This is a genomic window from Prevotella sp. S7-1-8, from assembly GCF_000758925.1.
Lineage (GTDB): Bacteria > Bacteroidota > Bacteroidia > Bacteroidales > Bacteroidaceae > Prevotella.
This window is the reverse complement of sequence record NZ_JRNC01000024.1, coordinates 1-106,876: the sequence shown is the minus strand read 5'-3', so window position 1 is coordinate 106,876 and position 106,876 is coordinate 1. Positions and strand designations below refer to the sequence as shown.

Here is a 106,876-nt window from a genome sequence, read left to right as displayed (position 1 = left end):
AGTTTTTATGCGTTGGCTTTGCGATTAGGCCCTAAACGTCATGCGTATAAGCCTTAAACACGACGTCATCGAACAGTAATCACGATGCCATTAGGCTCTAATCGTCATGCCATCAATGCCTAATGGCAAGACATAAGCATGCAATCGACACCTCGATTTTAGCACAAAATTCATAAAATGATGATTTTCAGAATGTTGCGAAAACGTCTCATTTCGGGCGTATTCGCAAGCAGCGCCGCATGCATTTGCAAATAACGGCAGCGTCTGAAGGCTTTTGTCAGATATTTTCAAACAAGGAAACAAGCCGCGCGCCATCGCGTCAAGTGATGTTTCATGACCGCTCACACCAACCTGTCAAGTCTGTTTTTTATTTCCTTCAGCTCGTCGCGCACACCGATAAGCGTGTCCAAGACCTCCGAGGTACGATCCACCGCCGCCCGATTTTGGCGCATATACTTGCGCGCGGCGGCTATTTTAAAACCGCGCACCTTGATGAGATTATATATCACCTTGAGGTCTTCAATATCCCTTTCGGTATATTGCCTGACCCGTGTGGAGCTCACGGTCTTGGGCTTGAGGTTAGGAAACTCTGTCTCCCAATAGCGCAGCGTGCTCTCGTTCACGCCTATCATTTTGGCCACCTCTTTGATAGAGTAATAGAGTTTTTGTGGTTTGTTGGAGTTCAAAGACATAACACAGCTGAGCTTAGAGATTGATTGCAAAATTCCATGGGCGCGTCTCACCATGCGCCCACGCCTCATCCGCCATGCCCCAAAACGACAGTGACATGGTCGCGAGTGACGTGTAATGCAAAGTTAGCAAAAAGATTGAAGACACATCGGTTTTGCATCGATTATTTAGAAAAAAATAATAGATGGCGAATAAACCTTTGTCACTCACGGGCGTTATGCCATCTTTTTTGTAACTTTGCACGAAATTATACAACAGAAAAATAACATAAATAGATAATTGAGATGATGACAGCCAACGAAATACGCGACGCTTTCAAGAAATTTTTTGAGTCAAAAGGTCACGTAATAGTCCCGTCCGCCCCGATGGTGGTCAAGGACGACCCGACGTTGATGTTTACCAATGCCGGCATGAACCAATGGAAGGATATTATCCTCGGCACCAAAGACCCTGAGCCTCGACGCCGAACCGACTCGCAGAAGTGCCTACGCGTGAGCGGCAAGCACAACGACTTGGAGGAGGTGGGCTACGACACATACCACCACACCATGTTCGAGATGCTGGGCAACTGGAGCTTTGGCGACTACTTCAAAGAGGGTGCCATAGACTACGCATGGGAGTTTTTGGTGGACGTGCTGCGCATAAACCCGGCCGACCTGTACGTGACGGTCTTCGAAGGCTCGCCCGAGGAACGCATACCGCGCGACGAGGAGGCGGCCAAGTATTGGGCCAAGCACGTGCCGCAAGACCATATCATCAACGGCAACAAGCATGACAACTTCTGGGAGATGGGCGACACAGGCCCTTGTGGCCCATGCTCGGAAATACACATAGACTCTCGGTCGGCCGAGGAGAAAGCCAAGACACCGGGCCGAGAGCTGGTGAACAAGGACAACCCACAAGTCATCGAGATCTGGAACATCGTGTTCATGCAGTTCAACCGCAAAGCCAACGGCACGTTAGAGCCATTGGCCATGAACGTGATAGACACGGGCATGGGCTTCGAGCGGCTGGTGCGCACGCTGCAAGGCAAGCAGTCTAACTACGACACCGACATCTTCCAGCCCATTATCAAAGAGATAGAGATACACTCCAAAAAGAAATATGGCTTCACCACCCCATCCGGACCTCACGGAGCGCCAGCCAGCGAGCAGGAGAAAACAGACATTGCCATGCGCGTGGTGGCCGACCACCTGCGCACCGTGGCATTCTCCATCGCCGATGGGCAACTGCCCGGCAACGCCAAGGCGGGCTACGTTATCCGCCGCATATTGCGACGGGCCGTGCGCTACGCGTACACGTTCTTAGGGCAACGCAGCCCGTTCATGTTTAAGCTGCTGCCCATACTGACACAAGAGATGGGCGCCACCTACCCCGAGTTGCCGGCCCAACAAGAGCTTATCAGCCGCGTGGTGAAAGAAGAGGAAGACAGCTTCTTGCGCACGCTGGAGAAAGGCATCCAGCTGCTCAACGGCGACATGGACGAACTGAAAGCCAAAGGACAGACGCGTCTGGACGGCGCCAACGCCTTCCGTTTGTTTGACACTTACGGTTTCCCTCTCGACCTCACGGAGCTTATTTGTCGCGAGCACGGCTTTACAGTGGACGCGGAAGGCTTCAACGATGAGATGGCCAAGCAAAAATCGCGCGCCCGCAACGCGGCGGCGGTGAAGAATGGCGACTGGGTGACGCTGCGAGAGGGCGAGCAGGAATTTGTGGGCTACGACCACTCGGAATGTGATTGCCACATCTTGCGTTACCGCGAAGTGACACAGAAAAAGGGCGCGTTCTATGAGTTGATCCTTGACCGGACGCCCTTTTATGGGGAAATGGGCGGACAAGTGGGCGACCAAGGAACGCTCAAGAACGAGCGCGAAACGGTGAGCGTGGTGGACACCAAGCGAGAGAACAACCTGAGCGTTCACATCGTGAAGAAATTGCCCCAAAACCCCGAGGCGAATTTCAAGGCATGCGTCGACGTGGAGAAACGCGAGGCAAGCGCGGCCAATCACACGGCCACACACCTCTTGGACTACGCCCTGAAACAAGTGCTGGGAGACCACGTGGAGCAAAAAGGCTCGTATGTCAGCCCGGACACGCTGCGATTTGACTTCTCGCACTTCCAAAAAGTGACCGACGAGGAGCTTCGCCAAGTGGAGCGATTGGTAAACAAGCTCATCCGCGCCGACTATGCGCTCGACGAGCATCGGGACACCCCCATAGAAAAAGCCAAGGAGATGGGGGCCGTAGCCCTTTTCGGAGAAAAATACGGCGACAAGGTGCGCGTGGTGCGATTTGGCCCGACATGTGAGTTTTGTGGCGGCATTCACGCCAAGAGCACCGGCGCCATAGGCATGTTCAAGATCATCTCCGAGAGCAGCGTGGCAGCGGGTGTGCGCCGTGTGGAGGCCATGACGGGCAAGACTTGCGAGGAAGCCATATACGTATTGGAAGACACCATGAAATATATTCGTGGCATGCTCAACAACGCCAAAGACCTGAAAGCCACCGTGATGAAGTTTGTGGACGAGAACGCGCGCATGAAAAAAGAAGTGGAGAGTTTTCGCGCCCAAGCCGTGGAACGCACGGCAAAAACGTTGGTGGAACGCATGAATGTGGTAAATGGCGTGAACGTGGTCAAGGCCGTGATACCGGCGGAACCCGCTTCAGCCAAAGACATCGTGTTCAAAATTCGAGAGCTTGTCGGCGCGAATTTGCTGTGCGCGCTGGGTTCCGTGCATGGCGGCAAGCCCATGTTGTCAGTCATGTTGTCTGACGACATGGTGAAAGAACATCATCTCAACGCAGGCAACATGGTGCGCGAGGCGGCCAAACTCATTCAGGGCGGCGGTGGCGGACAGCCCCATTTCGCCCAAGCTGGCGGCAAAGACAAAGACGCTCTGTCTGTCGCGGTAGACAAGGTTGTGGCTTTGGCAGAGCTGTAACGACACTTTCCACAACGGGAGGGAGGCCTCGCGGCCTTCCTCCCGCTGTTTTTCTTGGCCTTTTGCAAGTTTCTTATAAATTTGTGTTTGGGCGGCATTTACTCGGCATGACACTTGGTGGGCAGTCGGGAAGGCACGCTTTAGGTAGCGAGAAAAGGTGTTCGTCGAAAGGCTTGGCCGGACAAATGCCCAATGTTACATTTCCGGCGGCATAGGCATACGAGACGCCAAGTCTCGGTTGGCTGCCCAACCAGAGCACGTGGCAGCCCAATTGCCGATAGCCATAAAGCAAAACACCGCAAAAAACAAACGTGACAGGAATGCAAATTGACATTCATTGGCTCGAAAATTGGTTTGACAGATTTAACGCACAGTACTTTGATGACAATCTGCCCAAACCGAGATTTCACATTGGCCGGGCAAGGACGCGGTTAGGGACAATGTCGTTCAAGCGCGAAAGAACTTGGGGGCGAACGACGCCATATGACTTTGCCATCGGCATAAGCAATTATTATGACCAGCCAGAGCACTGTTTCAAGAGCGTACTCTTGCATGAGATGATCCATCTTGCCATAGCCCATAGTGGCGCGAGAGACACCTCGCCACATGGCGTGTTGTTCCAAAAGATGATGCGACAACTCAACCGCGATGGATGGGACATACGTGTGTCGACACGAGCGCAGGGGTTAGAGTGTGCAAAATTGGACAAGGAAGAAAACAAGAGAGAGTTTGTGGTGTTGGCAATAGAAATGTCAGACGGCCGTTGTTTTTTGTCATCCGTCAACCCCAAATGCGCACATCGGCTCAACGCCGAGCTACCTCGCGTCAAGGAAATAGACCACTTCGCATGGTACGCGACGACCGACAGGTGGTTTGAAAGAATGCCAAGGGTACGCAGTTTTCGCGGCCGGCGCGTCAGCTATCAATTGTTCAAGGAGAAAACAGAGGCCATGAAGCCATTGCCGCTTTAAACGCAAGACGCTCGCCCCGCCCACTTTCGACGCCCGCCACCGCTATTCGGCAACTTGAGCGTCGGGCCAATTGACCAAAAAAAGTTTGTCGGTAGCGCGAGTAAAAGCGGTGTAAAGCCAATGGATATAGTCGGGCGTGAGCATGTCGTCTGTCATGTATCCTTGATCAACGTACACGTGTTGCCACTGTCCTCCCTGCGCCTTGTGACAAGTTACGGCATACGCGAACTTTACCTGCAAGGCGTTAAAATAGATGTCTTGGCGCAATTTGGCGAGGCGTTGGGGCTTCGTGGGCAAGTCCGCGTAATCCTCCATCACCTTGTTATACAAGTCCTCCATTTGCTCGCGAGAGAGAGCCGGCGCGTCGGTGGTGAGCGAATCCATGACGATTGTGGCCTGTAACTCAAAGTCGTCGTAATCTGGAAATCGCAGCCACACGTCCGCAAAATGGAACCCATACAGCTCTCTGACATTGCGAACACGTAGCACTTGCGCGCGATCTCCATTGGCAAGAAAAGACGGTGCCTTGGCATCGGCGTCAGCCTCGCCCTTTGAAACATTCTCGGTCCAAAAATAATTGTTGCGCACTATCATCAGCATATCATTCGAGCAAAGCACCTCCTCACGGTCGAGCACCGCGTTACGGATGCCCTGGTTGTAAACATTGGCCCGCTTGTTGGATCGGGTTATGACGATGGTCCCATCCTCTCCCATTTGGCTGTAACTTGTTTCCAAACTCTCAACAAGGTCCGCACCCGGCAGTTTCATAATATCCGCGAAACCCTTTAACGACACCCTTGGCAGACTGACAGGCTCATCGCGCGCCATCATTTGGCGGATAAGGGTGGCATTGTATAGTATGCCCGAATCCGCGCTCTGTCTTAAAACCTCATCCAAATCGCACTCATACACCCGCATGCCATATCCCGCGAGCACATCAGCGCAAAGCGCCGGGGCCTCGGACTCACCCACGGGGGGCAGCTGCGCGCGATCGCCGATGAGCAAAAGGCGGCAATTGTCTCCGGCATAAACATATTTCATAAGATCGTCCAACAAACTGCCCGAGCCAAAAGCATTGTCTCCAGACGGATAGTTTGACACCATAGAGGCCTCGTCCACGACAAAAAGCATGTTACGATAACGATTGTCATTGAGATTGAACACGCCATCAACACCTTGGTAAGATTTCTCCCTATAGATGCGTCGATGCACTGTATAAGCAGGCATTGCGCTGTTGAGCGACAACACTTTGGCCGCGCGCCCGGTGGGAGCCAACAGCATAAGTTTTTGCCCAAGACGCCTAAGGGCATTCACCATGACGCTGGCAATGGTAGTCTTGCCTGTTCCCGCCGATCCTCTCAGCACCATCACCGCATTTGGCGAGCGGTCGGCCAAGAAGCGCGCGAAGGTCGCGAGAGCGTTGCGCTGGTCGTCGGTGGGGGCGAAATCGAGGTTTCGCAGGATATAATTGATAAATTCTGTTTGTGTCATAGCGCATTGGAGCGAAAAAACATCCACATTTATATAAAAAGACTGACAGCTCGCGAAGATATGTATTGATATTTTAGTACCTTTGCAAAAGTAGGCCTTTGTTGGACGAAGACAAAGTTAACGATAAAAGCCGAGAAATGAATATAGACCTGAAAAATAATTATATATTGAGCGGCTGCGCGCTCACGTTGCTTGTTTTGTGCGCGCTAAGCCTTCACCGTCCTGCGCAATTCCAGCGTGAGCAGGCGGCAAGGGAGGCGGTGGTAAAGCGCAGGCTGTTGACGATAAAAACCGCCGAGGAGCGTTACAAAAGCCAAAACGCGGTATATACAGGCAGCCTTGACAAACTGGTGGAGGCCAAATTGATAGCCGACTCCACAAAGATTATCCCCTTCTCTGACAACAAACCTTTCTCGCTCGAGGCTACCACTATCATCGGAAAGAGCGGCAAGCAAATACCTTTGATGGAGTGCGGCGCGGGCTACAAGGACTACCTGAACGGACTGGACGATGATGCCATAGCCGAAATCACGGAGAAAGCCAACGCCATGGGGCGTTTCCCCGGGCTCAAGATAGGCGATATCAACGAGCCAAACGACAATGCGCCCAATTGGCGTTGACAGCCATCCCATGGCTTCAGGCAGCCTTTGATAGCAACAAGATGAGCCATTAACGACAACATGAGCATGACAAATTACACCCAACCACCCCGAATGACCATACGCGTGAGCAATGGATCGCTCGCCTTTACCATCGCCGAGAAAGAAACCGAGGAGCGGATAGTCTACAAACCATACACTATCAAGAGCGGCGTTTCCATCGCGGCCAATCTTCGGGAGGCTTTCAAAACAGAGCCGTTGTTACGCCACGACACCCACAGGGCACGCGTCTTGATAGACGAACCGGTGCTGTTGATCCCCATAGAAGAATATAACGAGCAAAACATGAGCACCCTGTACCACCACAGCTTCCCCGGAACCGAGGGCCGCGCCGTGCTGGGAAACGTACTGCCAGAGCTTAAGGCCGTGGCCATCTTCGCGGTGAACAAGGATTTGAAGATGGTGGTGGAGGATCACTACACAGACGTAAAGTTCACCGCGCTGATGCAACCCGTGTGGCGATACATGCACCATCGCAGTTTCATAGGCATTCGCCGCAAGCTCTTCGCCCATTTCCACGACGGATTGTTGGAACTGTTCAGCTTTGAGCGCAACCGCTTCTTATTCAGCAACAGGTATGATGTCAAGCACCCCAAAGACGCGCTTTACTTCATCCTTTTTGTATGGAAAGAGTTGGCTTTGGACCAACTCAAAGACGAACTGTACCTCTCTGGCGACATCATTGACCGAGAAAACCTATTGCGCGACTTGCAGCTTCACCTCAAAAAAGCAAGCGCGATAAACCCCTCGGCCGACTTCAACCGCGCGCCAATGACTCGCATCAAGGACATTACCATGGACCTGTTGACTCTCTATTTGGGTTAAACAAGCCAACCAAACATACCACACGCGCCATGAGAATTATAACCGGACAATATAAAGGCAGGCATTTTGACATACCGCGCACGTTCAAGGCGCGCCCCACGACAGACTTCGCCAAGGAAAATATCTTCAACGTGATGAACGGATACATAGACCTCGAGGGCGCATCGGCTCTCGACTTGTTCGCCGGCACGGGCGGCATCTCCTTGGAACTGCTGTCGCGCGGCTGCGCCTCGGTGGTGAGCGTGGAGTCTGACAGGGATCACGCCCGCTTTATTAAGCAATGCGTGCAAAAGCTCGGCACCACGTCAAGCGTCCTCGTCAAAGGCGATGTCTTCCGTTTCGTGAAATCCTGCCACAAGGCGTTCGACTTCATTTTTGCCGACCCTCCTTACGCGTTGGAACAATTGCCAACGCTCCCAGACCTCATATTCCAACATCAACTGCTCAACGAGGATGGCGTTTTCGTCTTCGAGCACGGCAAGAAGAACGATTTCTCCGAGCACGAACACTTCGTGGAACACCGCGCTTACGGCAGCGTGAACTTCAGCGTTTTCAGATAGACCGCTACATGAGCGGGCTGACAACACGAAGCGCGCTCTCGCACAGCCTGGTCAAAAAAGAACGACTCTCCACCTCGCACACCTCTTCTATGAGCTGGCAATGTTTTTGGTCATTCAAGAAAACGCGCTTCATTCTCAACGCCATGCCACGATCGTAAAAGAAGATGTTAGACTCGAAATTGTGCTCGAAACTACGAAAATCCACGTTGGCGCTGCCACAGGTAGACACCAAGTCGTCGCTCACCAACAATTTGGAGTGATTAAAACCATCAGCGTACAGATACACCTTGACTCCCGCCTCGAGCGTCTCCATGACGTATGACACGCTGGCCCACTCCACTATCCTCGCGTCGCTGCGGCGCGGAAGCATCAACCTCACGTCCACGCCAGTGAGCGCCGCCGTGCGCATGGCAAACATGACCGGCTCCGAGGGCAAGAAATAGGGACTCTCCATATACACGTACCGTCGCGCCTCGTACAATATTCTGATATAGCCTTGCATGATGTCGCGCCAAGGAGACACGGGCGAGCTCGTCACCACCTGCGCCAAACAGCCGTTGCGTATCATCGGGTTTTGCTCGGGATAGTAATCATGGTTGGTAATGAGCGTGCGGTCCACGAAATACCAATCCACCAAAAAGGCTCGCTGAATGCCATACACCGCCCCACCCCTCACCATCAGATGGGTGTCGCGCCAAGGCATGTCTTCCAATCCCTTGACATAGCGCGTGGCAATATTGTAACCACCGACAAAGCCAACAGAGCCATCGATCACAATGAGCTTGCGATGGTTACGGTAGTTCACCTTGGAGGTAAGCAAAGGAAATTTAACAGGCATGAAGGCGTGAACATCCACGCCACCATCGCGCATGCGCTCAAAAAAAGAGTTTTTCACGCGCCAACAACCCACGTCGTCATAGATGACACGCACCTCCACGCCCTCGCCGGCCTTGTCTATCAAGGCGTCGGCCACAAGGTTGCCCAGCTCGTCGTCGTTGAAAATGTACATGCCCACATGTATATGGTGGCGCGCCTTGGCTATCTCGCGCAACAGGGCAGGAAAGAACTCGTAGCCGCTTGTGTATATCTCCGCCTCGTTGTCCTTGAACGGCAACGCCATGTTCTGGTTGTAGAAAAAATATATCAACGACCGATACGACAGAGGCATCGTCAGGTCTTCTTGCTCCAAAAACTCTGTCATGGACCGCTTGGTGAGCTGATCAAGCGATGTCTGGCTGATGTAACGCTCCTTGCGCCTGTTCTGACCGAAAAAGACATACAGCGCCAACCCTACAAAAGGTAGGAACAACAACGCCAAAATCCACGCCATGGTCTTGGCCGGTTGGCGATTGTCCATCAGTATCCTGACCATCACGCCAATGACGATCACGCCATAAAGCGCGCCACATACCCAATGCAAATATTCCATATCACAAGCCACTTAAACTGTCGTACCACCTCACTCTTGTTTCTTCTTCTGTATGTACGCCAACTGTTTCAAGGCAAAACCACTGCTGGCAGGATCGGACAACAACTCTTTGAGCAACGGCTCGGCCTCATCATATCGCTTTGATCGCACCAACAAGAAAGCCTTGCGCCGACGCAAAAAACTCATGAATGTCGCCACCTCGCGCATGGACTCATCGCTCCTCTGTCCGGCGTCGCCGTTAAACATGGCCGACAAGTCGTGCAAAAAAGAGTCGATGAAAAACATGGCTCGAAAGTCGCGCCCATTTACCAAGCAGTTTATAAACATTTTCATATAGTCCACTCGGCGAACTTGCAAAGTGATTTGGAGGTAGTATGACGCCTTGCGATATTGGCGCAAATGGGTATAACTAGCTCCCACCATATAGCATATCTCCATGAAAGCGGCCCTTGCCGCTGTTGGCATCTGATAGTAACTTTCCTGCATCTGCTCGAAAATATTTTCCAAACAGCGCGCGCTCTCATAGAAACGCCCTTGATCATAAAGAGCCCTGCCACGTAGCAGCGCCTGCCCGTGACGTGGGTCGCGCAGGCTACAAAGCGTCTTTTCCTCCTCGTTCATGTCCGCCACATTTCCATTTCGCTCCTTGGCCATAGCCTCTTTCCAAACGTATCTAAAACGTTCCAACCGTTCCCGCGAGGGCTGCAAGTCGCAACCCATGAGCGCACTGCACATCTGTTTGTGCCGGTCCATGTGCCGTTCGCTCACCGCCCGGCTCATAGACACTGGCGTTAACGCCAGTGTGACACGATAGTAGAGCGTTTCAGGCGTTTGCCCTTCTTGCTTGAAATGGATAGTCAGATGGCGCACACGCACAGGGTCGCGAGGGTCGTAATAGTCGAGCGACGCCACTGCCGAGTGGCACATAAACCGCCCTTCGTCCACGAGCGCCGTTTTTACGTCGAAGGAGGCGATAGCGTCCGGATCGTCAATCACCACAACTCGTTCGTCGCGCGTCAGCGAAAAACGCGCCATTACAATGTCCGCCAATCCCATCGCGGAAGCCAAGAGCTGTCGCAGTGGCACCTTGGCTCCGTCGTCGTGCCAATCAGGCCCCGCCTCTTGGTACATCATTTCCAATTCGCTGACAAGAAACTGCTCTCGCTGCTTTGTCGCGTCACGTTTTTCGGCGTCATGATTGAGCGCGCCCTTGGCGTCGTCAAACCGCTCTTTGATGACGGAAACAAAGTCATGACGCCATTTGAAAGCCTCTTGCATAGCTCTCTCTAACACATCCTTGGCCCTTTCCCCGTCGAGCAACAACATGCCCATTATGTGCACACGCACCTTGCCACGAGTTCCGTCTACCGAGTAGACGAGCCGGCATACCTCCGCTTGTAAGTTTATATCGTTGCATACAAGGCGCACCGTCTCTATATAGTCAAGCTCCGTCTCGTAAAAAAAAGGGTATAGCAAGCGCACGTATGGCTCCGCGTTTTGCACGTTAAGCCTAAAATGCCCACTCTGATACTGATAAGTGCCGATATAGTTTCCGTCGTCTTTCTCCCATTGCACCGTGCAATTGAGCATGCCCAACACACCGCTCACAACGCGTTTCATGTGGGCGGCATCGAGGTTGCCAAGTCCCACGCGCGCGTCATGGCGCATGCGTCGCGACGCAAGCGTCGCCACAACCACGGCACATGCGATGGCGAAAACCATAAATATGATGCAAATTTCTATCATTCCCTGACTGCAAACTTACTGAAAATAAATGATAAATGCTTTTTTTTGAGCCACAAAAATGCTTTTTCTGCCACAAAACGCACTATGAAACCATCCACCGCGAAACATTCGACACACCAAAAGGGCGCACTGGAAAACAACAATATGAAAGGCTTGAAAAAAACTGACAAAAGCACGTTCAAAACTCGCGTATTTACAAACCATAGGCACCTTGGGCGCAAATACGCCAAACACGAGCGTTTTTCATAATTGTCTACAGGGCAACAAGTTAGAGAGAAACGGAAGAAAACCAGACAAAAAAGTTTTCAGCACAGCATACCATTAAGGCCTAATCGCAACGAGATTAAGCTTTTGACAACGGACGATTAAAGCCAAAACGACTCCCCATCAATACCTGATCGCGACGCCAACGCATACCAACGGCAACTTGGGCACAAGAAAAAAGCGCCCACAGCGCGATTTTGACACGACACGATAACTTTTTCATCTCTAAAACAGCAAGTCCTCAAAGCCCTGTTTTTGTGATAAATATTTGACAAATAACACAAGGCACCATCGCCCACACAAAGCCAATCGATCTTTAGAAATCTAAAGCACAATGTTGCTGCCCAACTGTTTGGCCAACTTGTTGCGCATGTTCTGCATGTCCTGGTATTCTGACAAGAGCTTTGCCAAGAGCGTGGCATCCGTGCCCGCCTGGCTAATTTGCGCTTGCAAGTCTTTGAGATGACGCTCCACATAGTCCATGCGAAAATCGAGAAGCAGATGGTTTGTCTGGGTGCGCAAATCGCGCAAATCGTTTTCTTCGCGCGCTTTTCGATCTTCCTCGCCAACAGCTTGCTCCTTCTTCACGTTCGACAAGCGGTAACTGTCCGCTGTCATGGCGATGGCAACCTTGCTCACACGGATGTCATCGTGATGCACAAAATAGGTCTCGGCCACGAAATTGGCGTCGTCACTCATGGCTACAGCCTCTCGCAAAATATCGTTGTATACCAGCTCCTGAAAAACCAAGTTGTCACGGTCAAGGCTATAATGGATATACTGCGCCACCGTGAAATCACGCACATTACCCTCTTCGTCTTCCACATTCTCATAGATAACGCGCTCGCCATGCCGCACCACCATCTGCGTGAGCAGGCTCTCCACCTTGGCTGCCTGCCCCAATGGGTCGGCGGAGGTGATGGGAGGGATTTCCGCGGCCGCGGTCACGGAGGAAGGCTCTGCCCCAACCTGCTCTGGCTCTAAGACCTTTTTGGAACGCCGATTGCGAATAAGGATATTCATTTGGCTGATGAGAGAGTACTCTTTGGTGTCCGTGCGAATGGCGCAATCGTGAATGTAAGAGTCGCGGAGAATTTGGTTTTGTACATGCGACACCGACTCTATGATGGAACCAATGGCGGCAGTGCGCTTGGCAGGGTCGGTTTCGCCCTTGAGCAGCAAGTCTGACTTGAAGCGTATGAAATCCACGGCATTTCTTTCAACATATTGTTTAATCTCGTCGGCCGTGTGGTTGCGGGCGTACTCATCTGGGTCCAATCCGTCTGGCATGAGCACCACCTTGAGGTTCATGCCCTCTGAAAGAAGCATGTCAGTGCCCCTCAAGGCGGCGTGAAGCCCCGCCTCGTCATTGTCGTAGACAAGCGTGATGTTTGACGTGAAACGATGCAACGTGTGTATTTGGTGGTAGCTAAGCGCCGTGCCTGAGTTGGCCACGACATTCTCTATGCCGCTCTGGTACATGGAGATAACATCGGCTTGTCCCTCTACCAAGAACACGTGGTCTTCCTTGACAATAGCTTTTTTGGCCTGCCAAATGCCATATAGCTCGCGGTCTTTTTGGTAAACGTCGCTCGCTGGCGAGTTGACGTATTTTTGGTTCACGCCCTTGGTTCGGCTGTCCAAGACACGGGCGGTGAAGCCCACCACCTTGCCGCTCACGCCTATCCACGGGAACACCACCCGCCCGGCATAACGATCCATCAGCTCGCCATGATCGGTCTTGAAACAAATGCCGGTGGAGAGCAGGAACTCCTCTTTGTATCCTTGGCGCAACGCCTCAAGACCAAGAGCCTGACGGTCAAGCAAGTCATAGCCCAGCCGAAACTTCTTGATGACATCATCGCGAAAACCCCTGCCACGAAAATACCGCATGCCAATGGCCACGCCATCAGCATGGTTGTGAAGCAAATCCTCAAAATACTTGCATGCCCACTCGTTGACTATGAACATGGACTCGCGTTTGCCCTGCTCCTCTTTCTCCTCGTCGGTGAGTTCGCGCTCTTTGATCTCTATATGGTATTTGTTAGCGAGCCAACGCAAGGCCTCGGGATAGGTCATCTGCTCATGTTCCATGACAAAATTGACAGGCGTCCCACCCTTGCCGCAGCCAAAACAGTGGCACGTGCCACGAGCCGGCGAGACAAAAAAAGATGGCGTCTTCTCATTGTGAAACGGGCAAAGCCCCTTGTAGTTGGCCCCCGCCTTCTTGAGCGCGACGAACTCTGACACCACCTCCACGATATTGGCGGCATCCTTAATTCTCTCTACGGTTTGTCGGTCTATCATATACAATCCAGTCTCGATACAGGGCAAAGGTACGCTTTTTTCCCTGCCGGATGACACAAAAAAAGCTAAAATTAACATCCAATCGCGGATGTTGCACAGCCAAGAAACGCACCATGATGCACGCAGGCACTGTTTTTGTGCGTTTTGTTTGGCCAAGACGCAAAAAAATAGTAATTTTGCTGGGTAGTACACATATATTATATATAGCATAAAAAACATGAAACTTAAAATCGTTGTGCTTGCCAAGCAAGTGCCTGACACAAGAAATGTGGGCAAAGACGCGATGACCGCGCAAGGCACGGTGAACCGAGCTGCCCTGCCCGCCATCTTCAATCCGGAAGATTTGAACGCTTTGGAGCAGGCTCTTCGCCTAAAAGAAAGCAACCCGGGATCTACCGTTGGCGTGCTCACGATGGGACCTCCAAGAGCCGGCGAGATTATTCGCCAAGGGCTATACCGTGGCGCGGACACCGGCTGGCTGCTCACAGACCGCAAGTTCGCGGGCGCGGACACGTTGGCTACGTCGTACGCCTTGTCTATGGCCATACGCAAGATAGGGCCGGTGGACATCATCATCGGCGGCCGCCAAGCCATCGACGGTGACACCGCGCAGGTGGGACCGCAGGTGGCTCAAAAATTAGGGCTGAACCAAGTGACCTATGCCGAGGAGATTTTGAAGATAGAAAACGGGCATGCCACCATTCGCCGGCACATCGATGGCGGCGTGGAAACCGTGGTCGCCCCACTCCCGGTGCTGATCACCGTGAACGGAACGGCCGCCCCAGCGCGCCCATGCAACGTGAAGTTGGTAATGAAATACAAATACGCCACCTGCCCCATGGAGCGAAAAGGAGTCGAGCCATGGGCGGCCCTCTACGAGTCGAGACCTTACCTTACGCTCAACCAATGGAGCGTGGCAGACGTTAACGCCGACGAGGAGCAGTGCGGATTGTCAGGCTCGCCCACCAAGGTGAAAGCCGTTCAGAACATCGTGTTCCAAACAAAGGAAAGCAAAAAAATGACTGACGGCGACGCGGACATCGAGGGATTGATGAAAGAACTTATCAACGAAAAAATTATTTGACAACATAGACCGTGCCTTCGGGCCATCCAACAAATATGAACAACGTTTTTGTATATTGCGAAATAGAGGGGACAAACGTGCAGGAAGTGTCCCAAGAACTACTGAGCAAAGGTCGCAAATTGGCCGATGAGTTAGGCGTAAAGCTACATGCCGTAGTGGCTGGCGCAGGCGTCAAGGGGAAAGTGGAGAGCCAAATTCTGCCCTACGGAGTGGACAAGCTCTTTGTCTTCGACGGCGAGGCACTTTTTCCATACACATCCGCGCCCCATACAGACATACTTGTAAACCTGTTTAAAGAGGAGAAACCGCAGATCTGTTTGATGGGCGCCACCGTCATAGGACGTGACCTTGGCCCACGCGTCTCTTCCTCGTTAACCTCCGGATTGACAGCCGATTGCACGCAATTGGAAATCGGCGACTACGAGGACAAGAAGTCGGGCAAACTCCACAAGAACTTGCTCTACCAAATCAGACCCGCTTTTGGCGGCAACATCGTGGCCACCATCGTGAACCCTGACCACAGGCCGCAAATGGCAACCGTGCGTTCAGGCGTGATGAAGCGAGAGATTGTGGACAGCGATTACAAAGGCGAGGTGGTTTATCCCAACGTCGCCGACTACGTACCGGAGACCGATTACGTGGTGAAAGTGATTGACCGCCATGTGCAAGCGGCACAGAATAACCTCAAGGCTTCGCCCATCGTGGTGGCTGGTGGCTATGGCATGGGCTCGAAAGAAGCTTTTGCCAAGCTATACGATTTGGCCGAGGTGCTGCACGCCGAGGTGGGCGCCAGTCGCGCCGCCGTGGACGCAGGATGGCTGGATAACAGCCGCCAGGTAGGACAAACTGGCGTGACGGTGCATCCGAAAGTGTATTTCGCGTTTGGCATCTCGGGGCAAATCCAGCACATAGCGGGCATGCAAGACGCAGGCATCATTATCGCCGTGAACAACGATCCGGACGCTCCCATCAACGCCATAGCCGACTATGTTATCAACGGTAACGCCGAGGAGGTCATCCCCAAGATGATAAAATACTACAAACAAAACAGCAAATAACACGCCTTCCGCGCTTCTTGGCACGGACTTCAATGACGAAACAGAATAAAATCAGCACCATGTCCAATTATTATACAGACCATCCCGAGATAGGATTTCATCTCAACCATCCATTGATGAAGAGGATCGTGGAACTAAAGGAACGCAATTACGCAGACCGGGACAAGTTCGACGAGGCTCCCGTAAACTATGACGACGCCATAGAGAACTACAAGCAACTACTCGAAATAACGGGTGACATCACGGCCAACATTATCGGTCCCAACTCTGAGAGCGTGGATCAGGAGGGACCTCACCTTGAGAATGGCCGCATGCTTTACGCCTCGAAGACCAAGGAAAACATACAAGCCACGCGGCAAGCTGGCCTTTGGGGTGTGTCCATGCCACGCCAATATGACGGCTTGAACATTCCCATCACCATTTTCTCAATGCTTTCAGAGATGATGGGCATGGCCGACTCCGGTTTCCAAAACATTTGGAGTTTGCAAAGCTGCATAGACACATTGTACGAGTTTGGCTCCGAGGAGCAAAAGAAAAAGTATATTCCTCGTGTCTCCGCCGGAGAGACAATGTCCATGGATTTGACAGAGCCAGACGCAGGATCGGACCTGCAAAGCGTGATGCTCAAGGCCACTCAAGACAAGGACGGCACATGGAGGCTGAATGGAGTGAAACGTTTTATCACCAATGGCGACTCTGACATACACTTGGTTTTGGCCCGATCGGAAGCAGGAACGAAAGATGGTCGTGGCCTGTCCATGTTCATTTACGACAAGCGCGACGGCGGAGTGACCGTGCGCCACATAGAGAACAAACTCGGCATTCATGGCAGCCCAACCTGCGAATTGGTCTTCAAGAACGCCAAAGCGGAGCTTTGTGGAGACCGCCGCATGGGTCTAATCAAATACGTGATGAGCCTGATGAACGGCGCTCGCCTTGGCATTGCCGCCCAATCCGTGGGGCTGTCACAAGAGGCTTACAACGAAGCCGTGAGCTACGCAAAGGCTCGCGCGCAATTCGGCAAGAACATTATCACCTTCCCCGCGGTGTACGACATGCTGTCTCGAATGAAAGCCAAGCTCGACGCCGGACGTGCGATATTGTACCAAACATCGCGCTACGTTGACATTTACAAAACGCTTGAGGATATCTCAAAAGAGCGAAAGCTGAGCCCCGAGGAGCGAAACGAGATGAAAACATACCATCGTCTCGCCGACGCGCTTACCCCTTTGAGCAAGGGAATGGCCTCTGAATACGCCAATCAAAACGCTTACGATTGCATTTCGGTACATGGTGGCTCTGGCTTCATCATGGAATACAAATGCCAACGTTTATACCGCGACGCTCGAATATTCTCCATTTACGAGGGCACCACGCAGTTGCAAGTGGTGGCTGCCATCCGTTTCATCACCAACGGCACCTACCTTGACATCATCCAAGAGTTGCTACAGGGTGAAATTTCCGACGATCTGAAGCCCTACCGAGAGCGCGTTGCCCATTGCGTGGAGCTGTACAGCCGGGCCGTCGAGAAAGTAAAGGCAGGCACAAACCAAGAGCAACACGACTACTTGGGACGCCGCCTGTATGACATGACGGGCGAGATCATCATGTCATTGCTGCTCATCAATGACGCCTCAAAAGCTCCGGAGCTTTTTGCCAAGAGCGCAAGGCTCTACACTCGACTGACAGAAGAGCATGTTGTCGGACACGCCGCATTCATCGAATCTTTTGACATCGCCGACCTTGAAGATTGCAAGTTCGATTCCGTAACAAAGGCATGACCGCGGCATGGACAAACAAGACAAGTCTCACCCACTAATTATGTGGGTGGGGCTTTTTAATATTAAGACGAAATAAAAACACCATCCCCAAAACCATAAACGTTCATTTCACATAACGCAAAGATAGTTTTTTACCATGTAAAAAATATTCCCGCAAACCGTGAGCGTCTATTTTATACAAAAAAGCCATCCCTTTAACACATCACCAACACCCCCATTTATAAGGATTATAGCAAAAAACAATTATGAAATCATTGCGTGAGATATACCGCATAGGCAAAGGTCCTTCGTCGAGTCACACCATGGGGCCACAAAAAGCCGCCCAGGTTTATTTATCAAAACATCCCAACGCCAAACGTTTTCGCGTCACGTTGTATGGCAGTTTGGCCGCCACGGGGCGCGGGCACATGACCGACGTTGCCATCACCGAGGTGCTCAGTCCCACGGCGCCAGTGGAGATAGTATGGGAAAAAAGCGTGTTTATGAAGTTCCATCCTAACGCCATGCTCTTCGAAACCGAAAAGGGTGAGCCATGGAAAGCGTACAGTGTGGGCGGCGGCGCTATCTCCGAAGGCCCCCATCCCACAGGGTTGTTCCCCGAAAGCAAGGACATCTACAAGCTCACGCACCTCCTGGACATCTTGGATTGGTGCGACAAGAATGGTCGCACCCTATGGGAATACGTAGAGGCATGCGAGGAACCGTCCATTTGGAACTATCTGTTGGAAGTATGGGAAACCATGAAAAAGGCCGTTGAGCGCGGTATCAACAAAGACGGAATTCTACCCGGCCCCCTCAACTTGCAGCGCAAGGCATCGTCCTATTACATCAAGGCCACAGGATACAAGCAGAGCTTGCAGACTCGCGGACTGGTCTATGCCTACGCCCTTGCCGTAAGCGAGGAAAACGCATCGGGCGGCACAGTCGTCACGGCGCCCACCTGTGGCAGTTGCGGCGTATTGCCCGCCGTGCTCTATCACCTTGCCAATGGGCACAATTTCAATGACCGAAAGATTATCCACGCCTTGGCCACGGCTGGGCTCATTGGCAACATCGTCAAAGAGAACGCCTCCATATCGGGCGCCGACGTGGGTTGTCAGGGTGAGGTGGGAACGGCTTGCGCCATGGCCTCGGCAGCCGCTTGCCAGCTATTTGGCGGCAGCCCGGCACAAATAGAATACGCCGCGGAGATGGGGCTCGAACACCATTTGGGCATGACATGCGACCCTATATGCGGCCTCGTGCAAATTCCTTGCATTGAGCGCAACGCTTTCGCGGCCACCCGCGCCCTTGATTGCAACCTCTACGCGTCGTTCAGCGACGGCAAACACCGTGTGGACTTTGACCGCGTGGTGGAGGTGATGAAACAAACGGGGCACGCCATCCCGTCACTTTACAAAGAGACATCAGAGGGCGGACTGGCCAAGGCGCTCGACTATTTCTCCTATCCTGAGTAAACTTTTCAGCATCCACACTTCATTTAACATCAACCCATGAGAAAAGTTATTGTCGTTTTTTTCGTTCTGACGGTATCGTTCATGGCATCCACCTCCTGCCGAATGCAACCGTCGCGCAACCTTGGCGACACCGTTGAGGCTAAATATTTCGAGCCGGCAGACACGGCCACGCTGACAGCCACGCGCGCCAAAGCGACCGACACAACAACCGTGGACAGCTCTGACATTTTCTATATCGGCAACGCCTCCACACGCCGCCGCGTGCAACTCGTGGGCTATCCGCATCGGCAAGACAGCGCCATATACGCCAAAGGCAAACACGTCAAGGTGAAAGGCAACGCCGACTTTGGGCACGTGGTGCGTGCAAAATTCTACATAACCGACAAGGGCGACACCCTTGTCACGCTGCTGGAAGAGTGGAAGCCAGCCGCCGCGAACAAATAAAGAGGGCCTTCGCACCTATAGCGTGCCGCCCGATGGCGTTCTCGTCACGCCAAGACGCACATGCCACTCCACGCGCGAGGCCAGCGCCGTGGAGTGGCATGCCTTTGGCCTAACCCATCATCATAAACCTGATCTCGTCCCACGTGATGTCCGCTCGGCAAGCATCTTTTACGTCTCTTATTGTCGCTCCCTCAGGCAACTGGCTGATGGCGTGCCTGATAGCCTTCACTTTTGAGGCCCCTATCACCTTGTCAGCGGATATATCCCCCGACTTGACAAATCGTCCCAAATGCCCATAGACGGTGCCAGGGGTCAACCCACGCTCCTTGGCAATGTCTGCTGGCGTTTGCCCCCGCTTAAACATCTCGTAAGTCAACCTGTACGTTTCACCTTTCTTGCGCTTGGTTTTACGCTCCGCCTCCCCATTCTGGCCATTGTCGTCAGCGGTCCCAAATGGCGTGCCGGAATTTTTGCGCCGCCGGCGAGGGCGCGACGAGCGGGCGCCAGGACTTACCACGTCCATGGCGTCGAGCATGGCCTCTTGCTTGGCCATCATATAGCGCGGCACGTCAAAGGTCTCCTCTTCCATCTTTCGCAGCACTTTGTTCTTGGCCAAATAGCTCATCCACAACTCCTTGAATCGCTCTTCCATCAATGCGTTACCCTTGGCGTTTTGGCTCTCAGCCCGCTTGGTTTTCTCAATAGTATCGCTCAACTGCGCCTCGATGGCATCAAGAAAATAACCGGCCCCACGCTTCACCCGTTCCAAAAAATCGTTTTCACGCAACTCATCAACCTTCATGGCGCGCATCTTGCTCTGCCACTTGTAGGCCACATCCATCACGCTCGACTTGATGTTTCGCGCCACATCGCCATGCAGCGTGGTCAGAGACTGGCAACCTTTAAAATACTCCAGCAACGTGCGGTACACCAACTGCTCCGCCTGATACAGTTCTCCAAAATCAAAAAGATCCAACAGTTGAAACCTGAAATACTCATCTTTCAGGTCAGACAGTGACTCAACGCTCCGCTCGGCAGCCTCTCGCTGGCACGCTATATAGTCAGATACCCTATGGTCATTGATAATACAGCTCTCGTGAATGGGCGACGCCAACACCAATCCCTCAAGGCTCTTGCAGCGACTCAGCGCCACATACACCTGCCCTGGCGCGAACGATCTTCCCGCATCGATGATGGCACGCTCAAACGTCAACCCTTGGCTCTTGTGTATGGTGATGGCCCAGGCCAACCGCAACGGATATTGCCTGAACACCCCCTGTACCTGCGTCTCTATCACCTTGGTTTTCTCATTGATCACGTATTTCGCGTTTTCCCACTCCTGCGGCTCCACCTCGATGGGATTTGGGTCGTCGGTGCAACGCACTATTATTTTTCCACCGTCCATGCCCACCACATGCCCTATGCGGCCGTTGTAATAGCGGCGAGCGCCCGACGCGTCGTTCTTGACAAACATAACCTGCGCCCCCGGCTTGAGTTCCAACCTCACATCGGCAGGATAGCTGTACTCCGGGAAGTTGCCCTCTATCTTCGCCGTATACACATGGCTCTCGCCTTTGAGTTTGGCCAACTTGTTCTCATTGTAGCTATCGGCCATGCGATTGTGCGTGGTCAGGCGTATGTACCCATCCTCGGCCATGGGCGCAAAGGTGGGTTGATAGCGAGACGCGAGCGTTTCCATGTCGTTGGCGGTGAGCTTGCCATCGCGCACATGGTTCAAAAGGTCGACAAAGGCCTTGTCTCGCTGCCTGAAAACTTGTGTCAACTGTATAGTCACGTAGCTGATTTGAGACAATGCCTTGCTTCCGAAAAAATAGGGCGTGTCATAGTGTCCACGCAGTATTTCCTCGTCTTGTGGTGTCACCACAGGGGTGAGTTGTTGCAAATCGCCTATCATCAACAATTGCACCCCACCAAAAGGCCTCGAATGATCGCGGTAGCGTCGCAGCACAGTGTCAATGGCATCGAGCAGGTCACTTCTCACCATTGATATCTCGTCTATCACCACCATGTCCAACGTGCGGATTATTCTACGTTTCTCTTTGCCAAAATCATAGCGGTCCTTGATGGAGGTGCCGGGAACGTAGGGCGACAAGGGCAGCTGGAAAAACGAGTGGATGGTCATACCGCCAGCGTTGATGGCAGCCACGCCCGTGGGCGCCACCACTATCATACGTTTGGCCGAGTGCTCTCTCACCGCCTTCAGAAAGGTGGTCTTGCCCGTGCCAGCCTTGCCCGTGAGAAAAATGCTGATACCCGTATGTTCCACAAATTCCCATGCCGTTGCCAGTTCATTGTTTTGTTCCATCGTTCATGTATGGTTATATTCACGCTATCATATCGTGCGCATCCAAGCGTCGCGCCACCACGGCTATCTCTCGCCACCGTGGACGACAGCGCCACTATGTCATCATTTGACCAAGTGTCAAACGCATCGCATGGCACAAAGTAGTAGCGTTATCCAAAGTTACGCCATTTTTTACGAACGGCCATCATTTTTTCAAAGTTTTCTCGTCTCCGCTCTAACAAGTCCCTACCTCCACGCCATGGCAAGAGGATCGTATCTGAAATGTCAAATAAACATCACAAAAAAAAGATACCCATCTTGTCACCTTATAGCGTGCCAAAAAACGTATCAACAGCCCATTGACATACGGCCGGGTAGGATTCATGGCGTGCCTGTCATCCCATTGGCACTTATTGGCAGCATGACAAAGGCCTAATCGCCACCCGAAAAGATGTTAGTGGCAATGTGAATAATGCCTCATCGCATCACAATTAGGTACTAAACACGAAGCCACTGACTAAAATCTTGGGGTAAAAAAGACCCGAAATTTTGTAGCCTACTGAAGCACAGGTATTTACAAAACAGTCCTCAGAATTGCGTATTTGTGGTCGAACGGATTCCCTTTTGCAAATACGCGAGCCACAAGAGACCTTTTGTCAACTATTTTCAAACTATTCATGCCATGTCAACATATATCGCCTTGCCATACCGTTTTGCTCCAAAAATACGCCCACCACGCTAACCCACGGTATCTTCAAGCCATTGAGCGAGTGAGCGGCATGCCACGGTATGGCGCCGGCACACCAGCCATCGAGTGTCGAAACGGCTGACAGCCACGCCTAAAAAACAGCGGAGAGTGTTGCCACCTATCGCAAAAAACACTATTTTTGCAACATGGAAGCCGCGGAAAGCATGAACCTACATTCTCTCACACGCATCGCGCCGATGTTCATGGCGGGCATCGTCGTGGGCGACGCATGGGGGCAACACTTGGCATGGTGGGCACTCGTAATGGGTGGCGGCGCGCTGATAGCGGTGGCATTGGCGTTAGGACACAAGCACAACGGTTGGCAGGGGGCGTGCATCATGGCATGCTCGCTATTGGTAGGAGCGGCGCTCTCCATGCGACAAAAACTCGTCACCACTCCGATAGAGACCGCATGCGAGGTGAGCTACTCGGCCATCGTGACCTCAGAGCCACAAGAAAAGGGCAAGACCATACACTGCGACATAGCCATCTTGAAGATAGACGGGCTGCCACAGCGTCGTACCCTCAAGGTGAGAGCCACCTTGCTAAAAGACGCCGCCACCCGCCACTGGCAGCGGCTGCACGTGGGCGATGGCATCGAGGCTATGTCCACACTGGAGGCGCCCAAGGGATTTTTTAAGCCCACAAACTTTGATTACCCTCGATGGCTACGAGCGCATGGCTACCGAGCGCAAACATTCGCGCACTGGCTATATTGGCGCAAAGCGGCTGTCTCCACCACCACGCTATCCCGATGGGAACGCGTCACATTGCGCGCGCGAAAATTCAGGCAGGCATTGATTGAGCGTTTGCAACGGCTTGGTATCGATCGCGAACAGCTTGCCGTGGTAGCGGCCATGACCTTGGGAGACAAGAGCCACGTCGGAAACGCGCTCAAAGACAACTACTCGGTCACGGGAGCCTCGCACGTGTTGGCCCTCTCGGGCCTTCATCTCGGTATCATCTATGCGCTGTTCACATTGCTGATAGGACGCTTTTGGCGGTGGCGATGGGTGGCACAGGGATTGACACTCGCCACGGTGTGGGCCTTTGTCGTGATGGTGGGCATGCCCATCAGCGCCATGCGGTCGGCCACCATGCTCACGGTGTATGCCGTTTGCCTGTTGCTGGGTCGACAAAGGGCATCCGTCAACACGTTGGCCTTCGCCGCGTTGACGCTGCTTGTGGCCAACCCGCTGGCCCTTTGGGACGTGGGATTTCAAATGTCGTTCATGGCAGTGCTGTCCATCATGGTATATTACCAACCCATAGCCAACTTGATCAAGCCACGATGGAAAATGGCCCGGTGGGCGTGGAGTCTATGCGCGTTGTCCGTAGCCGCCCAGATTGGCACCGCACCTTTGGTAGCCTATTATTTTGGGCGGTTTTCATGCTATTTTTTGCTCACCAATATCATTGCAATCCCAGCCGTCACTATCATTCTATATATGGCCATGCTGATGGCTATGGCCACGCCCGCGCCCATCATCCAACACTTCTTGGGCACGGCGCTGGCGCGCGTGGCCGCCACGCTCAACGCCATATTGGGACACATGGCCCAGTGGCCGGGAGCGAGCGTGGAGCATATCCGGATGAGCACGGCACAACTGTGGCTTGTCTATGTGGTGATCATATCCATAACGGTATCCATCGCATACGCCATTCGCACGCGAAGGCAGAGGCTACTTGAAAATTTGGCCGTTCATCAATGATCATGGGCAACAGGCCCGGAGGCATTGGCATTGGCATTGGCAAGGCGCGAGGACGCGAAACATCAAGAGCCGCCGCGCGCCAAAGCTGCGACAACGGCTGTCAGGATGCCGTGACGCACCCACATCACAGCGTTGCCGGTGAGCCCACAATGCTTGATGAGACATTCTGCAAGTACGATGATTTGTTCCATAAACGGTTTGTTGCACGCTATTTGAGTTCCATGAATTGGGCTTGTCAGTTTTAATGTTTATTTTTTTGACAATGTGTAAGCTATAGAAGAAACGCGGTGGGCTACACGAGCCCGCGCGCTTAGGCGTCGAGCCAAAAAGAAACCAAACGAAGACAGCGCTTAACGCACATGAAAGGGGCGTATAGTCGCCGTGGCAATTTATAAACCCCACCTATAGAGCAAACATTGATTAGGGGCTGCACAGTATGGAGCAGACCTTGTCTTGAAACGCTCGCGCATTCCTGACGTGCATCACTCCCTGGTTGATGATGGCGAAACAGACGCGGTGCCCATTGGCCGCGGTGAGATAACCACACAGCGAACTTATCCCGGTGAGGGTGCCGGTCTTGGCGTGAACGTTGCCACGCGTGAACTGTGACTGCATGCGGCGCTTGAGCGTGCCATCCACGCCGGCGATGGGCAAGGCTGGCAAGAGATGGTTGAAGATGTTCTCGTTTTTGTAAGCATGGCGCAAAAGCCGCACCTCAAGCTCCGCGCTGACATAATTGTAAAGTGACAATCCAGACCCGTCAGCAAAGCGATAGCGCGAACCATCGCAACCTATCTTATTGACAAGTTGCTTGATCATGCCCCTGGCTCCTTGGGCCGTGGCGGGCCTGTTGCCCGTGGCGGCAGCCAATTGATAAAACATGGCCTCGGCGTAGAGGTTGTCACTCTGTTTCAACATACGCATCAATATCTGGTCTATGGTGTGGAAACGGCATACGATACAGTTGGCGGCCTGTGGCTTCTGACGCTCGCCAATGGCGCCCGTGAGATATATCCCCGCCTTGCGCAGCTCTGTGTAAAACCGCTGCATGAACTCATCTTTTCGCGAGACAAGCAGGGGCGAGAGCACAGGGTTGTCATCATCCCAGCACCACCCCTCTCCCAAGGTGTCTGAGTTTTTCATCGACTTGTCCGAATAGATATTGCCACGAATGGTGTCTACGCCCATTTTTCGCAATGCCTCGACAAACGATCGCATGTCGTCAGAATTGAAACGGGGGTCAAAGCCGCCCACGCAATACACGTCGCCAGAGAGTGTTCCGCAGTCCACCTTGCCCGTATAGCACAGCTCTGTCTTAAACTGATAGTTCTCTCCAAACTTGTCAAGGGTGGCAATGGCCGTGACAACCTTCATCGTGGAGGCAGGGCGCATGAGCTGCCGCTCATTGAAACGGTAGATGGCCGAATCGGCGTCCAAATCCCAAATCATCAGTCCAAGTTGGGAAGTTTGGAACATATCGTGCCGCAACAATTGGTCTATTTTAGACTGAACGCTCTTGGGCCACGGCAGCGTGTCGTCGCGAATGACAATGGTATCGGTCCAAGCCAAACCACTTTGAAGAGTGTCGCTATCAGCCGACAACTCGTCCTCATAGGCCTGCGCCCATGTGGACGCCGCGTGGAGAAGGAGGGAAAAACCGCAAAAAAGTATTTTTAGATTACGTATGTAAGACATATCACAACAGAATATTAATCTTCGTACATCTCTGGCTCGCGCTCATCAGCATGAGCTTTTGCAAGTGACGCCATGCGCTCGCGCAGACATTTCACGAAAGAGGCTTCTTGATCGGGTTGGACCGTGGCATAGCGATTGTCGCCGTATTCAAGGACGAGGAAACGGCTCAAGCCAAAATTGGCAGCCTGTGGACGACACGAGCGAATTTGCGACAAAGGCAAAATCTTGGATCCTCCAAACCTGCCACGATAAATAGTCAGCTCTTCATCACTGAAAATATATTCCGAGTGGAGCGACCGTTCCATGAGAAACACCGCCAAGAACACCAATAACAAGCCTATGAGGAAAGCCTTGACCCAAAACAGATAAAAGGCAAGGAACACGAAAAACAGAACTCCACATTTGGCGCCTATCGTAAATTTATGGTGAAAAGTACGACTCATAACATACGAACAAGCGCGCAAGCGCCTGCTGAAAGATGATTGATAGGCGCGAAATTACAAAGATTATCGCGAATAATGGGTTAATGGGCGTGTATTCTTGCTAATTTTGACACCATATAACACTTATTGACACGCTAAAACCCTGTCACGAAATGACTCAGCGCGTGAGTGAGAACTTCAGGCTCAAGCCGAAGTCTTGGGTGGTGGTGGGATAGCTGTTGCTGCTAAGAAGGGGTGCGTTAGACTGTCTGTCAAGGTAAAAACTGACGGACATGAGCTTGGAAAGGGTATAGTCGGCCATGAACGACAGCTTGAAAGCTGTGTTGCCACTGCTGGCCGACGAGGTCATGGAGGCAATGTCGCGGGTGATGGAAGCCTGTTTGCGATAGGATATGTCAAGGCGGATATTAAGCCCGTGGTTTATACCGTCGCGCATGGTGGGTCGCGCGGATGGATCGATCACGGCCGCGCCTCGGTTGCGTTTGTCGCTCTTGGCAAGTCTCGAGGCACGCCCGCCAAACAGGTTCAGGTCGTTAATACGGTAGCTAAGCCCCACCACCCAGTCTCTGCTCAGGGCCTCGTTGAGTTGCACGCTGGTCATGGAAAGTGTGAGAATGCGTGTTTGGCGATACTCTATTTTGGCAGTAAGATCGTTTTGAAAGGTCATGTCCACGCCCAAAAGTGGCGAGAAAGACTCGTTGACGCTCACGGTGGAGACATTGTACATGGAACTGGGCAGGGCATGGCCGTCAGTGGCATCGATAATGAACCCCATGTCGGGCCCCATAAGTCGCATAAAGGTGGAGTAACTCTGGTAGCTGCCCACGGCATAAACGCTTTTGTAACTGTGGTTCAAGTTGACACTCTTGAACACGTCTCTGAACCAAGGCAACTTGCTCATGCCACTGTAGCGCAGTGTCCAGTTGGGGAGCAATCGGGTAAGAGCGGGAAAGATGTCGAGGTTGTTGCCACCTATGGAAGTGTACGAAGCCAAGAAGGCGGGCACCATCACGTCCGCGCCATAAAGGTTGGCCGCTCCATTGGCAGGGTCGAACACCCGGCCGGCGAGAGGCGTTCCAGCCGGGTATCGGGTGCCCGCATACCTTGCCTCTACGCGCCTTCGGTAGCCCTCCAAGGCATTGCAAAATCGCTCAAACGTGGCACTTCTGAAACCATTGTTGGCGTCTCCAATACCCTCGAAAGCCGATTTCACGGCCAAAGTGGTCATGGTGAAAGTGCCGGTTTGTGTGGTGGGATTGCCATCGTACATGTATTGCACGCTCTTTGCGACCGTACTCATCCTGCTTGCGGCAAGGTCTATCTTCAAACTTCGGATGGGCTCGATGGACGCTCTGAACTGAAAGTCCTCGGTAAAGTTGGTTGTGGCTGGCGTCGCGACACTGTCATTCACCAATAACCAACCGTTGGATCGCGCTCGTTCGATATAGTTGTCACCTGTCAAGCCGAACGCAAAATCAAGGCCTGGAGACAGACCTTGCGCTGCCGTTCGATTGGTTTGGCCAAACGCATCGCCAATATTCGGCATGAAACCGGGTAGCGCCATAGAGTACTGATTGCGGTAAGAGACGCTGACATTGCGTATCATCATGGCCACCCGCGCGGCCGACTGAGCAATCTTGTACCACTCGACGTTATCGAGATCAGGTTTTTTGCGAACCGTTATTTTAACCTTAAGCGCCGAGTCTACCTTGTTATTGATGCGTATTCTGTTATCGTCAAGTTTTTTAAAACTTATCTTAATCCGTTTGCCATCGGCTGTTTTGGCCGTCACAAAGAGCCGCTTCGATTTGCGCCCATGGTTCACTTCGATGGTGGAATCGGGCAACAAGGTAATCTCTTTCTCGAACGCGTTTTTGTTCAATGGCAACGTTCCCTGCCGTGTCGTGGCCTGCTTGTGGCTCTCACGCAACAGACGAACAGCCTCGTCGGGGTCTTTTCCATCAGCAATGGCCTGCTTGCGGGCCTTGGCCTCGGCTTCGCGTTGTTTCAGCTTTTCGGCCTTGGCAGCCTGCCGAGCCTGTTGTCTCTTGTCCTTGTCAGTCTCCGAAGGTTGTCTGTTAAACCGTTCGTTGGTTTTCTTCAAAAAGGCGCTGTGATTGTAAAGACGCACCAAATCGAATCTGCCATTGACGTTGAACTGTCGATTATTGTGTATGGTGTTTCCCAAAGAGGCGCCATTTTCTTGTTCGGCTCCGCGCAACCAGTTGTACGTGGCGTTGTACGTGGCATCGCCACTGACCCAATCAAATATGGGCAATAGGTTCAAAGGCAATTGATAAGACAGCGAGAAGTTTTGTTGATAGTCCAGCGGACGGCCGAATTTTCGTATACTATTCCACACCGAATCTTTCCAAGCCTCGTAGTGGTCGGGGTACAAATCCTTGTTGACGGGGGCGTATGGCTCCTCCACTTCAGCGTGCGTGGCGCTCTGGAAGTTCATGTGAATGTTTCGCGTTAAATCCCAGCGCAGGCGAAACTCGCGATTCCAGAGAAACTGTTGGGCAAACACAACGGGCAGCGTGGCATTCCCCATGGCCTCCATGTCGCGTTTTTGCAATTCGTAGTAAGAACGTGTCAGCTCTGTGTTGAAGTCAACGTTTTGTGGCAACCAGTTTAGTCCGAAACGTTTAGGGAAGTCCAACCATTTGCTCTTGCCTCTGGTTTTCTTGAACGGTTCCCATGCTTTATAAACCGGAGTCCAGTTGTAATTCATGCCGCCTCGCCAGTTGTCCTCGTTCTCGTATACCGTCGTTTCGCCTTGAATATGATTGTGGCTGTGGCTGTAAAAGAAAGTAAAGTTCGCTGGGTCGTATGGCATGGGATGGCGTTTGTTCCGTATTCCCACCTTTATGTTTGACAAGGAGAAATTGGTGCTGATACTTTTGGTCACGGCAATGCTTTCTATGGAGTCGCGCTCAAACTTTGAAGCGGCGCCCTCAAGGGCGTCATTCAATTTCATATCCGTATCAAGTGGGTTGTATTTGGGCTTTTTGACCTGCTTGGTTACGCTATAATACAAGGGTGCGGTGACATTCGCTTTTTCCGGGAAGAACTTTCCAAGCTCTATGTTTGCCATCATCGACACATTGCTTTGGTCATCTCGAGAGCGTGCGTTGACACCCTCTTCGAGCCCTCCAAAGCCCTCCGACACATAGCTTCCCTGCACGTTCATGTTGCCCAAGTCGGACAATTGCACGCTCAGATTGCTGTTGGCGGCCCATCCTCCCGAATTGTTATACTCTTTCAATCGCAGCTCGTTAACCCATATTTCGCCACTTTTAGGATTGGCCGAAAGGTTTCTCACGCCGATAATCATGGTCTTGACCTCGCCTAAAGTGGGGTTTCCCATCACCGTAATCTTGTTCTTGGGATGTTCCGGATCGTACGCGGAATAGGGGCGATTAAACGACGCGAGCCCCATGCCTTTTTGTTTGTTGCGTTCCTTTTTCACCTTGGTTAGTCTTGACAACGGCACGTCAAGCATGTTCTCCTCGGGCCAGACGGCTATGCAATCAGCCCTGGACCTTCGGTTATAGGTGCCGGGAGGCGTGAGTTTCAACGGTATTTCGTACTCATAGAAATTGCTCTTATAGTCGGAGCCAAGCCTTATGAACACCGCCAGTTGGTCGTCTTTAAGATTGGTCACATTCCCTTCGTTGGCGTTTGCGTGCACGAACATTTGCATGCGCTTATACTGTCGCATGTCGACAGTGGTCTTTTTGTACACGGCCTTCGCCTCACCATTCGCAAGGTTCGACACGTTTATGGACAGGGCTTGCTCGTTGGCCTCGACCAATTGGGGCTGCGTGGGATCTTGTTCGCGCGTGATGCCCGGCGGCAACACGTAGTTCACGGGAGTCTTGTCGTTGTTTTCCTCAACGCTTACCGATGCCGTTGTCATGCTGCCCGAGCCAGGCACGTTGTCCAAATTCTGCTCATACACGCGCCAAGTGCCCCTCACAAGATCCATGCTTCCAAAGCGAAGGATGACCGGATGCTCAAAATTGGTGAGAAACATGCGCATAAATCGTATGCTGCTAAAATCGGAAATGGCGCCGTTCTTGCTTTCAAACTCGCTCACCGGGATGCGAAATTGATACCATGTGAGCTTGGGCGACTTGCCGTTTCGAGCCGCTCGCATGGTCTCTCGCTTGTCCACTATGAAGTTTTTACCAACCACAAGGTCTTCCGGTCTGATAGAGACGTGGTACTGATAATACTTCTCATACTCGTTGAGCGTGTAGTCTTGGTTGATATCCTCGACGTCCGGCGTGGCCTTATAAGACGTATCGTAACCCTCCGTTCGGCTGTCGTTGTCGGGCGAATTGCCCTGCGGATTGTTGATATACTTATACCGACGGTGTATCGACGCCTCCATACGGTCAAGGTCCGCGCCCCTGAAATAATGATAATCATCATGCGCAGGATCGGCCCATATCGAGTCCCACACAGCGACATTCACCTTTCCTTGTATCTGCTTGAGAAAGTCTTGGTAAGATTTAAATCGCTGTTCCTCGGCGTCGTTCATGCCATTGTATCCCACGTCTTGCAGGGCTCTGCTGCCCTTGGATGTAGCGAAGGCGTAAGTGACAGTGCTTTGCACGGGTATCTTTCCCCACTGCGTGTACACGAAATTGGCCGAACCGTCTACCGGCATGCCACTTTCATAAAATTTCTTTCCGTCTTGCAGCACGTCCTCCGATACTTCGCCGAGGTTTATATAAAAGTCGCCACCATACTCCGACGCGTTTGGCAAGCTGTTGGATTTGATAAAAGGGTCGAGCATCCAAAACTCGATATACTCTATGTTGGCGGCCTCAAAGTCGTTAGTGTCGAGCTTGCGCATCATGCCGCCCCAGTGTCGACGTGGGTTGTTAAGCGCGCCCGTGGGCGAGAGATCGGGGTTGAAGTTGTAAGGTCCACGCTCGTTGGGATAATAAGCCAAGTTCAAAATGGGCAACGTAGAGGTCGCGCCGTTGTAGCTACTTTGGTTGCGTTGCGGATAAAGGTCGCGTACATATATCTCCCGCACGTATGGATCGCTCAGCTGGTCTATGTCACTCTTGATATGAGCGGGCGTAAGGCTGCTGCTGCGCCGCGTGAAAAGTGGGTCTATGGTGTACCAAGCCAATTGTGACCGGTTAAAGCCGCTTGTCAACCCCGTATGGTCTTTGCTTTCGACGAACATCGATGGCACGCTTGACAATATCCAGTTGGTCGGGGTGGAGACATCTATCTTGTCGGTGGCGTTTTCAAAGTCGTCAAGATACGAGGCCCTGTCTTGCACTCCATGGTTCTGCCCCGCTATGAGCTGGGCGAACTCCCCGGAGAACGAGATGGACGAGGGTTGGGTCAGTCTAAGGAACGGAATGAGGTCAAGCACGTTGGTGAGCCACTGGCTTTCCTTCTTCCAATTAACGTTCAAGCCCCATAGAGTGTTGTTGAGCGGCTCCATTCCCATCGACACTTTGGTTGTGAGGGGCTGCTCCGAGAGATGTTGCAGCGTGCCCGACAGTTGGAAACTCTTGGAGAAATCGTATTCCCAGTTCATGCCAAGCATGGTTTTACGCTCTTGCATGTATTCAGACTGGCTCTCTAACGACACGTTCACGGCCGTGCCAGCGTCTATGATACTTTGGTTGAGGATGGTCACCTCACCTGCGCTATAGTCTACCGAATAGTCCGCGCCCTCGGTCAATCGCACACCACCCGCTGTCACCACCACCGAGCCTTGCGGCACGTTAAAGGCGCCGAGAGATATGACGTTGGCCGATGTGCCACGATATTGACCTTGCAACAAGAACTTATCTTTCTCCGCTATCTGCTTGGCTACTGTCTTGGTCGAATCGTAAAGCTCGGTGAAAGCATACCTCTCTGCCTTGGCGGCATCCACGCCTTTGGACCGCAAACGATTGTACAGGTATGAGCCAAACGGCTCTGCCGCGGGGAAAAACACCCGCCCGTCACTCACCGTGTAGCCCTCCACGAAGTCGAAATAGCCATTGGAGCGCGCCTTGTTGTTATTGTCAAGGCGGTCGGCGCCGAGCATTTTGATTAGCGGCTCGATCTTCACCGATGGCTCAGGTATATAAGAGAGGTATACGCCCGCGGTGTCGCTCTGGAACTTTACGTCCAAGCGGAACTGGTCTTTCTCCACGTTTGATGCCAGGTAATACACATTTTTCATCATCAAGCGCCAGTTGCCTTGCGATGGATTGTTGCTTGTGTTTTTCAGCGACTTGACAAAAAGGGCCTGCCTCACGTCGCTCACGTCGCTCGCGAACTCGCCCACTTGGTAAGTGCGCCCACCGTAAGTATACTCAAAAGCCACCGCCAACACTTGGTCTGTTTGCAGCGCTCCGCGCAGAGACACGTAGCCAAGGGCTTGGTTCAAGGTGTATTCCGATGAGGTTAACAGGCGCGCGCTTTGCAACTTTTCATAGTCCACTCCACCCACCAAGCCCGCGCCATTGAGCACAATCGACGTTTGGTCTATGTTTCGGGCGGCGCTGAGCGAGCCCGTCAAGGCCGCATATTCGCTATTGGCGCCATTGCGCGGCACGCTCACGCCGCTCGAGACCCATTTGGCGTTGCTGATATTGTCGCTCTCCCCGAGGTCTGTCAGAGCCACGATGTTACGGGTGTTGGTGGTGGCGCCATTCTTGTTGGTAACCCATATTTCCACCCTGTTGACGCTCACGCCAGTGGTGAGATTGGGCAATGTGCGCATGCCCTCATCATAATGCTCGCGAAAATATTGCGAAAGAAAGAAGTGGCGGTTCTCTTCGTAGTCGGCAGCTCCCATCTCAAACGACGTGAGTTGCTTGCCACCCCGTGTGGACACGCTCTTGGATGAGCTTTTCTTCTGCGACGCCACCAATTGCAACTTGAGTTTGCCAAACTGCAAGTCAGTGCGTAGGCCAAACAGGCTGCTGGCGCCTTGGACGAGAGAGGAGTTGGACGGGAACGACACGTTTCCACCCTCCACAAGCTTGACTATCTCGTCTTCCTTGCCGTCATACTTCAGCTTCATGTTCTGGGCGTCAAAGTCGAATGTGGCATCGGTGTTATAGTTGAGGTTCATGTTCACCTTGTCGCCCACGCGCCCATTGACGTTCAGGTTTATTTTCTCGTCAAAATCCATTGACAATCGCTTGCGGTTCCTTATCGGCAGCGATGGGTTTTGTATGCTCTTATAGGTGCCCCCGAATTTTAGCTCGGCCGTTCCCTGCGTTCTGATACGCACCCCACCCGGCCCAAAAATTTTCTCGGCCGGTCCAAGGTCGAAGTGCATGTCGGCAAAATCGAATTTCTCTTTGCCCTTGGCTTTGTATATCTCGTCGTTCTTGCTGCGGTAGTAAGCGTACCTACCGTGCTTCTCGCTCCATTTCATATACTCGGCCGGTGTCATCATGATGGGGGCCGCGAGATACGTGGAACCAATCTTGGCGCCAATGATATAGCGGTCGATAGAGTCGTTGTAGGTCACCTCATACCTCAAGCCCGCGGGGCGTTGCAAGTCCATGGCACTTTGGTCCAAGTCGTCGTAGGTGATGGGTGTGGTACGTTGTATTTTCCAACGTGGGTTGAGCAGCGAGTCGGGAATACTGTCTTCGTCGGTCAATAGCGGTTGCCCCATCACGCCGTGGCGTTCAGGCGCGCGGCCGTTGGCGTCGGCGTGGCTTTTCGTGGCGTTAGCACTCGTTTGGGCGTGCGCACGTTTTTTGCGGTTGGGGTCTACCTGAAAAAGAGGAGACACCACCGCATAGGCAGCCATTGTCACGGCCAGCGACGCCATAACCACGAAATAGTGTTTCCTTAATTTCATGTCAAAACCATTCTTCTTTAGCCATTATCCGTGCCACAATCCATGACAAGCGCCAGCCGTCAAGGGCTCATGGCGTTTTTCCGCCATATTGGCATGGCTGCCGGCCATTCAACGCAGTCCATGCCTCACACGTCATTTCACGCGTTTGAGGGTCTCTTTCACTACCGTCTCTACAGTCCAATCAGGGTGCTCCGTGACGATTTCTGTCACCACTTTGGCCGTTGGGGCCAGAGCAAATCCAAGCATGGTCATGGCCGAAACGGCCTCTTCGTACACTGGCGTGTTGATGGCCGACGAGGCCGATGTGCCTTTGCCCACATGCAGCTCGTCGGCAATACCCGTGCTCATTATCTTGTCACGCAGGTCCACGATGACCCGCTGGGCCGTCTTCAGGCCTATGCCTTTGACGGTCTTGATGAGTTTTTCGTCACCGTTTGCAATGGCGTTGCACAGCTCTTGTGGCGAGAGCGAGGACAGCATGGTGCGCGCGGTATTGGCTCCCACGCCCGATACGGTGATGAGCAGGCGATAAAGCTCACGCTCGCGCTTGGTCGCAAACCCGTAAAGAGTGTAGTTGTCATCACGGCCACCCGTCTGTATGGCCTCGTGCACATAAAGTTTTGCTACCTTTTTTCCTTGTATATCGCCATAAGTGTTGAGCGATATGCTCAGCGCGTAACCCACGCCAGCGGTTTCGACGACGGCCAACGCTGGCGTAAGCTCGGTCAAGTCACCTTTTATATATTCTATCATCTATTGTCCTTTTTGAATAATAACGCCCTAAACGCTCGCATATTGCGCGCGCGAAAAAAAAGCGTTGCCGTCTCACGGGCATGCCACGACCATCCAAACGCGACACCAACGAGCGACAATAACATCCTTGGGGCAAAGAAATACGCGTTTGCCACATTGTCTCAAAAATTATCTCCCGAGTGTCTTTTTGCTATCTTTTACACTTTTTTTATGATTTAAATAGACCTTGATTACAATTTTATCGTGAGAAAAATGTAATTTTGCGGACATGAACTGATATCAACAATCAAATAGTTAGAGATTATGAAAAAGATTAGAGCAGCTGTTGTCGGTTATGGCAACATAGGTCGCTACGCCGTGGAGGCGTTGGAGGCGGCCTCGGATTTTGAGATTGCGGGCATTGTGCGCCGTCAGGGTGACAAAGACAAACCATTGGCGCTGACCCCTTACGAGGTGGTGGACGACATTGCCAAGCTCAAGGACATTGACGTGGCCATACTCGCCACGCCCACCCGTTCGTGCCCTGAATACGCGGAAAAAATAGTGGCCATGGGTATCAACACAGTGGATAGCTTTGATATACACACCTCCATCTTAGACTATCGCACAAGCCAGATGGAGCATTGCAAACGCGCCGGCCGTGTCAGCGTCATTTCGGCCGGATGGGACCCGGGGTCAGACTCTATCGTGCGCGTGCTCATGCAGAGCCTCGCTCCCAAGGGATTAACCTACACCAACTTTGGCCCGGGCATGTCAATGGGCCATAGCGTGTGCGTGCGCGGTAAGCAAGGCGTGAAAGACGCGCTCTCCGTCACCATTCCATTGGGCGAGGGCATACATCGCCGCATGGTCTACGTGGAATTGGAAGACGGCGCAAAATTGGAAGACGTGACGGCCGAAATCAAGGCAGACCCTTACTTCGCGCACGACGAGACCCACGTGTTCGCGGTGGCCTCGGTAAAGGACGTGCAAGACATGGGGCATGGCGTGAACCTTGTGCGCAAGGGTGTCAGTGGGCAAACGCCCAACCAGCGCATGGAGTTCAACATGAGCATCAACAACCCGGCGCTCACGGCACAGGTGTTGGTTAACGTGGCGAGAGCCTCTATGCGCCTGCAACCGGGCTGCTATACCATGCCCGAAATTCCGGTGATAGACATGTTGCCCGGCAGCCGCGAGGAAATCGTCGGCACGTTGGTGTAATGTCTTTATCTTCCCAACATAAGAGGCTGGCATCCACGATGGCCAGCCTCTTTTTTTACCCTCGCCCACCACACAAACACGCGACCCTTGCCCGGGGTGTAAACAAATAATCACAAAAACAGCGCGTCCGGAACTTATCCTTTTAGCGAAAAAACAGCGCCCGTATTCGCGGCGCGGCAGCATGACAGAAACAAATGAGTGACATTTACACTTGGGCAAGCTGGCTATCCATGGCGATTATTACTTATCCAGACCGCCATCAGCGCCTAATCGAGACGCCAACAGGCCGTTGTCAGACCACCATCAAGGTCCAATCGCCATCCGATTGGATATTAAAGGCAGCCATCTCATGGGACTTAGACAAGAGGGAAAGGATGCGTGCGCACGCAAACCGCTGGTCCATAGCTTGTTATAAAAACACGCTTGTTTTGGGCGTATTTACAACCATTAGCTTCTGATTTTCAAATACACGAAATACAACAGAGGTTTTGTCAAAAGTTTTCAGATGTATTATTTTGAAAAGAAAGCAATGTAAACAAGCAGTTGCCATTTACCGTCATCACGCTCACGCTCATTTTTACGGATAGCCTATCGGCAAAAAAACATGAGGACGAAACCCGCGCTTCATTTTTTACACCCATTTAAGGCATGGCGCGACAGATAGCGCAGATCGCGCCACCACTCCCGCTTTCGCTTACCGAAAAACAAAAGACAACCGCCAAACCATCATTTGGCATGACGTAGCGTGATGACATTGATTTCTGGCCAAGCGCCAAACCGGAACGGCACAGTGCCACCTATGCCCAATGACACATGAAGCATGACACCTTTCTCGGTGTATTTTCCACCCCACTCGTTATACGCCCATTTGGCCGGCGAGAACCTGCCCAAGCGCACTTGGGCGGCATGGGTGTGCCCCGAGAGAGTGAGGGCGATGTCGGTTTGGCCAAGAACGCCACGACGCCAATGGCTCGGGTCGTGGGTGAGCAGGATTTTGAACATGCCACGAGGCAAGCCGCGCATGGCCGCATGAAGGTCGCCATAGTCTTGAAACGGTGGCCTGCTGACGTTCTCCACGCCTATGACAGCTATCCGGTCGCCGCTGTCATTGCTGACAAACGCATGCTCGTTGAGCAACAATCGCCACCCCATCTTGCGCTCCATGTATTTCAACGCGGTTTGGTTACGCTCGACGTCGCGCCCGTTTTTGTCCTCGCCATACTCGCAATAATCGTGATTGCCCATGATGGAGTACACACCGTCGCGAGCTCTTATCCGCCCCAGCGCGCGCTGAAAGGGTATCAGCTCCTCGGCGCTCACGTTGACCAAGTCGCCCGTGAAAACGACAAGATCGGCGCGCTGGGCATTGACAAGACTTACCATCTTGTCAACAAAATGACGGTTGCGAAGGAAAGTGCCTATATGAATATCCGACATTTGCAACACCCTATAGCCATCGAACGAGACCGGCAAGAGCGGCGAAGGGCAAACGGCTTGACGCACCACGATATGTCGCCAACCAAAAAAGAAACCATAAATCGCCACGACCCACACCATGACCGGCAGCGCCAACGCCATCTTCCAGCCCGCCAGCGGGCATAAAAGAAGAAACGGAAGACCTGGCAAAACTATGAACAACAAACTGCCAAAGACAAGGCGCATCAAGCTGTTGTGTCTGATTTTGATTTTCATACATCATTTCTTTGATGGCAAAAGTAAGCAAAAAAGGAGAAACACGCATCAAACCGCAAAAAAACAAGTGTGCGCAAAAATTTGCCTTAGGTAGCAAAAAACATTAAAATACTCGCTAAAAACGTTAAAAGGAACATGGCTTTTCAGATATTTTTTTTATTTTTGACTGTCTATATACATTAGGCTTATAGAGATTTTTAAATCAACTCACAAGGTTATCATGATGAAAAAAAATATCAAACTGTGTATGGTCGCGCTGTCAACGGCATTTATAGTCAGCGCCATGCCTGCCGACAACACGATGACAAGCAAAGGCAAGACGACAATCGTGAACACCACGACATTGGCCAAAGGGGTGAAAGGCTACAAGAACAATACGCCCGTGAAAATATACATAGAGAGAAATCGCGTTGTAAAAGTGGAAGCATTGCCCAACCAAGAAACGCCAAAATATTTCGAGAAAGCCAAAAAATTGCTCAAGAACTACGAAGGGAAGACCACGCGCAAGGCCGAGAAGATGAGCGTGGACGCCGTGAGCGGCGCCACGATGTCGAGCAAGGCGTTAATGAAAAACGTACAAGCTGGACTGGAATATTACAGGCGCAACAAGTAAAACACGCGGGCCTTCGCGACCATCCACGTAGGGAGGAAGCCCCGACGGCGAATTCACCTTTCTTGCGCTTCCCCCAATCGGAACACGGACACCAATGGCAAGTGGTCGCTGAAGCCGCCGAGATAGCGCGGCCCCAAATAGGTGCGACGGGGCTTGACACCCCCATACTTTTCGTCGTCGCAGAGCAAAAAAGGCGCGTCGTTGACATGGCACTCCACCAACCGGGCAGCCATGGAGCCGTCACACAGCACGTGGTCCAAGCTGCCCCAGACACCATGGTAGCGATAAGTGCCCTTGGCGCCATGGCGTCCATGGGCGCGGGCTGATATGTCTGTCAAGTTTTTAGATCGCAACAAGAGCATGGCGGCATCATCGGTATAATCATTAAAATCGCCCATCACAATAATATGGGGAGCAGGCGTGGTGGCGCGCAGCGAGTCGATGGCATGGCACAAGTGCCGGGCCACATGCAACCGGTAAGGGCGTGTAAACCGCTCGCCGCCGGAACGACTGGGCGCATGCACCACAAAGACGTGCAGCGTATCACCCGAAATGACCTCGCCCGAAACGTAAAGAATGTCGCGCGTGGCGCTAAAATGGCTCATCGGGGCAACGCGAATGGAATGGTGACGCAACAGGCGAAAGGCGAAGGGGGAGTAGAGTAAAGCCACATCTATGCCACGCTCGTCGGGGCTATCTGTCATGACATAGCTATAGCCAGCCTGCCTGAGCAGGGAGCGGCAGGTGAGATCGCGCATCACCGAGTCGTTTTCCACCTCGGTGAGCGCGACCAAATCGGGCACCACCTGAAGCGAGTCAAGCATGCCACAAGAAAGGATGGCCTGCCCGACGCGATTGAGTTTGCGCCAATAGCGATTAGGAGTCCAATGATAGTTAGAGGCGGGAAGAAAGCTCTCGTCTCGCTTCAAACTATCATCGACAGTGTCAAAAAGGTTTTCACAGTTCAGTTCCACGACCGTGAGAAACGACACCAAGAGCGTGACGAGGCACATCAGCGGTTGTCAGGCATGAACAATGGGTCCTCTGGCATCACCATGATGGGCTTCTGGTCAAACTCCTTCAGCAAGCTGGCGGGTACATATTTCTTGTCTACTACCAAGCGGAACATATACTCGTTGAACCAGCGGTTGGTCATAATGAGACAGCCGTTCACGCCGCTATTGGCGCCCCAACTGTTCTCGACCTTCCACCTCAAAGGCTTTCCGGCGGCGTCAAGATCCACGGCCGTGAGCGTCATGGCATGGGTGGAGCCACTGTCGAAAGTCTCTATGCGCTCCGCCTTGTTCATGCCAAACGTTGTGCCGAAGAGCGAAGCGTAATCATAATTCTCTGTATCCAGGTAGCCACGCTTACGGTCAAACTGCTTGCCCACATCGTAGCTGGAATACATTTTGCGTCCATCCTTGAGCGAGGCAATGGCCAATTGGGCTATCTCCTCCATCGGAAGGTTGAGGTATTTCCAGTTGTGCCCATCATAAACATGGCGATCATACTCCACCTCGAACGTCTTGTGATAAGGCCGGCGCGGATCGTTCATCACCATAATAAACGTGCCATTGATGGGACCGCCAACGGTTTCGGCATAAAATTCTTTGGGAGTGTACTTTCGGGCGGCTCCCACGGGTTTGCCATTTTTGTCGCGCATGGCGTAGGTAAACTCTTTGACAGGTTGGCCTATGGTCAAAGACAGCATGTGGTAAATGGTGCCAAGCATCTCGGTCTTGCGCTTGTTAACGGCAGCTTTTCCTTTGCCGCCATTGACCATTTGGCGCAATTCGAGCCCGAACTCGCGCAACTTGGAAGCGACCATGCGCTGCATACGCGAGGTGTTGTTAGACGAATAGCTCTCGGGCATGACGTCCATAGGCACAAGTCCGTACTTTTCCGCCAAGTCGGAGACACCGCAAAACGTGCCGCCATCGCTGATGGGATTGCGAAAAAAGAATTGCGCTCGAGTGTCGTCAATGGGCTTGCGAGCACAGTCTATCACGCCTTGAAGCATGAGGTTGGCCTTTTCCAACTGGTCATAAAAGAAGAGGTAGGCTTGCGAAAACTCCACCCTGATTGAGTCGTTGTGGCGTTTGGCAAAGTTGGAACGAAGTACATTAAATCCTGAAAACATCCAGCAACGACCAGAACTCTTCTGATCATGGATGCTCTGTTTGGACGTTTCGACGCTGAAATAAGGGTCTACGCTGCCTTGGTTGCCGCGGTTTCTGGCCAAGTCGTCAATCTTGTTGGCGGCTATAGCGTTTGCCAACGCCTTGTCCGCCGCGCCTCGAGGTTGCGCCATTTGTATTTGGCGCAACATCTCTTGGGAAACGCCCCCACCCGCGGTTTGCGCCGAGACGCATCCGCATAAAGCAATGGCGGAGGATAGAAAAAGTGCTCTTGTGCTCATAAATTAGGTTTTAACGGTAAGTGAAAAAGATGTTTTGCTATGTTGCAAAGGTAGTAAAATAATCAATGTTTAGCCACCATTCTCAAAAAAATATAGTATCTTTGCATGGTTATTCCAACAGATTGTTCAATGGAACAAGGCAAAAACACACTTTTAAACCAAATCGTTTACCCCTCCGATCTTAGAAAATTAAACACTGGCCAACTACCCGAAGTGTGCAAAGAACTGCGCCAAACCATCATTGACGAGGTCTCTGTCAACCCTGGCCACTTGGCGTCGAGCCTCGGCGTTGTGGAATTGACGGTGGCGCTTCACTATGTGTTCGACACCCCCGAGGACCGCATTGTATGGGACACCGGGCACCAAGCCTATGGGCACAAGATACTGACCGGGCGGCGGGAGCGATTTGCCACCAACAGGAAAATGGGTGGTATCAGGCCATTTCCCACGCCACTGGAAAGCGAGTACGACACTTTCACGTGCGGGCATGCGTCCAACAGCATTTCCGCCGCCTTAGGAATGGCGGTGGCCGCAAAGAAAAATGGCAGTGACAACAGGCACGTGGTGGCAGTCATTGGAGATGGCGCGATGAGCGGCGGACTGGCTTTCGAGGGACTGAACAACGCGAGCTCAACGCCAAACGACCTGCTCATCATACTCAATGACAATGACATGTCGATAGACCGAGCGGTAGGAGGCATGGAAAAATACCTGCTCAATCTCGACACCAATGCCACCTATAACAAGTTGCGTTTCAAAGCATCCCAATGGCTGAGCGCCAAGGGTTATTTGGACGATAAGCGTCGCAAAGGCATTATCAGGCTGAACAACGCCATCAAAAGCGCCATCAGTCACCAACAAAACATATTCGAAGGCATGAACGTGCGCTACTTCGGGCCTTTCGACGGGCATGACGTTCAGGAGATGGTGCGCGTGCTCAGGCAAATCAAAGACATGAAAGGGCCAAAACTATTGCACCTTCATACCGTGAAGGGCAAAGGTTACAAGCCGGCCGAGAATGCCGCGACCATATGGCACGCACCGGGTAAATTCGACGCGAAAACAGGCGAGCGTTATGTTTGCGACACCTCTAACCAGCCGCCCAAATACCAAGACGTGTTTGGCAACACGCTGTTAGAACTGGCCGAGAAAAACCCAAAGATAATGGGAGTTACACCTGCCATGCCCACGGGATGCTCCATGAGCATCATGATGAAAGCCATGCCCGACCGGGTTTTCGACGTGGGTATCGCCGAGGGGCATGCCGTGACGTTCTCCGGCGGAATGGCCAAGGAGGGGCTAATGCCATTTTGTAACATCTACAGCTCATTCTCACAACGGGCTTATGACAATATAATCCATGACTTGGCCATACTTAACCTGCCCGTGGTGATGTGCTTGGACCGAGCCGGATTGGTGGGAGAGGACGGCACGACACACCACGGAGCCTTTGACTTGGCGGCCTTGCGGCCCATCCCCAACCTCACCATCGCCTCGCCATTGAACGAGCGCGAGTTGCGAAAAATGATGTACACGGCCCAACTTCCCGGGCAAGGCACGTTCGTGATACGCTATCCTCGAGGGCGCGGGGAACTTAAAGATTGGCGCTGCGCGTTAGAAGAAATACCCATAGGAAAGGGGCAAAAGCTATGCGATGGCACCGAAGTGGCGATACTTTCTATTGGACCGATAGGCAACAGGGCCAAGGAAGCCATCGAGAAATCGGGCGTGTCGTGCGCCCTTTATGACATGCGCTTCCTCAAACCCATGGACGAAGACATCATGGACGAGGTGGGAAGAAAGTTCAAGCGCGTCATCACCATTGAGGATGGCGTGCGCAACGGCGGTCTTGGATCGGCCGTCTTGGAGTGGATGAACGACCACAATTACCAACCCAAAATTGTCAGATTGGGCCTGCCAGACACCAACTTTGTGGAACACGGCACCGTGTCCCAACTGCAACAGCTATGCGGACTTGACGTTGATTCTATCGCGACGTCTATTTTAAAAATCATGAAATCTTAACGTTTGGCATGAAAATTATCATCTCCGGAGCATACGCCATCGGGCGATACTTGGCCCGTCTGCTCTCGCACAGCAAAGAAGAACTGGTCGTTATTGACATTGACGAAGATAGACTGGCGCGTATCGGCTCAGACTATGACCTGATGACATTGCAAGGATCGCCTTCGAGCGTCAAGATATTGAAACAGGCTGGCATCGAAAACACTGACCTTTTCATCGCTCTCACACCCAACGAGGAGGAAAACATAAACAGCTGTATCATCGCGCACGCACTCCATGCCAAGAAAACCGTGGCACAAGTGAACGACGAGGAATTTATGATCGACAGCGTGCGCGACATGTACAGGGACCTCGGCGTGGACCAGCTGATTTATCCGGACATACTTGCCGCCCGAGACATTATCAACGGATTGAAGATGTCTTGGGTACGACAGAGATGGGACGTGCACGACGGAGCGCTCGTGATGTTGGGCATCAAGCTGCGCGAAGAGTGCGAAGTGCTCAACCAGCCACTGTACAAGCTCTGTGGACCTGAAGACCCATACCACATCGTGGCCATCAAGCGCGGCAACGAGACAATCATTCCCGGCGGAAAGGATGAGCTGGAATGTTTTGACCTCGCCTACTTTATGACCACCCCACAATACATTCCCTATATCAGGAAAATAGTAGGAAAGGAAAAATACGTGGATGTCAAGAACGTAATGTTCATGGGTGGAGGCACCACCGCTGTTAGAGCGTTGCAAAACCTTCCGAAATATATGGGGGCTAAAATATTTGAGGTAAACGCCGACCGTTGCGAAGAGTTGAACGACCTATTGGACAGCAACGTGCTGGTCATTCACGGAGACGCCCGCGACGTATCACTGCTCATCGACGAGGGTATCAGGAACACCGAGGCCTTCGTCGCGCTTTCGGGCAATGCCGAAGCCAACATCCTGGCGTGCCTCGCGGCCAAGCGTCTCGGCGTGAGGAAGACCGTTGCGATGGTAGAAAACGTAGACTACGTGAGCATGGCCGAGAGCCTTGACATAGGCACCATTATCAACAAGAAAGCCATCGCGGCCGGCCGCATATACCAATTGATGCTCGACGCCGACGTGCTGAACATCACCTTTATCATGTCCGCCAATGCCGACGTGGCCGAGTTTGTGCCAAAAGAAGACTCGAGAGTGACCCGAAAGCCGGTCAAGGATTTGGGATTGCCAAAAGGCATCACCATCGGAGGCATCGTGAGAAACGGCGAGGGCATGCTCGTGTCGGGCAACACCCAAATCCAAGCAGGCGACTCCGTAGTGGTGTTCTGCCACGACGTGAACTTAAAAAAAATCGAAAAGCTGTTTATTTAAATGGTTAATTTTCGTATCATATACAAGATCTTGGGGGCTCTTCTCTTCATCGAAGCCGCGCTGATGCTGCTTTGTTTGTTCATGGCCTTGTACTTTGGCGAGGACGACATTTTTACATTCACGTCGTCCATCCTTATCACGTTGATCGGCGCTTTCACGTTCAGGTATTTCGGGCGGAACTCGGGCGACACGCTTTCGCGTCGGGATTCGTTTCTCGTGGTGACGTTAGCGTGGATAGTCTTTTCCGCTTTCGGCACGGCCCCTTTCCTTATTGGCGGCTATTTGCACACTTACACCGACGCTTTTTTCGAGACCATGTCCGGGTTCACCACCACCGGAGCCACCATCATTGACAACGTGGAGGCGCTTCCTCACGGCATATTGTTTTGGCGTTCGCTCACTCAATGGATTGGTGGTTTAGGCATCGTGTTCTTCACCGTGGCCTTGTTGCCATCGCTTGTGGGCGGCAGCACCAAGGTGTTCGCTGCCGAAGCCACCGGGCCAATCAAAACAAAGCTGCACCCCAAGCTATCCATGAGCGCGCGGTGGATATGGATAGTGTATCTCTTTATCACCTTTGGCTGCATGGCATGCTACATGATTTTTGGCATGGACTGGTACCAAGGCGTGAACTACGCCATGTCGTCTGCGGCCACCGGTGGCTTTTCCATTCACAACAACAGCACCGAATTTTTTAATTCGCCAGCCTTGGAGTACACCACCACATTCTTTTGTTTCTTGTCCGGCGTCAATTTTACGTTGCTCTATGCCATCGCGGCCAAATTCAAATTCAAGCAATTTTGGCAAGACAGCGAACTGCGATTTTACATCTACATAGTGTTAGGGTTCACGCTTTTCGTCATGCTCGAGCTTATTTACAAAAACGGTTATGGCATCGAGCGCGCCTTTCGGTGTGGCATTTTCCAAGTGATCTCATTCATCACCACCACCGGCCTTTACAACGACGACGCCGGAAAGTGGCCACATGTCACGTGGGTCGTCCTGTCCATTTGCATGTTCATAGGAGCGTGCTCGGGCAGCACGAGCGGTGGTTTCAAGGCCATTCGGGCTGTAATGGTAGCCAAAGTTGTGCGCAACGAGTTCACGCAGCGATTGCATCCCAAAGCCATATTGCCACTCAAGATTAACGGTCAGAACATTCCCAACGCCCAGCGCGTGTCTCTATTGGCCTTTCTCACTGCCTACTTGCTGTTGCTGTTGCTGATGGCATTTATCATGATCGCGATGGGTATAGACAACACCAACTCCATCACCATCTGCCTGAGTTGCTTGGGCAACGTAGGACCCACGTTGGGCGTGGAGATTGGTCCAACCATGTCATGGTCCGTCTTGCCCGACTTCGCCAAGTGGATGTGCTCCATCATGATGCTCATTGGTCGCTTGGAAATATTTACAGTGCTGATCATCCTAACCCCATCGTTCTGGACAAGGAATTAGACTGCCGACACAAGCGCCATGCCATGCCGACATCGACACCCCGACACGCGAAAGGCCTCAACACGGTAATATCACCGCATTGAGGCCTTTTTCTTATCGAGCATGCGTGCGCTCAAATCACCAAGCGCGCGCTCAGATTGGCGCATCGCTGGCTTTCGCGTCATTCCATTTTCTCTCTAATGGCGTTCATGATGAGCTGTTCCAACTCATCACACAATTCGGGGTTGTCACGAAGCACGCCCTGCGTGGCATCGCGCCCTTGCGCGAGCTTGGTGTCGCCGTAGCTATACCAGCTGCCACTTTTCTGGATTATGCCATATTCCACACCCAGATCCACTATCTCTCCTATCTTGTTGATACCCATACCAAACATGATATCAAACTCGGCCCTGCGGAAAGGAGGAGCCACTTTGTTCTTCACCACTTTAACCTTGGCATGGTTACCCAATACGTCATCGCCGTCCTTGATGGGGCTGGACTTTCGAATGTCCAAACGGACAGAAGCGTAAAACTTGAGCGCGTTACCTCCCGTGGTGGTTTCCGGACTGCCAAACATGACGCCTATCTTCTCGCGCAACTGGTTGATAAAGATGCAGCAGGTGTTGGTTTTGGATATTGTGCTGGTAAGCTTGCGCAACGCCTGGCTCATCAACCGAGCTTGCAGGCCCACCATCGAGTCGCCCATCTCGCCGTCTATTTCTTTTTTTGGCGTGAGCGCGGCCACAGAATCGATTACCAAGATATCCACGGCCGAGCTGCTAATGAGCTGGTCGGCTATCTGCAAGGCCTGCTCGCCATTGTCGGGTTGAGAAATCCACAGATTGTCAACGTCCACGCCAAGTTTTTCGGCGTAAAACCTGTCAAAGGCGTGTTCCGCGTCGATAAAAGCGGCTATGCCACCTTTTTTTTGCGCCTCGGCTATGGCATGAATTGCCAGCGTGGTCTTACCAGACGATTCCGGGCCATATATTTCTATAATCCTGCCACGTGGATAGCCCCCCACGCCCAAAGCCACGTCAAGGCCAATGGAACCCGTCGGGACAACATCCACGTCTTCTATGCTCTCGTCACCCATGCGCATGATAGAGCCTTTGCCAAAGTCTTTCTCTATCTTGGACATGGCAGCCTGCAGGGCTTTGAGTTTAGCCTCTTTCTCAGTCTTTTGTTTAGCCGTGTTGTCGGCGGCTGCTCGTTCTTCTGTTTTTGCCATAAATATTTTTTGTTCAAGGGCGGCCTGTCATTTCATGTTCGCGCCATGTCGCGTCGGCGAGACATGGCCTACGGTTTCAAGCCACCTGTTAATGTCATTGTTTTCTTATAGTTCAAGGTCCGCGTCGTGCACCTCGTGCCAGGGCAAACCCTGCTCTCCTATCACCCTCAAGAATGGGTCCGGGTCAAAATCCTCCACGTTCCACACGCCGGGTTTCTTCCACAGGCCTTTCACGAACATCATCGCGCCAGCCATGGCAGGCACGCCCGTGGTATAGCTCACACCCTGCATGCCCGTCTCGTTGTAAGCGTCTTGGTGCTTGCAGTTGTTGTATATATAATAGGTGCGCTCCTTGCCATCCTTCACGCCACGTATGCGACACCCTATGCTGGTCTCGCCCTCATAGTTTTGGCCGAGGTCTTGTGGATTGGGCAACACCGCCTTCAAGAATTGCAAAGGCACAATTTTCACTTTGACCATCTTTCCTGAGCCATCGGCGAGCGGCGCCTCGTATTCTATCTCGTCTATGCGGCTCATGCCAAGGTTCTGTATACAGTCAAGATAGGTGAGGTATTGCTGCCCGAACGTCATCCAGAAGCGTGCGCGCTTAATGGTGGGATAGTTTTTGACAAGACTTTCCAACTCCTCGTGGTGCATGAGATAGCTGTCGCGCGGGCCTATATTAGGATAGGTGATGTCTTGATGCACGGCCAGAGGCTCTGTCTCTATCCACTCGCCATTCTCATAGTAAAGTCCTTTCTGCGTAATCTCCCTGATATTGATTTCGGGGTTGAAGTTGGTGGCGAAAGCCTTGTGATGATCACCGGCGTTGCAGTCCACAATGTCGAGATAATGAATTTCGTCAAAATGATGCTTGGCCGCGTACGCCGTGAAAGCCTGCGACACGCCGGGGTCGAAACCACAACCCAAGATAGCCGTGAGACCTGCCTTCTCGAACTTCTCCTTGTATGCCCACTGCCAACTGTACTCGAAATGAGCCTCGTCTCGCGGCTCATAGTTGGCCGTGTCAAGGTAGTTGCACCCGCATGCCAAGCAAGCCTCCATGATGGTGAGGTCTTGGTAGGGCAGCGCGAGATTGATTACCAACTGCGGCTTGTAACTATCGAAGAGAGCTTTCAACTGTTCCACGTCGTCAGCGTCCACCTCCGCGGTCTTAATATCCATGTCGTAGCCTTTGGCGTGGATGTCAGCCACCAATTTGTCACACTTCGCCTTGCGGCGGCTGGCAATCATAAACTCACTGAAAACGTCCTTGTTTTGGACAATCTTGAAAGCGCAAACCGTGGCCACGCCACCGGCTCCAATCATTAATACTCTACTCATTATTTTAGCTTTTTTGTTTCTGACAACACGTTAACCACACTTGCGCCACGGGCCATGACAGCGCACGCAAGAGGCTATCGCCCACCGCGCAAGCCTCATTTCAGTTCGTCAGCCATGATACCCATGGCGTTCATGAGCGAATAGCCCAATATCTCCTGCCTGAAATTACCGCCCTCCATGGGCTGCATGGCAAAGAGAGTGGCACGCAATCCATCGGGCGCGCCACGCAACTGATGACGCAACTCGTCATAAACGTCGCCCCGCTCTGCGTTGGGCACCACCATCAAGCGCTTCACCTCAGGGTGCTCGCGCACCATCTTCACGATGTCGAGCATATAGTCATCTTTCGAAACCACGCTGCCCACGGCGTACGAATTGACCAAGAACTCGCCCAACTGCTCATCTTTGAAAGCCCGCGCGCTAAGCTCGCTGTCGTACACCGATGGGCGAAAATTGTCCAAGGCGCGTTTGCCCTCGTCGTGAATCAGCACCACCTGCGTTTCGTGCGACAGTCCGTCTTGGCGCAGCCCGCCATCCAAGGCGATATTCACGACCCAACGACTAAGGTCCGCGGGCGGAATAGCGCGACCTATCATACGCTCAAACTGTACCGTCAACTGGAATGCCACATAGTCTATGTAATCAGCGTCGGCGATAATCATGTTTTCGCTCAACTTGACATTGCTTGTTTCTTGCAAATTCATATTGCAAAGATAACTTTTTATTTTGATTGTCACAAGCGATTGACCGAAAAACAAATACGCGCTCCAAAATCAACCGACAGCTCGTCTCCATGACACACTTCATGCCATCTGGCGAGACTGTAACATACCTCGAAAACAACCAAGAAAAGTCTACAATGTAAAAATAATTGGTCAATAATAAATTCTTCCGTTATCCACCATCATGCCTAAAAATCTTGAAAATGGCATGACTTTACCTCCATTTATTTCCTCGAAAACAGCCAACGTTTTGCGATCGGTATCCAATGGGGTCGCCTTCAAGTGCCAAACGCAAGGCGAACGAGCCTTTAACGCGCCGCGTGCAAGGCTTAATCGGCTTGCGATTAAGGCCTAATCGCAAGCCGATCTCAACATTATGCCACCAAGGTCTCATGGCCGCCATTCATAAAGCGTTGACAATCCATGCCTTACAAAAACGTTGGTTTTTTGCCGTTTTTCGGCACAGTTGCCTTGTTTTGGGACATTCACGTGAGGTTGACGGGCCTTTGTCGGTTTATTTCAAGGACATTTAAAAGCCCGAACCACACATGAGCCATTGTGTGGTTCGGGCTTCCTCGAGACGCGCCACGCCCTTTACATTGTTTGGATGGGTGCCATTGGGATATAAGGGCATGGCGTTAAATCACGTTGATAATTATTTTTCGTCTATGTGTATGCGTCGCAAATTCAGTTTGGCATATACCGCCGAGCTGAGCGCGGGCTCTCCATAGAAAGGCAGGTTGGCGAGCAGGCGATAGGCCGCTTGGTAATCGTTGCCAAGTGCCCGCGCCGCCGCCTTGTAAAGCAACGTGCACTGTGAGGGCGCCATGCGAAATGCACGGTCGGCCAATTGGCGCATGTCGGCTACCTCCTCGGCAGTGCGTTTATGGGTGTCAACAAAAAAATCGGCAAGGATAAACGAGTATATCATCTCCGAGTACACGTTGGGGAAATGGCCTTCGTGCGCCAACCCTATCGCCAGCGCTCTCTTGAGCGCGGGGGCATAGGCTTTTTGCCGCAACGTTCGCTCCATAGTGAGAATGTCACTATACATTTTCTTGTTCGGGAAGTCGGTCTCCTCGACGATTGCTTGACCTCTGTTGAAGTCGTCGACATCCTCCGTGCTGTTGATCATGGGCACGCGCACGAGGTTCATGTACATTTTCTTGCCGAAGTCATTGCCCAAAAGTTTTTGGTAAATATCGTTGTGCTTGGCCAATGCCAGCCACACGCTATCGCCCCTGATGGTATAGGTGAACCATTGGAGCAACTCGCCTACCCCCTTGGTGGCTATCTCTTGCTCGGTCAATCCGCCAAGATATTTGTTAAGATACGGACGCACAGAGTCTGGATAAACCTTGGCCACGACATCAAACAGGAAATGCCTGACAAAATCTAATGACCGTTCCCCCCGCTCCCATTTGGCGCGGTCGGCAACATATTGACGCGAAAACTTAGACCGCAAAGCCTGTTCGGATACTCTGATGAACTCGTCGGCGGGGTAAAACCCTGACTGTGTGTCATAAAGATTACCGTCAGCATCCAACCAAAAATAGGTGGGGTAAGCGGACGCCTTGTACAATTTGAAAAAACCATGCGCGGCCTCTTTCTCTGCGTCTAAGCTCAGGGCGACGAAGTTATTGTTGATATAATCGCCCACTTTAGGCTGCGTGAACACCTGTTTAGCCATTTTTTTGCAGGGCGCGCACCATATGGTATAGACGTCAACAAAAATACCTTTACCCTCAGCGCGAGCTTTATCCTTGGCCTCTTGCCATGTCAGGCGTTGGAACAAGACCTGCTGGGCGTGTGCCATATAGCCGCACACGGCAAACATCAGGAGCGTCAATAGTCTGTGCCTCATCTGTTTAATACCTGTTTTCAAAATCCAATATTTTATCGCCAACAGCATCAAATTGGTGCTTCACGGCAAGTTTTAAACCACCGTCAGTGCTTATCTCCAACATGACAAAACCGGCCTTGCCCGTCTGTTTGGCCTTGTCTTGATAAGCCACAAGCAAGTAGCCATGACTCCGGTCTATCTCGATATGGTTGATATTCTGCCCCACTGGAAGCTCATAGACCTTTTGCCCCGCGTTGTTGATCGCATTGTAAAGGTACAAAGCATTGCCCGAGGCATAAAACATATAACCCGGAACCTTGGGCGAACAGGCAAAAGTAGTGGCTGCGTCTATCCCTTCAGAAGTGATGACATCATTGCCCATATCTTTGAAGTAGGTGTCGGGCTCGGCGTTCTCAACCCAAAAGCCTATGCCCATTCTCAACAAATGGCGCTTGCCTTGTGGCGTTTGGAACACCCCCATATACTCTCTCGCGCCTGTGGCACTACGCGCGGAGATGTTGGCATAAAGGCAAGTCATACCAACATTGTTAGGATCGAAGAAGCCTCCCGGCTCGTAAATCACGTCCTCAGAACCACGTATCAACTCCATAAAAGCCGAAGCGATGTTATAAACGGAGTAAAAACACATGTTTTTGTTATCGTATAGGATGATGCGCGCGGGGTAATCATCGTGTCCAACCTCCGGATCGCCGAAATCAGCGTTGCCTGCTATCTCATAAGTTTTGCCCGCGACACTGAGATTTGGCTTGACAGTGGGGTTGGGTATCATGCTGTTGGTGGCTCTATCGTAAGCCAATCCGTTGTCGATGAGATATTCGCGCATGTTAGCTTTGTAATAGGCTTGTGGTTTAATCTCATCTGGCGCGGCAAAGAAAAAATCCTTATAGTCGCGCGTTTTTTGCATGGTTGTAGCATCCAAGAACACGCCACCCTTTTGGTCTTGGCACAAAATCAAGACTTCATTGGCTTTCTCGTCACTGTATTTATTGAAGTAAACCCTTTGTGGACGCTGCCCAATGGTACCGCCCTCGTTCAGTTTGCCATAGATATCGGAGATGAGCTTGCCACGCTCCTGACTCCAAAAACCAAGTTCGGCACTGCCGTTTTTCTCATAGAGCACCATGATACCGTTTGTAAACTCGTTAACCACATTGATAACAAATTGCTTTTTATAGAATATGCCGGTTTTGTTATCGACGGCCTTGAAGACCACCGTGTGCTTGCCGGGAATCATCCCTATCTTGACATTGAGGTCTTTTTGATGCGACAGTGTGTCCGCATTGTACAAGGTGTTCGTGTCGTACGTAATCCAAAAATAGCTAAATTGGGAGAGATCATTCTTAGTCGTGCTGATAACAGGCGATATCTTTAGGAAATCGTCCACATAGACATTGTTGTACTCATCGGCTATGCCGGTGATGGCTGCCTCATTGAGTTGAATGAAGTTCTCGTTCGTATCGTCGTGTACACATGAGGTCAACACGAGCGCAAAGACCGAAAATAATATAATAATTCTTTTCATTTCTGTTCATTTTTTAGAGTGGAGCCCAGTCTGCCGTAATCCAAGTTTTTGTATCTTCATCCCACACGGGGGTCTTCAGTAGATAGTTGTACACCATTCTGCCGTATGACATATAGGTCTGTACCTTGGTGCGATCCCATGTGGGTGGGAAATCCTCACCTTGTAACATGATGCAAATGCGGTGCTTGGCTTTGGAGTATTCGCCATAATAGAAAGACAAAGGCATGTCCCAATAGGTTGGCTTGACCAGCTGATTGGTGATGATGAGTTTGGCGCGAAGTCTGTCACCGTAGCCAAGATTGAAACTTTCGTTGGGTACAATGTTCAGTGTCAAAGACACGTCCGACTTGTCCAAGCCTTTGTCAAAGACTACTATCTTGATATAAGTTTCCACTTTTCCCGCGGGCAGCGTAACCATACCATGCAAAGCTTCATATTGAAGACCCGCTTGCGCCGTAGACGACGGATCTACGTTAAAAGCTATTTTTCGGTCGTAACTGGTAGACTCACCAATGATTTTTACGGGTATGAGCACCGTGTCTTGCTTCACTTTACCCGACGCGAAAGAATATGCCATACTATCGGCTGCGGTCAATGAGCTGAAATAAGCACTTGGCTTTTGACCGAATTCCTTCTGCTCGTTCTCCTGACATGCGGCGAATAGTAACAAAAATGTTAGTATATATAAACCGCTAAAGATTATTCTTTTCATAAAGTGCGATAGTTTAGAGGGTATAATAATGGAATAATCATTGTTGTATGAAATAAGTATTTTCCTTTGGCAAAGGTATCACGTAGACAGCTTCTGGTTTCTCTATGCCTCTTTGCAGTATTGGAACTATCTTGTTATTCAATCTTTTATAAGCATAAAAAAGCTGGCCTTCCCCTATGAACTCTTTGGCATATTCTGCCAATAAATGCTTGTTCATATTGGCTTGCGTTAACGCTTCGCTTGGCAATCCGCGATGATACAACAACTCATTGTAGTACTTATTGGCCGTCGTTATATTGGGTGCGGTTTCGGTGGCGATAAGATACATCTCGGAAACCTTGATTAAAGGTACGCGCTTGGAGCTGTTGTATTTGACAATTGTAAAGTTATTGCCAGTGGTGCCCAGCCACCATTGACGCCTGTAATCCATATCCAACGTGGATGGGAAGACTCTTTTAAGCGTGCGTTTATTAAGCGCGAGAAAATTGTACGCGCGCTCATCCACGACAAAATAATTATCCACGATATCATCTTTCAAGCCGGTATGCTCCAACGAAAAGATATTTTCCCTAACAAAACCATTATCTTCAGAGCTTTTAATTTCACTACTGGTTATCAAAGGGAAAAGGCCCGAATCTATTACCTCCTTGGCATATTGAAATGCCTTTTCCTTGTCTTCGGGATGGTCTCTATATAGCAGCACCCTTGCCATCAAGGCGGTGACGGCATAGTAGTTCATACGAAACTCACGTCCTTTCCACACTCCCTCCAACGCTTTTAAATCATAATTGGCGTGCTTTGGACCATATGGGTCCACATCCTTAAGCATTTCACGAGCCTCGACGAGATCTTTCACCACCCTGTCTAAAACCTGTTCCGTAGAAAGTTGGGCGTACAGAGCGTTGGTGAATCGGTCCACATAAGGTATCGCTTTTGCCTGCAAGCCATCTGTCATGGATGGCGAAGGGGCAAACATACGTAGCAAATCAAAATGCAAAAAAGCCCTTATTCCTAATGCCTCGCCCTTTAAAAGCGCGTACACCCCCGTAGAAAAGACGTCTTTTGACTTATCTATTCTATTGACGAGACTGTTCACATTGGCTATGACATTATATTGATCTTTCCATATCTCGTCCTTTCTTTTTTCTTCTTTAGTGTTGGCATAGTCGTATTTGGCGGCGTAATAAAAGCTATTTTGGGCGTTGTTGGCCGTAGAATAATATTGGGAAAGACAGTCTAAATAGGTCATGGTGAGCTGTGCTCCATAAAGGTTTTTACTTTTCATTGAAGCATAACAGCCTATCAGAGCATCTCTATATCCCTGCTCGTTGTTGAGCAAATCGTCTGCCTTCAACTCTGATTTAGCAGAAATATCAAACCAATCCTCACACGAAGTAAGGGTTATTGCAAGTGCCGAAACACATATAATAAATATCTTTTTCATACTCATGGTTTAGAAAGTAAGTTGTGCTGACAGAGCGTAATGATGCGCGTAAGGGTATGCAGTACCCATCTCTCTATGTATGGACGACGTGTACAGGAAGTCATTCGCGGTAAACATCAGTTTGAGATACTGCGCTCCAAAGATTTTAATCCAGTTTCTGTTAAATGTGTACGCGATGCTGAGAGACGTACCTCTGAGCAAGTTGTCTTTCTCCACAAAACGAGATGTAGGCTTGGTTGTGGTTAAATCGTTAATTCTTTTGAATTTCGCCGACACGCCGGGCGTGGACCAACGATTGTACAATGCCCTCCTGTCGACGTTGAGATACGGATTTACATTCTCCACCTTATCCACCAACGTTTGGTTATAAGCATATCCTCCGAACCTATAATAGAATATCGAGTTCAATTCCCACCCTTTGTAATAGGCGTTCAATCCGAACGTACCCACCAACTTAGGATCGGTCGATTTGTAAGGCACGTAGTCTTTCTCGCTCCATGCGTTGGTGTAAGAGCCATTTTTTTTGATGAAGATCTCGTTGCCAGTCGCTGGGTCGATGCCAGCCGATGGCATCACCCATATCGAGTTAATAGACGCTCCCTCGACATACCTCACGTACGGTTTAGACGACGCATCGGCATCGGCGTGGGCATTATACGAGCTTAACCCTGACGAAATCTTGCGCAACTTGTTCTTATAATGCATACCATTGGCAAACAAATTGAGCCGAAAGTCCTTCGTTCTGATGACAGAAGCCTTGACATTAAACTCAAAACCGCGGTTCTGTGTCTCACCCAAATTTTCTTTGTAAGCCTCAAATCCCAAATAGTTGGCCATTGTCACATCCACCAACAAGTCTTTTGAGTTCTCGACAAAATAGTTGAAATATCCACTCACATAATGGTTGAAGAGCTCAAAATCTATACCGAAATTATTTTTTTGCGTACGTTGCCATTTCAGGTTATCATTGCCATATGCCTTAATTATCGCCCCAATATAATCTTGATAAGACAGCGCACTCATGTACTGGTACATCATCATGGACTGATATGGGTAGAAATTTTGGTTGCCCGTGAAACCTGTGCTCAGCTTGAAGCGCAATTGGTTTATCATTTTGTTGCCCTCCATGAAACGCTCTTTGTGCAGGTTCCATCCTATGCCCGAGCTCCAAAACGCGCCCCATCGTTTGTTACTTCCAAAGATAGACGAGCCATCCGCTCGTATCGAAGCGTCCACAAAATATCTGTCATCATAGCTGTAGTTGGTGTTCAACAAAAAGCCCATAAGACGCGTTTTGGTAGCATATCCTCTAACATGGTCGCCTTCTTTAAAGTTGGCGCCCAACGAAGGATGGTCCAAAGCTTGGTTGGCGAAACCATAAACGGTATAAGAGTTATAGTCGTCGTTGGTCTCTTGGATGTTCCATCCACCGTTAAAGCTCACCGCATGCTTCTCTTTTAGAGTTGTGAAATAAGACAATATGATATTGCCATCATAATTATTAGTAACCCGATTTCCTTTGGTATAGCTGCCTTTATTTTCTTTTACGTTGATAAAGTCGGTATGGTCGGCCGACTTGAACACATCCATGTTTCGGTTGATTCGTTCCAAAGAGAAGTTGCCTTTGAGCTTCAATCCCCGCATAATATCCCACTCCACGCTGAAATTGTTTACAAAATCGTCATACACCGTCTTGTCATAGGCATTGAGTGTGGTGTTGTACATGGGGTTCACGATTTGCGAAGAGCCCGTGGCCGTATTGTTGACAAACAATATTTTCTTCAATTTTCCTAATTCGTCATAAGGGTAATAATAAGGGTTCAGGTTCGTATAGGTTCTGAAAGAGCCATAGGGCGATTGTGTTGACGAAACATTGTCATAGGTAATTTCGTCTCTGAAACGCAAGTTCTTATAGTTGTATTGCAATTTGATACCCGTTCCGATGCGGGTTCTTCCGGAGCCTTTCATCACACCTGCGGTATTATTATAGGTGAAGTTCACGCCATATCTGAAGTTGTCGCTGCCTCCCTCGAGCTGTGCGCTGTGCCTGTTAGTGATGCCTACAGAGCGCAACGGTTTTGACAGCCAGTCTGTGTCATACCCCTTGGTCACCAGTTTCAACCGTTCGTTGTAAGTTTCGAGATAGTCCTCCTTAACGTATATGGCTTTGCTTCCATAGTATAGTCCGGCCATATCTTCATATTTAAGCTTTTCGCGAGCATTCAAAAGGCTATAGTTAGACAGATCGGCAATCTCAAAATCGACGCTACCTGTGTAGTTTAGCTTAAGTTTTCCCGGTGTGGGTGCTTTGGTGTCAATGATTACCACACCGTTAGACGCTCTCGAACCATATATTGCTGTGGCCGAAGCGTCTTTGAGAATGGAGATATTAGACACGCGGTTGGGGTCCAAATCGTATATCTTTTCGACACTCACCTCAAACCCGTCAAGGATAAACGTGGGCAGGTTGGCTTTACCTTTATACTGCTCATTGAGAAGGTTGGCATCCGTATTGGGCAGCGAGTTGACACCACGCACCTGTATGTCAGGTATATTGTTTGGGTCAGAGCCCATAGACAAATTCTCCGTGAGATTGAAAGAGGGGTCCAAAGCGGCCACCGTAGACAGCACGTTTTGGTCTGAGACCGACCGCAATTCAGATCCACTGAAACTTGTTACCGCTCCGGTGAACGTCTGTTTACGCTGCGTGTAATAGCCTGTCACTACCACATTTTTTAAGGACAGCTCATCACTTTTTAGCCGCACGTTCATCATGGCGGCAACTTTTAGCCTCACTGTGGTGGCACCAATATAGGATATCTTGAGATATGCGCTCTTAGGCACCTCTTGCAGCACAAATTTTCCATCTATATCGGTAGCCACGCCTTGGTTAGTTCCATCAATGACAACCGTGGCCCCCATTACGGCTGACCCATCGTCATCCATCACCACCTTACCCTTTACTGTTGGCAAGACCTTGTCATCACGTTGGGCGCGCACCACCTTTACCGTAAGCCCGTCCACCGTATAGCCCAACGGCTTGTCACCGATGATATGGTTCATGGCTTCTATTATCGAAGCCTTTTCAAGTTTTCCGCTTGCGCGGTATTGGCTTACATCATCGTAAGAGAAGCTGATTTTGTAGCCTGACACACTCTCCAAGCGCTTAAAAACAGTGGGTAAGCTCTCGTCTTGATAGCTAAGCGTTATTTCATGGTTTTGCGCCATGGCATGGCATGGCATAAGAAAATACAGCATCGCCATGACGACAGCCCATAAAAAATGATGTTTTTGTTTCATTTCTTGTCAATTTTGGTTATTGTAACATCCATATATTATATATGTGCATAGATACCAAATGGTCACTTTGATTTAACGTTTCATCAAAATATATCGTATTGCAGATTATTTGTCGATTAGTTCAATTTAACCTTGTCGCAGGCATGGCACGCAGCACTCGCCATCAAGATTACTGTCCATACAAGGAATAACTGGAAAAATGGCAACATTGCGACCACCGTCACGCTGCCCCAGCATAGAAATACCAAAAAACCTTATACAGACACCACGCTTCGTGCATTCAAAGTTAATAAAAAATTCTCAAAACGTGGAAAAAATTCCATATTTTTATTGCACAGTGAGCGATTTTTTCATCGATAACAATTTTAAATGATAGATTTTTGCCTTAAAACCAAACTTCCTGACAAAGCAAATAGCAAGATATACCAAGAACAGCCTGCCGATGTTCAGAAAAAATCATAAAAAAAAGCATCATGATTTTCTATCGAAATAGCCAACAGTTTTTAGGCATTCGAGCCACACACCGCATTTTTCGGAGCAAAAAAAGCTTAAAACAAGACGATAAAAAAAACTTGGCGAGACGATTAATGCTTAATCGTAACCCCTTTAGGCTCTAAACATGGTGCGAGAAAGACCTAATTACAATGCGATCAAGTATTAATCGCGACACGAAAGAGCATTAATCGCAACAGTTCTCACAACGGTTTCTCATCTCTTTTTGCAGCTATCACGACAACATCTTCATTTACAAGCATATAGAAAAATTGCTCTATTTTCTGCTAATTTCGGACAAATACGTTTTATTTTTCAAATAAGCCAAGCATTTGAGAGCTTTTGTCACGTATTTTCAAACACTATTTTTCAAAGCGTCCAGAAAGGCTTGGCACAATCAATACCCATCGGGCAAAATGCCGTTAGACAGCAATTTGGAGTGGCACGCAAATAATTATTTAATATTTTAGTCGTTCGTGTCAATAAATTTTTTATCTTTGCAAAACCTCTCCATGGGCCTGCTGGCCATGGTGGGGATTTCCCATCATTATAAATTTACTTTTTCATGACGACTTTAACCATTGCGATTATCATCACGTTCTGCGTGGGCTATTTCCTGATTGCCATCGAAAGCGTGACCAAGGTGAACAAGGCTGCCATAGCTTTGTTGATGTTTGTGCTGTGCTGGACTCTTTTCATGGTGTCACCGGGAAGTTATATGCCGGGATTTTCCGGCCAAGAATTGGTTAACGAGGTGAGCGCGGCGATAGAGCGCCACTTAGGCAGCACGTCTACCACGCTGTTCTTTCTGATGGGCGCCATGACCATCGTGGAGATCGTTGACCAAAACGGCGGGTTCAATTGGGTGCGCGATGTGATGAAGACCAAGTCCAAGCGGGCGCTGCTTTGGCGCATAGCCTTCATGACGTTCATCCTCTCGGCCATCCTCGACAACCTCACCACGAGCATCGTGATGATTATGATACTGCGCAAATTGGTGCATGAGCACAAAGACCGCATCGTCTTCGCGTCACTCGTCATCATAGCCGCCAACTCAGGAGGGGCGTTCTCGCCAATTGGCGATGTGACAACCATCATGCTTTGGAACAAGGGTGTAATAACAGCGCTGGGGGTGGTCACCGAGATATTAGCGCCCTCGTTGGTATCCATGGTGATACCTGCTTTTATCATGCAATACGCCTTGAAGGGCGAGCTTGACGACCAACCCGAAATGCACATGGACAGCGATTACGAGCTGTTGGATTTTACCAGCGCCCAGCGCAAAGCTGTTTTTTTCATTGGCGTGGGTGGCTTGATACTCGTGCCCGTATTCAAAAGCATCACCCACCTGCCACCATTCGTGGGTATATTGCTGGTCCTCGGCACGCTATGGACTGTCACCGAGGTGTTCTATCGAGGTGCGAAACAGACTGAAGAACAGCCGGGAAGCCTGAAGCGCGTGACCAATCTGCTGCATAATATCGACATGTCCACCATTCTGTTTTTTCTCGGCATACTGATGGCCGTGGCGTGCTTGGAAGAGGTGGGCGCGCTCACCACCGTGGGCAAGAGCCTGAACGTGGCCTTCGGCGGCAATCACTACGCCGTCACTGGCGTTATCGGCCTACTATCAAGCATTGTCGACAATGTGCCTTTGGTGGCAGGATGCATGGGCATGTACCCCGTGGCGCCCACTGGAGACATGGCCGTTGATGGTATCTTTTGGCAACTGTTGGCCTACTGCGCGGGCGTGGGAGGATCGATACTCATCATCGGATCGGCCGCCGGCGTGGTTGTGATGGGACTGGAGAAAATAACGTTTGGCTGGTACATGAAGCACGTCAGCTGGATTGCTTTGGTGGGTTACTTGGCTGGAATATTGTCCTATTGGCTTATCCGCACATACCTATTGGTTACCCCGCTGTAAGAATCGAGCCTCCTAAATAGCGCCGACGCGACCACCATGCGAAAGCATGCTTGCGAGCAAAACCCCAACTTGCCATGTTCAAAGGAGAACGCGCACGGTTTCGCTCAAGTGTCAAAAAATCTTGTCCCCACACGCGCCATCAACAGGCGGGTATGGGGACAAGATTGGTAAATGGGAGGACAAGGTCTATTTCAGACTGCCCGATTTGACGAGATACTCGCCTATCTGGATGGCGTTGAGGGCGGCTCCCTTGCGTATCTGGTCGCCGGTGAGCCACAACGTGCAACCATTGTCATCGGCCAAATCCTTGCGAACACGGCCCACATAGACATCATCCTTGCCCGCACTCTCAAGGGGCATGGGATAAACATAGTTTTGTGGGTCGTCCACAAGTGTCACGCCGGGTGCCGACCGCAACGCGCGGCGTATCTCCTCAACACTGAGCGGCCGCTCTGTCTCAAACCATACGCTCTCAGAGTGTGAGCGCAACGAGCTGACACGCACGCAGGTGGCACTGGTGCGCACGTCTGAATGCATGATTTTTTGGGTCTCGTTGAACATCTTCATCTCCTCTTTTGTGTAGTCGGTCTCGGTCATCTTGTCTATCTGTGGGATAACATTGTAAGCCAACTGGTGGGGGAATTTGCTAATCGTGGTGACCTTGCCATGCTCCACCATCTCCTTATACTGCTGCTCAAGCTCTGCCATGGCCGCCGCGCCGGCGCCACTTGCGCTCTGGTAACTGGCCACGTGTATCTTCTTGATATGCGACAAGCGCTCTATGGGATAGAGCACCACGACCATCATGATGGTGGTGCAATTAGGGTTGGCAATGACCCCGCGTGGGCGATCGAGGGCGTCCGCCGCATTAATCTCTGGCACCACCAAAGGCACGTCACTGTCCATGCGGAAGGCGCTGGAGTTGTCTATCATCACCGCGCCATACTTGGTGATGTCGCCCGCGAACTCTTTGCTCGTGCCAGCTCCAGCCGACGTGAAAGCGATGTCCACATCCTTGAAATCATCGTTGTGTCGCAAGAGCTTAACCTCATAGTCCCTGCCCTTAAAGCTATACTTTCTGCCAGCGCTACGCTCCGAGCCAAACAGCACCAAGTCGTCTATCGGGAAATTGCGCTCCGCGAGTATTCGCATGAGTTCCTGACCCACGGCGCCACTGGCCCCAACAATTGCTACTCTCATCTTATAATACTTTTAAATATTAAAACTACGATGGGCAAAATTACGATTTTTCAACGAATAAGGGGCACAATATGAAAGTTTTTTGCCAAGAACATTTACTATCGACGACAACTTGCCACGCCATTGGAAAATAATTGCTAACTTTGCAAGAAAGTAACGAGCCTTCATGTCGCACCTCGCATCATACTTCCCCATCACCGACCCCACCCTTATTTTTTTTGTGGTGCTGCTCATCATCTTGATGGCACCTATCATCATGGGCAAGCTGCGCATACCCCACATCATAGGCATGGTGCTCGCTGGCGTACTGATAGGCCAATACGGACTGAACATCTTGGACCGAGACGCGTCGTTCGAGCTGTTTGGTCGCGTTGGACTTTCCTACATCATATTCTTGGCCGCGCTCGAAATGGACACGGGCGGGCTCAAGAAAAACAAATACAAGACACTCGTTTACGGCTGTCTCACCTTTTCCATCCCTTTCGTAACGACCTACATTATAGGTGTCAAGGCATTGGGCTACACGGCCACGGCAGCCCTGTTGTTGGCATGCATCATGTCGTCAAACACATTGGTGGCATATCCGATAGTGGGCCGGTACGGCCTGCAACGCAAGCCAAGCGTCACCCTTAGCGTGGGTGGCACGATGATAGCCCTGCTCGCCTCGCTGATTATCCTGGCCACGATAGTGTCCGCCCACCATGGCAACGGCGGGGTGGCGTATTGGATATGGTTTGTCGCAAAATTCGCTTTATATTGTGGTGGGCTGCTGTTTTTCTTGCCACGGCTCACCCGATGGTTCCTGCGCCGCTACAGTGACGCGGTGATGCAGTTCATCTTTGTGTTGGCGGAAATGTTCTTAGGAGCGGCGTTGGCCGAGCTGGTGGGATTGGAAGGCATCTTCGGCGTATTTTTCTCCGGCTTGATTCTCAACAGATATGTGCCACATGTGTCACCGTTAATGAACCGCATCGAGTTTATCGGCAACGCGCTTTTCATACCATATTTTCTCATAGGAGTGGGCATGGTGATAAACGTGAGATTGCTGTTTGAGGGTGGTGCCATTATCTACGTGGTGTTTTGCATCGTGCTCTTTGGCACGTTGGGAAAAGCCATTGCGGCGTATATAGCGTGCCACGCGTTCAGGATGCCACTGTCGTCGGGACACATGATGTTTGGCTTGACGTCGGCCCACGCCGCCGGTGCCATCGCCATCGTGATGGTGGGCATGAGGCTGAGAGACGCCACGGGCATGCCACTCGTGGACGAGGGCATGCTCAACGGCGTTATGATAACGGTGCTGCTCACCTGTGTGATTTCATCGCTCGTCACTGAACGGGCGGCGCAAAAGATAGTGCTGCGCGACAAGGAACTGCCACAAGAGGAGCGCAAGGGCGATGACGAGCGCATATTGGTGCCCGTGAAATACGCGGAAGACGCGAACAGGCTCGTGCAACTGGGCATCATGATGCGCAACGCCAAGCTGAACCGTGGCTTGGTGGCGCTGAACGTGGTGTACGATGACGAGCACATGCGCCGCAACCAAGAGCGAGGGCGGCAACTGCTGGAGCAGGTGTCGCGCTACGCAGCCAGCTCAGACACGCTGCTGCAAACGCAGGTGCGCGTGGCCGCGAACATAGCCAACGGCATCAAGCACGCCTTCAAGGAGTTTCAGGCTTCGGAGATTGTCATAGGCATGCACACCCGATCGGACAAATCGCCAAGGTTTTGGGGACAATTTCACCAAAGTCTTTTCAATGGGTTGAGCAACCAAATAATCATGGCGCGCGTCATGCACCCACTGGAAACACTAAGGCGCATACAGGTGGCAGTGCCATCGAGAGCGGAATATGAACCGGGATTTTACCGATGGCTGGAACGGTTGGCAAGGATGACGAAAAACTTGGAATGTCGCATTCAGTTTCACGGCAGGAAAGAAACGCTACAGATGATTCATGAGTTTGTGAAGAACATGCACCCCGAACTGAGGGCGGAATATATAGTGATGGAACACTGGAACGAGCTGCCCAAGCTGGCGGCGACCATCGCGCAAGACCATCTCTTCGTGGTGGTAACGGCAAGAAAAGGCACGATGTCGTATAAAAACGCCCAGGAGCGACTGCCAGAGGAACTGACAAAATATTTCTCGGGCAAGAACTTGATGATTATTTTCCCCGACCAATACGCATACGACGACACCGCATCAATGACGTTCGCGGCGTCACAGCACACTGAGGAACGCTCGGCATACATGGAGTTGCACGACTGGATAAAAGACAAGCTCAACGCCTAACCTATCGTCTGTGTCGGCGACGCGGAAAGCAACAAATATTAAAAAATACGTAAACAATCATGATAGACATTCAAGGCATTACCAAATCGTTTGGTAAACTGCAAGTGCTGAAAGGCATAGACCTGCACATTGACAAAGGAGAGGTGGTATCGATAGTGGGCCCATCGGGAGCTGGCAAGACCACATTGCTACAAATCATCGGCACATTGGACAAACCGGACAGTGGCACCGTGGTAGTGGACGGCATCGACGTGGGCCAACTGTCGAGCAAGAAGATATCAAGATTTCGCAATGAGAAATTGGGCTTTGTTTTCCAATTTCACCAGCTTTTGCCAGAGTTCACCGCAATGGAAAACGTGATGATACCTGCGTTTATTGGTGGCGCAAAAAGCAAGGAAGACAAGCAACGAGCCAAAGAACTGTTAGAGTTTATGGGCTTGGGTGAGCGGGCAAACCACAAACCCAACGAGTTGTCGGGCGGTGAGAAACAGCGCGTGGCGGTAGCGCGAGCGTTGATGAACAACCCATCGGTGATATTGGCGGACGAACCTTCGGGTAGTCTCGACACCAAGAATAAGGAGGAGTTGCACCAACTGTTCTTCGACTTGCGCGATAAGTTTGGGCAAACGTTTGTCATCGTGACCCATGACGAGGGATTGGCCGCTCTTACTGACAGGACAATACACATGAAAGACGGTCTGCTGGTGGACCATGACATCAAGGCAAGAGATGAGAGCGTGCCCGAAAACGTCAACGCTCCCACAGTGTAGATGGGCGCGCGGTAACGCAACGCGTATATTCAATCCGATAAAAGCAGAAGAAATGACAACTATAAAACTTGGTGATTATAACACGCTGAAAATGGTTAAGGTGGCCGAACGACCAAACCCACACTCGTTTGGAGGCAAGGAAACTTTTGGCATATATCTTGACGGTGGTAACGACGGAGAGATACTCATGCCTCAAAAATATGTGCCACAAGGGGTGAAAGTGGGCGACGATGTACGCTGTTTGGTCTATTTGGACCAAGATGAGCGCCCCATCGCCACGCTTGAAACACCATTGGCACGGGTTGGCGACTTTGCTTACCTGAAGGTGAACTGGGTGAATGAGTATGGCGCTTTCCTTGACTGGGGCGTGATGAAAGACGTGTTTTGCCCATTCGGCGAACAGAAAAAGCGGATGGAGATTGGCGAAAGCTATATTGTGTACCTCTATATTGACAAGGAAAGCTATCGCATAGCGGCATCGGCCAAGGTGGACCGATTTATCATTGACCTAAACGACGAGGACGACAAACGGCGCGAAGCCTTGTATAACAAAGAGAAGACGGGCAAGCCCGTAGACCTCTTGGTGTGGCAAAAGACAGACCTTGGTTTCAAGGTGATTGTGGAAAACAGGTACGCTGGACTTATCTACGAAAACCAAATATTCCAATACGTGCACACCGGAGACCGCTTGCAAGGGTATGTGCAATGCGTGAGGCCTGATGGAAAAATAGACATCGCGCTGCAACCAGCGGGCAGAAAAAACACCGTGGATTTCGCGGAAACACTACTACGATGGCTTAAAGACAACGGCGGTAGCTGCGCATTGGGTGACAAAAGCGATGCGGAAGATATCAAACGACAATTTCACGTGAGCAAGAAAACCTACAAAAAGGCTATTGGAGACTTGTACAAGCGCAGGCTAATTGTCATCGCAGAGCAAGGTATAAGATTGGTAGAGCCATAAAATGAACAGGCAAGCAGGCGCGTTCCAACAATCGTTTTTACGAAAAAAGAAACATTTTGATGAATAATATACTATGTTATTAGCAAAAATAAGCTCACGAATTACTCGTGAGCTTATTTATAATGTGCTTTTGACAGCTTGCCGATTTGGATTGATCTATTCTCCACATGTCAACAGCTCGTTATCCATGCCTGTTTCGCCGCGCGAAAAGTATAGGGGCGAAACATTATATGGCTACAGAAAATATTTCTGTAGCCATATAATACGTTTTATTGAATTTTGTTTGGTCTTTTTATTTCTTCTCTACAATTAGCGGCAAGTTTTACGCCCCATGACAGAGCGGTTGATTCCATAACTTATAGGTCATCTATGTCTTCCGCATCGATTTCACTTCCATAACGAATATCAGCTATACCTGCCCCTGGACCATATGCAGCCAACAAATTTGCAGATTCCGTAAATATGGCATGCGTTTGAGGCGCAATATATTTCCATCGTCATAACGCACGTAATAATTTCTAAATTTCGCTTAAGCGATAAATACTATTTTAACAAGGAAACGATCCCAAATATGATAGACGACAAGTGTTTATGCAAGCCATGAAGTCTGTTAGCCATCTGACTTACGGTAACTTATTCATCGACAGGCGCATGGCATGACTTCCAGTCTCAAATAAGGGTTGAATGGCACGAAAATGGAGTATTGTTATGCTTGCTCGCGAAATCTATTATATTAAAACGCGCCACCACGAATTTTGAACGCCTATATATAATAAGGCGGGATTAGAACTCCGCGTTTCTTGGTGTTCTTGCGAATGGAATGACATCGCGTATGTTTTGCATTCCCGTCACGAAGAGAATGAGCCGCTCGAAGCCCAACCCGAAACCGCCATGTGGGCAAGATCCATATTTACGGGTATCCAAGTACCAGCTGTAGCTGTTCTTATCCATGCCGCGATTCTCTATCTCACGAACAAGTTTGTCGAAATTTTCCTCACGCACCGAGCCGCCAATAATCTCGCCTATACGCGGGAACAGCACGTCCGTGCCCTGCATGGTCTTGCCGTCTGCGTTTCTCTTCATGTAGAAAGCCTTGATCTCCGCAGGATAGTCGGTCATAATGACAGGACGCTTGAAATGCTCCTCCACAAGGTAACGCTCGTGCTCGCTGCTAAGGTCCATGCCCCACTCCGTAACCGGGAACTCAAACTTGTGGCCTTTGTTGACCGCCTCTTGCAGGATATTGATACCCTCCGTATAAGTGAGGCGCACGAAACTTTCGTTGACTACCGACTCCAAAGTTTGGATAAGCGACTTGTCTATCATCTTGTTCAAGAACTCAAGGTCGTCCTTGCAATTGTCCAGCGCCCAGCGCACACAGTACTTGATAAAATCTTCCTCAAGATCCATCAGCTCTTCTTGGTCGATAAACGCCACCTCGGGCTCAATCATCCAAAACTCAGCCAAGTGCCGGGGGGTGTTGCTATTCTCGGCACGAAAGGTGGGACCAAACGTATATATGGCCCCAAGCGCCGTGGCGCCAAGCTCTCCCTCAAGCTGTCCACTTACCGTAAGGCTTGTTTTCTTGCCAAAGAAATCCCTGTCATAGTCCACTTGGCCACTTTTGGCCACACGGTCAAGGTCGAGCGTGGTCACTTGGAACATCTCGCCGGCTCCCTCCGCGTCGCTGGCCGTGATGATTGGCGTGTGAAAATAATAGAAGCCATGATCATGGAAATACTTGTGTATGGCGATAGCCATATTATGGCGAATACGAAACACCGCCCCAAAAGTGTTGGTGCGAAGCCGCATGTGCCCGTATTGGCGCATATACTCGAAGCTCTGCCCTTTTTTCTGCATGGGATAGTCGCTCGGGCACAATCCATACACCTCGATGTCTTCCGCTTGGATCTCCGAAGCCTGGCCTTTGCCCTGGCTCTCCACCAATTTTCCGGTAGCTCGTATACAAGCTCCGGTGGTTATGCTCCTCAGCATGTCCGCGTCAAACTTTTCGGGATTGGCCACCACTTGTATATTTTTGATGGTAGAGCCATCGTTGACGGCAATAAAATCCACAGCCTTGCTGCTACGGTGTGACCGAACCCATCCCTTCACCGTTATATCTTTTCCAAAATCGGCGCAGCCCAGCGCATCGACCACTTTTGTTCTTTTCATAAACTATAATCGCCTTTCCATATTATATTTTGATATCGAGTGTCAACCAACATGCGCGGCATGCCATATTTCATTCTCGGTATCACGATTTTTTACCTAAATATTTTATTCGTACATTCCACTTCTCAACATGTCCACTTCCTGTTCGGTCAAGAACCGCCAGTCGCCCCTACGAACGTTCTTTTTCGTCAGCCCGGCAAACTGCACACGGTCAAGTCTGATCACACGGTAGCCCAACGCCTCGAAGATGCGGCGCACGATACGGTTTCTGCCGCTGTGTATCTCAATGCCAACCTGCGCCTTGTCGCACTCGTCAACATATTCTATGGCGTCCGCGTGCACCTCGCCGTCTTCCAACTCAACCCCCTCCGCTATTTTCTGCAGGTCTTCCATGGACACCTTTTTGTCAAGGTACACGTGGTAAACTTTTTTCTTCAAGAATTTAGGGTGCGTGAGTTTGCTGGCCAAATCGCCGTCGTTCGTCAAAAGGAGCACTCCCGTGGTGTTTCTGTCCAATCTTCCCACGGGGTATATGCGCTCAGGGCAAGCCCCTTTCACCAAGTCCATCACCGTCTTGCGCTGTTGAGGGTCGTCACTCGTGGTGACATAGTCTTTGGGTTTGTTGAGCAACACGTAAACTTTTTTCTCCAAGGTCACCGGCTGGTCGCGAAATTTCACCTCGTCGCTACGCAACACTTTCGTGCCCAATTCCGTAACGATCTCACCATTGACCGCCACCACGCCAGCCTGTATGAACTCGTCTGCTTCCCGCCGAGAGCAGACGCCGGCGTTAGCCAAGTATCTGTTTAGCCTGATCGGCTCGTTTGGATCTATATGCTCCTCCTTGTACTCTATGCGTTTTTTCATGCTATACTTCGCGTCCGGGTCATAACCCTGACGGGACGCGTACCCGGCCGGGCGCCTGCCATAACCGCCCTGATAGCGATTGTATCCACCTTGGCGCGGCTGGTAGCCACCCTGCTGGCGCGCATAGCCTCCCGGACGAGGCTGGTAGCCACCTTGCTGACGGTTGTATCCACTTTGGCGCGGCTGGTAGCCACCTTGCTGGCGGTCGTAGCCACCTTGGCGCGGACGGTAACCAACGGCGCGTGGCTGGTAGCCCTCGCGCGGTTGGTAGCCCTCGCGTTGCTGATATCCGCCATCATTATTGTTGTAACGCGGACGGTTGTAATTATTGGGGCGCTGCTGATAGCCGCCGTCACGCTGTTGGTAACCACGCGACTGGTAACCTCCTTGGCGAGGTTGATAGCCACCACGCGGCTGGTAATTGTTGTATTGTGGGCGACCCTGCTCACCACTTCCCGATTGAAGATTGGCGCCGAAGCCCTCGGGGCGGAAACCACCCCGGTCTTGCATATTGTTGTTACGGTCACTGCTATAGGCCCGCTGCGTATGTATACGCGGGCGTTGCGACCGTGGGTTCTCTTCGCGGTAGTTGTTCTTATAGTCTGAATTGCGCTCATAGCCTTCGCGGCCGCTCTCGTTGTCTTGACCCTGCCCTGATCTTTGTTCCTGTATTTTGCTGTCTAAATCTTCTGCCATAGTTCTAACATGTTAAGCCTCTCGGCCATGGTTAATAAATGATACTATTTTTGTAAAATTAAATACCTGTATAATTTTCCGGCGTTATCGCCGTCAACTCTTTTTTCACCTCATCACTGACATTCAGTGTTTGTATAAACTCGTGTATTGTCCTCTTGGTCATTTTCTCATTGGTGCGTGTCAACGCTTTCAACGCCTCATACGGATGTGGATAGCCCTCCCGGCGCAAAACTGTCTGTATGGCCTCCGCCACGACGGCCCATGAGTTCTCAAGGTCTTGCGCCATCTTGTCTTCGTTAAGAATGAGTTTCCTCAATCCTTTCAGCGTGCTCTTGATGGCGATGACGCCATGGCCGAAAGGCACGCCAACGTTACGCAGCACCGTAGAGTCTGTCAGGTCTCTTTGCAAGCGGCTTACCGGCAGTTTGGCGGCCAAGAATTGCAACACGGCATTGGCCATTCCGAGATTGCCCTCGCTGTTCTCGTAATCTATCGGGTTCACCTTGTGTGGCATGGCACTGGACCCGACCTCGCCGGCCTTGATCTTTTGCTTAAAATACTCCATGGAAATGTACATCCAGAAATCGCGGTCCAAATCGATGATGATGGTATTGACGCGGCGCATGGCATCAAACACGGCACCCATAAAATCGTAGTTGCTGATTTGGGTTGTCCACTGCTCTCGCTGTAAACCTAATTTGTTGGCCACAAAATCATTGCCAAATTTGCGCCAGTCTATATTCGGATAGGCCACATGGTGCGCGTTGAAATTGCCTGTGGCGCCACCAAACTTGGCCGTCAACTTCACCTTTTTAAGGTCGTCGAGCTGCTCGGAAAGCCTGTAAACATAGACCATCATCTCTTTGCCCAAACGTGTAGGCGAAGCAGGTTGGCCATGCGTGCGCGCCAGCATGGAGACGTCTTTCCACTCATCCGCGTAAGTTTTGAGCTGGCTTATCAGCTCTTCCACGCAAGGACAGTACACGCGAGCGAGGGCCTCCTTGACGGAAAGCGGCACGCTGGTGTTGTTGATATCCTGCGACGTGAGTCCGAAATGAACAAATTCTTTAAAGTCGTCAAGCCCGCCTATTTGATCGAACCGTTCCTTGATGAAATATTCCACCGCTTTCACATCGTGGTTGGTAACATTCTCAATGTCCTTCACGCGCCGCGCGTCAACCTCGTCAAAGCGTTGGTAAATCGCGCGTAATTTGTCGAAAAGGCTGTGGTCGAAATTGGCAAGCTGTGGCAACGGCAACTCACAAAGCGCTATGAAATATTCTATTTCTACACGCACACGATATTTTATAAGCGCAAATTCTGAGAAATAGTCTGCCAAAGGTTCTGTTTTTCCCCTATAACGGCCATCGACAGGCGAGATGGCAGTCAACACATCAAGATTCATATATTATAATATGTATTGTATGTATGCAAATTTACGAATTAAATTCGAGATGATGCGCAGTTAGGCTTAAAAACTTTGGTAAATATAAGTTAACGCCATCATGTCTCACATAAAGTCTCTCGCGTCTATATGACAAAGTCTCACGACCGCCGTGGTCGCAAGACTTTTTAATTGGTGGGCGTTGACGGATTCGAACCGCCGACCCTCTGCTTGTAAGGCAGATGCTCTAAACCAGCTGAGCTAAACGCCCTCTAAAAAAATCCCCGCAGCCCCGAAAGACCACAGGGAAACACCCCTAAGTGGGCGTTGACGGATTCGAACCGCCGACCCTCTGCTTGTAAGGCAGATGCTCTAAACCAGCTGAGCTAAACGCCCGAGTAACTCGGATTGCGGATGCAAAGATACAATTTATATATCGCTCCACCAAACATTTACAACATTTTTTTGTTTTCACATGAAAAAATAGTCACTTGCCACACACCGCGAACCCGTCATTCACACATGCGCGCGAGTTCCAAGTGCCACGCGGTTTGGCGCAAACAAAAACATTATCGTAAGCGACAACATCCCCCCTTGTTTTTTTTGGCGAAACACCAAGCGCGCATTTCCTTTCCACCTGACCGCCAGCGTCTTGGCATCAAATTATCCATGATTTAAGGATTTGTAAACAAGCTCAACAAAAAAAGTCCTCGCGCGGCCCGCTCTTAGCGTGAGCCTGCCCAAGGAATGGCATGGCGAGAGGCAACGACGCGCGTGCCGGGCCAGAAGCGCGAAACAATCACCGGAAACGCCTTTCTTGCGGACGATTTTGCCTTTCGGGGTTAAACGCGGAATGCCAAGGCCGAAAATCGGCATGTCAAAGCCTGCCGGCCTTTGGGATTAGTATCTAATTGCGACGCGGTTAGTGTCTAAACGCAGCCTGATTGGTATCTAAACGAAACGTGATCAATATCCAATCGCGACGCGATCAATATCCAATCGCGACGGGATTAGCGTCCTTACGAAAAGTTGCCATGTCATTGTCATACATGGGGCGAACAGCTTGCAAAACCCAATAAAAAAAGAGCGCACCGACAAACGGTACGCTCAGTTTGTAATTTTTGGGAACTCCTAATTTCTTTTTGTCAAATGATCAGGAGAAAATGATGATGTTACTCAGAAACCTGAACTGTGGCGCGACGGTTGAATGAGATTGGAGAGAGCTCATCAACGCCACCATGACCCACGGCAGTGATGTTGCCACGCTCCACGCCCATCTTGACAAGCTCGTCAGCAACAGTCGCGGCACGGCCCTCAGACAGTCTTTGGTTAATCTCGGGAGTACCGGTGGCGCTATCAGCGTAACCGTTTACGAGCAACTTGCTACCGTTTTCTTTAGCGTATTTTGCGATAGCGGCAACATTTACAAGATCCTTTTGAGAGGCGATGTTGGTACGGTTGATGTTGAAGAACACAGATACCGGAGTGGTAACAAACTCCTTGACAGCCTTGTTCGATTCTTGCTTGGGCTGATTGGCCAACAAGTTCTTCAGACGGGCGTTCTCCGCGTTAGCGTCATTGAGCTGAGCGTTGAGAGCGTCTATCTGGCTCTGGGATAGAGCCTTGATAGCGTCAACATCTGGCACCTTGTCCCAAGTGGCGGCACCAAGATTGAACGTCAAACCTACCTCGGCGTACAAATCGTTGTCCTTGTCTTCCCATCCGCGGTTAAGGCGAGTGTCTGCCAAAGAAGTGCCCTGATACAAGGAGAAATCTTCCTCAAGGCGATTCCAGCCTGCCTCCACATAGAAGTTGACGTGCTTGCCAAGACGCCATGTAGACTGGATACCTGCGTCAAGATGCATGGCATAGAGGTCGTCGCTCATGTTACGAGCCACGCCACCACCCACGAACGGAATGACATTCCAAACACGATTTGGGTTGTAGCCACAGAGGAGGTTGCTCAAGTTGAACATGACGTGCTCGCTCAGGATCCACATGTCGAATGTTTCGCGCTCGCCAACGCTCTTAGGAGCAATCTTCTTGCCCTGCCAAGCCTGCAACTTCGTGCGGAGGCCCAAGCCGGGAGTGAACCACTTGCCGATGGCAACATGGGCGCCAAACGTACGGCGATCTTTAGAGAGGACGCCCGCGCGCTTGTCAAAACGGCCATGCTCCTCGTCTGTATACCACGCGTGGTAGTCACCACCTAATTGAATAAACCAATTGCTCCAAAAAGAATTGGTAGCAACACTGTACTTTTGCAAAGGCGTTGCCTCCTGGGCGTTAGCACCCGTAAACATACCGGCGAAAGCCAATGCGATTAACGTTTTTTTCATAATCTTTTGTTTTTTAATGATCAAATATATAGCATTTTAAATCATTCGCGCACTTTAACGTGGGGCAAAGTTAATAATATTTTTTAATTCAAACGAACTTTGCGCACATATTTAATTAAAAAAAACAAGAATTATTTTAATTCTACACAAGCATTGTCCATTTTGCTTTAAACTTAACGCAACATTTGCTCTATGTCGTTTTGTTTTAAGATATATAGCACGCGTTTTCCATCAGGGGTGTAGTTCACGTTGGAACATACGAACAAATTGTTGACGATATTTTCCATCTCATCATTGCTCAACGCCTGTCCGTAAGGTATTGCGGCGGCGCGCGCCATGCTCAGCGCTATGGCGTCGTTGATCTCTTGATTAGCGGCGACGCCCCTGTCTTGCACGGATTGGAGCATGTCATGGAGCAAACATAGCACGTCCACGCCCTCCAACCCTTCTGGCATGGCATTGATAGCGTAGGTGCCGCCCCCAAGATTGGCAAGCTCAAAACCCATGGCCGAGACCTCCTCGGCTATGGTTTGGTACAGCGTGTCTTCTTGCACGGACAACTGGATGGTATCGGGGAAAAGCATTTTCTGCGCGTGCACAGCTTGCGTGGCAAGCTGTTTCCGATAGTAATCGAACAAGATACGAATGTGCGCGCGATGCTGGTCCACGACCATCAGTCCGGATTTGACGGCGGTCATGATGTATTGCCCCTTGTATTGATAATGCGCGGGCGATTTCTCGGCGATGAGACTGTCAGCAGCCTCGGTCGCCGTTTCGGGAAACAGCGTGTCATGTTGTCGGTCGCTCCCTGCGTCAATGTCGTCATAGAGTTGTTCCCATTGGCTTGGAATATGCGAGCGTATAATTTGGTCGGCATCACCTTTAGACGGTTTGGGGGCTTTTGGAGAGTGGGGGCAAGGCGCCTGCATGCTGTCAAAGGGGTTGTAAGTGGGGTTGTATTCCACCTTGGGCGCCTCCGCGTGGTTATTGGGATTAAAGATGGGAATGTCCGGCTTGCCCTCGGTGTCAAAGTCTATCGTAGACACATTGTTAAACCTGCCGACAGCGTCTTTGACCGCGGCGAGGACGATTTGCCAGATAGCTTGCTCGTTCTCAAATTTTATTTCGGTTTTGGTGGGATGTATGTTGACGTCGATATCCTTTGGGTCCACGTCGAAATAAAGGAAATAAGGCACTTGGTCACCTTGAGGCACGAGGCGGTCAAAAGCCGTCGTGACAGCCTTGTGGAAATAGGGATGGCGCATGTATCGGCCATTGACAAAAAAATATTGGTGCGCCCCTTTTTTGCGAGCGGACTCGGGTTTGCCCACAAATCCATTGAGACCGCACATGGATGTCTCGACGTTGACAGGCAAAAGATCTTGGTTGATACGTTTGCCAAAAATGTCGACAATGCGCTGGCGCAAGCCTCCGGCCCTGAGATTGAACATCTCCGAGTTGTTGCTCCTTAACGAGAAAGCCACATCCGGATATACGAGGGCTATACGTTGAAACGCCGTAATGATGTGATTGAGCTCGGTATTGTTCGACTTGAGAAATTTCCTACGCGCGGGCACGTTGTAAAACAAGTTTTCGATGAGGAAATTGGAACCGACGGGACAGGCGCATGGCTCCTGATCTTTGAAGCGAGAACCGGCTATCGACAGCTGCGTTCCTATTTCCTCATTGCGCGTGCGCGTCTTCAGTTGCACCTGGGCAACGGCAGCGATAGAGGCCAAAGCCTCACCCCTAAATCCCATTGTTCGAAGGTTGAAAAGATCGTCGGCCAAGCGAATTTTGGAAGTGGCGTGGCGCTCAAAAGACAAACGAGCGTCGGTTTCGGACATGCCTTTCCCGTCATCTATCACTTGGATGGAAGCGCGGCCAGCCTCCACCACGCTCACGTCCACCGTCTTGGCGTCAGCGTCCAAGGCATTTTCCATCAGCTCCTTGATAACAGACGCAGGCCGTTGTATCACCTCGCCGGCCGCTATCTGATTGGCTACGGAATCGGGTAAAAGATGGATGACATCACTCATATTATCAATATTATCAGCAATAAAACGAATAAGGATATTAAAACAAGGAGCGTGACCGTACTTGAAAGCGAAGACTTGGCATGCCGTCGATGGCGCGATTGCCACTCGGCGGCAAACCTGACGCGGCGCGGCGCGCTCGCGGCCGCGCCTTTTGTAGACATGCCTAACTCTTGCCGCGCGCGCGCTTCTATCCGCGCCAATCGATCCTTGCGCTCGTCGCTATAAATCATCGGATGTTTAAAACGTCGTGGTTTAGGCACCTTGAAGAGCATGGGCATATCTAATCCTCCCCTCGTTTCTCTCGCCGTTTAGGCGTGGATGTCCGACCTGTCTTGATTTGTTGTATGGGCGCGGCATGGCGAACAATATTTTTTAGCTCGCTACCTTGTGTTTTTGCACGCCAAACAAACACGTCGTCCTTGTTTTTGGGTCGCATGTAATCGAACCACGCGAACACGTCGAGCTTGTATCGCGTGGGGGGGGCCTGCGTCATCGGGTAAAGCGTGCCTTGCGCCTTGGGCATCCATATACGCTCCAATTGGCGATTGGGAGACATGTACATTTTCATGGTGTCGGTCTCCACATAATTGAGCCCTATGAGGGTGCTGTCTTTGTTGTCTATAGGAAAATATATGGATCTGACGTTTCTGACGGCATCGCTACGCCGCATTTGCCCATTGACGAAATAGGCGTACATGTCTTTTGAGGACACTTGGTTGTAATAGGTGCTATCCGGGAGTTGTTCCACCGACAAAGCCTGCCCCAACACGTGTGCCTCGCGCACCGTACTATCGTTCATAAACACTTTGACGACCTCACCAAGAAGCTGGCGCCCAGCATTCCAAATTACCGGGTTGCGATACATCGTGAGGCACGAATCCTTGCTGTTGAAGACGAGCGAGTCGCACACGGACTGGATATCCACCCTGTACGTTCGCACCTTGTTGTAGCAGTGAACCTTACGAAAAGCCGAGTCTGTGTTGATATTAAAAGTTTCTATCCGCATCGTGTCGGCGTGCATATACAGCGTGTCCTTGCGCGAATAGTCCATGACCAAAAGATTTTTCGTGGCATATCCACGGCCTATTTTCTCGTTGTACTCCATCTTCTCGCAGGTGACCTTTTGGCGGTTCTTGTCATCAACAAATATCACCCTACCCTTGCCTCGGTTTTTGCCAGTGGCGCTATTGTAAAACAGGGTGTCAGCCGTGATGGTCTTCCCTTTGCTCACCACGGTGGATCGTCCATACAGCTCGGCCTCGTCCTTGGCGGTGTTAAAATAGCCGTCCGTGGTGGTTATGGTATTGTTTTTTCCCCTTATGACAGAGGGCATCTTCTTGCCACGGCCTTTGTCAGTGGTGTACATGCCCACCACATGCGCCCTCGACTTTCTTGTGTCATAGTAAAGCGTATCCGTGGAAATCCGATTTTTGGGCGTTTTGAGCTGGACATCGAGGTTGAACCGGGCCATTCGGGTGGCTGTGTGGTATTCGCCCCAGTCCGAACTAAGTTTTGTCTTGCCATCTATCAATCTTCCACCATTGAAAAAATAAGCATACTCATAAAGTCGGTCATAATTCAAACTGTCCGTGTAGAGCGTTTGCTTTCGATGTCTGAGCACCACGTTTTGCCTCGCCTCCAACATTTGCTCCTCACCATTATACCACGCTCTGTCACACGTAAGCGACAGCGTGTCCCCTTGGCGAAATCGCACGTGGCCAAAGGCGCGCATGGAATTGTTGCCTTGGTAGAAGTACGCGCTGTCACAATTGAGCCGCGCCCCCTTGTGCGTGAAGGCTACATGCCCCTTGACTATTTGAACGTCCGGGTTGGGACCATAAGCGTCGTACATCAACTCGTCCGCGTGAACAAGACGCACCCGCTCGTCGGCAGGTTTTCGCTTTCCTTTCCGGCTTGCCGCGTTGAGCAACCCAAGCACAAAGAAGCATAGAACCATCGAAAAGACAGTCCTATGCCCAATAGCGCGCAGGTGGCAAATGGATCGACTCGTCATTTAATCCACCCCTTATACTTAAAGTCGCAATCTTTATAGCGGTCGCTCATCCACACGTATGTATGCTTGATCTTGTCGGACACCCAATTATTGATGGTTTTTTCGCGCTCCTTATTTAAAACCACATTTTTCATCACTTGAAAATCCTCCGTTATGGTTGCGCGATGCCCGTCGGTCCTGCTTTTGAGTTTGGCTATGGCAACAACAGTTTTGCCTTTATTGTTGATCATTTGGAAAGGTTGGGATATTTCGCCCACCTTCATCGTGTCAACCACGCGCGCCACCTCCGTGGGCAATTCTCTCATTTGGAACCGCGAGGTCATGGATTCTCCCGTGTTGTTGGTCATCAAGCCTTGATTGTTTCTGGTGTCCTTGTCCTCAGACAAGTATGAGGCGGCCTCCTCAAAAGTAAACTTCCCCGCGCGAATGTCGTTTGCGATAGAATCTACTTGGTGCGACGCCTTTTCTATCTCCTCCATGGACACTTTGGGTTTGAGCAATATATGCCGGCATTTTATCTTGTCGCCACGCTTGTCGATAAGTTGAATGATGTGGTAGCCAAACTCCGTTTCCACAATCTTGGAAATCTTGTTTGGGTCGGTGAGGTTGAAAGCCACGTTGGCAAAAGCGGGGTCAAGATAGCCGCGACCGGTGTAATCCATCTCACCGCCAGCCCGCGCCGAGACGGGATCCTCGGAGTATAAGCGCGCCAACGTGGAGAACGTGGTCTCGCCTTTGTTCACCCTGTCGGTGAAATTGCGCAGCAGGTCCTTCACCCGGTTTATCTCTTCTTGCTTGACGCGTGGCAACCTGACAAGCAGTTGCACCTCCACTTCCATAGGAACAAAAGGGACGCTGTCTTGTGGCAAGGAACGGAAATAAGCGCGGACATCCGCGGGAGACACTTTGACATGCTCCACGATCTTGTTCTTCATCTGCTGAATGAGCAACTGATTTTTGAAGTCGTCGTGCAGCTCGGCGCGCATTTCGTTTATCGTCTTCTTGCGATATTCCTCCAATTTTTCCCTTCCCCCAGCAACCTCTATCCATCTATTGATCTGCTGATCAATACCCCTTGAGATCTCATTTTCCGTCACTTCGATCGAGTCGATAGACGCTTGGTGCAGGAAAAGCTTCTGAACGGCAATTTGCTCCGGTATGGCACAATCCGGGTTTCGCCCCCAGTTCACGCCCTCCGCCATGCCTTGCATGCGCGTCATCTCTATATCCGATCGAAGAATAGGCTCGTCTCCGACCACCCATACCACCTCGTCTATCACGCTTCCATCGGGTATTCTTACCTCGTCAGTGTTTGGCGTGACGGTTGTTATTGTGGTGTCTGAAAAAAAAGATTTTTGGTCCTTGCCACGACGATTGCCGTTGGGAATGGCCATCATACCCGTAAACAACGCTAATGCTGATATGATCGCGAAATGTCTAATTGTCATACGTTTTTCTTTTTAATGTTTGTTGACAGTTTTTACGATGTCCTCGTTAACGGTAACCGTATATTTCTGTCGCAGGGCGTTTACCCATTGGCTTTCGAGATATTCTTGATAGTCAGAAACAACCAAGGGACGAACGTCACCCATCACTTTTGGCGATTTGAGTTTTTTACCATAAACCGCACTGTATGGATAGCCTTCTATTTGCTTGGGCAGGGCACTCACCTTGAAAACCTCGTGGTCCACGAGGGCATTGTCTCCCTTTTTGAAAATGCCCTTTTCCGCCCTGATTCGAAGCGCAGAGTCTTTGTTGAATGTAGCGCGAAGCTGTTCGTCCCAACGCTCAAAAGGTGTTTTTTCCAATAGCTTACGAACAGCCTTGATGTCTTTTTCGTCTCGAGCGCGATAGGCTACGCCTTTAAAGCGAGGTTCTTCCCATTTGTATTTTTTCTTGTTTTTCTTGAAATACCGCGTCAATCCACGCTCGTCCTTCTGCGCTTTGGCCCAGACATGGCGGTTGCTGATCTCGTAGAGCAGCAAACCATCATGGTATTCTTTGATGAGATATTTCAGACTGGAGTCCCTCGCCTCCATCTCCGCCTGTTTATTCGCAAGCGTTTGCGCAGGCGTAGAGTTCAGCTGCTTGGCCAATGTGTCTAACTTGGCCGTGGCTATACGCTCGCGTATTCTTTGTTGATCAAGATATTTCATGATGCGGTCGCGCTGGTCGGCATAACTGTAAAAGTCGCGGTGCGACTTTTTGAGCATAACATGCCATCCGGCTGGGGACAAAAAAGGCTGGCTGAGCTCGCCGTCTTGCAAACGCCAAGCCTGGTCTTCAAATTCTTTTAATGTTTGCCCCTTGACGATATAGGGCAAGTCGCCGCCCTTTTGAGCCGTAGTGGGGTCTTGGGACAGCCGTTTGGCCAATGAGCCAAAATCAGCTCCGTTCCTCAACGCCTGATAAATGGAGTCTACGCGAACCTTGGCCGCCCTTTCCTCCTCGGGCGTAGCTCGCTGTCTCATGGCTATCAAAATGTGAGCCACTTGCACCATTCCGCCATTGTTGTCAATTCGTCGACGTGTCTGTTCGTATATTTTTCGTGCCTCCGCCTCCAAGTCTTGGTCTGTGACCAAAGCGGGCTTTATTTGCTGATCACGATAGTTGGCAAATTCTTTTTGGAATGAAACCATGGTGTCGAGGCCAGCCTCCTTGGCAGCCTCAACTTTCAACTTGTAGTTAATGAACATTCCAACATATTCCTGGACTGTTTTCCTATCAATAACGTCGGCCGTATTGTTCTTGTTATAAGAGTACTCAAATTCGGAACGAAGCACATCGGTACCATTGATGGTCATAATAACAGGATCGGCGTTCTGCGCAAACGACAAAGTGCCACACATCAGCATGGCGCCTAACAGTAGCTTTGATTTCATTCTAAAATTGCTCATCATGAAGGAAAACAAGCAAGAGAGGCTCTCGAGCAAGCCCTCTCGCCTATGCCAAACACTATTTACTCATGGCGCGAATAGTTAGGCGCCTCGCTGGTGATGGTTATGTCGTGAGGATGATTCTCTTGCACTCCCGCATTGGTGATGCGGACAAATTTGGCGTCGTGCAATTTGTCTATTATAGCCGCTCCACAGTAGCCCATTCCCGAACGAAGCCCCCCTACCAACTGGAAGATGACCTCCTGGACGGTCCCTTTGTATGGCACACGGCCAGCAATACCCTCCGGGACGAGTTTCTTCAAGTCGTTAGTGTCACTTTGGAAATATCGGTCCTTGGAGCCATTCTTTTGTCCCATCGCCTCGAGAGAACCCATGCCGCGATAACTCTTGAACTTGCGTCCATTATAAATAATGGTGTCTCCAGGCGACTCTTCCGTGCCAGCGACAAGCGATCCTATCATCACGCTGCTTCCACCAGCGGCCAAGGCTTTCACGATGTCACCCGAATAACGCAATCCGCCATCGGCAATCAACGGCACATCCGTATTTTTCAATGCCGAAAATACATCATAGACCGCGCTTAATTGTGGCATGCCCACACCCGCGACAATGCGCGTGGTACAGATGGACCCGGGGCCAATTCCCACTTTAACGGCGTCTGCGCCATTGTCCACCAAATATTTTGCGGCCTCGCCGGTAGCGATATTCCCTACCACCACATCAACGTCGGGGAACGCAGCCTTTACCTCATGCAGCTTGTCCACCACTCCCTTGGAATGACCATGAGCCGTGTCGATGACGATCGCGTCAGCGCCAGCCCCTACCAACGCGCTCGCGCGGTCGAGTGTGTCAACCGTAACGCCCACGCCAGCAGCGACACGCAGACGCCCCTTGTCATCTTTGCACGCCATAGGTTTGTCTTTCGCCTTGGTGATATCCTTATACGTGATCAAGCCAACCAAGCGATTGTTAGCGTCCACCACGGGCAGTTTTTCTATCTTATGCTCCTGCAAAATATGCGCCGCCGAGCCAAGATCGGTTTGCTGATGCGTGGTCACCAAGTTTTCTTTAGTCATCACCTCGTCCACCATCCTGTCCATCCTGCCCTCAAAACGCAAGTCGCGATTGGTGACAATACCCACCAAATGGTTTTCCTCGTCTACCACCGGGATGCCTCCAATATGGTACTCCGCCATCATTTTCATGGCGTCCCTCACCGTGCTTCCCCTACGTATGGTCACGGGGTCGTATATCATACCATTTTCGGCACGCTTGACGATAGCTACCTGCCGGGCTTGTTCGTCTATCGGCATATTTTTATGGATGACACCAATGCCACCCTCTCGCGCAATGGCAATGGCCATTGCCGATTCGGTCACGGTATCCATCGCGGCGGTAACAAATGGCACGTTCAAATCGATATGCCGAGAAAACTTGGTTTTTAATTGTACCTCCTTGGGTAAAATTTCAGAGTAAGCAGGTATGAGCAAGACATCGTCGAAAGTCAAGCCGTCCATGACAATCTTATCTGCAACAAATGATGACATAAATGTGATTTAATAAATTTATTGCGTGCAAATATAGCAATATTTTCGCATATTCAGGTTCCGATTCGCTTTTTTCTTGCTGCTTTAAAGCTATTTAACGCCAACCGTATTTCCGCGAGTTATCAAACAGAAATTCACATGGAATAAATATTTCAAGAAAAGAAAAACAAAGTTTCGTAGCCCGATTATCCAAAACGATGGCAGCGACATGCGCCTGTCTCAAGATAAACATTTATCAAGGTAGCTTGCCAAGTCTCACTCTGAGAGAAACGGCCCTAATTTCCTTCCTCCGATAAAAATTTGATGAGCACCAAACGTGCCTTTTGTTCAGCCGTCAAGCCATCTTCGTCGTCATATATATCAGCCTCGTCGATGGCATCGTCAATATCATCCGTCTCGCTTTTTCGAAAATACTCGTAGATATCGGCTATCTCGTCAGGGTCCACCACCCCGTCATCGTCTACGTAATAACTGATATTAACTTTCATCCCACTGTTTACGATAGACTCTATCTCGTCCAACAATTCGTCAAACCCATAGCCTTGATCGGCGGCTATTTCATCCAATGGAATGCGCTTGTCTATCAGTTCTATTATCTTTAGTTTTTTTTGCGATTTGTTTGGCAGGCTAATCACGCGCATCATGTCCGTGCGCTGAATATCATTCTCTTCGCAATAGCGTTTGATCAAGTCTATAAATTCTTTTCCGAACTTTTTGGCTTTACCTTGCCCTACGCCTTGAATTTGAAGCAATTCGTCCATGGTCACGGGATAAGTAGTGGCCATGAGCGTTATCGATATATCTTGGAATATGACATATGGCGGAAGATTGCGCTTATGGGCAACAGCTTTTCGCAACCCTCTCAACAGCTTGTAGAGTTTGTCATCAAGCGCGCCGGAGTTGCCGCCCGAGGCGTCTTCCGTTTCATCAAACTGTCTATCAAGCACGATATGAAACGGTTTTGGTTTTTTGATGTATCCAAGTCCTTCCGGTGTCAATGTCAAAAAACCATAGCTTTCCACATCTTTGTAAATATAATGCGCTATCATGGCCTGCCTGATCACAGGATTCCAAATAGACGGCTCGCGCTCATTGATCTCCATTCCCGACCCGAAATCGGCCAATTCGTCATGTTCGTGGCGCACGATATTATCTGTGGCACGACCTCTAACGAAATCTATAATATACGCTTGGTCAAAGTGCTGTTTCACCGCTTTAATGGCGCGTAACACCACCAGCAAGGCATCTTGGGCATCGATAGACTTTTGTGGGTGCGTGCAATTATCGCAGTTTGCACAATTATCCTTGGTATATTCCTCTCCAAAGTAGTGCAGCAAGAATTTGCGTCGACATACCGAAGTTTCAGCGTAAGCCTTGGTTTCCTCAAGCAACTGGCGCCCTATTTCTTTTTCCGCCTCACCTTTATTATCAGTGAATTTCTCCAATTTTTTCAAGTCTTTGGGCGAGTAGAACGCTATACAACGCCCCTCTCCGCCATCTCTGCCAGCCCTACCTGTCTCTTGGTAATAACCCTCAAGGCTTTTGGGGATGTCGTAATGGATGACAAATCGCACATCCGGTTTGTCAATTCCCATGCCAAAAGCGATAGTCGCGACAATCACGTCTATATCCTCGCGCAAGAAATCGTCCTGCGTCTGCGTGCGAACCTCGGTATCGAGCCCAGCGTGGTATGGAGCCGCCCTAAAACCATTTATCTGCAATTTCTTAGATAGCTCCTCCACCTTTTTGCGCGACAAGCAATAGATAATGCCACTCTTGCCCTCGCATTGCTTTAGGAAACGGATTATCTGGCTATCCGCGTCTTCCTCGCTATTCTTCTGCCTCACCTCATAATATAGGTTTGGTCGGTTGAACGAGCTTTTGAAATCCTTGGCATTCAAAATACCCAAGCTTTTCTTAATGTCCATGCGCACTTTGTCGGTAGCCGTGGCAGTAAGCGCGATAATGGGCGCGCGCCTTTCGTTTCTGAGCGTGGCAATTTTTTCTATGGTGGGGCGTATGTTGCGGTATTCAGGCCTGAAATCATGCCCCCACTCTGAAATGCAATGTGCCTCGTCTATAGCATAGAAAGAGATTTTGAACGACACGAAGAACTCCAAGTTGTCCAACTTGTTAAGCGATTCCGGCGCCACGTATAGCAATTTGGTTTTCCCACTATGCACGTCATCCACCACTTGTGCCACCGCGGCCTTGTTGAGCGAAGAGTTCATGAAATGCGCCACGCCATCCTGCTCGGTCAAGCCATTGACAACGTCTACCTGATTTTTCATCAGCGCGATCAAGGGCGATATAACAATAGCGGTGCCTTCCATGAGCAGGGATGGCAACTGATAGCACAAGCTCTTGCCACCACCCGTGGGCATCAGCACAAACGAGTCGCCGCCATCCATCAAATTTTCTATGATGGATTTTTGATCGCCCTTGAAATTATCAAAGCCAAAAAACAGTTTTAACTTCTCTATTAAATAGTCTTTGTTCATCATACCAGATAGATGCGTCATACCACAAGCCACCAAGGATACCCATAAGAACCGTCACGCAGACTCCAATTTATGCATATGCGCCTTCTCAATCTGGCTCTTTGCGTAATCAAGTGTCACCTCGAATTTCTTGATGCGCCTTGATGGCACATCAAACATGGCGTCCATGACCACGGCCTCAACAATAGAACGCAGCCCACGAGCGCCAAGTTTGTATTCCACAGCCTTGTCCACTATAAAATCCAGCGCGTCGTCAGTGAATGTCAGCGCGACGCCATCCATGCTGAAAAGTTTGACAAACTGTTTGACAATCGAGTTTTTTGGCTCTACCAATATACGTCTCAAGGCCTTACGGTCGAGCGGCTTCAAATAAGTGAGCACAGGCATACGCCCTATAAGCTCGGGTATAAGCCCAAACGATTTAAGGTCTTGGGGCAAAATATACTTCATAATATCGCCCTTGTCGATATTGCGAGCGTTCATTACGGAGTTGTAACCCACTACGTGCGTGTTGAGCCGTTGCGCTATCTTACGCTCTATTCCGTCAAAGGCTCCGCCACAGATGAAGAGTATATTTTTGGTGTTCACGTGTATGTAATCTTGGTCAGGATGCTTGCGTCCACCTTTGGGCGGCACATTAACCATGGTTCCCTCCAAGAGTTTGAGCAGGCCTTGCTGCACTCCCTCCCCACTCACGTCACGGGTGATGCTGGGGTTGTCGCTTTTGCGCGCTATTTTATCAATCTCGTCTATGAAGACGATGCCACGCTCGGCAGCCGCCACGTCATAGTCGGCCACTTGCAACAACCTGCTCAAAATGCTTTCCACATCCTCGCCCACATAGCCAGCCTCTGTAAATACCGTGGCGTCGACAATGGTGAATGGCACGTCGAGCAGCCGAGCTATCGTGCGAGCCAGCAAAGTTTTGCCAGTACCCGTAGAGCCCACCATGATGATATTGCTTTTTTCTATCTCCACGCCATCATCGTCCTTGGTCTGTTGCAAACGCTTGTAATGGTTATAAACAGACACGGACAGATAGCGTTTCGCCTCGTCTTGCCCTATGACATAGTCGTCAAGATAATCCTTTATTTCTTTCGGTTTCGGTATTTTTTTTGTGGGTTTATAGGTGTGCGGAGCGTCAGGGTTAGTCACGTCTTTGTCCCAAACTCCACTTTGCTGCGCAATCTCATACGCCTGCGCCGCGCAATCCTCGCATATGTATCCATTAAGTCCGGTTATAAGCAGCTTCACGTCATTTTCTGTTCTCCCGCAAAAGCTACAGGCTTTCTTTGGCATATTATTCGTCCTTTATGTTTTCTTGTTCTTTTTTCACTTTCTTACGATTCATCACAGAGTCTATCATGCCATACGCTTTAGCTTCTTCCGCGTTCATCCAGTAATTGCGATCGCTATCTTTCCAGACTTTGTCATAAGGCTGATGCGAATGCTCGGAGATGATCGTGAACAGCTCTTTCTTGAACTTCAAAATTTCTCGCGCCTCTATCTCTATGTCCGAAGCCTGTCCTTGCACCCCGCCAAGCGGCTGGTGTATCATCACTCGGCCATGCGGAAGCGACGAGCGTTTGCCCTCGGCGCCGGCCACCAACAGCACCGCGGCCATCGACGCGGCCATGCCTGTGCATATCGTTGTCACATCGCTCAAGATAAACTGCATGGTGTCGTAGATACCCAAGCCTGCCGTGACACTACCTCCGGGCGAGTTGATATATATGGAAATATCTTTGCCCGTGTCCGTAGAATCGAGAAAGAGCAACTGCGCTTGCAACGTGTTGGCAGTGTAGTCGTCTATCTCGGTGCCGAGAAAGATGATGCGATCCATCATCAATCGGGAGAACACGTCCATCTGTGTCACGTTCAGCTGGCGTTCCTCAAGAATATATGGGTTGAGGTATCGGTTTTGCGCTTTTATCACGTCGTCCAAGACCATGCCGCTCATACCTAAATGTTTGGTTGCGAATTTTCTAAAATCGTTGTTCATATTTTATTTCTTGTTTGTGCTGAGAAATCACGACAGACGTTTCTTCTTACCATGATTTATAACACAAAGATAACAAAAAAAGTCGGTATTGACCTGATCAGCCTTATTAAATTTCTTAAAAAATCTTTTCTTGCTACAAACTCTCCACGCGAATGCTCGCATAGCCCAAGAAGCCATAGCGCCTCGACCACCACCGCCTCACTTGGCACATGCAACTGGTCTTGACACTATGGCTCCTCGCCACACTCGCCTTCAGGCAGAGTTCATTTTAATATCGCAAGGGTATTGTCGCCGTGTTACTCCTCGGTCATCTTCTGAAAATCATCCAAAGAGATTTTTTTCTTGTTAAGTTTCACCACCGGTTTGGCAGCCTCCATAACTTTAACGTCGACAGCCCGGTTAACAAAGTTGCGCTTGCCGTCTTCTTTTTCTATCAGTTTCTCGGCGTATTGTTCCACGTACATCTCCGGCACGTCGTTCATGCCATACTGCGCGAATTGCATGCGGGCGGTCTCCATCGCGGCGTTCTTCACATCGTCATCATTCACCTTTACCTTCAATTGCTCCGCCAATTGGCCGCGCATCAAATCCCAAGAAAGCTCCTTTAGGCTCAATTCATAGTTCTTTTCTATGGCAGCCTCATCCTTGTCAGCGTTTCTTTGTTTTAACATGCGCTTGAGCAGAGCGTCTGGATAGGTCAGGGCGCCCACCTTGTCCTCAACGTATTTACGCAAGTCAAGCAAGAATTTATAGTTAGATTCACGCTCCAATTGTTTCTTCAACCCATCCGCGATTTTCGCGCGGAAGTCTTTCTCGTCCTTTACATTTCCAGCTCCATACACTTGGTCAAACAGCTCCTGGTCAACCGCATGGTCCTGCATACGGTCTATATTTGTGATTTGATAACTGAAGTCGCCGGCATATTGCCCAGCCTCTTCTTTTTTCACTTTCAAGAGAGCGGCCATCTCCGTGACGCTGTCCGGGTACGCTTTTTTAGGATTAAATGTGATGATATCACCCTTTTTGGCACCGTCAAAGATTTTCTTTTGCTCATCCACCTTGATATATTTAGGCATTATCACGGCGTCCTCCACGGTGAGACCTCCCTCCTTGGTGTTACCCTTGTCGTCAAGTTCACGCATGTCGCCTTTGAGCAAATCTCCATCTTGATATTCCTCCACGCTCACATTCTTGCCCATGCGCGCGGCAAACATTTTCACTTGTTTGTCCACAAGCTCATCGTCCACCTGTATGTCATAGTAATCTATTTTATCCTTGTTCGTAAGCTCAACCTTGAACTCTGGCGCAATGGCGATATCAAACATGAACGTGTAAGGAGGTTCCGCCTCCAAATCTTGCGCCTCTTGCTTCTCGGACCCCAAGGGTTCGCCAAGCATCTGTATATTGTTTTCGGAGATATATTTCTCGATCTCGTTTCCAAGCAGCTTGTTGACGGCATCCATCTTGATCGCCGAGCCAAATTGGCGCTTAATCATGCCCATTGGAACCTGTCCCGGCCGGAAGCCTGGCACATTGGCCTTCTTGCGATATTCCTTTAGTGCCTTCTCGACATCTTCCTTGTAATCGTCTTCTTCTACGGTGATCGTCAGCAAACCGTTGATTTTGTCAGGTGCTTCAAATGATACTTTCATTTCTAATTTTTATTATTTTAATATTTGTATTTATCAAAGGGGATTATTGCGATTTTAAAACGCAAAGTTAGCCATATTTGACGAATATGCCTAATATATACAACTAAAAATTATTATTTTTTACTATACAATTCATTCAGCAGAGATTTTTTCGACTCTTCGGCGACGGCTCGATCTTCCTCGTTCGACTGGAACTTTCGATAGACAAAATTATCGCTCAGATAGTTCTTGCGCACCACCTCGTTAGCCGACAACACCTCCGGGCTGCCTTGAAAAAGGATGCGCCCCTCAAAGAGCAGGTATCCGCGATCCACGATGGAGAGTGTCTCCTGCACATTGTGGTCGGTTATCAAGATGCCGATATTGCGATATTTCAGTCGCCACACAATGTGCTGGATATCCTCCACGGCGATAGGATCGACGCCCGCGAAAGGCTCGTCGAGCATGATGAATTTTGGGTCTATGGCCAAGCAGCGCGCTATCTCCGTGCGCCGCCGTTCACCTCCAGAGAGCCTGTCGCCCTTGTTTTTTCGCACTTTATTGAGTCGAAACTCGTCAATCAGGCTTTCCAGCTTGGCCAACTGCCGCTCACGGCTCATGCCGGTCATTTCCAGCACGGACATTATGTTGTCCTCTACGCTCATCTTGCGAAACACGCTGGCCTCTTGTGGCAAATAGCCTATGCCGGCCCGGGCACGCTTGTAGACTGGGTATCCTGTTATATCCTTGTCATCGATAAACACCTTGCCAGCGTTGGGAATGATGAGACCGGTGGTCATGTAAAACGACGTGGTCTTGCCGGCGCCATTAGGTCCGAGCAATCCAACGATCTCTCCCTGCCTAACATTGAACGTCACTTGATCGGCCACGGTACGCCGCCCATACCGCTTCACCAATCCCTCGGTACGCAGCTCTTTGTGTTTCAACTTCTCACGCAGCAGCTCGTCAACCTCCTCGGGTGTCATGTTATCAATGCCAAGGCGCGCGTCACGCTCTTGTTCCGATTCCGGCATCAGACCCAGCGAAGCTGCCTGCATGTCGTTTCCTAATGTTTTTATTGTTTCAGACATAGATTTTTACACTTTCTGTTTTAGCGCGTTGCCTGTCAATCAGTCTCATACGCCACATAGCGCAAATCCTTTTAAGCAAGTGTGTGGCACAAGGAGACGCATTGTCATCACGTGGCCATCGATACCTTTCCGCCGTCAAACGCGCAAGCGTGCCACCGCTCGCAATGCTCGGGAGCACAAAGGTTTGAGATGCAAAAATACTAAAAAAACATCTAATCTACGTTGTTACCAACAAAAACTATTAGAATAGTTGTAGTTTTTAAGAGGAATTTGGTTACTTTTGCATCTACTAAGCAAGTACAGATGTTTGTCATTCATATACTACACAAGTATCTCAGCGCCGTAGGTAGTTACCTCATCCTTATGGGGCGAGTGTTCTCGCGCCCTGAACGTCTTAGGATGTTTTACAAAAGATTTATCAAGGACATGTCCCAACTCGGTGTCGACTCTATCGGCATCGTATTGCTTATCAGCTTCTTCATAGGCGCCGTCATCTGCATTCAGATGAAAGTAAACATCCAGAGTCCATGGATGCCGAGATGGGTAACGGGCTATGTCACGCGAGAGATAACCTTGCTCGAGTTCTCCAGCTCTATCATGTGCCTCATACTTTCCGGCAAGGTGGGCTCCAACATCGCCTCCGAATTAGGCACGATGCGTGTCACCCAGCAGATAGACGCACTCGACATCATGGGAATAAACTCCGCCAGCTATCTCATCTTGCCCAAAATATTGGGACTGTTGGCCATCATGCCTTTTCTCGTAATCATATCTATGGCCATGAGCACCATAGGCGCATACGCCACCGCATACATTGGGCACATGATGCCACCGGAGGACCTCACCGCAGGCATCACCCACCAATTCAACCAGTGGTATGTGTGGATGAGCATCGTCAAGAGCTTGTTTTTTGCTTTTATCATCGCCAGCGTTTCGTCCCATTACGGCTATACCGTCCAGGGAGGGTCCGTAGAAGTGGGCGAGGCATCCACCAAAGCCGTGGTGAGCAGCAGTGTGCTCATCCTTTTTTCAGACGTATTTCTCACACAATTACTCTCGTAGGAAGCCTGCATAAAAGTCATCTTGCAAACATGATTGAAGTTAAAAACCTTACCAAGTCTTTTGAGGACAAAACCGTTTTGCGCGACATCAACGCCACGTTCCTCACAGGAAAGACCAACTTGATCATCGGCCAAAGCGGGTCGGGGAAAACCGTATTGCTGAAAACCATTGTCGGACTGCTTGAGCCCACCCAAGGAGAGGTGATATACGATGGGCGAGATTTTGTGACAATGACCAAGAGAGAGCGTGTGCTAATGCGCCGGGAGATGGGCATGATCTTTCAGAACTCCGCGCTGTTCGACTCTCTGTCGGTACTTGAGAACGTGCAATTCCCGCTCGACATGTTCTCCTCCAACACTTACCGCGACCGTGTAAAAAGAGCGCGAGAATGTCTTGACCGGGTTAACCTCATAGACGCGGAAAACAAGTTCCCGGGCGAGATTTCAGGTGGCATGCAAAAGCGCGTAGCCATAGCGAGAGCTATCGTGCTTAACCCCAAATATCTTTTTTGTGACGAGCCAAACTCTGGGCTCGACCCCAAAACATCGCTTGTCATCGACAATCTGCTGTCAGAAATCACCAAAGAATTTAACATGACAACCATTATCAACACCCACGACATGAACTCGGTGATGGGTATCGGCGAAAACATTCTATTCATCTACAAGGGGCGAAGCGAATGGCAGGGCACCAAGGACGAGGTAATGGAAGCCACCAACAAGCGGCTGAACGATTTTGTCTTTGCCAGCGACCTTTTCCAAAAGGTGAAACAAGTGGAGAATGACGACGAAGAGAAAGGTGGCATGGCCAACGATTGGGGCACGGCCAACAAACCCAAAGGGTTGTAGCCACAACACCACAACAAACCCATGGACACATTTTTCCGCACCCACGCGGCGAGCGCGCCACGCGCGCGACTTTAATAAGGAGCGTTACGCCCAACTTGTCAAAACGGGGAAGGGCTCAACCCGAACCAAGGCAGACATGTAAATGGATGAGGGGAGTTGCTCCAAAGCCACCGCCAGGCTTTACGGTGGAGGAGCAAACAAACATGCCGTCTTCAACTTCACACCAACTAACAACCCCCATGCGCCTGGCAACACATAGGGGTTGTTTGTTGGTGTGAAAGACAGCTAATATTGGATGTTTGCGGCTTGCCTCCTACTCGATTCACGTTCGACATGTTTTGTCGGTCAGCCAACCTCTTTTTTCGTTTTCTGCCAGATACGCCGTGAAATCGTCAAAAGAGTTAAAGCACGTTGAGACGATGTCCGTTTTTAGACCGGTTAAATTCGCTTGTTTGGCTGTATAGGGGCCTAAATAGCATAATGTAAGCTCGCCCAAGAGGTTGTGGGCATCTTTTCCATAAACCTCTTTCAGGCCATCGCTGAACGCGACAACCTCGCTGCCACTTGTAAAGGCTATGCCGGTCAAGTCTTTATTCTTAATCAATTCATACGCTTTTTTGCGCAGGCGCAGTTCTGTCGGCATGTTAAGGTATGCGCCAAAGCGTTTGGTTTTTGCGCCAAGACGCTCAAGTTCGTCCAAGAAATCCGGCACTGTCCGAGGTTCCTCCATTCCCTTGAACGCCGGCCCCACCACCGCCACGCGCTTGCCTCGCGCCATGTCTCGCCTCTCCAACTCTTTGGCTATGCCCATAGGGCTGGGCTCCGTCGACACAAAAGGTGGCTCAATTCCCATCAACTTGCGCATGCGGTCATTGTCTTTGCCAATGGCAAGGAAACGCGCGCTTCCCAGTTCCTTGCGATTGTGCCAATGAAAGTGCATGCTTTCGATGGCTTTCCTGCTGAGCGGAATGACAAAATCATATTTGTCAAGGTTGTCGCGCAATTCACGCATTTGCTCACCGGTGTTGTCAAATGTAGACTCCACCATCGGTATATGCAATACGTCCACCCTGTCCTTGTACCTCTCAAAGGCCTTTAGAAGCCTCTGGCTGTAATGCATGGGAGCCGTGATTAATAACTTTCTGTTCATTTCGTCAAAGGATTACATTTTATATATATTTTTTCGAATTTATAAAGAAGTAGATGACGTATAACAAGGAGATGGTGGCAATGCCCGCCTCCATGCAGAACAGGCCGCTATAACCGGCAAGATCGGCTATCTTTCCGCTACCGATAGCCATGAGCAACCCACTGGTATGCGTGATGACAATCTGTATGGTAAAGTCGGTCCCTTCCGCGCCCTTGCGCACGATGTACATCGAAGAGGTGTACACCACCACCGTACCCATGCCATAGCAAATCCAGAGAAACACGATGCCAACCACCAATTCCGTCTTGGAGGGGACGCGCATCGACATGAACGCAAAATAAATGGTTGCTAACAGTATGCACGCCGCAAAAGCTATTTTCGCCTTTTCCGTTCCCCATCGCCTTATCAGCATGCTGGCTGGGTAGCTCACGAGCATGGCCGCCGATATGCCAACGATGCCATTGAGCGCGCCGATTTCTTTCATATCGTAACCAAGGTCCACCATGTAGGGCCTTGTCACGGATAGCAGGCCCATGATGCTGGCATAATAAAGCAGCAAGAACCCTATCTGCGGATATACCTCCTTGCGGCCGAAAAACCATATAAAATCATTCCATTTGGCTTTGTGCGACGGCTCTTTTTCTTGCGCGAGCCTCATCTTCTTGTTCGTCAATAGTGGTATGAGCGCCAAGAGCACAAACACGCTCAAGCATTGTGTCACAACGTTCCAGCCGTAGTGGTGCATCACTATTAGCAGTATGCCACTTCCCAACAAGCTCCCGCCGAAGCTGCCCATCGACTGCATGCCGTTCACGAAGCTTTTCTGTTCTTTGCGTGTGGATAGTATGGCCAGCGCGTCTGTCGCTATATCCTGCGTGGCCGAGGCGACGAGCGACAGAAAAACCAAGATCATGATTAATTGGATGTTGGTATCCAAATTCAGCAGTCCCGCCCCGAGGATGAGCGCGGCGTAGACCACTTCGGACGATATTATCCAGCGTTTGTAGTCTTTCACTGTCATGCACTTGCGGTCGACGAGGGGCGACCACAGGAATTTCAGAATCCAAGGCACCTTGATTAATTGCAGCAAACTGATGGTGGTGAGTGAAAACGCCTGCTCGCGCATCAGTACTTGCAGTGCCGTTGAGAAGAAACTCATTGGCACGGCTTGCGCTATGTATAGGCTAAAAAAAGTTCCTAATAGCAGTCGGTTTTTGTTGTTTTCTGATTTCATCTATTGTCAATGGTATTTGTTTTTGTCTCGTGCGTTTGGCCGTGGCTTTGCCGCGTGGCCTGTCCTACGCGAACAGCTCCCGCAGTTCTTTGTTGCTCAACTTGCCAATCCAGCTTTCTCCCACCGCCACTGTCATGTCGGCGAGGGCTCGTTTCTCGTTTATCATGTCGTTAATGCGCTCTTCGAACGTGTCGTGCGTGATGAGCCGATGCACCATCACGTTCTGCTTTTGCCCTATGCGGTACGCCCTGTCAGTGGCTTGCGCCTCCACTGCCGGATTCCACCACAAGTCATAATGTATGACATGCGTGGCCGCCGTGAGGTTCAGGCCGGTGCCCGCCGCCTTGAGCGACAGAATCAATATGCGGTTCGATCGGTCGCCCTGAAACCTGTCCACCATTTCCTTGCGTTGCTTGATGGAGCATCCGCCGTGCAGAAACATTGGCATGGCGCCTGTTGTCTCGGCTATAAAATGCCGCAACATGTCGCCCATTTCAGTGTATTGCGTGAAGATGAGAGCTTTCTCGCCGCTGTCATAAATAGACGAGACGATGTCTAACAGCATCTCCGTTTTGCCGGACAGTGAAGCGTCCATCACTCCGTTTTTGAGGTATTGCGTAGGGTGGTTGCATATCTGTTTCAACGCCAGCACCATTTGCAGCACCAATCCTTGCCGCTTGAACAGCGCCCCCTTGTCGTTTTCGTCCACTCCCTCTATTACCTTCATGCTTTCCTCCAGCACTTGTGTGTAGAGTGCGGCTTGCCTTGGTGTAAGCATGGCGTACTCGTCTTGTTGTATTTTCTCGGGCAGGTCGTCAATGATGCGCTTGTCCGTTTTGAGTCTTCTCATCATCATCGGTGCCGTTATTTTCTTGAAACGCTCCGCGCAAGCCTTGTCGCCTGATTGTTGTATCGGTTTGGCGAACTCCTCGTTGAAAGCCTTGAGCGACCCCAAGTAGCCCTTGTTGGCAAAGTCCATGACGCTCCAATATTCGGAAAGCCGGTTTTCCACAGGCGTCCCGCTCATGGCTATGCGTATGTCCGCCTTGATGGCTTTCACGGCTTTGCTTTGCGAGGTCGCGCTGTTTTTGATGTTTTGAGCCTCGTCGATAACGATAGCGGCCCATTTCATTTTCTTGATTTTCTCCACGTCCGAGCGCAGCGTGCCGTAAGAGGTGAGCATGACGTGATGGTCAAAGTGGGTTGTTTTTCTTTCTGCCCCATGGTACAAGAACACTGTCATCATGGGCGCGAACTTTTCCAATTCGGCCTCCCAGTTGGCCAGCAGGCCAGTAGGCGCCACCACCAACGCTCGTTTTTGCGCCAGCAACCCCTCGTTGGCCAGCTTTTGCAACAGCATAATCACTTGCAGCGTCTTGCCAAGTCCCATGTCGTCGGCCAGTACGCTGCCAAAGCCCAAACGCATGTTTTGGTACATCCACTCGTATCCTCGTATCTGGTAAGGGCGCGGCGTGGCCCGTATCTCCTTGGGCACGCCAATCTCTTGTAGTGTTGTCCACCGCTTGAGCAGTTCGCACACCTCTGGCGACAGGTTTACGTGTGCCGTCTTGTATTCACCCGAAAGCGCCGCTTGGAGCATGCGCGCTGGTGTCATCTCGTTGCGCGCCGCCATGGCTTTCTCTATTCGTTTGAGGTCGTCGGCGGATACATAGACATATTGTTGCTTGAAACGTATGAGTTGCCCGGCCTTCCCGACCATTCGCTCAAACTCGTTGGGCGACACGAGATCGTCTCCTATGGCCACTTTCCAGTCAAATTGTAGCAACTGGTCCAAGCGCAGAAACGTTTTGCCATCGTTTGGCTTGGTAGACAATGCGATTGATGGCAGTGGGCGAATCAAATTCTGGAGTGATTTTGGCAGCGCCACTTGTATGTTGAGCAGTCGCAGTGCTGGCGCCGTGTCCATCAAAAATCTGATCATGCCATCGCCGCTCATCGCTATAGGCTCGCGCGCCTCGCGCGCGAGATAATCGTCAAGAACCGGCAACATGCCCGCCAGGGATGACAGCTCTTTCAAGATGGCGTACCGCGTCGTTTTATACGCCTCGTCCGAGAACACAGACCGAAGGGATATGGGATCGCCGTATTTCTGCTTGTCCACGACATACGCATCAAGCAAGAACCGGTCGCTGTCCACGCCGTCCTCGCGCAGTGTCAGCAGGGGCGTGTGGCGCGATTGTGGCGCGCGCAGATGGTCGGCCCAGCTCTTGATAGAAATGGGGACGGCTTGCTCGCCCATGCCATCGTAATGGTATAACCCACCCTTGTAGAACATGTCGTGCACCTTGCTTATCTTCGTGAATGGTTTGGCCGTCGCTCGCGCGATGGTCGTCAAGAAGATCGCGGTGGCAAACCATGCCGGGTGTCGTGGCGTGCCGGGAGCCGTGACGCCACCCACGCGTATATCGCCCTTGGCAAACAGCGTGTCGGCCTGTCGCAATATTTCCGCCGTTTGGGCGTCGCCCATAAATGGTGCCCACGTTATATCATAGCCTTTTTGGGGGTCTGCGCAAATTATGGGTACCACGTTGCCTTTGGCGGCGAGGTGGAGTGCCAGCGTGAAACAGGTGTGAAAAGCGTATGTGGCGTTGGAACTGTTGCGAACTTCTGCCGTTGGCAGTGCCTCAAGCTGTCGCATCAGGTCGGGCACGGAGCGTGATGTAGTCTGTTTTCCGAATTTTATGCTTGGCTCGTGTCGTTTGTTCACGACAAGGCTTGGGTCGGCAGCGTTTATGGATTCCGGTTTGTTGGTTGTCAGCTCAAAACAGTCGGCCACGCTTCGTTTACCCTGAAGCATGGCCTTGGCAACCTTGGCCGCCCGGCTGGCGTTTTCTGAGTAGAGCGCCATAAAGTCGCCCTCGCTCCAAAAAGGCGGCTCGATGGGCAGCAGTTTTCGCATAGTGTCTCCCAAGGGCACGATAGTGGAGAAATCAAATTGGGGCAGCGTGGCAGGGGCGTCCTTGCCCTTGACGCTGGATGGCTTGTCTATCTCCATGGCCTCGCTCCACCCTGGCACCTCCACCTTGCTGTCTTGCAGGGCCTTGATGCCGCGTCGTTCCAATTCGGCGAGGATGTCCACCCCATGCAACTCGAAGATAAGGAACGGGTTGTTGTCTATCTCCTTGCCCACCATGTAGATCACCGCGGCGATGTGCTTGCATGGTACCGCCCAGTCAGGGCAGTCGCAATCCATGCCAAGGTCGCGCCATGACGTCGGAAAGACTTTTATGTTTTTGGATTTGGCTATGTCTGACACGGCTGGCGACAACCTGTGGCATAGCAGCTCGGACACGATGGCCGGGTGTTCTAATATGTCGTCTATAAGAGCCTCTTTTTCTTTGTCCGTGAAGGCTTTTACCTTGACCGCCACTCTGTATGGGGTGGGGCGGCTGCCGTCCACCTTGGCGCTTATCGCCCCGTGATCAATGCTCACGCTCCGTACGTAGCCGTTGCGGGCGTATCTCGCGCCACGTGGTATGCGGTTTTCATAGTCTATATGCTGTAGCGATTGTAGCCATTCGCTTCCCCACCATGTTTTGCCAAAATGTTTTGCCATCATTGTTATGGTAATAATTTTATATGGTTTCTCTGCTTGTCAGTGCCTTGCGTTGTTCCATGAGTGGGTGCGAAATCTTGGCGCGTGCCTGCCCCGTTCCTCCAGCAAGCTGCCACAGGCGCGCCAAGAAACGGTGGCCATGTATGCCTATGGATGACGACGGTTTTCTTGTCTTTTGTGACAGGTCCATGACAGCATGCGACAAAGGTACGATTTTTAACCCGCAAACCGCGACTGTAGACTTATAAAATATATGCTTGCCACGTTCGTTTTTTATGGTTTGGTACAGGGTGTGTAAAATATTTTATCACAAAAACGACGTGGCTCGGGTCGTTGTTTTAGAAGTCAAAATGGCTTTCGACTGCCGATCTTTCTCGTAAGACAGGGCTTGTTTTTCCTTGTCGTTTTGCCATTGATACCTAAAGCAGTGGCGTTTAGGCCTTTTTTATGCCGTGATTGAGACTTAACCGTGGTGCCAATAGAACCTAAAGGCATCTCCTTTAAGGCCTAAAGGCAAGGCGAGTTTGAAAACTGATTTGAAGAAATGTTTCTTATATCACTGCAAAGTGTTGTTTTCCTGTTATATGTGGAAAACTCAAATGCTTGGCGTATTTGCCATCAAGAAGTAAATTGCGCGGAAATACGCGAGGCATGAAAGGGCTTTTGTCATTTTTTTTTAGTTTCTTCTATCTGACTGCTTGCTAAATATCAATTGTAATTCCGCGCTTGATGCTTGACCGCTAATCCCAATTAGCAGTGCAAAACAAAATAGGGTTCAAAGATGCAAAAAAAACAGAAATATTCAATATTGTTCCTTAATTTTACACTGACTTTTTTCTTTATATGTAAAAACGTGAAGCGTCTTTCATAAATTTTGATTTTTTATTTTAAAAAACATATCGCATGAAAAGACTGTTCGTGGCATTCATTTGCATAGTTGCATGTCGCATGTCAACAAACGCTAAGATCAAGACAGATTTCGGAACCTTCGCGTTCGGAGCCACGGCCAATTATGGAACAAGTGGCACTTACAACCATGGTGGCGCCGGTTTGAAATAGCAAAAGTTTTTTGGTGATGAATTTCGGGGCAGCATCTTTGCCGACTATTTCTTCAAACAAAACAACGCCAGCTTTATTGAGCTTGGCACAGACTTCAACTATGTGTTCGCATTGACGCCTAAGATGGGAGTTTATCCCATTTTGGGTTTGGGGTATTCCATCATGAAGTTGAACAATGTGATAGAGAAGCCCGCTGGTGTCGACAATCTACCTGATGACTATTCGGACGACTCTGAAGGCAATCTCAATTTTGATCTCGGCGTGGGATACGAATATTATTTCACTCCAACGCTGAAGGGTTTTGCCGAGGCAAAATACCGATACGTTAAAAACTGCGACCGGACGCTGTTACAAGTAGGAGTGGCTTACGTTTGGTAGTCAACAAATGGACCCATTAACCAATCTAACATATATGAGAAAATCACTATTCGCCATCATTGCCGCCGTATGCGCGACGATAACCACCGACCACGACCTCCATAGGCAAGGTGGGGCGTTGGCGTCGTCGCTTCACAATAAACGGGTAGATGTTGCGTTGTATAGACAGTTATGCAATGGACCGATAAAATCAGGCGTGTCAATATTCTGCTCGTTATGGCGGCTATCACGATTGCCGTGGGGTCATTGTTGGTGTCTCATTATCTGACGCGCGACCTGCGAGAACAAGAGCAGCGCAAGATGGAGGTGTGGGCCGAGGCCATGCGCACGCTGAGCAATGCCGACGAGAATACCGACTTGAACTTGGTGCTCAAGGTGCTCAACGACAACAATTACATACCGGTGGTGGTGCTCGACGCCAATGGGCGCGCCACCGAGTTTCGCAACATCGAGCTGACGGCCGACAGCTATCAGGACAGCCTTAGGCAGGCTGAAAAAATAGGCAGGCAGCTGCTCATGCGCCATCAGAACATTCGCATCAAACTGTCAGGCGCCTCCAGCCGTCACGACGAGGTACGAGCGAACGATTTTATCGATGTGTGTTACGACGAGTCGCTCATTTTGAAACGGCTCTCTATCTATCCTTTCGCTCAAATGGGCGTGGTGCTTATCTTTGTCGCGGTGACTCTCTTCGCGCTCTTGTCGTCTAAGCGAGCTGAACAAAACAAGGTGTGGGTGGGTCTTTCCAAAGAGACGGCCCACCAGTTGGGGACGCCGATATCGAGCTTGATGGCATGGACGGACGTGCTGCGCGAGACCTATCCAGAGGACTCACTTATACCTGAGATGAGTAAGGACGTGAAGCGCTTGGAGCTTATCGCTGACCGCTTCTCGAAGATAGGCGCCAAACCTGAACCGGTGCCCACCAGCCTGCAAGAGGTGGTGGAGCGCGTGGTGGACTATATGAACAGGCGCACCTCGCATCGGGTCACTATATCAACAGTTTTTCCCCAGCATCGGGTCATGGTCAAATTGAACAGCTCTCTCTTTGAGTGGGTTATCGAAAATCTGTGCAAAAACGCCGTGGATGCCATGGGGGGTGAGAACGGCACCATCACGCTCCGCGTTTTTGAGCGTGGCGACAAGGCTGTCATAGAGGTGAGCGACACCGGTCGCGGCATCAAGAAAAAAGACGTGCGCAATGTGTTCAAACCTGGATTTACCACCAAACGCAGAGGATGGGGGTTGGGATTGTCGTTGGCCAAACGTATCGTGGAGGAGTATCACGAAGGCCGTATATGGGTGAAAAACTCCGAGGTGGGGCGTGGCACTACTTTTCGCGTGGAGTTGCCGCTCATGGATAGCAAGGGCCGCGATGGCGCAATGGCTCGTAAAAATTAGTTTGTCGCGGGCGTCATGGCTTACGCTGGTTGCTTTCTCAATATAATGAGGATGACCGCCGTGAGTATTAGCACGATGCCCGAGGCCAATCGCCATGTGAAAATTTCGCCAAAGACGAACGTGCTGATTACAACGGCCGTGACGGGTTCGAGCGCGCCAAGGATGGACGTGGGGGTGCTGCCAATGAGTTGGATGGACACATTGATAAAATATAGTGACAGCAATGTGGGCAGCACGGCCAATTGTATCACGCAGAGCCATTGTTTAGACGTATTGAGTGCTTGTAGTGGGTCGCCCGCGAAAATCATATATCCGATGATGGTCAGCCATCCAAACGCAATGATCCAAAAGGTGTATTTCACGACCGACATCTCTGTTTTGAACTGGTGAACATACACAATGTAGAGGGCGTAAAAAAAAGAGGAGGCCAAAACTAAAATCACGCCAGTGATGTTGAGTGGCTCGCCGCCATCGCCACGATACAACAATCCTATACCCGTGATGGCCAACACCAACGCAAAAGTGGTGACCCACGTGACGCGCTCGTGATAGAACACCACCATGAGCATGGCCGTGATGATGGGATAGGAAAACAAAATGGTAGACGCCACACCTGCGTTCATGAAGTGGAAGCTCATGAAAAGCGTTGCCGACGACAAGCCGAAGAGTACCCCTAAGATGGCAAACTTGATGGCATGCCCCCGCCTAATCTTGAAGTTTTCTTTTTTCAACAGCATCCATGCGGCAAAAAGTAGCATCGCGATGCCGTAACGATAAAATAACACATTGCCCGACGTGATATGGTCAGCATAGAGCGGTAGCGCGCCTAATGGGTTGGTACCATAAAAAACAGCAGCAAGAACACCTGCGATAAATCCTTTGACTCGTGAGCTCATTTTTATTGGCCCGCACTCTACACAATGTGCATAGTGTACAGGCATTTAATGTCATCATTTATTATTCGGGGGGCAAAGGTATAATTAAAAAGCATAATGACCAATGCTGTTGGCAATATTTTTGGGGCACTAAGCCTATTTGATGATTTGGAACAATACGAGAAAGATACTATAATTATCTTTTGTTGTCTTTTTTCTTAATTATCGGATATGATACGATAACATTTTTTACATCTATTCAGAGAAGGCATATGTAAACTTGGCCATATAGCAAGTCAAGCCGCTTGGACAATTTGGTACTTGTTAGTTCAAGGTAAAATCTCGCAAAGTGACAACACTAATTGACAAACTCCATCATAATTCACATTAAGCGACGTAATGCTATGCTTTTTTGTTTTTTATCATTACATTTGCCAAATCATCTCAATGATGTTACACATTCGCTTTCTTGAGACACCATAATGTATTTGAGAGTGTAAAAGCAGGCAAGAAAGTTACGAATAAGTACGTAATAAAAATGTAGGGATACATAGAAACTATAATCGGAAAATCGCCTGTTATGGCAGCTATGACAGCGTCCAAGAAAGGTAATCAAAGTAGTTCTCAGACAATCCAATCTGGTGAGATAATCGACATTCGTTCCATGTCGGTTGAGCAATTGCAGGGTGTCGCGCCAGTTCTTACGCTTGCGAAAAGCGTCCAAGCCGTGGAATCCGTGCGCAGACTATCTTATTTTAGTCCTAAAAATATGGAACCTTTGCCATATGACAAACTCAAATCCACAAAGAAATTGTTGGATAGAGCAAAGCGACTTACAGTAACAAAAAGAGATGTTGAGAAAACATACTTTATCCTATTATCCGTAGATAGAATTTTAAAATAGCCTTTGGCACGCTATTCTCAAAGGAGTATGAATAATATTTATTATCATTATTTTTTTTGCGATTAGATAGCTATTTATCAGAAAAAAATAGTAACTTTGCAGCCCAAAGTGTGGAGATGTCTTATTTAGAGCAGTTTAAAATAGATCTGAAAAGGTTGGCCGAGGGGGACAATGTTCTCGAGTACGACCTTGATGACGCCTACTTTGAGGCCATAGGGGCTCCCGTGGTGCGAAGGGGGAAACTGCGCTGCACGCTTGACATTCATTGTGTCGGGTCGTTATTTGACATTAATTTTCACACAAAAGGCTCGGTCGTAATACCGTGTGACATCTGCTTGGACGACATGGAACAAGCGGTTGACACTCGCGACCATCTCACGGCCAAGCTTGGCGAAGGCAGCTCTGACGATGACAACCTTGTCTTTATAGCCGAGAACGAAGGAATACTCGACGTGGCATGGTACATCTACGAGTTCATAGAGCTCAGCATACCACTCAGGCACGTGCATGCACCTGGAAAATGCAACCCTGCCATGATGAAAGTTTTAGAAGAACATTCGGCCGCCCGAAGCGGCGTTGGCGATGGTGACAAGGCTGTGGACTCTCGATGGGAAGCATTAAGCAAAATAAAAATTACAGAATAAAAGTTTAAACATTAAAGTATTATGGCACATCCTAAAAGAAGACAGTCAAAGACACGTACTCTTAAGAGAAGAACTCACGATAAGGCGGTCGCCCCAACATTGGCCATCTGCCCCAACTGCGGCGCATACTATGTTTATCACACGGTCTGCCCCACTTGCGGATATTATCGTGGTAAAGTTGCTATTGTCAAGGAAGCTGCGGAATAATGGGCAAAATTAACGCTGTAATCACAGGTGTGGGTGGCTACGTGCCCGACTATGTTCTCACTAACGAGGAATTGTCTCGCATGGTAGATACCAGTGATGAGTGGATCACCACACGTGTGGGTATCAAAGAGCGCCGCATCCTCAAGGAAGAAGGGCTTGGAAGCAGTTACATGGGGCGTAAGGCCGCCAAGCAACTCTTGCAAAAGACTGGCGTTGATCCTGACACTATAGACGCGCTTATCCTTTCCACCACCACTCCTGACTATGCGTTTCCCTCCACGGCAAGCATCGTGTTGGGGAAATTGGGCTTGAAAAACGCGCACGCATATGATATGTCGTGCGCTTGTTGCGGATTTCTTTACGCCATGGACACCGCGTCCGCGATGATTCAGAGCGGTCGCTACAAGAAGATTATCGTGGTCTCGGCCGAGAAGATGTCGTCTGTCGTTGACTACACCGATCGTCAAACTTGCGTTCTTTTTGGTGATGGCGCAGGAGCGGTGTTAGTGGAGGCGACAGAAGAAGAGGGAATTGGTTTTCAAGACTCTTTCCTTCGTACAGACGGCAAAGGCCTTCCTTTCCTGCATATAAAAGCAGGTGGCAGCGTTTGCCCACCCTCTCATTTCACGGTAGATCATCATTTGCACTATATATACCAAGAAGGGCGCAATGTTTTTCGACATGCCGTTACCGATATGGGCAATGACGTTAGCGAGATTTTCAAACGCAATGGCTTGGGCGCCGATGACGTGGATTGGGTGGTGCCCCACGAGGCTAACTTAAGGATTATAGAGGCCGTCGTCAAGCGCGCGGAGATACCTATCGAGAAGGTGATGATCAATATTGACCATTACGGCAACACCAGTTCCGCCACCATTCCTTTGGCGTTGTGGGACTATGAGTCCAAGTTGAAAAAAGGTGACAATGTCATCATGACGGCTTTTGGAGCCGGTTTCGTCCATGGAGCCTCTTATTATAAATGGGGATATGACGGAGCGGCTGTTTCTGGTGTAAAATAAGTAAATTAAACTATAAGAAAACGCATCCTTCAGTTTCATGAATCATGCGTTTTTTTTGTTTCGCCAATTTTTCCATTCCATAAAAGATATGCACAAAGCAGGCTTCGTAAATATTGTGGGCAATCCCAACGTGGGCAAGTCGACGCTGATGAACCAGCTTGTTGGTGAAAAAATAAGCATTGCCACTTTTAAGGCACAAACCACTCGCCATCGCATCATGGGCATCGTGAACACACCCGAGATGCAGATAGTGTTCTCTGACACGCCTGGGGTGTTGAAACCAAACTACAAGATGCAAGAGATGATGCTGGCTTTCTCGGAGTCGGCGCTTGCGGATGCGGACATTCTGCTCTATGTCACCGATGTAGTGGAGAACCCGGAAAAAAACATTGAGTTCTTGAACAAGGTCAAGACCATGGCTATCCCGGTGATTTTACTTATCAACAAAATAGACGAAACCGACCAACGGCATCTTGGCGATATTGTGGAAAGGTGGCACGCCCTGCTCCCTAACGCGGAAATCTTGCCAATCTCTGCCAAGAACAAGTTTGGCGTTGATATACTGATGAAGCGCATTGTTGAGCTGTTGCCCGAAAGCCCAGCTTATTTTGGCAAAGACCAGCTCACGGACAAACCTTCCAAATTCTTTGTCTCGGAGATTATTCGCGAGAAAATTTTGCGTTATTACGACAAGGAGATACCTTACTCGGTAGAGGTGCTGGTTGAACAATTCCGAGAGAGCGAAAAACTCATACGCATCAACGCGGTAATCTACGTGGAGCGCGATTCGCAGAAAGGCATCATCATTGGGCATCAAGGCACCGCGCTAAAACGTGTGTCCTCAGAGGCGAGAAAAAGTTTGGAGAGCTTTTTTGGCAAGAAAATTTTTCTCGAGATGTTTGTCAAAGTTGACAAGGATTGGCGAAACTCTCAAAAAGAGTTGGACCATTTCGGATACAATCCGCGATGAACTTTCTTCTTGGAACGAGGTAAATTAAGTGTGGAGAAAGAAATGGAAGACATTGTCCATCCTTGTAATTATACTTATCATACTTTTAATCTTACCCAACATCTCTATTTTCCCAGAAACTCTTTCTCCTGTTTTTAAGAACAACCCCTTTAATACTGATAAAGATATGGCAAATTTAGTAGCAATCGTAGGACGTCCCAATGTGGGCAAGTCCACACTTTTCAACCGCCTCACCCAGTCGCGTCAAGCTATCGTCAGCAATGTGGCAGGAACCACTCGCGACCGCCAATACGGCAAATGCAATTGGAACGATCGGGAGTTCTCGGTCGTGGACACGGGTGGATGGGTCGTGAAATCCGATGATATTTTCGAGGATGCCATACGCCAGCAAGTGAGGATAGCGGCTGACGAGGCCGACTTGGTGCTGTTCTTGGTGGATGTGGAGACAGGGCTCACCGATTGGGACGAGGACGTAGCGACAATCTTGCGTCGCGCCAAGCTGCCTGTGATACTCGTGGCCAACAAGGTGGACAATAGCGGTGAGGCATACGTGGCGGCCGAGTTTTACAAGCTTGGCTTGGGCGATCCTGTTTGCGTGAGCGCCGCAACGGGCGGTGGCACAGGCGACTTGCTCGACCTTGTCATACAGAAATTGCCCTCCGAGACCAGCGAGGAGTCGCTGGATGATATACCGCGCTTCGCTGTCGTGGGCAGGCCCAACGCTGGCAAGTCGAGCTTGATAAACGCCTTTGTAGGCGAGGAACGCAATATCGTGACCGAGATAGCGGGCACCACGCGCGACAGTATTTATACCCGTTACGACAAGTTTGGCTTTGATTTTTATCTTGTGGATACAGCTGGCATACGTCGCAAGAACAAGGTGACCGAGGACTTGGAGTTTTACAGCGTGATGCGCAGCATCCGCGCCATAGAGAACAGCGACGTATGTATATTGATGATCGATGCCACGCGTGGCATCGAGGCGCAAGACATGAACATCTTCCAGCTCATACAACGCAACAGAAAGAGCTTGGTGGTAGTGGTGAACAAGTGGGACTTGGTGGAGAATAAAGACCAAAAAGTAATCAAGACGTTTGAGAGCGCCATCAGGGAGCGCATGGCACCGTTCACCGATTTCCCCATTATCTTCGCCTCGGCTCTCACCAAGCAGCGCATATTCAAGGTGCTTGAGACTGCCAAACAGGTTTATCTCAACCGTACATCCCGCGTGGGAACTACCAAGCTCAACGAGGTGATGCTTCCCATTATCGAACAAACGCCACCGCCATCCATCAAGGGCAAGTATATCAAGATAAAATATTGCTCGCAATTGCCCAACACGCAGATACCCTCTTTCGTGTTTTACGCCAATCTGCCGCAATATGTCAAGGAGAACTATCGCCGTTTTCTCGAGAACAAGATACGCGAGCATTGGCCCATGCACGGATGCCCCATCCATGTGTTTATCAGGAAAAAATAGGGGCGGCACGGCGACTGGCACGGTGCTTGAGCGCCCCAAACGGAAGCGCACCCCCATAAAATCTGTTTCAGAGTGAGGAAAATACTATTTTTGATACTTGCCACATGCGCGGCTTGTTGGAGCTGTAGCGATGGCCCCATCCCCGAGGAGCGAGCCGCACGAGCCGCAAAAGTGTACTACGACTGGTTGATACAAGGCAAATACGAAGACTTTGTCGATGGCAGGTATCAACCTGAAGCTATACCTCCATCCTATCGCCAGCAACTCATTGCCAACGCCAAAATGTTTGTGGGCGAGCAGCAAGCCGCCCACAAAGGATTGAAAAAGGTGCGCGTGGGCGCCGCCACTGTCGATACGGCTCGACATGTGGCCAACGTGTTTCTTATCTTTGTTTATGGAGACAGCGCTACCGAGGAGGTGTTAGTGCCTATGATTGAACACAAAGATGTCTGGTATATGCGTTGAGCGTGGTATGCTTTGGCCATTCGTTTGGACGCGTGTGACCTTCGCGGCTCAATATTCCAATTCCTTATTCTTAACTCGTTTACGATTTTTCTTTAGTCCGTTCGATCGTGTGACAACACTTGGCGGATTTGAGAAAAATACGTTGAAAAATCGTAAACATCCAACATTAGCCGCTTTTTTGTAGCGTAAGCATCCCATAATTCCTTGGAGTAACGGATGCCTTGAGCTACTATGTCCAAAGCGATGGGAGGCGCAAAGCTCTTGCCCGTGCGCAAATCCGCCCATCGTCCGCGACGAATTTTCTATATAACCTTATGATCTCGAATCGGAAAGCCAGTTATATTAACTGCTTCCGTGAACCATTTGGACTCGAAGTTGGCATCATCCGACAAAGCCTTGTCCATACGTTAGTCAAGACTAATACGAAACTCAGGCCAAACCTCGCGAACAGAAACAATAGTAAAATAACATTGTATTTGAGAGGGCAAAACAAGAGTTGCCAAGGCGCGTAACATTTTTCTTCCATGACGCGAAGGTCGCAATTATTAAAATAAATAACAAATTGTTCCCCGGAAAAATTGTACTGAGCCCCTACCCAATTTTAATTCCTCTGAATTTTCAAAGTTAATGTTAATATATGTTCGTCTCCCAAAAAACGTCGTTAAAAAAAAAAAAAAA

General features: G+C 50.4%; 74 protein-coding genes, 2 tRNA genes and 2 pseudogenes. 33 read left to right on the top strand and 45 right to left on the bottom strand.

Features of this window, described 5'->3' with window-relative positions; genetic code table 11:
* Positions 1 to 341: 341 nt before the first annotated feature.
* Positions 342 to 692, bottom strand: coding sequence for a MerR family transcriptional regulator (locus HMPREF1640_RS03970; RefSeq protein ID WP_036892592.1), 351 nt, complete (start codon positions 690 to 692; stop codon positions 342 to 344).
* A 282-nt stretch (positions 693 to 974) separates the two neighbouring features.
* On the opposite strand from HMPREF1640_RS03970, the gene alaS reads away from it, so the two are divergent.
* Entirely contained in the window at positions 975 to 3,635 is a 2,661-nt protein-coding gene (gene alaS, locus HMPREF1640_RS03960) for an alanine--tRNA ligase (RefSeq protein ID WP_036892587.1), read from the top strand.
* A gap of 320 nt (positions 3,636 to 3,955) precedes the next feature.
* The gene (locus tag HMPREF1640_RS03955; RefSeq protein WP_036892585.1) at positions 3,956 to 4,606 is read left to right on the top strand and encodes a SprT-like domain-containing protein; all 651 of its coding nucleotides are present in this window, start codon (positions 3,956 to 3,958) and stop codon (positions 4,604 to 4,606) included.
* A gap of 42 nt (positions 4,607 to 4,648) precedes the next feature.
* On the opposite strand, the gene HMPREF1640_RS03950 is transcribed toward HMPREF1640_RS03955, so the two are convergent.
* Positions 4,649 to 6,097: an ATP-dependent RecD-like DNA helicase gene (locus HMPREF1640_RS03950; protein WP_036892584.1), complete on the bottom strand. Its 1,449-nt coding sequence runs from the start codon at positions 6,095 to 6,097 to the stop codon at positions 4,649 to 4,651.
* A gap of 137 nt (positions 6,098 to 6,234) precedes the next feature.
* On the opposite strand from HMPREF1640_RS03950, the gene HMPREF1640_RS03945 reads away from it, so the two are divergent.
* The 3 genes and pseudogenes from HMPREF1640_RS03945 (at position 6,235) to rsmD (ending at position 8,141) form a co-directional block, all read left to right on the top strand.
* Positions 6,235 to 6,717, top strand: coding sequence for a hypothetical protein (locus HMPREF1640_RS03945; RefSeq protein WP_197051480.1), 483 nt, complete (start codon positions 6,235 to 6,237; stop codon positions 6,715 to 6,717).
* Positions 6,718 to 6,777: 60 nt separating this feature from the next.
* Positions 6,778 to 7,470: pseudogene (locus HMPREF1640_RS03940) on the top strand (DUF3822 family protein); the annotation flags it as partial.
* Positions 7,455 to 8,141 (top strand): 16S rRNA (guanine(966)-N(2))-methyltransferase RsmD, encoded by a 687-nt coding sequence (gene rsmD, locus HMPREF1640_RS03935; protein ID WP_369699819.1) that lies wholly within the window; start codon positions 7,455 to 7,457, stop codon positions 8,139 to 8,141. The pseudogene HMPREF1640_RS03940 and the gene rsmD, both read left to right, overlap by 16 nt.
* Positions 8,142 to 8,145: 4 nt before the next feature.
* Here the strand turns inward: rsmD and cls are convergent, their stop codons facing one another.
* From cls to dnaG, 3 genes are all read right to left on the bottom strand, one after another.
* Entirely contained in the window at positions 8,146 to 9,570 is a 1,425-nt protein-coding gene (cls, locus tag HMPREF1640_RS03930; protein WP_036892582.1) for a cardiolipin synthase, read from the bottom strand.
* A 30-nt stretch (positions 9,571 to 9,600) separates the two neighbouring features.
* On the bottom strand, positions 9,601 to 11,316 hold the full coding sequence (locus tag HMPREF1640_RS03925) for a hypothetical protein (protein ID WP_052051693.1): 1,716 nt from the start codon (positions 11,314 to 11,316) through the stop codon (positions 9,601 to 9,603).
* A gap of 588 nt (positions 11,317 to 11,904) precedes the next feature.
* Complete coding sequence (dnaG, locus tag HMPREF1640_RS03920; RefSeq protein WP_036892615.1) at positions 11,905 to 13,887, bottom strand: DNA primase; 1,983 nt, start codon at positions 13,885 to 13,887, stop codon at positions 11,905 to 11,907.
* A 217-nt stretch (positions 13,888 to 14,104) separates the two neighbouring features.
* Here dnaG and HMPREF1640_RS03915 point away from each other — a divergent pair, with 217 nt between their 5' ends.
* The 5 genes from HMPREF1640_RS03915 to HMPREF1640_RS03895 all read left to right on the top strand — a co-directional run bounded on the left by HMPREF1640_RS03915 (position 14,105) and on the right by HMPREF1640_RS03895 (position 19,711).
* A complete protein-coding gene (locus tag HMPREF1640_RS03915; RefSeq protein WP_036892580.1) occupies positions 14,105 to 14,971 on the top strand; it encodes an electron transfer flavoprotein subunit beta/FixA family protein in 867 nt (288 codons plus the stop codon).
* Between the two features lie 35 nt (positions 14,972 to 15,006).
* Complete coding sequence (locus HMPREF1640_RS03910; RefSeq protein ID WP_036892579.1) at positions 15,007 to 16,029, top strand: electron transfer flavoprotein subunit alpha/FixB family protein; 1,023 nt, start codon at positions 15,007 to 15,009, stop codon at positions 16,027 to 16,029.
* Positions 16,030 to 16,088: 59 nt separating this feature from the next.
* Entirely contained in the window at positions 16,089 to 17,810 is a 1,722-nt protein-coding gene (locus tag HMPREF1640_RS03905; protein WP_036892612.1) for an acyl-CoA dehydrogenase family protein, read from the top strand.
* 245 nt (positions 17,811 to 18,055) lie between these two features.
* A complete protein-coding gene (locus HMPREF1640_RS03900) occupies positions 18,056 to 19,267 on the top strand; it encodes an L-serine ammonia-lyase, iron-sulfur-dependent, subunit alpha (protein ID WP_036892577.1) in 1,212 nt (403 codons plus the stop codon).
* A gap of 36 nt (positions 19,268 to 19,303) precedes the next feature.
* On the top strand, positions 19,304 to 19,711 hold the full coding sequence (locus HMPREF1640_RS03895; RefSeq protein WP_036892576.1) for a hypothetical protein: 408 nt from the start codon (positions 19,304 to 19,306) through the stop codon (positions 19,709 to 19,711).
* A gap of 109 nt (positions 19,712 to 19,820) precedes the next feature.
* Here HMPREF1640_RS03895 and HMPREF1640_RS03890 read toward each other — a convergent pair whose 3' ends face one another.
* Positions 19,821 to 22,037, bottom strand: a complete 2,217-nt coding sequence (locus HMPREF1640_RS03890) for a helix-turn-helix domain-containing protein (protein ID WP_036892574.1) — start codon at positions 22,035 to 22,037, stop codon at positions 19,821 to 19,823.
* An 873-nt stretch (positions 22,038 to 22,910) separates the two neighbouring features.
* Here HMPREF1640_RS03890 and HMPREF1640_RS03885 point away from each other — a divergent pair.
* Positions 22,911 to 24,476 carry a ComEC/Rec2 family competence protein gene (locus tag HMPREF1640_RS03885; protein ID WP_036892572.1) on the top strand — a complete coding sequence of 522 codons (1,566 nt, stop codon included), beginning with the start codon at positions 22,911 to 22,913 and terminating at the stop codon, positions 24,474 to 24,476.
* A gap of 62 nt (positions 24,477 to 24,538) precedes the next feature.
* Here the strand turns inward: HMPREF1640_RS03885 and HMPREF1640_RS13865 are convergent, their stop codons facing one another.
* The 5 genes from HMPREF1640_RS13865 to ruvA form a co-directional block, all read right to left on the bottom strand.
* Positions 24,539 to 24,667 carry a hypothetical protein gene (locus HMPREF1640_RS13865; RefSeq protein ID WP_255327708.1) on the bottom strand — a complete coding sequence of 43 codons (129 nt, stop codon included), beginning with the start codon at positions 24,665 to 24,667 and terminating at the stop codon, positions 24,539 to 24,541.
* A gap of 229 nt (positions 24,668 to 24,896) precedes the next feature.
* On the bottom strand, positions 24,897 to 26,171 hold the full coding sequence (gene dacB / locus HMPREF1640_RS03875) for a D-alanyl-D-alanine carboxypeptidase/D-alanyl-D-alanine-endopeptidase (protein WP_036892570.1): 1,275 nt from the start codon (positions 26,169 to 26,171) through the stop codon (positions 24,897 to 24,899).
* A gap of 14 nt (positions 26,172 to 26,185) precedes the next feature.
* Positions 26,186 to 26,614: a hypothetical protein gene (locus tag HMPREF1640_RS03870; protein WP_036892568.1), complete on the bottom strand. Its 429-nt coding sequence runs from the start codon at positions 26,612 to 26,614 to the stop codon at positions 26,186 to 26,188.
* 157 nt (positions 26,615 to 26,771) lie between these two features.
* On the bottom strand, positions 26,772 to 34,463 hold the full coding sequence (sprA, locus tag HMPREF1640_RS03865) for a cell surface protein SprA (protein ID WP_036892566.1): 7,692 nt from the start codon (positions 34,461 to 34,463) through the stop codon (positions 26,772 to 26,774).
* Positions 34,464 to 34,595: 132 nt separating this feature from the next.
* Positions 34,596 to 35,216, bottom strand: a complete 621-nt coding sequence (ruvA, locus tag HMPREF1640_RS03860) for a Holliday junction branch migration protein RuvA (RefSeq protein WP_036892563.1) — start codon at positions 35,214 to 35,216, stop codon at positions 34,596 to 34,598.
* Positions 35,217 to 35,519: 303 nt separating this feature from the next.
* Here ruvA and HMPREF1640_RS03855 point away from each other — a divergent pair, with 303 nt between their 5' ends.
* Positions 35,520 to 36,419, top strand: coding sequence for a diaminopimelate dehydrogenase (locus tag HMPREF1640_RS03855; RefSeq protein WP_036892561.1), 900 nt, complete (start codon positions 35,520 to 35,522; stop codon positions 36,417 to 36,419).
* 726 nt (positions 36,420 to 37,145) lie between these two features.
* Here HMPREF1640_RS03855 and HMPREF1640_RS03850 read toward each other — a convergent pair.
* Entirely contained in the window at positions 37,146 to 38,111 is a 966-nt protein-coding gene (locus HMPREF1640_RS03850; RefSeq protein WP_036892558.1) for a metallophosphoesterase, read from the bottom strand.
* A 223-nt stretch (positions 38,112 to 38,334) separates the two neighbouring features.
* On the opposite strand from HMPREF1640_RS03850, the gene HMPREF1640_RS03845 reads away from it, so the two are divergent.
* Complete coding sequence (locus HMPREF1640_RS03845) at positions 38,335 to 38,724, top strand: FMN-binding protein (RefSeq protein ID WP_036892610.1); 390 nt, start codon at positions 38,335 to 38,337, stop codon at positions 38,722 to 38,724.
* A 53-nt stretch (positions 38,725 to 38,777) separates the two neighbouring features.
* Here the strand turns inward: HMPREF1640_RS03845 and HMPREF1640_RS03840 are convergent, their stop codons facing one another.
* Positions 38,778 to 39,737 carry an endonuclease/exonuclease/phosphatase family protein gene (locus HMPREF1640_RS03840; RefSeq protein WP_036892555.1) on the bottom strand — a complete coding sequence of 320 codons (960 nt, stop codon included), beginning with the start codon at positions 39,735 to 39,737 and terminating at the stop codon, positions 38,778 to 38,780.
* Positions 39,737 to 41,146, bottom strand: a complete 1,410-nt coding sequence (locus HMPREF1640_RS03835; protein ID WP_036892552.1) for an aminopeptidase C — start codon at positions 41,144 to 41,146, stop codon at positions 39,737 to 39,739. Before HMPREF1640_RS03835 ends, HMPREF1640_RS03840 begins: the two co-directional genes overlap by 1 nt.
* Positions 41,147 to 41,275: 129 nt before the next feature.
* On the opposite strand from HMPREF1640_RS03835, the gene dxs reads away from it, so the two are divergent.
* From dxs to HMPREF1640_RS03820, 3 genes are read left to right on the top strand one after another with little or no spacing between them, the layout of a single operon-like run.
* Positions 41,276 to 43,171, top strand: a complete 1,896-nt coding sequence (gene dxs, locus HMPREF1640_RS03830; protein WP_036892550.1) for a 1-deoxy-D-xylulose-5-phosphate synthase — start codon at positions 41,276 to 41,278, stop codon at positions 43,169 to 43,171.
* 8 nt (positions 43,172 to 43,179) lie between these two features.
* Complete coding sequence (gene trkA, locus HMPREF1640_RS03825; RefSeq protein ID WP_036892549.1) at positions 43,180 to 44,520, top strand: Trk system potassium transporter TrkA; 1,341 nt, start codon at positions 43,180 to 43,182, stop codon at positions 44,518 to 44,520.
* On the top strand, positions 44,521 to 45,978 hold the full coding sequence (locus HMPREF1640_RS03820) for a TrkH family potassium uptake protein (RefSeq protein ID WP_036892548.1): 1,458 nt from the start codon (positions 44,521 to 44,523) through the stop codon (positions 45,976 to 45,978).
* Positions 45,979 to 46,138: 160 nt separating this feature from the next.
* Here the strand turns inward: HMPREF1640_RS03820 and recA are convergent, their stop codons facing one another.
* The 8 genes from recA to HMPREF1640_RS03775 form a co-directional block, all read right to left on the bottom strand.
* Positions 46,139 to 47,188, bottom strand: a complete 1,050-nt coding sequence (recA, locus tag HMPREF1640_RS03815; RefSeq protein ID WP_036892547.1) for a recombinase RecA — start codon at positions 47,186 to 47,188, stop codon at positions 46,139 to 46,141.
* 105 nt (positions 47,189 to 47,293) lie between these two features.
* A complete protein-coding gene (locus HMPREF1640_RS03810; RefSeq protein WP_036892546.1) occupies positions 47,294 to 48,532 on the bottom strand; it encodes a saccharopine dehydrogenase family protein in 1,239 nt (412 codons plus the stop codon).
* A gap of 95 nt (positions 48,533 to 48,627) precedes the next feature.
* The gene (locus HMPREF1640_RS03805) at positions 48,628 to 49,236 is read right to left on the bottom strand and encodes a DUF6621 family protein (RefSeq protein ID WP_036892545.1); all 609 of its coding nucleotides are present in this window, start codon (positions 49,234 to 49,236) and stop codon (positions 48,628 to 48,630) included.
* Between the two features lie 673 nt (positions 49,237 to 49,909).
* The gene (locus tag HMPREF1640_RS03795) at positions 49,910 to 51,139 is read right to left on the bottom strand and encodes a thioredoxin family protein (RefSeq protein ID WP_197051479.1); all 1,230 of its coding nucleotides are present in this window, start codon (positions 51,137 to 51,139) and stop codon (positions 49,910 to 49,912) included.
* On the bottom strand, positions 51,123 to 52,640 hold the full coding sequence (locus HMPREF1640_RS03790) for a PKD-like family lipoprotein (RefSeq protein WP_081935264.1): 1,518 nt from the start codon (positions 52,638 to 52,640) through the stop codon (positions 51,123 to 51,125). The genes HMPREF1640_RS03795 and HMPREF1640_RS03790 overlap by 17 nt, the downstream gene beginning before the upstream one ends.
* A gap of 13 nt (positions 52,641 to 52,653) precedes the next feature.
* Positions 52,654 to 53,352: a DUF4843 domain-containing protein gene (locus HMPREF1640_RS03785; protein ID WP_081935263.1), complete on the bottom strand. Its 699-nt coding sequence runs from the start codon at positions 53,350 to 53,352 to the stop codon at positions 52,654 to 52,656.
* A 37-nt stretch (positions 53,353 to 53,389) separates the two neighbouring features.
* Positions 53,390 to 54,796 carry a RagB/SusD family nutrient uptake outer membrane protein gene (locus tag HMPREF1640_RS03780; protein WP_197051478.1) on the bottom strand — a complete coding sequence of 469 codons (1,407 nt, stop codon included), beginning with the start codon at positions 54,794 to 54,796 and terminating at the stop codon, positions 53,390 to 53,392.
* 9 nt (positions 54,797 to 54,805) lie between these two features.
* Positions 54,806 to 58,096 (bottom strand): SusC/RagA family TonB-linked outer membrane protein, encoded by a 3,291-nt coding sequence (locus tag HMPREF1640_RS03775; RefSeq protein WP_081935261.1) that lies wholly within the window; start codon positions 58,094 to 58,096, stop codon positions 54,806 to 54,808.
* Positions 58,097 to 59,153: 1,057 nt separating this feature from the next.
* On the opposite strand from HMPREF1640_RS03775, the gene nhaD reads away from it, so the two are divergent.
* The gene (gene nhaD, locus HMPREF1640_RS03770) at positions 59,154 to 60,515 is read left to right on the top strand and encodes a sodium:proton antiporter NhaD (RefSeq protein ID WP_036892530.1); all 1,362 of its coding nucleotides are present in this window, start codon (positions 59,154 to 59,156) and stop codon (positions 60,513 to 60,515) included.
* A 186-nt stretch (positions 60,516 to 60,701) separates the two neighbouring features.
* Here nhaD and HMPREF1640_RS03765 read toward each other — a convergent pair whose 3' ends face one another.
* Complete coding sequence (locus HMPREF1640_RS03765) at positions 60,702 to 61,715, bottom strand: aspartate-semialdehyde dehydrogenase (RefSeq protein ID WP_036892529.1); 1,014 nt, start codon at positions 61,713 to 61,715, stop codon at positions 60,702 to 60,704.
* A gap of 166 nt (positions 61,716 to 61,881) precedes the next feature.
* Here HMPREF1640_RS03765 and HMPREF1640_RS03760 point away from each other — a divergent pair, with 166 nt between their 5' ends.
* Genes HMPREF1640_RS03760 through HMPREF1640_RS03750 form a run of 3 tightly spaced genes read left to right on the top strand, consistent with a single transcriptional unit; the run spans position 61,882 to position 65,742 of the window.
* Complete coding sequence (locus HMPREF1640_RS03760; RefSeq protein WP_036892527.1) at positions 61,882 to 64,008, top strand: cation:proton antiporter; 2,127 nt, start codon at positions 61,882 to 61,884, stop codon at positions 64,006 to 64,008.
* Between the two features lie 59 nt (positions 64,009 to 64,067).
* Positions 64,068 to 64,778, top strand: coding sequence for an ABC transporter ATP-binding protein (locus HMPREF1640_RS03755; RefSeq protein WP_036892526.1), 711 nt, complete (start codon positions 64,068 to 64,070; stop codon positions 64,776 to 64,778).
* Positions 64,779 to 64,830: 52 nt separating this feature from the next.
* On the top strand, positions 64,831 to 65,742 hold the full coding sequence (locus tag HMPREF1640_RS03750; protein ID WP_036892524.1) for a S1 RNA-binding domain-containing protein: 912 nt from the start codon (positions 64,831 to 64,833) through the stop codon (positions 65,740 to 65,742).
* Between the two features lie 783 nt (positions 65,743 to 66,525).
* Here the strand turns inward: HMPREF1640_RS03750 and asnS are convergent.
* The 7 genes from asnS to mutL all read right to left on the bottom strand — a co-directional run bounded on the left by asnS (position 66,526) and on the right by mutL (position 75,242).
* Positions 66,526 to 67,917, bottom strand: a complete 1,392-nt coding sequence (asnS, locus tag HMPREF1640_RS03745) for an asparagine--tRNA ligase (RefSeq protein WP_036892523.1) — start codon at positions 67,915 to 67,917, stop codon at positions 66,526 to 66,528.
* Between the two features lie 105 nt (positions 67,918 to 68,022).
* The gene (locus HMPREF1640_RS03740) at positions 68,023 to 69,480 is read right to left on the bottom strand and encodes a pseudouridine synthase (protein ID WP_036892522.1); all 1,458 of its coding nucleotides are present in this window, start codon (positions 69,478 to 69,480) and stop codon (positions 68,023 to 68,025) included.
* A gap of 58 nt (positions 69,481 to 69,538) precedes the next feature.
* Entirely contained in the window at positions 69,539 to 70,885 is a 1,347-nt protein-coding gene (gene purB, locus HMPREF1640_RS03735) for an adenylosuccinate lyase (RefSeq protein ID WP_036892521.1), read from the bottom strand.
* Between the two features lie 172 nt (positions 70,886 to 71,057).
* Positions 71,058 to 71,135, bottom strand: a tRNA-Val gene (locus HMPREF1640_RS03730).
* 50 nt (positions 71,136 to 71,185) lie between these two features.
* Positions 71,186 to 71,260, bottom strand: a tRNA-Val gene (locus HMPREF1640_RS03725).
* 776 nt (positions 71,261 to 72,036) lie between these two features.
* Positions 72,037 to 73,203, bottom strand: a complete 1,167-nt coding sequence (locus HMPREF1640_RS03720) for an OmpA family protein (RefSeq protein ID WP_036892519.1) — start codon at positions 73,201 to 73,203, stop codon at positions 72,037 to 72,039.
* 173 nt (positions 73,204 to 73,376) lie between these two features.
* Positions 73,377 to 75,242 (bottom strand): DNA mismatch repair endonuclease MutL, encoded by a 1,866-nt coding sequence (gene mutL / locus HMPREF1640_RS03715; RefSeq protein WP_036892517.1) that lies wholly within the window; start codon positions 75,240 to 75,242, stop codon positions 73,377 to 73,379.
* Between mutL and HMPREF1640_RS03710 the strand changes: the two genes are divergently transcribed.
* Positions 75,225 to 75,467 (top strand): hypothetical protein, encoded by a 243-nt coding sequence (locus HMPREF1640_RS03710; protein ID WP_036892515.1) that lies wholly within the window; start codon positions 75,225 to 75,227, stop codon positions 75,465 to 75,467. The genes mutL and HMPREF1640_RS03710 overlap by 18 nt on opposite strands.
* Before the next feature lie 55 nt (positions 75,468 to 75,522).
* Here the strand turns inward: HMPREF1640_RS03710 and HMPREF1640_RS03705 are convergent, their stop codons facing one another.
* The 9 genes from HMPREF1640_RS03705 to lptB all read right to left on the bottom strand — a co-directional run bounded on the left by HMPREF1640_RS03705 (position 75,523) and on the right by lptB (position 88,820).
* The gene (locus HMPREF1640_RS03705) at positions 75,523 to 77,199 is read right to left on the bottom strand and encodes an OstA-like protein (protein ID WP_231565826.1); all 1,677 of its coding nucleotides are present in this window, start codon (positions 77,197 to 77,199) and stop codon (positions 75,523 to 75,525) included.
* A gap of 53 nt (positions 77,200 to 77,252) precedes the next feature.
* On the bottom strand, positions 77,253 to 78,704 hold the full coding sequence (locus HMPREF1640_RS03700; RefSeq protein WP_036892513.1) for a peptidylprolyl isomerase: 1,452 nt from the start codon (positions 78,702 to 78,704) through the stop codon (positions 77,253 to 77,255).
* Between the two features lie 12 nt (positions 78,705 to 78,716).
* Positions 78,717 to 80,138 (bottom strand): peptidylprolyl isomerase, encoded by a 1,422-nt coding sequence (locus tag HMPREF1640_RS03695; RefSeq protein ID WP_036892511.1) that lies wholly within the window; start codon positions 80,136 to 80,138, stop codon positions 78,717 to 78,719.
* A 77-nt stretch (positions 80,139 to 80,215) separates the two neighbouring features.
* Positions 80,216 to 81,700, bottom strand: coding sequence for an IMP dehydrogenase (guaB, locus tag HMPREF1640_RS03690; RefSeq protein ID WP_036892509.1), 1,485 nt, complete (start codon positions 81,698 to 81,700; stop codon positions 80,216 to 80,218).
* Positions 81,701 to 81,975: 275 nt separating this feature from the next.
* Complete coding sequence (gene recQ, locus HMPREF1640_RS03685; protein WP_036892605.1) at positions 81,976 to 84,201, bottom strand: DNA helicase RecQ; 2,226 nt, start codon at positions 84,199 to 84,201, stop codon at positions 81,976 to 81,978.
* A gap of 54 nt (positions 84,202 to 84,255) precedes the next feature.
* A complete protein-coding gene (clpX, locus tag HMPREF1640_RS03680; protein WP_036892508.1) occupies positions 84,256 to 85,500 on the bottom strand; it encodes an ATP-dependent Clp protease ATP-binding subunit ClpX in 1,245 nt (414 codons plus the stop codon).
* 1 nt (position 85,501) lies between these two features.
* Positions 85,502 to 86,203: an ATP-dependent Clp endopeptidase proteolytic subunit ClpP gene (clpP, locus tag HMPREF1640_RS03675; RefSeq protein WP_052051691.1), complete on the bottom strand. Its 702-nt coding sequence runs from the start codon at positions 86,201 to 86,203 to the stop codon at positions 85,502 to 85,504.
* A gap of 296 nt (positions 86,204 to 86,499) precedes the next feature.
* Complete coding sequence (tig, locus tag HMPREF1640_RS03670) at positions 86,500 to 87,855, bottom strand: trigger factor (protein ID WP_036892506.1); 1,356 nt, start codon at positions 87,853 to 87,855, stop codon at positions 86,500 to 86,502.
* 113 nt (positions 87,856 to 87,968) lie between these two features.
* Entirely contained in the window at positions 87,969 to 88,820 is an 852-nt protein-coding gene (lptB, locus tag HMPREF1640_RS03665) for an LPS export ABC transporter ATP-binding protein (RefSeq protein WP_052051694.1), read from the bottom strand.
* 408 nt (positions 88,821 to 89,228) lie between these two features.
* Here lptB and HMPREF1640_RS03660 point away from each other — a divergent pair, with 408 nt between their 5' ends.
* A complete protein-coding gene (locus HMPREF1640_RS03660; protein ID WP_036892504.1) occupies positions 89,229 to 89,987 on the top strand; it encodes an ABC transporter permease in 759 nt (252 codons plus the stop codon).
* Positions 89,988 to 90,016: 29 nt separating this feature from the next.
* Positions 90,017 to 90,835 (top strand): ABC transporter ATP-binding protein, encoded by an 819-nt coding sequence (locus HMPREF1640_RS03655; RefSeq protein WP_036892503.1) that lies wholly within the window; start codon positions 90,017 to 90,019, stop codon positions 90,833 to 90,835.
* Between the two features lie 322 nt (positions 90,836 to 91,157).
* Here HMPREF1640_RS03655 and HMPREF1640_RS03650 read toward each other — a convergent pair whose 3' ends face one another.
* The 4 genes from HMPREF1640_RS03650 to HMPREF1640_RS13170 form a co-directional block, all read right to left on the bottom strand.
* Positions 91,158 to 91,985: a uroporphyrinogen-III synthase gene (locus HMPREF1640_RS03650; RefSeq protein ID WP_052051690.1), complete on the bottom strand. Its 828-nt coding sequence runs from the start codon at positions 91,983 to 91,985 to the stop codon at positions 91,158 to 91,160.
* 19 nt (positions 91,986 to 92,004) lie between these two features.
* Positions 92,005 to 93,219, bottom strand: coding sequence for an MFS transporter (locus HMPREF1640_RS03645; protein ID WP_036892501.1), 1,215 nt, complete (start codon positions 93,217 to 93,219; stop codon positions 92,005 to 92,007).
* A gap of 64 nt (positions 93,220 to 93,283) precedes the next feature.
* Positions 93,284 to 96,799, bottom strand: coding sequence for an SNF2-related protein (locus tag HMPREF1640_RS03640; RefSeq protein WP_052051689.1), 3,516 nt, complete (start codon positions 96,797 to 96,799; stop codon positions 93,284 to 93,286).
* Between the two features lie 16 nt (positions 96,800 to 96,815).
* The gene (locus tag HMPREF1640_RS13170) at positions 96,816 to 97,001 is read right to left on the bottom strand and encodes a hypothetical protein (RefSeq protein WP_156098700.1); all 186 of its coding nucleotides are present in this window, start codon (positions 96,999 to 97,001) and stop codon (positions 96,816 to 96,818) included.
* Between the two features lie 698 nt (positions 97,002 to 97,699).
* Here HMPREF1640_RS13170 and HMPREF1640_RS13165 point away from each other — a divergent pair.
* The 3 genes from HMPREF1640_RS13165 (at position 97,700) to HMPREF1640_RS03630 (ending at position 99,634) form a co-directional block, all read left to right on the top strand.
* Positions 97,700 to 97,855, top strand: a complete 156-nt coding sequence (locus tag HMPREF1640_RS13165; protein WP_156098699.1) for a hypothetical protein — start codon at positions 97,700 to 97,702, stop codon at positions 97,853 to 97,855.
* A 33-nt stretch (positions 97,856 to 97,888) separates the two neighbouring features.
* Positions 97,889 to 98,233, top strand: a complete 345-nt coding sequence (locus HMPREF1640_RS03635) for an outer membrane beta-barrel protein (protein ID WP_081935259.1) — start codon at positions 97,889 to 97,891, stop codon at positions 98,231 to 98,233.
* 171 nt (positions 98,234 to 98,404) lie between these two features.
* The gene (locus HMPREF1640_RS03630) at positions 98,405 to 99,634 is read left to right on the top strand and encodes a HAMP domain-containing sensor histidine kinase (RefSeq protein ID WP_036892499.1); all 1,230 of its coding nucleotides are present in this window, start codon (positions 98,405 to 98,407) and stop codon (positions 99,632 to 99,634) included.
* Between the two features lie 20 nt (positions 99,635 to 99,654).
* Here HMPREF1640_RS03630 and HMPREF1640_RS03625 read toward each other — a convergent pair whose 3' ends face one another.
* A complete protein-coding gene (locus HMPREF1640_RS03625; RefSeq protein ID WP_081935258.1) occupies positions 99,655 to 100,530 on the bottom strand; it encodes a DMT family transporter in 876 nt (291 codons plus the stop codon).
* Positions 100,531 to 101,089: 559 nt separating this feature from the next.
* On the opposite strand from HMPREF1640_RS03625, the gene HMPREF1640_RS03620 reads away from it, so the two are divergent.
* The 7 genes from HMPREF1640_RS03620 to HMPREF1640_RS03595 all read left to right on the top strand — a co-directional run bounded on the left by HMPREF1640_RS03620 (position 101,090) and on the right by HMPREF1640_RS03595 (position 106,198).
* Positions 101,090 to 101,413 carry a hypothetical protein gene (locus tag HMPREF1640_RS03620; protein WP_036892498.1) on the top strand — a complete coding sequence of 108 codons (324 nt, stop codon included), beginning with the start codon at positions 101,090 to 101,092 and terminating at the stop codon, positions 101,411 to 101,413.
* A 116-nt stretch (positions 101,414 to 101,529) separates the two neighbouring features.
* Positions 101,530 to 102,057 (top strand): DUF177 domain-containing protein, encoded by a 528-nt coding sequence (locus HMPREF1640_RS03615; RefSeq protein ID WP_036892497.1) that lies wholly within the window; start codon positions 101,530 to 101,532, stop codon positions 102,055 to 102,057.
* Positions 102,058 to 102,078: 21 nt separating this feature from the next.
* Positions 102,079 to 102,264, top strand: coding sequence for a 50S ribosomal protein L32 (gene rpmF, locus HMPREF1640_RS12740; RefSeq protein ID WP_081935257.1), 186 nt, complete (start codon positions 102,079 to 102,081; stop codon positions 102,262 to 102,264).
* A complete protein-coding gene (locus HMPREF1640_RS03610) occupies positions 102,264 to 103,283 on the top strand; it encodes a beta-ketoacyl-ACP synthase III (RefSeq protein WP_036892496.1) in 1,020 nt (339 codons plus the stop codon). Before rpmF ends, HMPREF1640_RS03610 begins: the two co-directional genes overlap by 1 nt.
* Before the next feature lie 88 nt (positions 103,284 to 103,371).
* Positions 103,372 to 104,253: a GTPase Era gene (era, locus tag HMPREF1640_RS03605; protein ID WP_036892495.1), complete on the top strand. Its 882-nt coding sequence runs from the start codon at positions 103,372 to 103,374 to the stop codon at positions 104,251 to 104,253.
* Positions 104,254 to 104,419: 166 nt separating this feature from the next.
* Positions 104,420 to 105,733, top strand: coding sequence for a ribosome biogenesis GTPase Der (gene der, locus HMPREF1640_RS03600; RefSeq protein WP_036892493.1), 1,314 nt, complete (start codon positions 104,420 to 104,422; stop codon positions 105,731 to 105,733).
* Positions 105,734 to 105,805: 72 nt separating this feature from the next.
* Positions 105,806 to 106,198, top strand: a complete 393-nt coding sequence (locus tag HMPREF1640_RS03595) for a hypothetical protein (RefSeq protein ID WP_036892490.1) — start codon at positions 105,806 to 105,808, stop codon at positions 106,196 to 106,198.
* A 92-nt stretch (positions 106,199 to 106,290) separates the two neighbouring features.
* On the opposite strand, the pseudogene HMPREF1640_RS13615 reads toward HMPREF1640_RS03595, so the two are convergent.
* Positions 106,291 to 106,713: pseudogene (locus tag HMPREF1640_RS13615) on the bottom strand (hypothetical protein).
* Positions 106,714 to 106,876: the final 163 nt, after the last annotated feature.

Coding starts and splice junctions, on each gene's coding strand:
- HMPREF1640_RS03970 (WP_036892592.1), bottom strand. CDS start 692: ATGTCTTTGAACTCCAACAAACCACAAAAACTCTATTACTCTATCAAA.
- alaS (WP_036892587.1), top strand. CDS start 975: ATGATGACAGCCAACGAAATACGCGACGCTTTCAAGAAATTTTTTGAG.
- HMPREF1640_RS03955 (WP_036892585.1), top strand. CDS start 3,956: ATGCAAATTGACATTCATTGGCTCGAAAATTGGTTTGACAGATTTAAC.
- HMPREF1640_RS03950 (WP_036892584.1), bottom strand. CDS start 6,097: ATGACACAAACAGAATTTATCAATTATATCCTGCGAAACCTCGATTTC.
- HMPREF1640_RS03945 (WP_197051480.1), top strand. CDS start 6,235: ATGAATATAGACCTGAAAAATAATTATATATTGAGCGGCTGCGCGCTC.
- cls (WP_036892582.1), bottom strand. CDS start 9,570: ATGGAATATTTGCATTGGGTATGTGGCGCGCTTTATGGCGTGATCGTC.
- HMPREF1640_RS03925 (WP_052051693.1), bottom strand. CDS start 11,316: ATGATAGAAATTTGCATCATATTTATGGTTTTCGCCATCGCATGTGCC.
- dnaG (WP_036892615.1), bottom strand. CDS start 13,887: ATGATAGACCGACAAACCGTAGAGAGAATTAAGGATGCCGCCAATATC.
- HMPREF1640_RS03915 (WP_036892580.1), top strand. CDS start 14,105: ATGAAACTTAAAATCGTTGTGCTTGCCAAGCAAGTGCCTGACACAAGA.
- HMPREF1640_RS03910 (WP_036892579.1), top strand. CDS start 15,007: ATGAACAACGTTTTTGTATATTGCGAAATAGAGGGGACAAACGTGCAG.
- HMPREF1640_RS03905 (WP_036892612.1), top strand. CDS start 16,089: ATGTCCAATTATTATACAGACCATCCCGAGATAGGATTTCATCTCAAC.
- HMPREF1640_RS03900 (WP_036892577.1), top strand. CDS start 18,056: ATGAAATCATTGCGTGAGATATACCGCATAGGCAAAGGTCCTTCGTCG.
- HMPREF1640_RS03895 (WP_036892576.1), top strand. CDS start 19,304: ATGAGAAAAGTTATTGTCGTTTTTTTCGTTCTGACGGTATCGTTCATG.
- HMPREF1640_RS03890 (WP_036892574.1), bottom strand. CDS start 22,037: ATGGAACAAAACAATGAACTGGCAACGGCATGGGAATTTGTGGAACAT.
- HMPREF1640_RS03885 (WP_036892572.1), top strand. CDS start 22,911: ATGGAAGCCGCGGAAAGCATGAACCTACATTCTCTCACACGCATCGCG.
- HMPREF1640_RS13865 (WP_255327708.1), bottom strand. CDS start 24,667: ATGGAACAAATCATCGTACTTGCAGAATGTCTCATCAAGCATTGTGGG.
- dacB (WP_036892570.1), bottom strand. CDS start 26,171: ATGTCTTACATACGTAATCTAAAAATACTTTTTTGCGGTTTTTCCCTC.
- HMPREF1640_RS03870 (WP_036892568.1), bottom strand. CDS start 26,614: ATGAGTCGTACTTTTCACCATAAATTTACGATAGGCGCCAAATGTGGA.
- sprA (WP_036892566.1), bottom strand. CDS start 34,463: ATGAAATTAAGGAAACACTATTTCGTGGTTATGGCGTCGCTGGCCGTG.
- ruvA (WP_036892563.1), bottom strand. CDS start 35,216: ATGATAGAATATATAAAAGGTGACTTGACCGAGCTTACGCCAGCGTTG.
- HMPREF1640_RS03855 (WP_036892561.1), top strand. CDS start 35,520: ATGAAAAAGATTAGAGCAGCTGTTGTCGGTTATGGCAACATAGGTCGC.
- HMPREF1640_RS03850 (WP_036892558.1), bottom strand. CDS start 38,111: ATGAAAATCAAAATCAGACACAACAGCTTGATGCGCCTTGTCTTTGGC.
- HMPREF1640_RS03845 (WP_036892610.1), top strand. CDS start 38,335: ATGAAAAAAAATATCAAACTGTGTATGGTCGCGCTGTCAACGGCATTT.
- HMPREF1640_RS03840 (WP_036892555.1), bottom strand. CDS start 39,737: ATGTGCCTCGTCACGCTCTTGGTGTCGTTTCTCACGGTCGTGGAACTG.
- HMPREF1640_RS03835 (WP_036892552.1), bottom strand. CDS start 41,146: ATGAGCACAAGAGCACTTTTTCTATCCTCCGCCATTGCTTTATGCGGA.
- dxs (WP_036892550.1), top strand. CDS start 41,276: ATGGAACAAGGCAAAAACACACTTTTAAACCAAATCGTTTACCCCTCC.
- trkA (WP_036892549.1), top strand. CDS start 43,180: ATGAAAATTATCATCTCCGGAGCATACGCCATCGGGCGATACTTGGCC.
- HMPREF1640_RS03820 (WP_036892548.1), top strand. CDS start 44,521: ATGGTTAATTTTCGTATCATATACAAGATCTTGGGGGCTCTTCTCTTC.
- recA (WP_036892547.1), bottom strand. CDS start 47,188: ATGGCAAAAACAGAAGAACGAGCAGCCGCCGACAACACGGCTAAACAA.
- HMPREF1640_RS03810 (WP_036892546.1), bottom strand. CDS start 48,532: ATGAGTAGAGTATTAATGATTGGAGCCGGTGGCGTGGCCACGGTTTGC.
- HMPREF1640_RS03805 (WP_036892545.1), bottom strand. CDS start 49,236: ATGAATTTGCAAGAAACAAGCAATGTCAAGTTGAGCGAAAACATGATT.
- HMPREF1640_RS03790 (WP_081935264.1), bottom strand. CDS start 52,640: ATGAAAAGAATTATTATATTATTTTCGGTCTTTGCGCTCGTGTTGACC.
- HMPREF1640_RS03785 (WP_081935263.1), bottom strand. CDS start 53,352: ATGAAAAGAATAATCTTTAGCGGTTTATATATACTAACATTTTTGTTA.
- HMPREF1640_RS03780 (WP_197051478.1), bottom strand. CDS start 54,796: ATGAAAAAGATATTTATTATATGTGTTTCGGCACTTGCAATAACCCTT.
- HMPREF1640_RS03775 (WP_081935261.1), bottom strand. CDS start 58,096: ATGAAACAAAAACATCATTTTTTATGGGCTGTCGTCATGGCGATGCTG.
- nhaD (WP_036892530.1), top strand. CDS start 59,154: ATGACGACTTTAACCATTGCGATTATCATCACGTTCTGCGTGGGCTAT.
- HMPREF1640_RS03765 (WP_036892529.1), bottom strand. CDS start 61,715: ATGAGAGTAGCAATTGTTGGGGCCAGTGGCGCCGTGGGTCAGGAACTC.
- HMPREF1640_RS03760 (WP_036892527.1), top strand. CDS start 61,882: ATGTCGCACCTCGCATCATACTTCCCCATCACCGACCCCACCCTTATT.
- HMPREF1640_RS03755 (WP_036892526.1), top strand. CDS start 64,068: ATGATAGACATTCAAGGCATTACCAAATCGTTTGGTAAACTGCAAGTG.
- HMPREF1640_RS03750 (WP_036892524.1), top strand. CDS start 64,831: ATGACAACTATAAAACTTGGTGATTATAACACGCTGAAAATGGTTAAG.
- asnS (WP_036892523.1), bottom strand. CDS start 67,917: ATGAAAAGAACAAAAGTGGTCGATGCGCTGGGCTGCGCCGATTTTGGA.
- HMPREF1640_RS03740 (WP_036892522.1), bottom strand. CDS start 69,480: ATGGCAGAAGATTTAGACAGCAAAATACAGGAACAAAGATCAGGGCAG.
- purB (WP_036892521.1), bottom strand. CDS start 70,885: ATGAATCTTGATGTGTTGACTGCCATCTCGCCTGTCGATGGCCGTTAT.
- HMPREF1640_RS03720 (WP_036892519.1), bottom strand. CDS start 73,203: ATGAAAAAAACGTTAATCGCATTGGCTTTCGCCGGTATGTTTACGGGT.
- HMPREF1640_RS03710 (WP_036892515.1), top strand. CDS start 75,225: ATGGATGACATCACTCATATTATCAATATTATCAGCAATAAAACGAAT.
- mutL (WP_036892517.1), bottom strand. CDS start 75,242: ATGAGTGATGTCATCCATCTTTTACCCGATTCCGTAGCCAATCAGATA.
- HMPREF1640_RS03705 (WP_231565826.1), bottom strand. CDS start 77,199: ATGGTTCTATGCTTCTTTGTGCTTGGGTTGCTCAACGCGGCAAGCCGG.
- HMPREF1640_RS03700 (WP_036892513.1), bottom strand. CDS start 78,704: ATGACAATTAGACATTTCGCGATCATATCAGCATTAGCGTTGTTTACG.
- HMPREF1640_RS03695 (WP_036892511.1), bottom strand. CDS start 80,138: ATGAAATCAAAGCTACTGTTAGGCGCCATGCTGATGTGTGGCACTTTG.
- guaB (WP_036892509.1), bottom strand. CDS start 81,700: ATGTCATCATTTGTTGCAGATAAGATTGTCATGGACGGCTTGACTTTC.
- recQ (WP_036892605.1), bottom strand. CDS start 84,201: ATGAACAAAGACTATTTAATAGAGAAGTTAAAACTGTTTTTTGGCTTT.
- clpX (WP_036892508.1), bottom strand. CDS start 85,500: ATGCCAAAGAAAGCCTGTAGCTTTTGCGGGAGAACAGAAAATGACGTG.
- clpP (WP_052051691.1), bottom strand. CDS start 86,203: ATGAACAACGATTTTAGAAAATTCGCAACCAAACATTTAGGTATGAGC.
- tig (WP_036892506.1), bottom strand. CDS start 87,855: ATGAAAGTATCATTTGAAGCACCTGACAAAATCAACGGTTTGCTGACG.
- lptB (WP_052051694.1), bottom strand. CDS start 88,820: ATGACACCCGAGGAGGTTGACGAGCTGCTGCGTGAGAAGTTGAAACAC.
- HMPREF1640_RS03660 (WP_036892504.1), top strand. CDS start 89,229: ATGTTTGTCATTCATATACTACACAAGTATCTCAGCGCCGTAGGTAGT.
- HMPREF1640_RS03655 (WP_036892503.1), top strand. CDS start 90,017: ATGATTGAAGTTAAAAACCTTACCAAGTCTTTTGAGGACAAAACCGTT.
- HMPREF1640_RS03650 (WP_052051690.1), bottom strand. CDS start 91,985: ATGAACAGAAAGTTATTAATCACGGCTCCCATGCATTACAGCCAGAGG.
- HMPREF1640_RS03645 (WP_036892501.1), bottom strand. CDS start 93,219: ATGAAATCAGAAAACAACAAAAACCGACTGCTATTAGGAACTTTTTTT.
- HMPREF1640_RS03640 (WP_052051689.1), bottom strand. CDS start 96,799: ATGATGGCAAAACATTTTGGCAAAACATGGTGGGGAAGCGAATGGCTA.
- HMPREF1640_RS13165 (WP_156098699.1), top strand. CDS start 97,700: ATGAAAAGACTGTTCGTGGCATTCATTTGCATAGTTGCATGTCGCATG.
- HMPREF1640_RS03630 (WP_036892499.1), top strand. CDS start 98,405: ATGCAATGGACCGATAAAATCAGGCGTGTCAATATTCTGCTCGTTATG.
- HMPREF1640_RS03625 (WP_081935258.1), bottom strand. CDS start 100,530: ATGAGCTCACGAGTCAAAGGATTTATCGCAGGTGTTCTTGCTGCTGTT.
- HMPREF1640_RS03620 (WP_036892498.1), top strand. CDS start 101,090: ATGGCAGCTATGACAGCGTCCAAGAAAGGTAATCAAAGTAGTTCTCAG.
- HMPREF1640_RS03615 (WP_036892497.1), top strand. CDS start 101,530: ATGTCTTATTTAGAGCAGTTTAAAATAGATCTGAAAAGGTTGGCCGAG.
- rpmF (WP_081935257.1), top strand. CDS start 102,079: ATGGCACATCCTAAAAGAAGACAGTCAAAGACACGTACTCTTAAGAGA.
- HMPREF1640_RS03610 (WP_036892496.1), top strand. CDS start 102,264: ATGGGCAAAATTAACGCTGTAATCACAGGTGTGGGTGGCTACGTGCCC.
- era (WP_036892495.1), top strand. CDS start 103,372: ATGCACAAAGCAGGCTTCGTAAATATTGTGGGCAATCCCAACGTGGGC.
- der (WP_036892493.1), top strand. CDS start 104,420: ATGGCAAATTTAGTAGCAATCGTAGGACGTCCCAATGTGGGCAAGTCC.